Source organism: Bacteroides sp. 1001302B_160321_D4 (genome assembly GCF_015667765.1).
GTDB classification, from domain to species: domain Bacteria; phylum Bacteroidota; class Bacteroidia; order Bacteroidales; family Bacteroidaceae; genus Bacteroides; species Bacteroides xylanisolvens.
On sequence record NZ_JADPLO010000019.1, the window covers coordinates 1 to 87208 of the forward strand.

An 87208-nucleotide genomic window follows, 5' to 3' on the forward strand; every position below is an offset into this window, starting at 1 on the left:
GGGCATAATTGTATACAGTTCCGCCCTTTCAGGGCTTGTGGCTGGTGTGTTTTTTTCGTAGGGCGTTGCCCTACGCTGTATAATTAAGCCCTTTCAGGGCACCCCCAATAAATATATAATTGTAAGGCTTTCAGCCTAACCGATAAATTCTCATTTAACCGCTAAATTCCCATTTATTATTCTTCACTGTCAAAATCGAAATCAAAGTCGAAATCATCCATGAACTCCGGAGTTGTAAATTCTTCCAGTTCCCGACGATCTTTCTTGGTCGGACGTCCGGTTCCACGTGCACGGTCTACGAATCCGCTGATTTTACTCATTTCAAGCAGTTCGTATTGATCGGGAGTAGTTACGTTTTCCATCATTTCCGATACAAGTTTGGCTCCCACACGTTTTTCAATAGTTTGTAATACCTTGAATGAATAAGTGATAGGCGGTTTCTTCACCTGAATAACGTCTCCCGGTTTTATCATACGGGCAGCTTTGGCTAAAGAACCGTTGATGGTAATGCGTCCTTTTTTGCAGGCTTCTGCTGCAATCGTACGTGTCTTGAAGATGCGGACAGCCCACATCCATTTATCTATTCTTGCTTCGGCCATTTTAGTTAGTTATTTAGTGATAAATAATTCTTTGGTTAGTATTAGTTGACGTTGTCATTTATTGCTAACCATTCATTGTCATCTTTATTTTTTTTGGGGGGGCTAGTCCATTATTTTTTATTGAACTGGTTCATCGTGATGTCAATACCGGCGAGGCAGAAACTTTTTATAATTTCCCCTGCCATCTCCAGTCTTTCATCCATTGTTTTCCAATCTTCGTCAGTGAAGTGTCCGAGTACATAATCAACCTGTCCGCCACGTGGAAAATCATTTCCGATACCAAATCGCAGGCGAGCATAGTTTTGAGTGCCCAGAATAGCAGCGATATGCTTCAATCCATTATGCCCTGCGTCACTCCCTTTTCCTTTCAGGCGTAAAGTTCCAAAAGGAAGAGCCAGATCATCTACTACGATCAGTACATTTTCCAATGGAATATTTTCTTTCTGCATCCAATAGCGAACGGCCAGTCCGCTTAGGTTCATAAAAGTCGATGGCTTAAGCAAAATCAACTGGCGTCCTTTGATAGAAAAGCTGGTAGTGAATCCATATCGTCCATCCATAAAAGGGGGGGCGTTATTGATTCTAGCCAATGCTTCTACTGTCATGAATCCGATATTATGTCGGGTTTCATGATATTCGGGACCAATGTTTCCCAGTCCGACAACTAAGTATTTTATCATCGTATTTCCGTAAAACAGTTCATTAATATAGAAAGAGAAACGCAGATTAATACAAATTAATGCAGACTGAACATCTGCTTTAATCTGCATTAATCTGCGTTTGAAGTATATCTCTTTACAGGGATAATCTCAATTACTTACCAGCGGCTGCTGCTGCACCTCTTGCTGCACGAGTCAACTTAACAGCACATACAACGGCTTCTTTTGCACTAATCAGTTCAAGACCTTCGAAGCTCAATTCGCCAACTTTAACAGTCTTACCTAATCCCAGGTGAGAAACGTTAACGGTCAACTTTTCAGGAATTACATTGTACAAAGCTTTCACTTTGATCTTACGCATCTGCAGTGCAAGTTTACCACCGGCTTTCACACCTTCTGCAAGACCTTCCAACTGTACAGGAACTTCCATTACGATAGGTTTAGCTTCGTCAATTTGATAGAAGTCAACGTGTAGGATAGTATCTTTTACCGGGTGGAACTGAATATCTTTCAGGATAGCGTTTACTTTTTTGCCATCGATAATCAGGTCTACAACGTAGATGTGCGGAGTATAAACTAAGTTACGAAGTCCTTCGTTAGTCACTGTGAAGTGAACTACTTCATTACCTCCGTAAAGTACACAAGGTACACCACCGTTCTTACGAATTTCTTTCAAAGCTCTTGCTTGTTCTGAAGAGCGTTCTGCAATTGTTCTTGCAGTTCCTTTTACTTCAATTGATTTCATTTCTTTAAAAATTTGTGTTACTCTAAATTAAGTTAGTTTGCTTAATTCACCATCACACGATGTGGATTATCACACGATGTTGCAAAAAAGCGGTGCAAAAGTACATCTTTTTTTTGAAATATCAAAGAGTTACTTTCTTAAAAGTCAATATCAATCTTAATTTCGCTCTCCAATTTGTTTTCCCGGGCTTCTTCGATTGCTTTCCGTTCATTTTCTTCATCAGCTTCGATGTTCAGGCGGGCGATATATTCGTTTGCGTCGCTGCACTCAATGAAATTCACTGCTTCTTCGAGTCCTGCCATAAACTTCTGAAAGTCTTCCCTATATAGGAAGATTTTGTGTTTCTCGAAACTAACTTGAGAATCATCGCCTTCTCCCGTTATCACTTTTTTGCTCTCTGTAATAGCCAGGAACATTTCATCTTTACGATTCTTTTTTACGTCGAGGTAATAGATGCGTTTACCTGCCTTAATGGACTTGGAGAATACGATCTCCTTATCATTCATGTCTGCGCTCATTTTCTTTTTTAAATCTTCCATATCTTTCGGTCCGTTTATAATCGGCTTCAAAATTGGATATTTTTTTTAAACTGTCAAAAGAAAAAGCGCAGAGAATCAAATACTGCATTAAAAAATGTGATTTATTAGTGGAAACTCATTAAAAATATCTACTTTTGCAGTTCGATAACAACAGTATTAATTTGAATTATGATCAACAGAGTTCTTATTCGTCTTAAGATTATACAGATAGTATATGCCTATTATCAGAATGGCAGCAAAAATCTAGACTCAGCGGAGAAAGAGTTATTCTTTAGTCTTTCAAAGGCGTATGACCTTTACAACTATTTGCTAATGCTGATGATAGCATTGACAGAGTATGCACAAAAACGTATTGATGCGGCAAAAGCTAAATTGGCACCTACGAAAGAGGAGTTGTATCCCAACAGAAAGTTCGTAGATAACAAGTTTATTGCTCAATTGGAAGTCAATAAACAATTGACGGAGTTTATAGCTAATCAGAAAAGAACCTGGACAAACGACCAGGATTTTATCAAAGAGCTTTATGAGAAAATTGTAGAAACCGATATCTATAAAGATTATATGGCTTCTGATGACAACTCATACGAAGCTGATCGTGAACTGTGGAGAAAAATCTATAAGACATACATCTTTAATAATGATTCTCTTGACCAGGTATTGGAAGACCAGAGTCTGTACTGGAATGATGATAAAGAAATTGTAGACACGTTCGTCTTGAAAACAATCAAACGCTTTGATGAAAAGAAGGGTGCCAACCAGGAACTGCTTCCGGAATTTAAGGATGACGAAGATCAGGAGTTTGCACGTCGTCTGTTCCGTCGCACCATTTTGAATTCTGACTATTACCGTCATTTGGTGAGTGAGAATACAAAAAACTGGGATTTGGACCGCATCGCATTTATGGATGTAATCATTATGCAGACTGCATTAGCAGAAATTCTTAGTTTCCCGAACATTCCGGTCAGTGTTTCGTTAAATGAATATGTAGAGATTGCGAAGTTGTATAGCACAGCTAAAAGCGGTAGCTTTATCAACGGTACGCTGGATGGAATAGTTAATCAATTAAAAAAAGAAGGTAAGTTGACTAAAAACTGATACCTTTGTCCATATAGTAGAAACTAAAACAGATTATTTATGAACGTATTGACTGTATTATTGCAAGCTCCTGCCGGTGCTGCCGGAGGTGGAAGTATGATGTGGATCATGCTGATAGCTATGTTTGTTATCATGTATTTCTTTATGATCCGTCCTCAAAATAAGAAGCAGAAAGAAATAGCTAATTTCCGTAAATCTCTTCAGGTAAATCAGAATGTGATTACTGCAGGTGGTATCCACGGAACAATCAAGGAAATTACTGACGACTATATAGTACTTGAGATTGCTTCTAATGTAAAGATTAAAATAGACAAGAATTCTATATTCGCTGATGCTTCAGCGGCTAGCAATCAGTCTAAATAAATAGTTGGTAAATAAATGCCTATGTTTGATCGTAGGAATATAAAATATACATATTTAAAACTATCTAAGAAAATTAAGGATTTTCTGCTCAGTGATAAGAGCAGAGAGTTCTTAATTTTTTTATTTTTCTTTCTGATAGCCGGTGGATTCTGGTTGCTTCAGACGCTCAATAATGATTATGAAGCGGAGTTTTCTATCCCGGTGCGAATGAAAGATCTTCCTAACAATGTAGTGTTGACTTCGGAACCTCCTTCCGAACTTCGTGTTCGAGTGAAAGATAAAGGGACAGTGCTTCTCAATTATATGTTGGGGAAAAGTTTCTTTCCGGTCAATCTAGGTTTTCTTGATTATAAAGGAAAAGATAATCATGTGAAAATTTATGCTTCCGACTTTGAGAAAAAAATATTAAGCCAACTGAATGTATCCTCCAAAATCCTATCGATCAAGCCGGATACATTAGAATATATCTATTCCGAAGGAAAGTCCAAGCTGGTTCCTGTTCGTTTTCAGGGGAAAGTGACAGCCGGACTTCAATATTATGTATCTGACACCATTTGTAAGCCGGACTCTGTATTGGTTTATGCTCCGGAAGGAATTTTGGATACTATAACAACTGCATATACTCAAAATATAACTTTGGAGAATATATCTGATACAACCCGGCGACGAATTCCGCTGACTTCTGAAAGAGGAGTGAAGTTTGTTCCGGCTTCGGTAGAAATGACTTTCCCGGTGGATATTTATACGGAGAAAACGGTCGAAGTGCCATTACATGGAGTTAATTTTCCGGCAGATAAGGTGTTACGTACTTTTCCTTCCAAAGTTCAGATTACTTTTCAAGTGGGCTTAAAACGGTTCCGCAGTATAAAAGCAAGCGATTTTATCATCAATATCTCTTATGAAGAATTGCTGAAGCTTGGCTCTGATAAATATACGGTTAAATTGAAGTCGTTTCCAAGTGGAATAAATCAAATACGTATTGTTCCCGAGCAAGTGGACTTCCTGATAGAACAAATTACTTCTAATGGCGATTAAGATTGGCATAACCGGTGGCATTGGTAGTGGAAAAAGTGTTGTTTCCAGACTACTCGGAATAATGGGAATCCCTGTCTATATATCAGATATAGAAGCAAAGCGAATCACACAGACAGATCCGGTGATTCGTCGGGGGCTTTGTGATCTGGTTGGTCAGGATGTGTTTCAGGGTGGAGAGTTGAATCGTTCTTTGTTGGCTTCTTATATGTTCGGTCATCAGGATCATGTGCGGAAAGTGAATGAGATTATTCATCCGCAAGTGAAAGAAGATTTCCGTCAATGGGCTGCCCGGTTGAAAAGTGAACTGCTGGTGGGTATGGAGTCTGCAATACTGGTGGAGGCTGGTTTTAAGGATGAAGTTGATTTTCTGGTTATGGTATATGCGCCGCTGGAAGTGAGAGTGGAACGTGCTGTAAAGCGGGACTGTTCGTCAAGAGAACTGGTGATGAAGCGTATCGAAGCTCAAATGAGTGATGAAGTAAAGAGAAGCCATGCCGATTTCGTGATAGTGAATGATGATGAAACACCGTTAATTCCACAGGTTTTGGAGCTTATTTCTTTGCTATCTAAAAATAATCATTACCTTTGCTCCGCAAAAAAATAATTAATAAATAAAAGGATATATACTATGTTGAAGACTATCTTGTCTATCTCAGGTAAACCGGGATTATACAAACTTATTTCGCAAGGAAAAAATATGTTGATTGTTGAATCAGTCAATGCTGAAAAGAAACGTTTCCCTGCTTATGGTAATGAAAAAATTATCTCTCTGGCAGATATCGCAATGTACACGGACGATGCAGAAGTTCCTTTGTATGATGTGTTGGAGTCAATAAAAGAGAAAGAAAAATCAGCGCAGGCTTCTATCGATCCGAAAAAAGCGACTCCCGAACAATTGCGTGAATACTTGGCTGAAGTATTACCTAATTTTGATCGTGAACGTGTATATGTAGCTGATATTAAGAAATTGGTTGCTTGGTATAACATCTTAATTTCTAATGGAATTACAGAATTCAAACCGGAAGGAGAGATTAAGGAAGAAGAAGTTGCAGAGTAATCTGTATAGTTTATTTAATAGGAATAAAGAACATGATAATCATTTAAGGTGGTTATCATGTTTTTTTATATAAACACTTGTAGGTTTAGGAAAAAATTAGTATTATTTGGGTAATCTTTTGCAATAATAAATATCTTCTACTTATATTGTAAATAATGATGCTTTTTATGTATCTTTGTCGCTGTTCGCCATTCTTGGGAATATAGCTCGTGGATGCTGAATAACGTTTTTTAATGTTGGGTATGGAGACAATAACAAATAAAGAAGTAAACGTCCGTTTGGACAATGAAAAAGGGACATTATGCCTGACAGGTTTGTTGGCAGGTACAATGGTATTCCTTTACGATTCACAGGGAGAACTAAGAGGCAAACATAAATTTGCTTTGCCTTCATTGACTATGGAAATACCCCAACCGGGTACTTATGTTTTGGTGATGAGTCATCCGAATTGCCAACCGGAAGTTCGGCGAATTACATATTTAGGAATATAAAAAAGGGCTGCCTAACAAGTTTCTTTTTAACGATTTCACCCCTATCAGAGTTCAAACAAACTCTGATAGGAGTGATTTTCAATTTTAGAGACTTGTTAGACAGCCCCATTCTATTTGAATGATGACTTTTAATTTCTGAATACCAATCCGTCTCCGTCAGCATCAACGATAATTGCTTTGCTTCGGTCGACTTCCTGTGATAGTAACTTCTTGGATAGATCATTCAGCAGATAGCGTTGAATAGCCCTCTTCACCGGACGAGCTCCAAATTCAGGATCATAACCCACTTGCGATAAGAAGTTCAATGCTCCTTCTGTCAATTGCAGTTCCACTCCGTTTTCGGCAAGCATTTTCTGTACTCCCTTAATTTGTAAAAGTACGATTTGCTTGATTTCTTTTTCGTTCAATGGTAAGAACATAATCGTTTCATCAATACGGTTCAGGAATTCCGGACGAATTGTCTTTTTCAACATATTCATCACTTCCTTCTTCGTTTCTTCGATTACTTCTTCCTTATTGGAACCATGCAACTTCTCCATCTGACTTTGTATATAAGAACTGCCCATATTTGAAGTCATGATGATAATGGTATTTTTGAAGTTGACCACCCTTCCTTTATTGTCAGTCAGTCGTCCGTCATCCAATACCTGTAACAGAATATTGAAGACATCCGGATGAGCCTTTTCTATTTCGTCAAACAAAACAACAGAGTAAGGTTTCCGTCGTATAGCTTCTGTCAACTGACCGCCCTCATCGTATCCAACATATCCCGGAGGCGCTCCGACCAGACGGGAGACACTATGCTTTTCCTGATACTCACTCATATCGATACGAGTCATCATCGTTTCGTCATCAAACAGGAACTCTGCCAATGCCTTTGCTAATTCGGTCTTACCTACGCCGGTGGTTCCCAGGAAGATAAATGACCCGATCGGACGTTTCGGATCTTGTAATCCGGCACGGCTACGGCGCACAGCATCTGCCACCGCTTCAATCGCTTCGTCCTGACCAATTACACGTTGATGAAGTTCTTCTTCCAAGTGCAACAGTTTATCTTTTTCACTTTGCAGCATCTTGCTGACAGGAATACCAGTCCAGCGGGAAACAACATCAGCAATATCTTCAGCGTCTACCTCCTCCTTAATCATGGCTTTATCGCCTTGCATATCACGCAGTTGCTTTTGAGTATCTTCTATTTCTTTATCCAAAGCCTGAAGTTTACCATAACGGATTTCGGCTACTTTACCATAATCGCCTTCACGTTCGGCTTTTTCTGCTTCGAATTTAAGATTCTCTATCTCAACCTTGTTCTGCTGGATTTTATCCATCAGCGTTTTCTCACTTTGCCATTTAGCTTTAAAGGACTTTTCCTGTTCTTTGAGCTCGGCAAGTTCCTTACCGATAATTTCCAGTTTCGGTTTATCGTTTTCACGTTTGATAGCCTCGCGTTCAATTTCCAGCTGCTTGATTTTACGGGAAATCTCATCCAGTTCTTCAGGAACGGAATCTACTTCCATACGCAGTTTGGCTGCGGCTTCGTCCATCAGGTCAATGGCTTTATCCGGCAGGAAACGGTCGGTGATGTAACGGCTACTCAATTCGACGGCTGCAATGATTGCGTCGTCTTTGATACGTACGTGATGATGGTTCTCGTAACGTTCTTTCAATCCGCGAAGGATGGAAATGGTACTCAAGTTATCCGGTTCGTCCACTTGCACGATTTGGAAACGACGCTCCAATGCTTTATCCTTTTCGAAGTATTTTTGATATTCGTCGAGGGTAGTTGCTCCGATGGAACGTAGTTCTCCACGAGCTAAGGCGGGCTTTAGAATGTTGGCGGCATCCATGGCACCTTCACCTTTTCCGGCACCTACCAGCGTGTGAATCTCATCAATGAACAGAATAATATCACCTTCTGATTTCTTCACTTCATTGACAACTGATTTCAATCGTTCTTCAAATTCACCTTTGTACTTTGCGCCGGCAACCAGTGCTCCCATATCCAGTGAATAAACTTGTTTGTTCTTCAGGTTTTCGGGCACGTCTCCGCGAAGAATACGATGTGCCAAACCTTCCACAATAGCCGTTTTACCGGTACCCGGTTCACCAATCAGAATCGGGTTGTTCTTTGTACGGCGGCTCAATATCTGTAATACCCGGCGGATTTCTTCATCACGTCCGATTACGGGATCCAGTTTTCCGCTACGGGCAGCTTCGTTCAGGTTGATAGCATACTTTTCCAATGATTGATAAGTATCTTCACTGGATTGTGATGTAACCTTTTCTCCTTTTCTCAATTCGCTGATAGCGTTGCGCAATTCTTTTTCCGTCATACCGGCATCTTTCAAGATCGTGGAGACGGTACTCTTAACAGTCAGCAATGCCAGTATGATAGGCTCTAATGAAACAAACTCGTCGCCCATTTCTTTAGAATACTGTGTTGCTTTCTGCAATACTTCGTTGGATTCACGACTTAGATACGGTTCTCCGCCGGATACTTTCGGCAGGGAGTCGATTTGCTTGTCGACCACGAGAGCTACTTGCTGTCCATTCATACCAAGTTTTTGGAAGATGAAATTAGTGACGTTTTCGCCTACTTTCATTACTCCCTGCATGATGTGGACAGGTTCAATGGCTTGTTGTCCCCGGCTTTGTACCAGGTTTACGGCCTCCTGTACCGCTTCTTGAGATTTAATGGTAAAATTGTTAAAGTTCATATCTTTGTTCTCCTTTCTTATTTCACGTTTTTAATAACACCTAAAGGGGCTCAAAAGATTTGCCAAGTATAAAAATATGACAAAATAGCATGAGTATTAAGGAGTTAAAGGACAAAATGACCTTTTTTATCTGGATATGACTGACGAATTTACCATATACTCCACAGAATAGGATGGGCTTCAAAATAAGATGGGTTTTCAATGAAGTTTACTATTCTGTGGAGAAACGATTGTTAGAAGATTCTTATCGGGAAGTCTCTAAGCTCTCTTTCTACTTTTTTTGCATTAAATTTGTGTGCGTTGAAATTCTTTCCCAGCCATTCCCGATATTCTTTTGCAGCTTTTGAGTGTGGTTGTTTTAATGCCTCCAACATCTCTTGGTAACCATATATTCCTCCGCAATCTTCGGGTGGACATGCATTTGCTCCGTCTATGAGAAAGATGCCTTGTGTTTCGTCCTTTTTATATGCTTGTTGTGATTCCAGGGTAATTCGATGCATCCAACTATCTCCGAAATCATATTCATATTTAATATGTGAGCCTTTTCGGGTAAGGATCTCTCCTAAAGAGAGCGAGTAGGAGTTGACTGTTTTAACGGGATCAAACAAAAACTCGTCATCGGATTCTTCGGTTGTATATATTGTTTTCCCTTTTTGAAACAGATGCATGTGATAGCCTTCCCAACCCATTGCGGTATTTATGACATCCGCAAAACTTTCCAGACGGATGTTGGAAGGAACTTCCACTATACGATATATTTCCGGGTCGGAATCAATCAAAGAAATTTTTATATTGAGTTTTTTAGGGGTTTGTTCTCCAATGTAGAAAGAGTTGTCGTATTCATCATCGTCAAACTCGTCATCGTATTCTTCATCAAATTCGTTATCATCAAATTCATTATTCTCATTGAAGGCAAAGAACTCATTCAATAAGTTCATTAGTTCTTCCATACTGTCCACCTCCAATCCCTTCAGTTCTGCGTGTGGCATTTCTTTTTTTATCTCTTTGATTCCTTTTCTTGTTAATGTGTTGGGTATTTTGAATCGTTTATAGATTTTTTCCAATATAGGCAACGTTTCTATGGCACGGATATTCATCAACGTATTTGTGATATAGTCAATTATCGCGATATTATTATCTTCCCCACGCTCAAACTGATCGTAATAAGAATTCAATAATTGGCAGAACCAGTTAATAATTTCCAATCTTCGTTCAGGGTTGGTTATGGCAATTTGTGCGACAGCACTACAAATATCTTCTTTTCCGAAAGGAGCGATTCCGTCTTCATTCATGAAACTAAGTAGCAAAGGCAATTGGTGCTGCCCGAGTTGGTAAATGATGGCAATGGTGGCTTCATCCTGTACGAGGTGGCAGTAGGAAGCGAGGAAAGTCGGACTTTGCCGCATTATTTCCAAGATGATATTTAGAGAAGATTCCATTCGGTAATGTTCCATTGCCCAGTAGATATACCATAACTTAAAAGGCCTGTCTTCTTCTTTTGCGTTTTCGAGAGGTCCTTGATAATGGATAAATAGATGCAGGATAAAGTTGCGCAAATCTTTTTCTAATTCGGCAGCGGGTACTGTCGTGCAATCTTTTTTAAACTCGTCAAATGGGTAGTCTTTGCATGTCTGCATATCCCAAAGCCTTTGCAGGTAAGCTGCAATGGGGGTTGCTTCCGAGCTATAGTCCGGATGCTGATAGTGATAGAAAGCTTCTTCCATTTGTTGGTAGATTTTTTCTAATCCGTTATTGCTTAATATATCTATCACTTCTTGTTGTTCTTCGGGTGTAAACAAGTTTAATACTTCAGTCATAATCGCATCGAGATCGATCGAAGTTTGGTTCTTTTTTTTATTCATTATCGTGCCATTTAATAAATTTGTCAATTTTCTCCAAAGGTACGCCTCTTTATTGAGTAATAGCCTGATAATTTCTCTTTTTTTTAAATATTCTTTCCGGAGAAGATAAGAAAGTTTATCTTTGTCCTATAGTAGAGAGTAAATCTGTTTTCTAATTGATGACTAATGATATGAATGATAAACCACAAATAAAATTATCAGAGACAGTGGTGCTGATTGATGCTGCTTTCCTGAATTTCGTAATTACGGATATGAAGAGATACTTCGAAGAGACTTTGCAACGTTCTTTACAAGAGATCGATCTTTCGATGTTGACTACCTATTTGACTTTGGATGCTGGGATTGCGGAAGGAAAAAATGAAGTGCAGTTTCTTTTTGTTTATGATAAAGAGTCGGGTAATCTTGCGCATTGCCGGCCTTCTGACTTGGAGAAAGAGTTGAATGGAGTTGCTTTTCAAAGCCCTTATGGAGAATATTCGTTTGCTAGTGTTCCGTCGGAAGGGATGGTGTCGAGAGAGGAGTTGTTTTTAGACTTATTATCCATTGTAGCCGATTCGGCCGATGTGAAAAAAATGATTCTGGTATCTTTCAATGAAGAATATGGAAAGAAAGTGACTGATGCTTTGAATGAAGTACAGGGCAAGGAGATTGTCCAATTTCGAATGAACGAACCGGATACTCCGGTAGCTTATAAATGGGATATGTTGGCTTTTCCTGTCATGCAGGCGTTGGGAATCAGAGCTGATGAATTATAGCCATAGCTACCCATTTCAGTCATTAATCGCTAATCACTAATAAGTTAATCACTATTTTCCATGTCCGATTTTCGTTTAAAAGTATTTCAGAGCGTGGCGAAGAATTTAAGTTTCACGAAGGCTTCGCAAGAGCTGTTTGTCAGTCAGCCTGCTATCACTAAGCACATTCAGGAACTGGAAGCTTATTATCAGACTCGTTTGTTCGATCGTCAGGGCAGTAAGATCTCGTTGACTAAGTCCGGAGAACTATTGTTGAAACATAGCGAAAAGATTTTGGACGATTATAAACAGTTGGAATATGAGATGCATTTGTTGCATAATGAATATATCGGCGAACTGAAACTGGGTGCCAGTACTACGATTGCGCAATATGTACTTCCTCCTTTGTTGGCGGATTTTATAGCCAAGTTTCCACAGATCAATCTTTCTTTGATTAATGGAAATTCCCGGGGAGTGGAAGCTGCTTTACAAGAACATCGGATTGATTTGGGATTGGTTGAAGGTATCTTCCGTTTGCCTAATCTGAAGTATACTCCATTTTTGCAAGACGAACTGGTTGCTGTGGTTCATACCCATAGTAAATTGGCTGTTTCGGATGAGATCACTCCGGAAGATTTGCCAAATATCCCCTTAGTTTTGCGGGAGAGAGGTTCAGGAACGTTGGATGTGTTTGAACGTTCCCTGTTACGCCATAATTTGAAACTTTCTTCTTTGAATGTATTGATGTATCTCGGTAGTACGGAGAGCATCAAGCTTTTTTTGGAACATACAGATTGTATGGGAATTGTTTCTATCCGTTCTGTTTATAAGGAACTGGTTGCCGGTAATTTTCGTGTGGTTGAGATAAAAGGAATGCCCATGCAGCGCGAGTTTAATTTTGTGCAACTGCAAGGGCAGGAGGGAGGTTTATCTCAAGCTTTCATGCGATTTGCCGGGCATCACAGTAAGAGTTTGTAATCAAACCTCTTCCATACGGACTAATTCCCAGCCGCAGAATTGTATGACAATGCAGTGAAGTTGAGTTCCCTGACATAGTTGGCGAACTTTCGGACCGGCAGCATAACCATGAATTTGTTCAACGGCTTCCTGCCATTGTGCGGTGCCTTGGGTGTCGTATTTTTCTTTCGGCAGATATTTTAATTCCAAGATATAGCTATGCGCTACTTCTGCGTAACGTTGCAGATCGGGCATCAGAAACATATCGCAAAAGCCGTGATTCAGTTCTACTTCAGGCATTGTGAGGTAGTAGGCGTTCACGCTAAGGTAAGCGGTGAAGAATCCCTGAATGTTACGTTCGCCCTCAATGCTGCTGCGTACGGAAGTATTCTCCTTATAAGCTTTGGCTATGAATTCCAATGCCGGTCGCCATTGTCCGTCAAAAGCCATATCATTGAATAAGATCTCTATATCTATCAGGTTGATATAATGGTGATTCTGATATTCTTCCAAGATATATTCATAATATTGTTTACGGACATTCGTGTTGGGAATTCCCAGGATAGTCAGATTTCCACGTGTTCCGATGATAGTTAGCATACCATAATAAAATAATAGGCTGGGGAATATTTCCGGATTCGTAATTTGATCGGCAGAAAAAGACTGGTATAGGTTAGTCATGATTTTCCCTTCTTCGGCAATTCGTTTGATAACACCTTTGCGGTTACCGTCAAGACGGTCAAGTTGAATCAGTTTTTTCATCTTATTGTAGTCCGTACGGGTATTAGGATCAATCATCTGTTCAGGGGATTCTCCTAACTGAATTCGATTACGTAGGTAATAGAGTACCATGTCGCAATTAAACATTTTAGGATCTGATTTTAGACTTTGGCGAGCAAAACAATAATTATCATACCATGGCTTCATCTCCTGAATCATTTCTTCAATGTCTCCTTGTAACTGCCCTGCTTCCTGATAATATCGGAGCATAGTACGTACGTCTTCTTCAGAAAATCCCAGCATTTGATTAAACAGTGGATTAGTGCTGATGTTCCAACCTATGTTATATCCGCTTGACAAGTCGTCCAAAGTTACGGGGCTGACTCCAATCATGAATATACGGTCGAACATTCCTTTATAATTCTTGAAGGCATCTCTGTAGAATCCGCTGGCATGGGTGATGGCGTGGTATATCTCATTTCCTTTCTCGTTGAGTACGACATTTGTGAAATTGTCATACTCATCTATAATAAGGTATAGGGGATACCCTTGACGGCGTGCTTCATCGTCTAGTATATGCAGTTTATCAATCCCTTTTTCTGCTGTGCTGAAGCGCTCAATAAACTCATCCGTGTAGTATTCACGATAACGGTTCAGAAAGCCATCCAGTTGCACTGCGCTATACGAATCAAATCTTTGCGGCAGTTCATCAATGTTGCCGCCAATCTTGGAAAAGTCAAGATAAAGCATCTGATATTTGCCTTGAAGCGGAGTTGTATTCTGCCCGATCCAGAGATTCCCGAAAAGTTGCTGGAACTTATCTTTCTGTGAAAGGTCATAATATGAACGAAGCATGCTTAGTAGCAGGCTCTTGCCAAAGCGTCTCGGACGGATGAATATCAGATAGTTGGCTTGATCTTCCAACATGGGGATATACATTGTTTTATCCACATAATAGCGGTTTTGCGTGATTACATCCTCAAAATTGGACATACCATAAGGAATTCCTTTTATTGTTCCCATAACTTTTTCAGATTGTTTCTTCTTGTTTTCCAAACAATTAATTACCAAAGATAGTTTTTTTGAAATGGATATTCCATTCTTTTGCGCTTATTTTTTATCTAATTATAAACGCAGTTTTTAACGTCAGGGATTATCTTCTACTAGAAAAGAAAAAAGGTTCTTCGTCAAATTTGGTGGTAAATTCTTTATCTCTTTATTTCCAAGTTAATAATTATCCCTTTTTACTCACTTTCATAAGAAAATATAGGCACTGACTGAATTAGCTAAATGAGCGGAGAAAAACTTACCACCAAATTTGACGAAGAACCAGAAAAAACGTTTTTATTTCTCATATTCTCATGATTTTATATTAATCAGCATATAATCAGTGAATTATAGTATGAGAAATGTTTTTAATAAATCGCATTTCTCATCATTTCCGGGTGAAATAAGCCTTAAAACAGTTATTTCTCATACTTTTTTAAGTCATTTCTCATACTATTATTGCCCTTCTTCGACTATTTTCTTCTTTGTATATACCCTATGTGTTCCTCTTCCGGTGATTTCTATTCCCGAATCGGGTTGATGTCCCCATTGTCGCAGTTCAGTGGTTGCTGCTGTTTGTAGCAATCCGGTTAGTTTCCGATATTCCCAAACGGTCAGGAAAGGATGTTCGTCCAGATACTTTAGGGCTAATGCCAGTCGTTGTTCCGGTGTGAATTTATTCGAGGATTTTTGCTTTTTCCAAGGAGCTCTTTCCAACCGGCATCTATCGCTGATATTTCTTACCATTTCCCTGTCTACCCGGAAATTAACACCTCCTATAAAAATACTTTGTGCGTTGCGGTGCTTTCCACCTTCTTCCGCATCTTCCCGTTCCTTGTCTCTGCCTAAGGTGAGCGACGGAGTGAATGTGCCTATCCCGTCTATCTTTACCGAACGTCCCTCTGCCATCAGGTGTGCCATTTCAATAGCTGTCTGAAGCAGTACGCCTTCTATGTCTCCGGCACTGAAGCCGCTGACATCGCCCACCCGTCGTGCCAACTCTTTTATGCTTGCATTGTCTATCCGTGCAAACTTCGGATATGTAATTCTTTTGCCCGTCTTTTGTATGTCGGGCATCTCCTCCATAATGTATCGTGCCATACTATCTGTCGTTTAAAGTATTAATAGATAAGTTCTTTTCTATTGGAAGTAAACTTCCTTTCCTCTAATAGAAAAGTTCCTTTGGGTTAAATGTAAACTGTAAACGGAAGTTTTGTTTTTATAAATGCAACTTGCGTTTATAAAAATGAAAGTTCTGTTTTTATAATCAAAACTTTCATTTATAGTTTGCTATTACACAAAGGTAAGTTATCTGTTCGTCAAAAGCAAGTTTATCAGTAATAAAAAATAATTTATTTGTTAATAGACTGGGAGAGAAGTAATAATGAATGAGATAAAGAGCAATGATGGACTGATTCTGAAAGGTAGTTGATTGATTTAGTCAGGTTGAGAGAGTGTTTGTCTTATCTCTTTTCTGTATTTGGATGAAAGATTCCTTTGCATATCTTTGTGTTTATAATAAAAAATCATACATTTGTGAACAAAGTCTGTAGTGATGGACTTTTATATATTTATTTAAAGAAGAAATTGTAAGAAGCGTTGTGCTTCATTCTTGTTTCTGAAAACCTAGGAAATTTTCAAAACGTACAAGAATGGCATAGTCGGTTCTCACGTCGTATAGGCGTGGGTCTGCTGTTTTTCATTTGTACGTTTGGGTTTTCCTAGGACCTTCAGAAACAAGTGATAGCACGCAGTTCCGCTTTCTGTTTTTTTGTAATATTCCGGGGGGACGCGGAATACAAATTTTTTTGAAATGATGAAACTAAAGAAAAGCTTATTTTTAGCTTTATTGACCATTGGCGTAGCAATGGCAAGTTGCAGTGATGGAGACGACGAATCTTTAAAAACAATTGAACTGACTGGAGGTACACAAACCACACAAACAGTCTTTGCCGACGAAACGACCCTAAACAACGGTATCAAATTCATAGCTACCGAAGTATGGACGGCTACTATTACCGAAGTGGATGCTTTCCCCGTTTCTATTACAGAGTATTATAATGTGGCTATGTCAAATGAACAAACTGATTGGGTAAAAGACAATATATATAGAATCACATACAATAAATAAACCGGGAATATTATGAAAAAATTGCCAGCGGAGCACCAATAAAAAATATCCGTAAATATTCACTTCTATCTACAGAATGATTCATACGAAGCAAATAATCAATCATTGGCTTCTATGACAAAACTATACTTCCGAACCGCTTTTAGCGGTTCGGATTTTTTGTTCACCCAGTATGGGTGTATTCTAACTGGGGCAAGTCCTGAATTATTCCTGAGATAAAAATGGAATAAAAGGTTGTTTATTATCGCATAAACTTTATATTTGTGAGTGAATTTAAAAATATGAAAAATGCTGGTCCTGACAAATCTATTATAATATGCAGAACGATATACATATATTAGTTATACGGTTTAAAAATGAAATTTCTTTGTTGGAAATACCGTTTTTCAGAGGTGCAATTCTTCATGCTTTGCACGGTGAAGCGAATGTATTATTTCATAATCATGTTGACGAATCATCATTTCGCTATTCTTATCCGTTGATACAATATAAAAGGATTCAGGGAAAAGCGGCTATTGTTTGTTTGAAAGAAGGAACGGAAGCTATTGGTCAATTTTTTTCAGAAGGAACTTTTACTTTTAATCTAGGCAATCGCTATGTGAAAATGGAATTAGGATCCGTATTGTCTAGAAAATGCTTGGTTCAGACATGGAACTCAATGTTTAAGTATCGTATTCGTAGATGGATACCTCTTAATTCGGAAAATTACCAGAGATATAAAGCAATGGAAGGCATTTCAGAAAAGATTTCTTTTTTGGAGAGTATTCTGATAGCCAATCTTTTGTCTTTTTCGAAAGGGATAGGGGTTTATGTGGAGAAAGAAATTCAGTGTAAGCTGACATCCTTGTATGATCCTTTCTTGGTTAAAAATAAGGGCATTAAACTAATGGCATTTGATATTGAGTTTGTTACTAATATGTCTTTACCTGATTATATTGGTATCGGAAAAAATGCTAGCATTGGCTATGGAGTCGTCACTCATGTACGTAATGAAACAATAATGATAAATAAATGAAAACAATGAGAGAACATATTTATTTAGCTGCTTTGCTGCATGATATAGGAAAGTTCTATCAGCGAGCAGATACCGGTTCTGTGAAAACAAGTAGATACTTGAAGGAACATTGTAAGGATGAAAGTTCTTTTTGTCCTTTGTTTAACGGACGTTATTCTCATAAACACGTTTTATGGACAGCGCAATTTATAGATGAATATAGATCGGTTTTTCAGAAATTGGTAAAAGAGGACTTTGATGATTGGACGAATAAAAATAATCTGATAAATTTGGCTGCCGGACATCATTTGTCAAATGAGCAGCTATCAGAATGGGGATCACTGATTAAGGAAGCTGATTGTCTTTCTTCCGGTATGGATAGAAATTCGGAGATTGCATTGCGAGACGAACAGGATGAGAATACGAATTGGGATGCTTTCAAGAAGAAACGGATGATTTCAGTCTTAGAAACCGTCGGATTGTCTAAGGCGGAATTGGAGAATGAAAAATGTCAATGGCATTATTTACCTGTAGAAAGTCTTTCTTTGCACAAAAGATGTTTTCCGCAGTCAGGTAAATCGGAGGGTGATCCTGATTATTCGAAACTGTGGGGGCAGTTTCTGAATGAATTTAAATTTATTCAGGCGAACACTTATCATGCATTCTCTGAAACTCTTTTAAATCTTTTGTTTAAATATACAACTTGTATTCCTGCCAGTACCATCAATTTTCCAGATGTGTCTTTGTACGATCATTTGAAGACGACCGCTGCGTTGGCTGTATGTTTGTATGATGTTCGACAGTCTGAGGAAAAACCGGAAAATCCTTTTTTGTTGATAGGAGCGGATTTGAGTGGCATACAATCTTACATTTATCAGGTTGTCTCTAAATATGCTGGTAAGAATTTGAAAGGACGTTCTTTCTATTTGCGTATACTGTCCGATTCTATTGTTCGCTTTTTGTTGAAAGAATTAGGGTTGTTTCAGGCAAATGTTGTTTATAATTCTGGTGGAGGATTTTATATGATTGCGCCTGATACTACAGCAACGAAAACCAGATTAGAAAAAGCCGTGAAGAAGATTGAACAGCAGTTGTTTAAAATACATGGGACCGCATTGTTTGTGGCTATTGATAGTGTCTCTGTGTCTAAGGATGCGTTGATTCATGCTTCTGGAGAAAATCTGCAAAAAGTGTGGAAAGAGTTGTTTGAAAAACGGGAACAGAAAAAATGCGCTAAATTTGCATCACAAATAGAAGAACATTATGAGGCGTTCTTTATGCCTATTGAACATGATGATACTGTAGGACGAGATGTCGTGACAGGAGAAGACTTCTTGCCAGGTGAAAAATATGTGTCGGAAGGAGAATTGAAGCCGCTGAAGCAAATAACAAAAGATCAGATTGTATTGGGGCGTGTTTTGAGGGAATCTGAAATAATGGTTATCTCGACAGAACCGATTGCCTACTGGGCAGATAAGAAAATGATAGAACCTGGTGGTTTGGGTTTTCATTATTATTTCCTTCAGAAAGAAGACTTGTATGCGATGCAGAAGCAACTTCGTGCTTCTGCTGATAAGGTTTCTGTTATCACGTTGAACGGGAAAAATGGGAATTGCGATTTTATGAGCAAAATTGACGGAATCAATAACATTTACGGTTTGGAATTCTACGGTGGAAATGAAATAGGAGAGAAGGAAATGCCAACATTTGAGGATATGTGTAACAAGCACATAGCGAAAGATGCTTTCAAAAGATTGGGCGTTTTGCGAATGGATGTAGATAATTTGGGCCAAATTTTCCAACAGGGAATCCTTCCGGAGCGAGCAACCTTGTCAAGATATGCTGCATTAAGTCGTTCGTTTGATTATTTCTTTTCTGGATACCTGAATACAATTTGGAAAGAGAATTTTCCTGAGCAATCCTTTATTATATATAGTGGTGGTGATGATGTCTTTATTGTAGGTAGTTGGGAAATTACGATTAAAATAGCAGAACGTATACGTGGTGATTTCAAACAGTTTACCTGCGAAAATCCAGTATTCTCGCTATCGGGGGGGATTGCTATTGTTTCTCCCAAATTCCCCATCATGAAAGGTGCGGAAGAGAGCGATGGAGAAGAAAAAAGGGCTAAAGGACATCAAAACTTCGGACAGACGAAAAATTCGGTTTCATTTATGGGTATGCCTTTGAATTGGGAACGTGAATTTCCGCAGGTACAATCTTTGAAGGATGAAATAGTAGCAGCCAATGCAAAGAACCAGTTGCCTAAATCTTTCATATCAAAAATTTTAAGTCATTTGGCCAATGCGGAAATGGAAAATCATAAAATAAAAGCCATAAAGACTTATTGGATGATAACTTATGATTTAAGCCGAATGTGCAGTCGCATATCGGATCTATTAGTGAGAAATATGATTAATTGTTGTAAAACAGAAGTTTGTACAAACAACGGATCACTGAACGGACAACCGATAGAGACTGATTATCATTTGTTGGAACTATGGGCAATGGCATGTCGGTGGGCAGAATTAGAGATTAGACAGAAAAGTAGTAATAACGTTTAAATAATAAATTTATGATGGGAGACAATTATCAAAAAACGAAAAAATATTCATCGGATAGGCAAGGTGGATATTCAAATGAGAATCAAGCTGCGGATCCTAAATACATATTTGAGAGTGCGGGTTATAAGGCGGAGTGGATAACTAACGAAGCGGATGCCCTATTGCCGGAATTTGCGGATAAAATGGGGAAATATATGGCTGATAATAAATTGACTAATTCAAAGATTCGTAGTATCTATGGAGAAATCAAGCGCATTCAAATGGGCGAATTTGAAAAAGAAAAAGCCTCTTTTTATTTATTGAAGCCTAAAGTCGCTTATGCTTTAGGGCGGGATAACAAAAATAAGGGTTTACAGTTGTTTAAATTCATCTTTGACAGGTCAGCCAAAGATGTGTCGGATCAAAAAACATATCATAATTTTTGCAACTTGTTGGAAGCTATTCTGGCTTATCACAAAGCGAATGGAGGAGATTGACTAATATAATTTAATACACTAGATCATGGCAACAATAAAATTGGAAAAGAAAATAGTTTATACCGGGATTATCACATTGAAGACCGGTTTACATATTGGTGGAACAAACGCGTCTTTGAATATAGGCGGTCCTGATAACTTTGTAGTACGCAATCCGATTGATAACATCCCATATATACCAGGAAGTTCGTTGAAAGGGAAGATGCGTGCTTTGGTAGAGATTCTAAATGGAGAAACGAATGGTGGTAAACCAACAAACAGAGTAGATACAAAGGCAGGTGCATTGTTTGGTGTCTCGGCTGATGCAGGTGGACATCCATCCCGTTTGATTGTACGAGATTCAGTGATGATTACGGAGCTGGACACAGAGGATGAATTGAATCTGTATGGATTAACTCGGAAAGATGTTCCAGATTTCAGCCATACGGATCTTCCCTATACGGAAAGTAAGACGGAGGTTGCGATAGATCGGATTACAGCAAAGGCAAATCCGCGTACGTTCGAGCGTGTTCCGGCAGGTGCCCAGTTCAAACTGAATATGGTTCTGAATGTTTTTGAAGGAGAAGATGAATCTTCTTTAAAAGCAACAGTGGTTCAAGCCATTAGTCTTTTGGAAGATGATTATTTGGGAGGAAACGGGTCACGTGGCTATGGACAGGTTTCGGTAAAAATAGTAAAGGAAGAATTTAAAACGTATTGATCATGGCTACGTTTACCGTTATAAAAATGACTCATTTTTCTCCTTTGCATATCGGTACGGGAAAGGAAAACTATGATTTTTCGGCTTCTGACTTACATTCGGATACTCTTTTATCTGCTTTAGCGGCAATGAGGGTGCAGATGGGGCAGACGGAGAATTTAGAATCTTTTCTTTCTTCTTTTCTGTTGAGCTCAGCTTTTCCTTTTTATGAGAACCGTTATTTTCTTCCTAAAATGCAGGGAAAAATAAAGATTGTCGTGAAAGGAAAAGCGGAATCTGAATATCGGAAGAGTTTGAAGAAAATTCACTATATAGAATCTGAACTTTGGCAAAAATTGTCGAGAGGAGAAACGTTGGAGTTAGAAACCATCCAACAGATTCAAGGAGATTTGTTGTTGAAGAAAGAAGATGGTATTTCTGTGTGTAAATCGCAAGTAAGCGAAAGGGTTAGTGTATCCAGAGCTTCAGAAGATGCTGAACCTTTCTTTTTTGATTGGAAATTCTTTGACCGAAAAGCCGGATTGTACTGTTTGACAGATGCAAAGGGCGAATTGTTGGATGAAATAATCCAGTTGTTTATTCTTTTGGGAGAGACGGGATTGGGAACGGACAAAAATATAGGAGGAGGAAAATTCTCTGTTGAAACAAGTACTCTTTCTATTGAAAGTGTCAGAGATGCAAATGCTATGCAATTGTTGTCTTTATATATTCCGACAAAAGATGAAACCGAGTTTTTGAATTTGTCACAATCAAAGTATACGTTGTTATTACGTGGTGGATATATGGCAGGAAGCCGGGAAGAGAGTCTGCGCCATTTGCGTAAGAAATCTATATATGCGTTTGGTGTAGGTTCGGTATTTCTCACTACTCAGCCATTAAAAGGCAAGATTGTGGATTTGCGACCCAATTGGAATGACGAGCGGATGCATACGGTTTTGCGCAGTGGACGTCCATTTTGCTTACCTGTTAAATTGAATTAGCTATGAGTCAAATAACAATAAAAACCTTGACATCCGTCCATATTGGTTCGGGAGAGACGTTTCAATATGGAAATGATTTTGTTCGGGGAAAAGATGCGGATGGTGATTTAATCATAGGCATTGTAGAACCAAAACAAGTATTGGCACTAATTGGAGAAAAAAATCTGGACGCATGGGTAACAGCGATTGATGGGGGACGTTCTACGGACCAAATAGTGAAGCAGTATGCTCCCTCAGCGAAACTTGAACAGTATTCTCGTCGTATCATCTTGTCATGGGCAAATGAGATAAAGCCGACAGATACGTTGAAAGAATATATTCATGACGGATTGGGTAGACCTTATATTCCGGGTAGTTCTATAAAAGGAGCGATTCGAACGGCAGTTTTGGCAAGTTGTTGCAAAGAAAGAGACAATTTGGAACAATATGCTAGAAATAAATCAGGCAAAGTGACAGCAAAAATAATAGAACAAAAGTTCTTTGGAAAGGATGCTAATTCTGATGTGTTTCGTTTCTTGCATGTTGGTGATGCTTTTTTCGGGAAAAATTATGAGGCGGCTGTTCGCATGGTGAATATTAATGAGCGAGAGAAAGCCGGTTTCTGGGATATGACGAAGTCACAATTGCTGGAGGTGTTGTCTCCAGATGATGAAGCGATTTTTGAATTGAGGTTGAAAACCGAACTTTATGAGAGAGCAAAAGTTGCTACCGCTTTGTTGCCTGAGTGTATGCATACATTGCCTGAATTGTTTCAAACGATTAATCAGTATACAAAGAATTTGATAAAACAAGAAATCTCATACTGGATGGAACGGCAAGACAAAGATGATAGCGGTAAAGTGGATGACTATTTGGAAAGAATGAGACAACTATTGGCGGAAGTAGAGCAATGTCAGATTGGTAAGGAGTGTGTTTTGCGTGTAGGGGCTGGATCCGGTTGGCGTTTTATAACCGGTGCTTGGACTGAAAATTGGAGAACTTTTGAAACAACAGTTGTTCCTGCGGCTCGTCGTAACAATCAAAGATATACGCAATTTCATTTTCCAAAAACAAGGCGTGTTGATGAAGAGTGTGATGTACTTGGATTTGTTAAACTGTCAATACTAACTGAATAATGGCTCATATTCATATTTCTTTAATCGGTGGTCAATCTTATCCTGTGTATTTAGGTATTGCAGATCTGAATCCGGATGGGATTATATTGATTCATTCTTCTCAGTCAAGAGAAGAAGCGGAACGTATACAACAAGAGATTGATGCTCCTACTCATTTGCTGGAATTTGATCCTGTTGATATTCAGAGCATCTATCATCAGTTGGAAAAGAACTTTACACGACTTTCTTCAGATGATATTTATACGGTTAATATAACCGGTGGAACTAAATTATGGTCTATAGCTTTTTATGAATATTTTAAGCGATATTCCAATGCCAAACTGATTTATATCGATCAAAATAATTGTGTCTGCAATCTTGTGACTTTGGAGAAGTATCAATCTGTTGTTTCGTTTGATACCGATTCTGTGCTCCGTTTGAATGGAACGAAAGCAGAATCCTATTTGTTATATCAAGATTATACAGAGGCTGATAAAAACTGTATTAATAGAATCAAAAAACTTCGTCGTCATTCTTATGAAAAATTTAATGCTTTTTCTATTCCAAATAAAAAATGGGAGAATGAGTTGAAACAAAAGAAGTTGGGCAGTTGGAGTCTGGAAGACGGTAGTCAGATAGAATGGGACAAGGAAACAACAACAATCAAGATATTGCTGATAAATAATAAATCAGAAAAATTGAACGATACGCTGACTTCCCAGCATATATTTAATTTGTTTTTTCATACAGGTTGGTTTGAATATGAAGTTGCGAGTCTGCTTTCTACATGGCAATATGCAAAGGAAATACGCATGAATGTCAAGTTCCCTTATAATGCAGAGCGGAATCCGAAGAATGAGATTGATTTGATTGTAAATACGGGCAATCGCCTTTTGTTTGTGGAATGTAAAACGCAGATAAACGACATTACAGACATTGATAAATTCAGAACTGCTGTGAAAAATTATGGTGGCATGGCCTGCAAAGCTTTATTTGTGACCTATGCTCGAATGAAGGAGACTGCTGCGGAGAAATGTGAAGACAGTGGCATTTCATCATTTAGTATTCAAGACTGTAACCAATCTTTTTTTAGTATTCAAGAGATGTTGCATCTAAAGTTGGAACAAGAATTATTTGCTATTAATAAAAAATAGAAATCGTAACAAATTATGAATCGAAAAGTCTTTATATCTGTGCTTGGAACAGGTTTTTATAGCTCTTGTAGTTATGTAAAAGGTGATTTCATCTCTTCGGAAACTCGTTTTGTACAACAAGCCACTATGGAGTACGTGGATATTGCTCATTGGGGTGTGGACGATGCAGTCTTCATTTTATTGACGGATGGCTCCCGAAAGAATAATTGGGATATGGAGATTACTTCTAGAAAAAACTTTCGGACGAATGAAGTAGAATCTTATAAAAGTTTGCAAGCTGTTTTGAAAGAAATGAATTTGCCTTGTCTGGTTCATGACATTTCCATCCCTGATGGAAAAAATGAAGAAGAAATGTGGCAGATTTTTACGAAACTTTTCGATGTATTAGATAGCGGTGATGAATTATATTTTGATTTGACTCACAGTTTCCGTTATCTTCCAATGCTGATTTTGGTTTTTGGAAATTATGCAAAGTTTTTAAAAGATACAACCGTGAAGCATATATCTTATGGTAATTATGAAGCGCGTGATTTGCTAATGAATCAGGCTCCCATCATTGATTTATTACCTTTGGTTGCTTTACAGGAGTGGACTTTTGCAGCTGCAAACTTTAAGAACTTCGGAAAAATGGGAGATTTGACTACTTCTATTGTTTCTGTTACCAATCGTTGGTCCATAGCGACCAAGCAAGAAAGAAGAGTAAAAGAGTCAATCATAAACTTAAAGAATAATATCAATGAATTTGAAAAACGTATAGTGACTTGCAGAGGACGTGAACTGCTAAAAGGAGACGCTGTGAATGCTGTCAAACAGCATATCGATATGGCGTTAGACAGTAGTTTCCCTCAACCTATAAAGGAAATCTTGCGAAGTCTGAAAGATGGGATTATGCAGTTCTCTAATGAATCGGTTGATAATTTGCGATATGCTATCAATTGGTGCATTAAATATAATATGGTGCAGCAAGCATATACTTTGGGACAAGAATCTATAATCACTATTTTGTGCGAAAAAATGAAGGCTGTTAATCCATTCGCTCCTACAGAGGAAAAAGAATTCCGTAGCTATATAGCTGCTATTTTAGGAATTAATGTAAAATACGTGAATGATGAGAAAGAATGGAACATAACATTAACCCGACATCGTTTATTAAGTAGAGCTTTCTTTTCATTAGAATGGGTAAAGCAATTGCGGAAACCGTATGGGAAAATGACAACGAATAGAAATCAGATTAATCATGCCGGTTTTTTGGGTACAGTCAGTGCAACGCTGATTATTAAACAACTTCAGGAAACAATAGAGGCCTGTTTTTCAATACTCGATCAGTCGTTGGAAATGCCGACCGTACCAAAAATGGGTGAGAAATTATTGATAAATTTGTCTAATCATCCTTCTGCTTTGTGGGAACAGAAACAACGAGATGCTGCTGAAGTCTATGGTGAATGTGTCGACTTACCTTTTCCGAATATAGAATCATCTTATGATGAAATAGAGATAGAACGCTTGGCGAAGGAATATTTTGATAAAATCCAAAAAATGAGAGGTGACCGTCAATTAACTGTTCATGTGATGGGGGAATTTACTTTTTCTTGTTCGCTAATTGAAAAGTTGCGCAAAAATGGCATTAAATGTATTGCTTCTTGTGCCGAACGGCAGGTTGAAATTGTGGGTAATAGTATAAAGCAAGTTGTTTTCAATTTTGAACGTTTTAGAGAATATGGCTGCAAATAAGAAAATCATACTGAAAGATGGGCAGCAGCGGGCTTTTGAGTTGTTGCAGGATTTTATTCGCAATAAGGATAAGAAAGTTTTTATTCTGAAAGGATATGCGGGTACTGGTAAAACTACGATGATGAAAGTTCTGATAGAAGAGTTGAAACGTCGAAATTTGCACTTTTCCTTATTAGCTTCTACGGGTAGGGCTGCAAAAATTCTGAGTAACACAACTGGTCAACAAGCTGCAACTGTACATGGTACAATCTATAAATACAATGATTTGAATCAAAATCTGGAAGAATTGATCCAACAACGAGAGGCAAAAGGGGGTGATTCTGGCGGACAGTTGTTGCTTAATTTTGAGTTGAATCCGGTTTCTCATACAAAAAGGACTGAAGAGTGGTATTACATTGTGGACGAAGCCTCTATGATTTCTGATAAAGAAGATGCTACAGCCGTGCAGGCTTCATTTGGAAGCGGAAGATTGTTGAAAGATTTGTTGGATTATGATTCGAAGGGTAAATTTCTGTTTGTAGGTGATGCTTGTCAACTTCCACCTATCTCTCAAAAGGTGTCTCCGGCATTATCTCTTCAGTATTTTAGGGATGTTTTCTCTATATTAGCATCAGAAGTCGAATTGACTGAAATCGTGCGGCAAGACAAAGGAAACGATATTGTACTCTCCTCTCAAAAAATAAGGCGTTTGTATGCTAATCCACAGCCGTGGAAGTGGGCGAAATTTCCATTTCGTGGTTGTAAAAACATACATATTGTAAATAGTCAGGTAGAATTGATACAACTGTATATACAGCGGATAAAGAAGAAAGGTCTGAATAACTCTACCCTGTTGTGTTATTCTAATCGGCAGTGTGATACGATTACTCAAATCGTTCGTCCATCCTTAAATATAAACAGTGCTGAGTTGGCTATTGGTGATTTATTGTTGGTGACGCAAAATAACTATATATCTGGATTGATGAATGGTGATTTGGTTGTTGTAGAATCTGTAACTCATAAAGAAGTGCGAGCTGGATTGACGTTTTTGAATGTGACGGTAAAAGAACTGTTCACGGAGAAAAGCTATTCACAACTGATGATTGCGGATATTTTATATCAGAATCAGATAAATCTTTCGCAAATCCAACAAAAAGAATTGTTTATAGATTTTTATAAACGAATGAAACTGAGAGGTATTCGGCAGGGAAAGGATGAATTTAATCGGCAGATGATGCAGGATCCTTACTTGAATGCTTTGAGGGCTGTGTTTGGTTATACGTTAACTTGCCACAAGGCACAGGGTGGAGAATGGGAATACGTGTTTCTTGATATTCCTCGTTCGGTACCTTGTATTGAAAAGCCTTATGTATATCAATGGATATATACGGCGATGACACGTGCTAAGCAAGAATTGTATATTGTAGATGATTTTTGGGTAATTTAAAAAAATAGAAGATGGAACTGGTCTTGAATACATTTGGAACTTCTCTTAATCGTGATAATGAAGGTTTTGTTGTCACTCATAAAGATGGCAGACAGCGGATTCCTGTAGCTGGAATAAAGTCGATACAGATTAGTCGAGGAGCTCAGATCACAAGCGATGCAGTAATGCTTGCTATAGAGCATGAAATAGAAGTGCTGTTTATGGATAAGTCCGGTATGCCGATTGGGCGAATCTGGAGTCCTAGGTATGGTTCTGTATCTACCATTCGTAAAGGACAGTTGAATTTCACGTTTTCTAACGATGCCTTGCAATGGATTAAGGAGATTATTCGTCGTAAAATAGAGAACCAACAAGCTTTGTTGTTGATGATGCGGACAGATAATGTAGCTATCAATCGGAAACGTGAAAAAAATATAGCTCGTTTGGAAGACTATCGAACGAAAATCACTTCTTTGAACGGTGAAATCGTTTCAGATGTGGCAGCTCAACTGAGAGGGTGGGAAGGCGTAGCTTCAAAGATTTATTTTGAAACACTGAACGATTTGATTCCTGAAGAATACCGTTTTGAAATGCGTACTCAACATCCGGCTATGGATGTGGTAAATGCTTTTTTGAACTATGGATATGGTGTATTGTATGGAAAAATAGAAGGTGCTTTGATAAAAGCGGGAATTGACCCTTATATCGGAATTTTGCATAGAGATGATTATAATCGTCCAGTATTGGTCTATGATGTGATAGAACTTTATCGGATTTGGGTAGATTATGTCGTGTATAGTTTGGTTGTACAGCAAGTAGTAACGGATGAATATTATTCGGTTCGTGAAGATGGCTCTTATTGGTTAGAATCATTGGGACGGCGTGTTCTTATTCAATCTTTGAATGATTATTTGGATGAGATAATCACTGTAAAAGGGGTAAATCGCTCGCGTTTGACTCAGATTCAACTTTATGCGCAGGATTTGGCACAATTGTTTAAAAAATATGAATAGTATATGTTATCTGCAGGAGTAAATCTTTTGAGAGATTCGGATACGCTCAGGAAAGTCACAGTTGATTATTTATATCATAGCCTTCGGAATCCGAAAGAGGAAGTGAAATCTCGTATTCATCAGTTGCGTGTTGTGAGGAGTTTGGACGAAAAACAATATAAAGTTTTGAAACGTGAACTTCCATATATTGTATGTGGAATGTTCAATCCTCCTTATCGGCGAACAGAGAACTTTGCTTATACTGAATATTTTATAGTTGATATAGATCATATATCTGAAAAAGGGTTGAATCTGGGTGTGGTTCGCGATCAGGTGGAACGGGACGAAAGGGTTGTGCTTTCTTTTTTATCTCCGAGTGAGGATGGATTGAAAGTATTGTTTCGTTTGAAGGAACGTTGTTATGATGCAGGAATTTATTCTTTGTTCTATAAAGCATTTTTGTTGGCTTTTTCAAAGCAATATCATTTGGAACAGGTGATTGACGAACGTACTTGTGATGTATGCCGAGCCTGTTTTATAAGCATTGATCCGTATGCTTATTATTGTTCGGAATCAATTCCGGTAGACATGAGCACTTATCTGTCAGTTTCGGATACTACTTCTATGTTCGATTTGAAACATGAGTTGGAACAACAGGTAAAAAAAGAAAAGATAACAGTTGTGTCACCGGATGAAAAGATAAAAGATCCGGATCAAGAAACTATAAATCGAATAAAACAATTATTGCAACCTCAGTTGAAACAGAAATTGCAAAATAAGAAAGTCCCTTATGTGCCTGAATGTTTGGATGATATAATAAACGATTTGAAAAAATATATAGAAAAAACGGGACTGATCGTTTACGAAATAATGAATATTCAGTATGCTAAAAAGATTCGTTGTAAAATGGGTGTACGTTTGGGCGAAATCAATTTGTTTTATGGTAAGCGTGGCTTTAGTGTTGTTCAGTCCCCTCGTAGTGGAACATCAGATGAATTGAATAGACTATTGGCTGATTTGATAACATCTTACTTATTGACTAACGAAATGATTTAATTGGTATATGGGAAAGAGTAAAAAGAAAGAATTGACATTTCCACAGAAGATGAATAAATTGATGCATGCAGGCGTAGATAATAACCTGATGATTTATAATCGTCAACACGATCTTTCTTCTATTGAAAGTTTAGACGAACGTATCAAACGGGTGATAGGCTTACTAAATGTTCCTAAAAAAAAATCATTGAATATGTTATTTTTTGTCATGTACGATATAGAAAGTAATAAAGTACGTAATCAAGTTGCTAAGTACTTGTTGAGGAAAGGATGTTTTCGTGTTCAACGTTCTATTTTCTTGGCAGATTTGAATAATCAGGACTATGAGCAGATTCGTTCAGATTTATCAGAAGTGCAGGCTTGTTATGATAATCATGATAGCATTATGATCGTACCGATATCTACAGACTTTCTTCGTTCTATGAAGATTATTGGGAAGTCAATAGATATTGATATTATAATGAATTCTAAGAATACACTGTTTTTTTAGAATGTTTATGTTTTCGTTCTTTGAAATATTGTTTATCTTTGCAGGCTTTTAAAAAGAGAACTTTTTTCTTTTTTTAGGGTGACTCTTTTATGCTTTCTGTTGTTTTCTGTTGAAAATGACGTGATTATAATGATAACTCTCATAGAGTACTTCCAGTATAATAAGGATTAAGACTTCTTGAAGATAACGTGCAGCACTGACAACGGCTCATAGAGTACTTCCAGTATAATAAGGATTAAGACTAAACGCCAACATTTCCTGCCTCATACGTATCTAGTGTCTCATAGAGTACTTCCAGTATAATAAGGATTAAGACACCTCGGATAACACCACAGGCAAAGAAGAACTTACTCATAGAGTACTTCCAGTATAATAAGGATTAAGACCTTACTTCTTGATATATTGCCATGTTCACCTCACACTCATAGAGTACTTCCAGTATAATAAGGATTAAGACATCAGGTATCTTCTCAACCAAATTAGCAACATGGCTCTCATAGAGTACTTCCAGTATAATAAGGATTAAGACTTCATAATTATGTTGTCTTAAATGATTAAATAAAAACTCATAGAGTACTTCCAGTATAATAAGGATTAAGACTGTTCAGGAAATTGGAATCACTGTTGCTCTGTGCAACTCATAGAGTACTTCCAGTATAATAAGGATTAAGACACGGTCTTGCCGTCTCCAGTGGTGAATATTTCACCTACTCATAGAGTACTTCCAGTATAATAAGGATTAAGACTACGTAACTGGTTAGGCTGCACCCTCTGCATCACTCATAGAGTACTTCCAGTATAATAAGGATTAAGACCGACTTTTTCCATTGCATCTTTTTATTGAATTTAAACTCATAGAGTACTTCCAGTATAATAAGGATTAAGACCACATTAACATTTGCTCGTTCATGTCAGCCGACACCCGGCTCATAGAGTACTTCCAGTATAATAAGGATTAAGACCTCGCCGCTATTGTTTCTATATACTTCCATGATCTTCTCATAGAGTACTTCCAGTATAATAAGGATTAAGACTTCTTAGCACCTGCGTTAAATAACGCAATTAACGTCTCATAGAGTACTTCCAGTATAATAAGGATTAAGACGATATTAGCGTGTTTGCTTGTCCTCCTAGCCATTTTCTCATAGAGTACTTCCAGTATAATAAGGATTAAGACTCTGCTATTGGTATATATACATTCATCATTTAATGCTCATAGAGTACTTCCAGTATAATAAGGATTAAGACATCAAAGAAATTTTTATTTTCTTTGTGTGTGCAAGCTCATAGAGTACTTCCAGTATAATAAGGATTAAGACTTGCGCACCATATCGAGCGTACAACCTTCGGGCAATGTCTCATAGAGTAACTTCCAGCATAATAAGGATTAAGATGCAACATACTTGCTAAAATCAATCATAATTGTATAGCTCATAGAGTAACTTCCAGTATAATAAGGATTATGACATTGCATTGTTAATCTCTGACAAAGAAACAGCTTTCATAGAGTTGCTTCCAGTATAACCTAACCTTAAAATCCGCGACTTAATCTAATAAAACAACCTCTTTGGGCGGCATTTTTTTGCTGTAATGGATAATTTGTCAGTTTGATGACCGACCTTATATTATATAGTGAACAATTGGTTGATTTCTGCCACCAATAAAAAACGGTAAACCATTTGTGAGACGAATTACAACGTGTTTTTGTTTTGTATACGAAACAAAAATACTATATTTGTATTTTATATATAGAACAATACCAGATATGGACAAGGAACAAATAAAGCAGATAATTGGTGAAAATCAAGAGTTTGTCAAAGATATAACATTTATGGAACGTCCTTTTACTTTTGAGGATGCAGGTAATTATGTGTTTTTAGGTATTCGCCGGGCTGGAAAATCCTATTTGATGTATCAGCGGATACACCAACTTCTGAAAAAAGGGCATAAGATAGAAGAAATACTTTATATCAATTTTGAGGACGAGCGTTTTATCGGCTTGAAATCAGAAGAGTTGAACGATATAAAATTGGCATACGAAGAGACTTTCCCCTATCAGCCTATCTTCTTTTTGGATGAGATACAAGTTGTAGACGGGTGGGAAAAGTTCGTTCGTCGGTTGGTAGATAAAAAATATCGTGTATATGTGACTGGAAGTAATGCGAAGATGTTGAGTAGTGAGATTGCTACGACATTAGGCGGGCGTTTTCTTATTCAGGAGGTATATCCGTATTCTTTTCGTGAGTTTCTTCTTTCGCAGGATATAATCTTAAAAACAAACTGGCTTTATACTCCAAGTTTACGTAATGAAGTGGTGCGCACTTTTGATGCTTATTTTTATAATGGGGGATTTCCTGAATTGATAGCATTTAAAGATAAACGTTCTTGGTTGAGCGGGCTTTATCAGAAAATATTCTTTGGTGATCTGGTGGCCCGTTATGCACTACGTAATTCGGATTCGATGAGTTTGTTGGTGAAAAAACTTGCTGAAAGTGTCATGCAACCCTCTTCTTACAATCGACTTAAAAATATAGTATCTTCAGCGGGAGAGAGCGTGGGGGTGCGAACAGTTATTGACTATGTGGGATATTTGGAAGAAACTTGGCTGATATTCAGTATTGAAAATTATGCAGCTCGTTTTGCGGAAAGAGAGAGTAACCGGAAATACTATTTTATTGATAATGGCATTTTGAATCTGTTTATCTTTAATCCGGAAACTTTGTTGTTGGAGAATTTAGTAGCTGTCTCTTTATATAGAATGGTTGGAAAGGAGCTATATTTCTATAATCAAAATGTAGAAGTTGATTTTTATATCCCTGATCAGAAATGGCTTGTTCAAGCATCATATAATATTTCTGATACTCAAACTTTTACTCGTGAAGTAAATGGGCTTTTGAAAACAGCAAAGTTCTTAAAGGCGGAGAAGTTACAAATTGTGACTCGTAATGAAGAACGTACGGTGGAACAGGATGGTTTTACAATAGAGGTGATTCCCATTTGGAAATGGATGATAATGCTAGAGAATAAGTGACATCAGGGTAAAGTGGATGAGACAACAAAAAGAAAATTGGAAAAATAACTAATACAATTTATATATGGGCTGTTTAATGAATTTATTGTGGTTGTTGCTTGGTGGTATCTTTACTGCCGTTGAATACCTCATTTCAAGTATATTGATGATGCTTACCATTATTGGTATTCCGTTTGGTATGCAAACCTTGAAACTGGCAGGACTTGCTTTGTGGCCTTTCGGTAAAGAAGTAAGAAGTGGAAACCGCTCTGGCGGTTGCCTTTATATATTGATGAATATCCTGTGGATATTTTTGGGTGGCATTTGGATCTGTCTGTCCCATTTGGTTTTCGGGGCTATATTATGTATTACTATCATTGGTATTCCTTTTGGCTTACAGCACTTTAAATTGTCAGCTTTGGCATTATCACCTTTTGGGAAAGACATTATAACAGTGTAAGAGTAGTTGTAGGGAAGCGTATGCTTATAATTAAAAGTTATAATGCATAATTAGAAACTATTGGCGGGTCTTGATTGTTTACCGTACCTTTGCACCCGGAAAACAATTAAAGATAAAAAGATATGATTTCAACAGCTACAAAAACTTTGCAGGCAAATAATAAAATGATTTATGTTGCACTGCTTTCTACTCTGACTTTCTTTCTTTTTTTAGACTATATTCCAGGATTGGAAGCATGGTCGGCTTGGGTAACTCCTCCGGTTGCTTTGTTCCTCGGACTTATTTTTGCATTGACTTGCGGACAAGCACATCCAAAGTTTAATAAGAAAACCTCTAAATATCTGTTGCAATATTCAGTTGTAGGATTGGGATTTGGTATGAATCTTCATTCTGCTTTAGCTTCCGGTAAGGAAGGTATGGAGTTTACGGTCATTTCGGTGATCGGAACCTTGGTAATAGGTTGGTTTATCGGACGTAAGTTGTTTAAGATCGACCGTAATACAGCTTATCTTATCAGTTCGGGAACCGCTATCTGTGGTGGTAGTGCTATCGCAGCAGTGGGACCAGTGTTGAAAGCGAAGGACAGTGAAATGTCTGTGGCATTAGGTACAATCTTTATCTTGAACGCTATTGCACTTTTCATTTTTCCTGCCATTGGTCATGCATTGAATATGGATCAACAACAGTTTGGAACATGGGCAGCCATTGCCATTCATGACACCAGTTCTGTAGTAGGTGCAGGAGCTGCTTATGGCGAAGAAGCATTGAAAGTGGCAACCACTATTAAACTGACCCGTGCGCTTTGGATTATCCCGATGGCTTTTGCTACTTCCTTTATTTTCAAGAGCAAAGGACAAAAGATAAGTATTCCATGGTTTATCTTCTTCTTCGTGTTGGCATTGGTAGTAAACACTTATTTGCTGGATGGAGTACCACAATTGGGAGCGGCTATTAACGGTATTGCCCGTAAAACTCTGACGATTACCATGTTTTTCATCGGTGCTTCTCTTTCTATTGATGTATTGAAAGCAGTTGGAATAAAGCCTTTGGTTCAAGGGATTTTGCTTTGGGTAATAATCAGCTTGAGCACATTGGCATACATTTATTTTGTATAAGAGGAAAAAAGAGAGAATTATATAAAAGAGAAAAAGGTGGGAGAATGATCGTAGTAAACGATTTTCTCCCACCTTTGTTTATTCAGTTTTAGTCTGTGGATAAAGCAGAATTAAAGCAAATTATTTCTTCTTCAATTCTTCAAAGATTAATCCTTCCAGTTCTTCAGCCAGTTCAGGATTATCCATGATGCATTGTTTGGCGGCATCACGTCCTTGTCCTAACTTAGTATCGTTGTAGCTATACCATGAACCGCTCTTCTTGATGATTCCCAAGTCAGCACCCAAGTCGATGATTTCTCCGGAATGGGAGATACCCTCACCGAACATGATGTCAAATTCTGCTTTGCGGAAAGGAGGTGCTACTTTATTCTTCACCACTTTCACCTTAGTCAGTTTACCGAGAATCTCTTCGCCATCTTTGATCGGTTGGCTACCACGGATATCCAAACGTACAGAAGCGTAGAACTTCAAAGCGTTACCACCGGTTGTTGTTTCCGGGTTACCGAACATAACACCGATCTTCTCACGCAACTGGTTGATGAAAATACAAGTAGTACGTGTCTTGCTCACAGCAGCTGTCAACTTACGAAGAGCCTGCGACATCAAACGTGCTTGAAGGCCTACTTTGTTATCACCCATGTCGCCTTCGATTTCCGCTTTAGGAGTCAGTGCAGCTACAGAGTCAATAACGATGATGTCGATAGCAGAAGAACGAATCAGTTGTTCCGCAATCTCCAACGCTTGCTCGCCGTTATCCGGTTGAGAGATATAAAGATCATCGATATTTACGCCCAGTTTAGATGCGTAGAAACGGTCGAAAGCGTGTTCGGCATCAATAAAAGCAGCGATACCGCCGGCCTTTTGTGCTTCAGCAATGGCGTGGATAGCCAATGTTGTTTTACCGGAAGACTCCGGGCCATAGATTTCGATGATTCTACCTCTAGGGTAACCTCCAACGCCAAGTGCCACGTTCAGGGCAATAGAGCCTGTCGGGATCACTTCTACTTGTTCAACACTATCATCACCCATTTTCATGATAGAACCTTTACCGAAGCTCTTTTCTATCTTTTCCATGGCAGCCTGTAAGGCTTTTAGTTTTTCGCTTGATGCCATTTTATTATCTGTTTCAAAATTAAGTTCGTCTTTTTTTGCCATACCTTATTCTTATATAATTAATGGAGTTATTGATTTAAAATCTGTGAGGCATGTTCTTTGGTCTTCACTTCTTTGGGAGTGATAATCCGTTCTACGATTCCCTCTTCATTTATCAGGAAAGTAGTGCGGAAAGTACCCATGTAAGCACGTCCGTACAGTTTCTTTTCTCCCCATACTCCAAATTCTTCTACTAACTTTTTGTCAGTGTCAGCAATCAGAGTGAAAGGAAGATTGTTCTTTTCGATGAATTTCTGGTGCGACTTTTCATTGTCTACGCTGACACCGATTACTTCATAGCCGGCTTTACGTAGTTCGGAATAGTTGTCGCGCAGGTTACACGCTTGTGCGGTGCAACCTGATGTACTGTCCTTTGGGTAGAAGTACAACACAATTTTTTTTCCTTTATAAGCACTTAAACGGATTTCTTCGCCTTTCTCATTGATACCCAAGACTTCCGGTGCTTTATCTCCTACGTTTATCATAACTTTCTTTTAATGAATAGGTGTACGCTTATAATTCCAAATCCTTGTCGAACTCTTCATGCCAGGGAAGACCTTGCTTATTGAGTTGTTCCATGAACGGATCCGGATTGAATTCTTCTACATTGTTTACACCCGGACGGTTCCATTCGCCTTTGAAGAACATCATGGCTCCAATCATTGCCGGAACTCCGGTGGTGTAGCTTACTCCCTGCATACCGGTTTCCTGATAAGCTTCCTGGTGACTACAGTTGTTGTATACATAGTAAGTACGTTCCTTACCATCTTTCAGACCACGGATACGGCAACCGATAGAAGTTTCTCCTTCGTAGTTTTCTCCTAAATCCTGCGGGTTAGGCAATACAGCCTTCAAGAATTGCAATGGTACAATCTTCATTCCGTTGTAATCAACCTCGTCGATTCGTGCCATACCGATGTTTTGGATAACGCGTAAATGAGTTAAATACTCCTGTCCGAAAGTCATCCAGAAACGTGCACGTTTGATAGTCGGATAATGTTTCACCAAAGATTCCAGTTCTTCGTGATAAAGAAGATAAGAGTCACGCGGACCGATGTTCGGGTATGTCAGGTCTTTGTGGATTTCCAGCGGACCGGTAGTTACCCATTTGCCATTTTCATAATAGCGTCCGTTCTGCGTAATTTCGCGAATGTTGATTTCCGGATTGAAGTTTGTAGCAAAAGCCTTATGATGGTTACCTGCGTTGCAGTCTACGATGTCCAGATATTGAATTTCATCAAAATAATGTTTAGCTGCATAAGCAGTATAGATACCGCTTACTCCCGGGTCGAATCCGCAGCCGAGGATAGCTGTCAGACCTGCTTCTTTGAAACGATCGTGATAAGCCCACTGCCAGCTGTATTCAAAATGAGCTTCATCTTTCGGCTCATAGTTGGCGGTGTCCAGATAGTTCACTCCGGCTTTCAGACAAGCTTCCATAATCGTCAGATCCTGATAAGGGAGAGCCACATTAATCACCATTTCGGGTTTGAAATCGTTGAATAAGGCTACCAGCTCCTCTACATTGTCTGCGTCAACTTTTGCTGTTTTTATATTGGGGTTACCTATTGCCTCGACGATTTTATCGCATTTCTCTTTCGTACGACTGGCAATCATGATATCTGTAAATACATCGGCATTTTGTGCCACTTTGTGTGCAACGACAGTGCCAACACCGCCTGCACCAATAATAAGAACTCTACCCATTTCTGTATTTAATGAATTATAATTTATGATTTATTGGTTTGGCAAATATACGTGATTATTTTCAGATAATCATTGCGCAGCTACTCCTTTTTATTTGTAACGTTGCAAGGTTCCGTTTTCGAATTCCAGCGTTTTGCCATTGTAGAACCAAGTTTCGAAACGACTGTCTTTTTTCAGCTCGATTTCTATCGGATCGCCAATGGATAAACGACATTCTACCGTACTCATCCCTGCCTCTAAATCTCCCCGGGATATAATCTGCCAACGGCTTTCTGTAATGCCCGGATATTTTTTATGTATATCCTCGAATCCGAAAAAATCTTCGATATAATTATCATTTTTGACAATCACGTCATATTTCAGATCTGTTTCCAATTCGTAGATTGCCCCGTCCCTGTCCGTTAATGACAGGGTAGCCAAGCTGCCGGGAGGAGATAATTTAATCTCTTTTATTTGCAGAACCGTATATCGGGGCAAGTGAACACGTGATTCGGTCTGCTTATCTTCAAAAGATACGATTCTTTTGGCCGGCAGCATCTTTTTAGGATAAACGGTCATTCCCAAGTATTTATTTTTCAGGCTTTCAATAGTACCCAGACTCTTATTAGTGAAACTGAATGCATTTGAAAAATATTTCATTCTCTTTTCGCCTTGAAAATCATTCAGGTCCATGCCGGAGTTTGTTCGCGAGAGAGCGACTTCCAGATAATAAGAATGTCCCTGTGTATCTTTGAATACGATTTTCACTGGATATGCCTGACTGCCGACTCCAATAGCGGTAATTGTAGCTTCCGTATTGACAGGAATTGCTATATCCCGATAGCCGGAATAATTGTTGGCGTCGTCTACCCGGGCACTTTCAGATTGTATATAGACTGTTTTTCCTATTAACAACTCTTTGGCAGTATCTACATCTTTCAGATAAACCAATCCATTGATACCGGCACGGGGAGCCTTCTCGCAAATCTCGTCCAGCCTCATGTTCTTTATGTCATAATAATATTTTTCTCCCTCACATTCGAATACGAAGCGAGTGGAATAGTTAGTCCCGGTTGATATATTTTGAGCCTTCTCTTCTGTTCCCGTGAAAGTGAGAATTTTGTGCTTCAGCAGGCTGTTGTCTATTCCTTTGTCGGTGTCGTAGCTGGAAAGAGTAGGAAGGAACATGTTCCGTGTAGAAGGAACAAACATAAACTTCATTCCGGGTGTCCATTTACACAGCGGTTGCAGTGGAAAGTTATTCTTAATGAATTGTTCTTCTTCACCTACAGGGATTTCCTGCGTGGAAGGAGTAGTGACAATGTAATCACTTTGAGCTGTGATAGGACACGTGCCACAACAGAATAGAATTAAAGACAGGACAATTATTCTCATATTTGTTTACTTTAAGTGAACTATGTAAATTGTTCGTTTGTTGTATATCTATTGGCAAATGTATATATTTTATGTTGTATTGGATGTTATTTTCCAATCTTTTTGATATCTTTGCCCCCGATTTTAACTTAAACGTTATAACAATATGAAGAAAGTATTTGTTTCAATTTGCATTGCTGGTGCAGCACTTGCAATGTCTTCGTGCCGTTCGGTTGAGAAGGCAATCCCCCTGTCATCTATCAATGGTGAATGGAATATCATAGAAGTCAACGGCTCGAAAATTGCTCCGGGCGAAAGTAGAACCCTTCCTTTTATCGCTTTTGATACAGCGACCGGTCGTGTGTCCGGCAATAGCGGATGTAATCGTATGATGGGCAGTTTCGATGTAAATGCGAAGCCGGGAAGCCTTGAACTTACAGGGATGGCTAGTACCCGAATGATGTGTCCGGATATGACTACTGAAAATAATGTATTGAATGCTTTTGCGCAAGTAAAAGGATACAAGAAGGCAGGTAAAGATAAGATGTATCTTTGCAATTCGTCCAACCGTCCGGTTGTCGTTCTACAAAAGAAGGAGGCTGATGTGAAACTTTCAGTTTTGAATGGAGAATGGAAAATTAAAGAAGTGAATGGTGAGGCAATTCCTTCCGGTATGGAAAAACAACCTTTCATTGCTTTTGATGTGAAGAAAAAGACCATTCATGGCAATGCCGGATGTAATTTGATTAATGGTGGTTTTGAAACCAGTACAAGTAATGCCAAATCTATTTCTTTCCCGGGAGTAGCAAGCACAATGATGGCTTGCCCTGATATGGAAACAGAAGGTAAGGTGCTGAAAGCTATCAATGAAGTGAAATCATTCGATGTGTTGTCCGGTGGTGGCATTGGTTTGTATGACGCAAACGGTGCATTGGTCGTCGTGTTGGAAAAGTAATAAAGAAGAGTTATATATAATAGGATATGCCTGTGTCGCACTTGACGATACAGGCATATTTTTTTTCCTTTATCGAACCAGAGCCGCCTGTATTTGTTTAAAGAAACAGTTGCTGATTGGCTTTGAATATGACTATATCAGCAGTGTTTATTTATTAAAACTGTCTTTTTGGCAGATATTATGTCATGCATTCGTATAATTTTCTTTTGGCACACGGTTTGCTTTTTAATAAGCGTCCGTTCGCGGCGAAGCTCCTTGATAAGAGCAGAGAAACAACCGGACAAAAAGAAATCATTGAATAAATAATAAATAAAAAAATAACGATCATGGGAAAAATTATTGGTATTGACTTAGGAACTACAAACTCTTGTGTTGCCGTATTCGAAGGTAACGAACCTGTAGTAATTGCAAACAGTGAAGGTAAGCGTACAACTCCTTCTGTTGTCGCTTTCGTTGATGGTGGCGAACGTAAAGTGGGTGATCCTGCAAAACGTCAGGCTATTACGAACCCTACACGTACAATCTTCTCTATCAAACGTTTCATGGGTGAAAATTGGGATCAGGTACAAAAAGAAGTGACTCGTGTTCCTTATAAAGTAGTGAAAGGTGACAACAACACTCCGCGTGTTGACATCGACGGACGTCTGTATACTCCGCAAGAAATCTCTGCAATGATTCTTCAGAAAATGAAGAAGACTGCCGAAGATTACCTTGGACAGGAAGTAACAGAAGCAGTCATCACCGTTCCTGCTTATTTCTCCGACTCTCAACGTCAGGCTACAAAAGAAGCCGGACAGATTGCCGGTCTGGAAGTAAAACGTATTGTAAACGAACCGACAGCCGCAGCTCTTGCTTACGGCCTAGATAAGGCTCACAAAGATATGAAGATTGCTGTATTCGACCTTGGTGGTGGTACATTCGATATCTCTATCCTCGAATTTGGTGGTGGTGTATTTGAAGTACTTTCTACAAACGGTGATACTCACCTTGGTGGTGACGACTTCGACCAGGTAATCATCAACTGGTTGGTACAGGAATTCAAGAACGACGAAGGTGCTGACTTGACTCAGGATCCGATGGCTTTGCAACGTCTGAAAGAAGCTGCTGAAAAAGCTAAGATTGAGCTTTCTTCTTCTACAAGTACAGAAATCAACTTGCCGTATATCATGCCGGTAGGTGGTGTGCCTAAGCATTTGGTGAAGACTTTGACTCGTGCAAAATTCGAATCTCTGGCTCACGAATTGATCCAGGCTTGTCTTGAACCATGTAAGAAAGCAATGAGCGATGCAGGTTTGAACAATGCTGATATTGATGAAGTAATCCTTGTTGGTGGTTCTTCACGTATTCCGGCTGTTCAGAAATTGGTAGAAGATTTCTTCGGCAAAGCTCCTTCTAAAGGTGTGAATCCGGATGAAGTAGTAGCTATTGGTGCTGCTGTGCAGGGTGCTGTTTTGACAGACGAAATCAAAGGTGTAGTATTGTTGGATGTTACTCCGCTGTCAATGGGTATCGAAACACTGGGTGGTGTAATGACTAAGTTGATCGACGCTAACACTACCATTCCGGCTCGTAAGAGTGAAACATTCTCTACTGCTGCTGATAATCAAAGTGAAGTTACGATTCATGTATTGCAGGGAGAACGTCCGATGGCTGCTCAGAATAAATCAATCGGTCAGTTCAATTTGTCAGGTATTGCTCCGGCCCGTCGTGGTGTTCCTCAAATTGAGGTTACATTCGATATCGATGCGAACGGTATCTTGAAAGTATCTGCTAAAGATAAGGCTACTGGTAAAGAACAAGCTATCCGCATCGAAGCATCCAGCGGTTTGAGCAAGGAAGAAATCGAAAAGATGAAGGCTGAAGCTGAAGCTAATGCTGAAGCAGATAAGAAAGAACGTGAAAAAATCGATAAGCTGAACCAGGCTGACAGCGTAATCTTCCAGACTGAAAATCAGTTGAAGGAATTAGGTGATAAGTTGCCTGCTGATAAGAAAGCTCCGATTGAAGCTGCTTTGCAGAAGTTGAAAGATGCTCACAAAGCACAGGACTTGGCTGCTATTGATACTGCTATGGCAGAGATCAATACTGCCTTCCAGGCTGCAAGTGCTGAAATGTACGCACAGGGTGGTGCACAAGGTGGTGCACAGGCTGGTCCTGATATGAACGGTGATGCTGGTCAGCAAGATAATAGCAAGCATGGAGATAACGTTCAGGATGCTGACTTTGAGGAAGTCAAATGATTCCGATAAGGATACAGATAATAAACAACAAGCAAAAGCGTGCAGCTCAATGAGTTGCACGCTTTTTGCGTTTATGGGGGTTCATGGTTGCTATGTGTTTTCTATGGGCTTTTTTATCTCTTATTTGCGACATGTTTGCGACACGTCTTATTTGGCGATAAGGTACAACTTAGATTGATATAAACCATTTAAAACGAGAAGAATATGCCAAGAGGAAATTACACCATTCAAAGAAGTTGCGAGGAGTGTGGTAAAATCTTTACTCCTTCCACATTAGTGTCGAAGTATTGTTGCCCTGCTTGTTCCAAGAGAGCATATAAGAAAAGACAAATCGCAAAAGAGAAAGAAGCGATACGCCAAGCACTGATTAGACGAATACCATCCTGCAAGGGGTATCTAACCGTAAAAGAGGCTATGTTGATTTACGGCATTAGTAAAGACGTTCTTTATCGTATGATACGGCAAGGCTTGATACCGTCATACAATTTTGGTCAACGTCTAACACGCCTTAGTCGGCAATATATGGACGAACACTTCAAAACAAAGGCAGGGAGTAGAAAGAGAAAAAAAGAAGCATTGTCTTTTGAACCCAAAGATTGTTACACCATCGGAGAGATTGCAAAGAAGTTCCATATCAATGACAGCAGTGTATTTAAGCACATACGCCGTCATTCTATTCCTATACGCCAAATCGGTAACTATGTTTATGTTCCCAAATCTGAAATTGATAAATTATACAAGTCGTGATGAAGAAAGCATTACCTAATACCAAAGTGACCGTCAAGCTCAGAAGGTCGAACTACAAAGAAGAGTGGTATTTGATTATAGAATCATACCCAGTTTATAAGCGAGGTTCAACTCGGGCAAGCCGTGTGGTAGAATCCATTAACCGGACTATATCCACACCCATTTGGGACAAGTCGTCCATTGCACGTATCCTGCCGGATGGAACATTCAACTATAAGCCTAAGCGTGATTTGAATGGGATTATCCAATGCCGTTCAACGATAGACCAAGAGGCTTGCATCTATGCCGACAATGTTCGTAAGTTACGCCAACACGAATACGATAGTGCCATCCTTTACACTGATAAGGAAAACGAAATCGCAGCACAGAATGAGCGGAGCGAACAGGATTTTATCAAGTATTTCAATCGTATTATAAGCACACGTCATCCCAACAGTTCCGATTCGATTATAGTCAACTGGAGGCGTGTAGGTGAATTATTGAAAATGTATTCGCAGGGGCAGCCAATTCCATTCAAGGCGATTTCCGTTAAACTGCTTGAAGATATTAAGATGTTCCTTCTCCGTGCTCCAATGGGAGGGAATAAGAAAGGTACTATCTCACAAAACACAGCATCGACTTATTTCTCTATACTCAAAGCCGGATTGAAACAGGCATTCATTGATGAATATCTGACCGTTGATATTAGTGCGAAAGTAAAGGGAATAACAAACATTGAGAAACCTCGTGTTGCGCTTACTATGAATGAAGTGCAAATGTTGGTTGGTACTCCTTGCAAAGATGATGTTTTGAAACGTGCGTTCTTGTTCTCTATTCTCACTGGATTGCGGCATAGTGATATTCAAACTTTGAAATGGAAACAAATTCAGCAAACAAGCAAGGGTACATGGCAAGCTGTCGTAATTCAGCAAAAGACAAAAAGGCCCGATTACAAGCCAGTCATTCAACAGGCACTTCAACTATGCGGCATACGTCCAGACGATGATGAAGCACTTGTTTTTGAAGGATTGACTGATGCCTCTTGGATTTCTCGCCCGTTGAAAGTCTGGATAGAAGCATCCGGTATCAAGAAGCACATCACCTTCCATTGTGGCCGCCATAGCTACGCTTCGCTGTTGCTGGAAAATGGCGTTGACATATATACCATCAAGTCTTTGATGGGACATACTAACGTCAAAACCACGCAGATTTATACGCACATCGTAAACGAACAAAAAGAGAAAGCCGCCAATACGCTGCATATAGACAATTTGGATTTATAGGTTGTGGTGGAGGCTCCCACCTCTGAGCACCAACAACTTATGTGATACCTATCATGTATTTACCACCGTTTACCCCTCATGAAGCATCGGCTTTTTGAGGGGTATTTTGTAGCATTGAGGCTTTCGACAAGGAATGTGTTAGTCCCAATAGTGGTTTATTCCCCTTTCATTATGTCTTCCAATAAATTCTCGTATTAATGAAACTTAAATCTGTCAGTGGTAAATGAGCGGTTGATTGGTGGCGGTCAAGCACCTATTTAGCACCTATAAGCATCCCTATACTTTTGCGGCATAAACTTTAATACGAAGAAAAAATGGCTTATAAAGTAAATTCATTGGAGGAAATGCCGAATGCGTTGTCCTACCTAATTGAGTCCGTAGAAGTACTGCAATCCAAAGTAAATGCCTTGCAACATAAGCAGGCAAGTAGCTCACCTAAGTGGATGGATATAGACGAGCTTTGCGCTTATCTGCCATCACATCCAGCCAAGCAAACGGTTTATGGATGGGTATCAACCAAACAGATTCCCGTACATAAAATAAATAAGGCATTAGCTTTCTTGCAATCGGAAATTGATGATTGGTTGAAGAATAAATCGCATAAGACACAGGATGACTTAATGGAAGAAGCCAGACGATTTGTCGAATCTAAAAAGATTATCAGATGATGGAAACGACAGACTATTGCTTTTCGTTCTTTCGCAAGCCCATTCAAAACATCGAACCGATAAGGGCGGTAGGTATTGTGGATGTGTATCGTTATATCATCGGGCATTATGCGCAACCACAAACCGAGTCTCTGCGTTCGATGCTATCTTCTCCCGAATCCAAAAGATACAAAGCCACCCATTTCGACTATTGTACTTTTTCGGGATTATTCCGTAAACGGAATGAAAAGGAACTGATTATGCACTCAGGATTGATGTGTCTGGATTTTGACCATGTGGAGAATATCGTGGAGCTAAAACAGCAATTACTCAATCATGAATATTTTGATACGGAACTATTATTTGTCAGTCCATCCGGTAATGGATTGAAGTGGATAATACCTGTAGACTTGAAAGGCTGGGAACATTCCCGATATTTCAAGGCTGTTGCTAATTGTATTAAAGCAACAGGTTTGCCATCAGCGGATATATCTGGCAGTGATGTAGCTCGTTCTTGCTTCCTGCCATACGACCCACAAGCATATATTAACCATAAATACAAAGATGATGTCGAAGAAAATATTTTCCGCCCAAGATTGGGAGAATGTCCCTTCTGAAATACAGCAAATACATACGCCAAGTATTGCCCCTATATATAATAAGGTGGAGGAAGATGTGGAAAGTGTTGTTCGGGAGATAGAACGGCGTGCCATTGATATAGCCCCTAATTATAAAGATTGGGTAGAGTTGGGCTTTGCACTTGTGGATGGATTAGGAGAGAACGGACGGGAGTATTATCACCGCATCAGCAGGTTTTACCCTACCTATCAAAGGGAAGAAACGGATAAACAATACACGCATTGTCTGCACTCCAAAGGGCAAGGCATTACTATCCGTTCTTTCTTCCATTTGGCAAATCAAGCCGTAATCTCATTGGCTCCGTTCAGTAAAGAGCATTTATCCATTTTACCAAATATCCAAAATGGTAAAACGGGTAAATGGATAAAATCAGAAGAAGAACTTCCTGTATTTCCTGAATGTGTGTTTGAGCATCTTCCTCCTTTTCTAAATGAGGTTGTCAATAATTCCATTTCAGTAGATGACCGTGATACGATACTGATTGGGGCTATTGTGTGTTTGTCAGTCTGCTTTCATAATGTTTGTGGTGTGTACGATGAGCGTATTGTTTATCCGAATCTATACCTGTTCGTTGTGGCAGATGCCGGTATGGGAAAAGGAGCATTGACTTTATGCCGAGAACTTGTAGCTCCTATCAACCGCCATTTGCATGAACTTTCAAAACGATTGGAACAGGAATACAAGGAAGCGATGAATGCTTATATCAAAGGTAAGAAAGATAGTGGAATGACTATGCTGGTCGAACCGCCCATGCGTATGCTTGTCATTCCAGCCAATAGCAGCGCAAGCTCTTTCTTGAAGATATTGGGAGATAATGACGGAATTGGGCTGTTGTTTGAATCGGAGGGCGACACGTTAAGCCAGACTTTGAAGTCGGACTATGGTAATTATTCCGATGTGTTGCGGAAGGCATTCCATCATGAGTTGGTCAGTTTGAGCCGTCGCAAAGATAGGGAGTATTGTGAAGTAGCTAATCCGAGAGTTTCTGTAGCTTTAGCTGGAACTCCCGAACAGGTAAGAAGATTGATACCTGATGCGGAGAACGGATTGATGAGTCGCTTTTGTTTCTATATCATCCGCTTCAAGCGAGGCATAAGAAATGTGTTTGCCACAAGCGACATTTCTCAATCCAAAAATGGAATGTTCAAACTATTGGGAGATAAATTCTGCCATCTGCATGAGGAATTTGTACGACAGGGAAATTATTCATTCTCCCTTCCCTCCGATTTACAGGAACACTTTATTGAATATCTCAGCCGTGTGAATGAAGAGTGTTGTGACGAAGTGGATAATAAGATGCAAGGAGTAGTCAGACGGATGGGACTGATTGCTTATCGTATAATGATGGTGTTGACTGCTATCCGACATTTGGATAATGTGATTCACAAATCTTCTTCTGACGAGACTGTACAATTGGTTTGCCATGAGTTTGACTATTCCATAGCCATGAGTATTTGCGACACCCTGCTTTATCATGCCGTATTCATTTATCAGAATTTGTCAGGAAACCAGTCTAAGCGATTACAACCCGCTTCACAAGAAATTGGCGTTTATGCACGAAGGAATACCCTTTATAATATGTTGCCCGAAACATTCACTAAAAAGGATTATGATGCGACAGTTTTAGCTTTAGGTGAGAATGGGAGTACGGCAAACAAGTGGATAGAAGCCTTTATTAAAGATAGCAAGCTATGCCGGATAGAGCAGGGGAAATATAGGAAGATTTTTTGAGTGGCAAGTTTGTGTTTTAGTGCCACTAAAACCTGTGGGGCAAGCGACAGACCTGCCACTCTCAAAAAAACAATTTATCAATATTGAGAATGAATATGAGTATAAAGGAAAAGAAACTTGGTGGCCGCCCAAAGTTGGCGAGCTATCAGAAACGTACCAAATGTTTTCGGGTAATGTTTACCGAGAACGACTACATTTATATCCAATCCAAAGCGGAACAGGCAGGATTATCTGTCAATGAATTTTGCCATCAGGCTGCAATGGATTGTCAAGTCTGTCAACGTATCAGTCCGGAAATGGTATCGGCAATTCGTGACCTTTCCGGTATCGCCAATAACGTCAATCAGATTGCCCATCAGATGCACATCTATGGATTGGAAACAGTCAAACAACAGTGTTTTTTGATTGTCTCGGAAGTTAGTAGAATTATCACCCAAGTAAAGAATACCTGTCATGATAGCGAAGATTAAAACAAGAGTTGATTTCGGAGGTATTGTAAACTACGCCAACGACCAAAAGAACAAGAAGAAATGCGCTACACTTTTAGCGCACGAAGGAGTATGTGCCATTAGCAATAAGTTGATTGCCGATTCTTTTTGCCTTCAAGCATCCATGCGCCCGAAAGTAAAGAGTCCTGTGAAGCACGTATCACTTGCTTTCTCTTCGCAAGATATTAGCCGTTTTCCCGATAATGAAGAAGGGGATGCGCTGATGGTGGAGATTGCCAAGAAATGGATGGAACAAATGGGGATTCGTAATACTCAATATATCATAGCCCGGCATCACGATACGAAACATCCTCATTGTCATTTGGTATTTAATCGGATAGACAATAAAGGCAATCTCATTTCCGACAGCAATGAAAGAATACGCAATGCAAAAGTCTGTCGGACTTTGACTAAAGAGTATGGACTTTACTTTGCCCCTAAAAATAGTAAAGCCAGAAATAAAAGCCGTTTGCGTCCTCATCAACTACGGAAGTATAATCTTCGTTCTTCTGTGCTTGATGCGCGAGCAAATTCTCATTCGTGGAATGACTTTTTTAGCATTCTCAAAGGCTTGGGTATAGATATGCGTTTTTATCATGCTGAGAATTCTGATAAAATTCGTGGTATATCATTCAGTCAGGATGAGTATAGCATGGCTGGTTCTAAACTTGACCGTGATTTGAGTTTTAACAGCCTTTGTGCTACATTGGGTAATATGGCAGCAGAACTGATTATTCAACCCCATCAAGCCATAACTCCCAGTGGAGGTGGAGGAACCAACAATGAACAAGGATGGCGAAACGATAAAAACAGAGACAACGAAAGAAACGAACCTTTTCATAAAACCACAAAACGTAGAAGATAATGAAAGAAGATGTAGTAGCTGCAAATCTTGCGAATTTGCGTCAAAGTATCAACGAACTGAAAGTGTGTATTGAAAAACAGAACACCACAGTTCCTAAACCAGAACAATCTGTAAAAGCGGATTTCAATGAAAAGACCATTTATACTGGAATTGCCAAAAGTTTCTGTACTTGCTGGAATGAAGCCTTGTCTGTGGTCAAGAAACATATCTGGCAACAGCAGCCCAACACATTGCCGTTTTCGCTATGGTTTCCAAAACTCATTGATTTATTCAAGCAAAAGTCTAAACTTCTTGAATATCTTTATAGGCATGTCTGCGATTACAATCAAAATCGTATGACTATCGAAACTAATACTCGATGTATATTGAAACGGCAGGATGAGATATTAGTAAAAATCAATGAATTGAAAAGCCCTGTAACCGTTATTCCTCCTAATATCAGTGGGTTGTTTATATGTGGCTATCATATAAAACTCCAGTATATAGTGCCCATTATTGCCATTATTATTATATGGGCTGTTGCTGCTTCTGCTAGTAGTATGAAATTTAAGGAAGAATCCTTTGCACATTATTCTATGTATAGGGCAGTGAAGGAACAGCATCAGTACTTGATAGAAACAATAAAAAGGGGAAATTAGTATATGCTTTTACATTTTACGTATATACTGTTTATTCCAATTTATCCCTTTACATTTCAATTAATTGTGAAGGGATTTTTTTATATTGGTGTATGTTAATATAAATTTTAGCGTTATGATTTACGGATACATTAGAGTAAGCAGTGATAAACAAACTGTAGAAAACCAACGTTTTGAGATAAGTAATTTCTGTAAAATTAATGAGTTAACAATTGACGATTGGATAGAAGAAACTATCAGTGGAACGAAAAATTACACAAAACGACAGCTTGGACGTTTACTGCGTAAAGTATGCAAAGATGATATTATCATCTGTAGTGAACTTTCACGTCTTGGACGTAATCTTTTTATGATTATGGAAATCTTGAATATCTGTATGACAAAGGAATGTAAGGTATGGACAATTAAAGATAACTATCGACTAGGGGAAGATATACAAAGTAAAGTCCTTGCCTTTGCTTTTGGATTGTCAGCTGAGATTGAACGCAATCTTATCAGTCAACGTACAAAAGAGGCATTAGCGAGAAAAAAATCAGAAGGGGCTATGCTCGGACATTGTCGTGGCTTTCGCTGTAGACTTAATCCCAAATGTGCCAACAAACATGATTATATTGTAAAAGAGTTGGCTAAAGGAACAGAAAAAACTGTTATATCTAAAAGGTTGAAAGTTTCAAAAACAACATTATATCGTTATCTCGTTTATACGGGGCTTCATTTGCCTATAAATTGTCAACAAGAAGGGTGGGAAGAGTATGGTATCTATCATTGATTTCTATGTACTACAGAAGCGACCCTCAAAAGAGGGCTTCGATATTGTCATCGGCAATCCACCGTATGGTGCTAAAATTTCATCTATAGACAAAGCATGCTTCAAACATATATTTACATCTGCTCAAACTATACCTAATATACAAAAAGGATCTTTAGATACTTTTTCGCTTTTCATTGATTTAGGTTACCAAATATTACACACTAAAGGAAATGCAATCTTTATTGTTCCACTAAGTGTTACTGCTTCCGATGCAATGTCAGGACTTCATAGACTACTAATAAATCACTGTGACGAAATCTATGTCAGTTCATATGGAGACAGACCACGCCGTATATTTGAAAGTGCAGAACAACAAGTATCCATTATTAGTTTTAAAAAATCCAGCAACAAGGCCACAAGAATTATGACTACGTATATCAACAAACGCTATTCTGATGAATCTCTGTGGTTACTCTTAGATGACCTAAAGTTTGTAAATGCCCTTCATCATATTCGCAATGGGAGAATTCCAAAGATAGGCAATGAAATAGAATTAGGAATATTATGCAAATTAGAGCGTTGTGTCACAACAATAAAAGATGTGTATAAACGAGAAGGTTTACCTATTTATTACCGGAAGGCAGGTGGTAGGTACTATAAAATAATAACTAAGATTCCTACTCATTCTTCTGCAGAAGGGGAATTGAAAGTCAGAGAAAAATATCAAAGTCTTGTAGGAGCAGCCTTGTCAAGTAACCTTTTCTATTGGTTTTGGCTGATACACTCAGATTGGCATAACCTACGATCATCCGAATTAGAAATGTTTCCTATCCCATTCGAATCATTTTCAGATGAAGAACTTGATAAAATAAATACTTTATATGATACTTATCTTAATGATTTATATTCAAAGAGCCAGACAACTAAAACGGGACTGAAATGTTTTTTTGCAAGACAATCTAAAATGCATATTGATGCAATTGATAAATTTATTGGAGAAAAATATGGTTTATCTGAGATTGAAATAAATTTTTTAATCAATTATGACTATCAATATCGAAATGCTGAATAAGCGTTAATTCTGAAAGGAAAGATTATGATAATTGGAGGGATTATCCTCCAATTATCATTCATTCTCCAGCCAACCTAAATTCTAATTCGTAATTTTTGATAAAATCGGTTTCCTCCTGCGTCAATCCGTATAGTGGACAGATGTAGTCATCTATCTCATCAATGATGGCTTTGGAGCGTACAATTTTGTATTCCTTGAATGAATCAACATTATAGGTGGACTCTCCAGAAGTTATTCTGATATTAGCTTTTGCCTCTATGTCAGAAAGATAACGAGAATACAACTTGTCAAGATAGTCAATATCCTCAGCTGAGAGCTGTGGAACTGTGAAATTCTCTATCTCGTATGTCTTCCAATTTAAATTATCAGAAAAAATCTGATAGAACCAAAATGACAAACTGCTACTGAGTATGCAGCCAACAGCATCTGCGATTTTGGAATTAGCGAAATAGATAGTTCTCTCTGCTGATGAACCGGTACTATAATTTGTTACGACTTTGAAATATCGCCCTCCTGCAAACCTATATATGATTGGACTCCCTGAAGTCTTGATAAGAGCTCCCAACTTTGTATAGTTGAAGAGTTTGTTTAAGATGGTTTTCTCTATTTCAGAACCTATCTTTGGAATACGACCATAAAGTGTTTGCCCTTTCACATCAACAAATTGCAAATTATCAATGAGCCTTTGTAATTCAAACTCATTCCCTCTTCTGTGCATCTTGGTTGAGAAAAGATACTGACATGGCGTTTCAGTCTTCTTAAAAAGAAGTATCGAAGTGTTTACTACAGCGTTCTCAAAAACAGGCTTAGGACGTACTGCATACGATGATATGTATATGGTATCACAGTTTCCCATCAAAAGACGGTGTACGCCTGTTAGGGAATCACTTGATGTCAAGGATATTGGAACGATATAGGCAAAACTCCCATTCTTCCTAAGCAGATTGTATCCCAATTCTATGAATAGTGTATATGTATCAAGAGACCCCTTCTGTAATCCTCGGATGCTATTTGCCGTCACATAGGTATTCTTATAATACCTCTTTGTTTGGTTGTCGTATTTAGCACCGTATGGTGGATTGCCGATGACAATATCGAAGCCCTCTTTTGAGGGTCAACAATATGTCATTGATACAATGCGGTCACAAGTCCATTGAGTTGTTCTTCCAATTCGGAGTAATCAATATTTTCTTCTCGACGATGTAGAATCTCTTTTACAATTACGCCGATCGCGTTTTGTGCTTCTCTTTGCGGAGCAGGGATTGGAAGATTGCGAATGTGTTCAGGATATATGTGATAGTCGCCACCTCGTTGGTCTGCCAACAACTGGTCTGCCATAGAAGAATTAAGAATGCCCAGCAAATAATATAGGTCAACCTTCTCAGACAGAGATTCCATAACTGCACGGTTATGTTTGCAGAACTTTTTGATGCTTGAAGATAAGCTCTTATTATAGACACCTTTCAGGTCTTTCCATAAGACAGCACAGAACATTGAATCACTATGCAAGAAATGAGTATCCATATCAAGATATACCTTTAGAACACCCAAGCGATTTATTAATAACTTGGGACAATCGTACAGTTCACGGAACGTCGGACGACGTAGTTTATCTGGGCACCGTTCCGTGTTCCATTCAAGATAGCGCACCCGTTTAACTTGAAATTTGTCTATATCCTTTGCCTCAATATACTTCCTACAATGGATGGCATCGTATGAGTCACTTATCAAATCCTCTTTTTTAAATGCTCCTTGAGCATTCTTCTCATTGGCATTAACGACCATTCCTACACTTATATAGCAAAAGTCACCCAATATATTCATATTGGCGAAGCGATTTCCTGTTCTTTCCTCTTCTGTCAAGTTCCAAACATAATTTTTCTCGTCCTGCTTTAATGCCTCTGGAGATTTGCTTAACACTTCACGGATGGTCTTGTCCTCAAAGATTTTTGTGATGCGAAGTTCACCCTCTGGTTGAGTGTTCTTAATAAATGGAATGCAGTTACTCACTGTGGCATTCTCAAAAATCTTTGTGCCGTTTAGGTCGGCTATCTCCAACAAATGATATTCTTCTGCAATCATCTTACGAAGTTTCTTTCCATACTTTTGATTTGTCAAAGGATATGGAACAATCATAGAAAATATTCCATTGGGACATAGGAGTTGCATACCAAGTTCCATGAAAGGAACATACAAATCCCACTTTTCATTAAGCGATTTGTACTTCTTGCTTGCCACTATACGCGACCGCTGTTCGTTCAATTCTGGTGATGCTATCTGTGTCGGTGCACTGATGTATGGTGGGTTGCCAATAGTGATGTCGAAGCCGCCCCCATTTGAGGGTCGTGAGAAAACATCATGGAACCAGGTATGCCAGAGGAAGAACTGACTGTTTGCAGACAAGTCCATATCTTCAAAATCAATATGAATACCTTGTTCAACGAGTTCCTGCTTTACAATATCTGCAATGTCCTTTCTCAGCTGCATTTTCTTGTCATGTTCAGGGCAAGCGTAATATTCAGTAAGTTTGTCGCGTAGATTTTTGCGATAAACATCTAACATGCTATCAAAGAAAGTTAGACTTTCACCAGCTCCTATTTTCTTTTCTGTCATCGTTGAAAGGTCAACACCCTTATATTGCTCCAGAAGGGAATTCCCCTGCATAATCTTGAAATCAAGGTTAGGCAGAGCCTCTGGTGACTTTTCGTCAACAATCAGTGAGAGCCAGAAACGAAGTCGGGCTATATCCACTGCTCCACGTTCAATGTCAACACCATAAATGTTGTTTTGGATAATGTGACGTTTAATGTTAGCTGCATTCTCTACAATGTTTGGCTCAATAGCAGAACGGCAGAAGAACAGTTCGCGCAGCAATCCCATTGGAAAAGCACCAGAGCCAATTGCAGGGTCGCATATCTTCACATCGTACAGTTTCTGATCAATGTATTCCTTTAATTCGCCCAGCTGGGATGCATCGTGAGTTGTCACAAATTGACGTATACACTCCTTGTCTTCTTCCCTCATGTCTGTTTGCAGATATGCTATCAAGCTTTCTCGGCACATGTACTGCACAATCTCTTTCGGCGTATAGAATGCACCCTTATCCTTGTTGTCCTCCAGCAGGTTTTCAAAGATGCGTCCAAGCATTTCTGGGTCAACGCCCACTTCTGCATCGTTTGGGTCATTTTCATCGATGGTAAAGTTGTACTGCGAGAGCATTGTCAGCAGGCCATTAAAATAGCTGGCAGGAAAATGACTGGGCTTCTTGTCAAGAATGTCACGTTCAAACAGACCGCCGTTCAAATATGGAATACGACAGTTGCGGAAGCCTTCTACTTTTGTGTCGTAAAGGTCGCCCTGATCTGAACGGTTACGGTCTAAACCTTCTGTAAACAAGTCTTCTAATATGTCATCAAGAAAGTTTTCCTTTTGACGTTCATTTGCATTCTTGAAAATATTCAGCATGAAATCACGATCGCCTTCGCCCCATTCCTTGCTTGCAGGAACGCCAAGCCAGCCTTTCTTTTGGAGGAAGTGCAGGAACACAATGCGTCCAAGAAGTTTCTTCACATAGTCACGAATGGGTTTTTCCTCACGGTCACGAATTTTGTCAGCAGCCATACCCGTATGGTCAAAGCCTGTATCAATGAAGTGTTGACGCATTCCGTTTGTAGGGTCAACCATGTAATTGACAAAAGCTTCGTATTGAGCCTTGTACTTCCCAAAGAACTCTTTAGAAAGAGCTTCAACGTTGAATGCATTTTCGATGTCTTTAATTTCAAGAGAATTCCTTTTGTCGTATAGAGCTATGAAGTTGTCAGTTGCCGTGCGGCATGACTGACCAGGCCCCAGCAGGAACGTATAGCGTTTGCTGTTGGTGGATTCTTCTTTGTTGCCACTCTTTCGGCAATAGGTGAAACGCCAATCCCAACGAGTATCATCCTCGTAATGGAACAGCATGAAGGCACAAGAGAATTGATCCATGACAGCACGGATGAGCCGCTGGATGTTCACACGGTTATGCTCCATCATAACCCGGTCGCTGACTGTCACATCGAAAATCTGTAAAGGTTCAACGCCAACATACATCATTCCAACTTGCTTGATGCTGCGTATTCCCGTCGCTTCTGCCAGTTGTCTTCGTTCGGGCTGACTCTCCAAAAGCTCTGTTTCAAAACCATCCTCAAAGTCATCTTCACCGAAAATGGGAAAAATAACATTGTTGAGGAACGAACTCCAGCCTTGATATCGGCTGCTTAAATATTCTTTTAATGACTCCTTATTCATGGGGGTATTTGTTTACTTGATGGTTCCTAATACAATAGATGCTTCGCCTTGTTTACTTTCCACATGGGCTACGAGTTTGCCGATTTCTCGCTCCAGAATCTCGTCTATATCTTGTTGCTCTATGGCAAAGAGACGTAAACCCCGCTCTTCTAATTCCTGACCAATAGCCAATACTTTTTTGATAATATCAAAACTTCCTCGGTCAATAAACTTACGAGCATTTTTCAGCAAAATCTTGGATTGTAGTGATAAACTAGGTGTGTTGTTAATTTTCACCAACATTTCTTTTGCAGCCGTAGCCTTGTCACCAGCCCTTGACTTGTTGATGCGGACAAAGTATTGGTTATAAGTCTTTATGGCTTCTGCCGAAAGCTGTCGCCAGTTATCTGGTAATGGAACACGTTTGGCATTTTCTTTCACACGCATATCTTCAAGCAGTTCAAGCAAAGAAATTATTTTGGCGTTATACAGACCCTCGGCTTCTGTACGTATTCTAATTGCAAGCCTTGCAGAGTGTGGTGCTTTTACTATGAAATATGCCGTTCCACTTGCAGCCTGTGCTATCTGCCAGTCTTTATCAGCTTGTTCTATTTGCAGATAACGTTCAGGGTGAGTATCCTTGTATTGTTTCAGTTCATATACATACTTCTGCAAAGGTGATTCCTCACCTTCAACAGCTTTGGCAATATCGTAATGTACCACACTTTCCTCTTCCGAGAAAATCTTACTGTCTTCACCAAACAGGACATGGAAGGATTGTAACTTGGTATGTGCCTTGCGAACCAATTGAATCTGCGCATCGCCTTCTGCACTTGGCATGAAGTTATAAACATAGACAAAAGGCTCTTTACTGCCGATACGGTTTACACGACCTATGCGCTGCATCAGGCGAGTGGAGTTCCAAGGAGTATCATAGTTCAGAATAACATTGGCACGGTGGAGGTTCACACCTTCTGCCAAGACCTCTGTTGTAATGATAACATTGTAGTCATCCTTCCAAACACCTTCGTAATTGGCATCGAAATTTTCCTCAATCGTGTGTTCCATCTCATCACGATTGGCAGCAGTAATGACAAGTGCCTTATAACCCTTTGCCTTTACCGCTCTCGCAAGCGATTGTACTGTGTCTATAGCTTCCGAGAAGATAACCAATTTTCCAGAGGTATTCTTTTGTGGATTAAACAATTCTGGCTTGATATTCTCTTTGAATGCATCAAATTTCGGGTCTTGTGGGTTTTTCGCCCATCGATCATAGAGATTAGAAATGAGTCGGAAGTCTTCTTTCAGTTGGATATAGTATTCCTCCTTGAAGTCTTTGCGGTTATATTCTGCATTCTGTCCCTTCTCGTTACGCCCTTGTTCCGTCAATTTTGTTATCTTGGCTCTGATTTCTTCTACACAATCATTAAACGAAACACGTCTACCACGTTTCAATGTTTTGGTTTCATAGTCAAGTTCTTTGTTCACGTCAATTTGCGGACAAACGAAAATTGTGTCGTTCTCCCACATCTTAATCATGTTCTCTGTGTAACGTCGCAGGTTCAACAGGGATTGGGTGAAAGCAGTGAACGAACTTTCAAGACGCTTCACAAGAAGAATCTGCATGATGATTGCAAGCTGCTTGGCAACGTCGTTGACACCACGATTGCCTCGACCAGTATGTTTTCTTTCGTTGGCAGGGTCAGTAAAATATTCAATGGCACGATAGCGGAAATATTTTAACCACTCGTCAGTCTGCAACTTTTCTGCCTCCGTTGGAGCAATGATTGTCATAGTATCAGAGAACAGTTGAGCCAACTCGTCATCCATGATGTATTCAAGATTGTTAGGTCCAACAATTTTGGGAAATATCAAGCCTTGTGATTCCATATCATCCTTGTAATATTTCTCAACGTCAGTTCTTGTTCGGCGTTCTAGAATATCACTTAACACGCAATCACGTAGTCTCTTTGACACGGCATCCAAGCGTTGGTGGCGCTCATCTGCTGGTATGTCGTTGCTTCTATCTATCAGTGATTCATATTCTCGGTTGACATCTGCAAAGAACCTTTCGATATTACCACTTTCAGCCTTCTTCAATGTACTGTCATTGTGGTTTCTCTCAAAAAGGTAAATCTGATTCTTCAAGTCATTTGGTCGGTTGTTCTGCGGTGTGGCAGAAAGAAGACCCACGTATGGATATACCCCTGTATTAGAACAAATCTTCTGTATCAGTTCATCAAGAGACTGGTACATCAATGTGGCACTGTTGCGGAACTTATGGCTTTCGTCAATGACAATAAAGCCATAATTCTTTTCTTGGAGTGTTCCACCAAAATCGCCAGAATCGCGGCTGTCGTCATCGTCATCTTCGCAGCTCTCATCTTCGGCAACATTTCCGATGCGTCCAGTTGTAATGAAGTCAATGTATGGCGCAATCTTCTCGTCAGAATTTTTGTCGAACATGGCTATAGTCTTCTTCCAACCCGATTGAATGGCAGGAGGAGTAATGACCAATACTTTACGTTCTCGTCCATCGTCTTCTGGTACGGACAAGAAACGCTTGATGATGAGCGTACCAATAATCGTCTTGCCAAGTCCCACCACATCTGCCAACATAAAGCCACCATGTTCGTGCATAATGCCGATACACCTCTTAACAGCTTCTATTTGATATTCCAGTTTGTGGATGTTCGCTGGCAGATAAGTTTCTATCTGTTGTCCGAGTGATTTGTCTACAATGTCACCAAACTTAATTTGTAGCAATTTGATATATAGTTCGTATGGAGTGAATGATTGTTGTTCACTTTTGCGTTCTTTTTCCACGTCATCTGTTATAGGTGCAGATTTAAGGATTTGTTCTAAGAATTGTTTGTTCCAAGGTTCAGATATTTCCCATTTTTCATTAAACCATATCAAATGAGATTTATTACCAGGTATTTCATCAAGCGATAACACTTGATTTGGAGCTGTTTCAATATAGTTTAATTCAGCGTTACCTTGTAATCCTTTTTGTGTAAAATTTGTACTACCCACGATACCAATACCAATGCCGTTTGACTTTCCGTCAAAGATGTAACACTTAGAATGTAAAAATTGAGTTTCGTCATTTTCATTTTTTCGAAATACACGAATCTGAATCTTTGAATCATTGTTTTCCGTACAATAATCAAGAAGCAGACGTATAGCATCTTTATATTCCTCAGTAACATTAAGTTCGTGGATATCAGTTTTTATGAAGTCCAGCGGATAATTTGCATCTTTATATTTAGGTGACTTTAATTGATTTACGTATATATAAGGGTCTTTTCCTATAAGTAAACGAAGCGTTGTTCCTTCTTTTTCAATGAAAGACCTCAAATTTTCTTGTAGTATAGCTAAACCGGGAATATCCCAATAGCCTGTGGCAATACTAACTGTTTTAATACCATCAATGGCTAAGCATTTTCTCAATGTTGTTGTCATTGAAAGTGCTTCTATGGAATTATCTATAAGTGTATTATTCATTTTAATTCTATTCTATGGTTTGAAAATATGCGCTAATTACATTCTTTCTCTCTCCTCTCTTTTACTTTTTCCAATCCCGGCATCTTTTTAGCCAATGCACTTTCTCCTGCTGGAAAATAGAGAGGAAAAACTTTATATAAGAAACCCACAACTTCACTACGACTTTTATCCATATTGTAAAAAGCAGAGCAGACAAAGTACATTAGTTCTTGCTGACTACATGTTTCTTTGGGCTGTATGCTTATTGAGGGAGCAACTATCAAGTCATGTTCAGCAAATGATAGAGCACTGGCAAGAATAGCTTCCTGTTCTTCTTCGGTAAACATCTTTATTTTCCCAGTTAACCATTCAAGCTCTCTTTGCCGGAGTGCTTGTTGTTTTTCGTTTTGATGCTCCAATAGGATTGCTACATTTTCTTGTTGCTTTTCTGTCAAGGCGTTTTCTAATGCTTGGTTCTTTCGTTTAAGAACGTTGAATTTTAGCAAAGCAGCAATGTACATACAGAAATATCCTACTGCAATATCGAATATTAGGACAAGCAGATAATTGTTACTTGAGTTTTGTATGCCACCAGCCATATATTCACTAATAGGGATAACAGCTAATAGCATGATAATGGCTATTGCATAAAGCACTCGGTATCGCGTTTTATGGTTTACCTGTGGCAAAGAGGCAAACAAAAAGGCGATAATCAAAACGGCTATGATTGCAAAGAGTGGTATGAAAGAGGTCTCCATAGGTTTGTTGTTCTGTTTATGGTTTAACAATAATGCGCCAATAACCAGCCTTGTCTGAACCTTCGTGAACCAAAATTCCCATCCCCCTAAGGCTCTTGATATTTTTCTCTATAGCGCGTTTAGTTACACCAATCTTGTTGGCCATATTATCAGCTGTGATTGAAGGATCTGAAATAACGAGGTCGATTATCTTTTGTGCAGTTTTACTGACTTTCTTCTGTGTTTCCGATGTATCTCCGAACTTATCCGCATTTACACCGAACTTTTCGACCGAACTTTCTTCATTTACACCGAACTCTTTTGTGTTTACACCGAACTTTTCTACCGAACTTTCTTCATTTACAGGGTACTTTTCGAGGGTACTATTTACCCTATTGGCTACTTCTTCCACAGGAATTCTTCCGTTTTCGCCCCAGTTTAGATTATAGAAGGTGGTGTAGAAAGAAGTCGCTTCCGTTTGATATTGAGGTTCTTTGCCTTGCAGGAAATTGGGTAGTTTTTCCGTAAGCTCCCGCATTTTGCGCAAACCGGAGCCACGTTTCTCCATATAGTCCAACTGTGTGAACACATCCGCAATGACGGGGTTACGGCGCATGGATGGCACTTTGTATATATCTCGGTCTTGAATCTGCGTACCGTCAAGCATTGCACCAGGTGATACCAGTTCTACACGGTCATCGTAAATATCGATATGTACTTCACCGCCCATCACGGTGTAATCCCGATGGATAAGGTGGTTTACCAATCCTTCGAAGATGGCACGGTCTGAATAGTCAGGGAGGTTTAGACGATAGTTCGGCATCTTTACCCATCCGCTCATGGTGTAGTTCTTGATGAAGTCTATGCCGTATTTTAAAAGTAGCACAAGATTAGCCCGATGTTCTATGGAACTGATGGCATCATCCTTATAGAGTCCAGTCCAACGGGTGCAGAAAATACGCGATTGAAATACTGTGCAATTATCCACAAACAGCAATCCTGCATTGGTCAGTTTGCCGTCAGGAGTTACCAGTCCGAATGATTCCAAATACTTATCGTTCCATTCCTGATGGGTTTGCTCACGGAAAGTATTGGCAAGGATGATGAAAGAATGTTTGCCGGCATCCACTTGGGTAGGAAGAGAATCCCATGTCATGTGCGTGCCTTTTAATACCAACGAAAGTAATTGTTGGGAGTTGCATTCTACACTTTCATTGCCAACTCGTACATATGCGGTACGTGTCCCATCCTGATAATAGTAATAAGGTGTAAGCGTTCCTGCCTTTACTTTCACTTCAAGCAGGGTATGCCCTTCATGTTCTATCGGAATAAGTTGAATTTCCGGCACAGGGTCAAGTCTTGCCTTTATCATTTCACTGATAAAATCAGCATCGGCTTGTGGATTCTCCAACCCTACAATTATGCCGTCATCATTCACTCCATAGAACAAACTGCCACCATCCGTATTAGCGAAAGCCGACACGGATTTAAGCCACGATTTTACTTTCTTACGTTCCAACATTTCCTTGAAATCGTAAGCCGAGCATTCCGCTATCAATGTATTGTTATGTATCTGCATCGTTTCCTTATTGTTATTTGGGTGTAACACCCTAATATCATACACAAAGGTAAGGATAAAACCGAAGAATCTGTTAAAAACATCGCTTTCTTTTGATTTTTATGCGTTTACATCTCGTTATTTATGAATAAAAATCGTACTTTTGTGAGCAAGAGCGTGTGTTGCTTATGGATGCTTATTTTCGGATTTGCGCTATATTTGCAACACGTGTACGCAAGTCGCTGATAGATATATTACGTTGACTTTGAGGAAGTGAAGTAAAGATCGCTGAATATACAATAAATCAAAATAAGAGAGCTGTAGATTAAATGTTTACAGCTCTCTTTTGTTTTATATGTAATGTGATTTATTTGAACCCGGACTTTATTACAGTATTTCTCTAATCTTCTCGCGGTTACCCACAATCCAAACGAGATCTCCTAATTGGAAAGCCGTATCTTTATCCAGAGGGATCAATTCATTATTCCGTTCAATAGCCACAACGATACCGTCGTACTTTTCTCCCAAATGAGACTGTGCAATGGTTTTATTTAAGAAACGGAATTCATCATCTACAGTGAAAGAGTGGAGCGTCATCTTTTTATCTACTGCATCCGTATCTATTGTGTTTTTTACATCTTCAATTCTATTTCTGAACTCCTGCAATTGCATATCCGTACCGACTACAGTCAGTTTATCCTGCGGATAAATAGGTTCAGAACTTTTCGGAATGTATATATTCAAATCACCACGCGTGATTGCAACCACATTCACTCCAAAATTTTGCCTGAATGAAAGTTCTCCTAAAGACTTGCCGATGTAATCGGAATAAGGCGATACCACGACAGACGTCAAATCAAGGTCCTTGTCATTGAACTCGCTATTGAAACTTGTTTTTAGCGGATGTCGTTTTTTAGCAACCTCTTCCCGTCGGTTAAGATTGGCTAGGAATCTTGTTTCCAGTCGTGAATATTGCGTGAGGTCTTCCCTAAGAATAAGAATCAATGCCACAACAGCTATGGCAATAATCACACTTATTCCCCAGTTCAGCTTGAAATAGCTGATAACTACGCTAGTGATAAAGAAAAGAGCAACAGATACACGGCCTAGAACGAGAGAAACCAGTCGTCCGTGATTGTAATTCTCATCTCTCCATAGCTTCAGGAATAATTCGGAAGAGTTGTATTTGTTGGAGATGAGTGCCCACAAAAAAGGAGTCATAAGCAAAAGGGTACCCAGACACATCACCAGATTAATCCATAGGGTAACAGGAGCAAACATTTCACTGATGGCGGGATAAATGATTTGTATAGACAGCAGCCAGATAGCAGTGAGCAATACGCTATAAATAATAACCCTGCCAATCATGTTTTTTAGTAATTTCTTCCAGTCACTATCGTGGTTCATGGTTTTCTTGCCGGAAGCATAACGATCTAATGTCTCCTGTACTTTAGTAGGCAATATTTTGTAAAGCCATTCGGCAAAAGGGTTGGCTAAACGGATAAAATAAGGAGTCGTGAAAGTGGTGATAACAGATACAGCCACAATAATAGGTGAAATAAACGGATCGAGCACTTTGAGCGAAACACCCAGTCCGGCAATGATGAAAGCAAACTCTCCAATTTGTGCCAGGCTGAATCCGGATTTGATAGAAGTGTTCAGTGGCTCTCCGGATAAGAGTACGCCAAATGAAGAGAAAATGGCTTTACCGATAATGGTAACCAGAGTAATGATGATAACAGGCCAGGCATATTCTACCAATACCGCCGGATTCACCAGCATACCGACTGATACGAAAAAAATAGCTCCGAAGAGGTCTTTTACCGGTTGTATGATATGTTCGATGTGCTCGGCTTCGATGGTTTCGGCAAGAATAGATCCCATGATAAATGCACCTAACGCCGTTGAAAAGCCTGTATAGGTGGCCAATACCACCATTCCCAGACAAAGACCGATTGAAACAATCAAAAGCGTCTCATTATTCATCAGCTTCTTTGCTTTTTTAAGAAAAGCCGGAATAACGAAAATACCGATGAGAAACCACAGGATTAAAAAGAAAACGACTTTGAGAACACTAATCAATAAGTCTTCACCCACAAAGTCCTGACTTACCGCCATTGTAGAAAGAAGTACCATCATTAAAATGGCAATCAGGTCTTCCACTACCAGAGTACCGAATACGATGCCCGTGAAACGCTGGTTGCGTAACCCCAAATCATCAAAGGCCTTGATGATAATTGTGGTAGACGACATAGACAACATTCCCCCAAGAAAGATGGAATTCATTGTGCCCCATCCTAACAATTGTCCTACCAGAAAACCTATGAGCAACATACTGACGACTTCGGTGGTGGCCGTAATAAAAGCTGTGGAACCTACATTCATGAGCTTTTTAAAACTAAACTCCAGTCCAAGTGCAAAGAGCAGGAATATAACACCTATTTCCGCCCATATATTGATATTTTCGATATCTCCCACTGTGGGGAAAATATTTATATAAGGCCCCGCTAGTAATCCGGCAATGATGTAACCTAAGACTAAAGGTTGTTTCATCCATTTGAACAGCAAGGTTATTACACTGGCCGATATTAATATCAGCGCAAGGTCGGCAATCAAAGTTGGTAAATGTGACATTTAGTGATGGATTTATTCATTTTTTTCTTCCTGATAGTTAGACAGAAAAGAGCCAAGGGACATGGATGTTCAGCTCTTTTCTTTTTCGAGAGTGTCGGCAGTCAATTATTCATTATATTGTTTTCCTCTATAAAAAGAGGAAAACAATATAATAGATAGCTGCTGCCAGGAGTCCACTGACCGGAATTGTAAGAATCCAGGCAGTCATGAGACTTTTTGTTATTCCCCAGCGAACGGCAGAGAGGCGTTTGGTTGCACCTACTCCGATGATTGCACCTGTGATAGTATGTGTTGTACTAACGGGGATTTTCAGCATTTCCGTAATGTAGAGAGTGAAAGCACCGGCTGTTTCGGCAATTACTCCTTCCAATGGGGTTACTTTGGTGATTTTGGTTCCCATTGTCTTTACTATTTTCCAACCTCCGGACATGGTGCCGAGTGAGATAGCGGTGAAGCACGAAAAAGCAACCCAGTCGGGAAGGTCATTGATGCTGTTGATACCCATACCCAATCCCATAGAATGAGCGGCTATCATGGCAGCGGCAATAATACCCATTACTTTCTGTGAGTCATTCAATCCATGTCCGACACTGAAGAGGGCGGAAGAAACGAGCTGCAACCTCTTAAACCAGACTTCAGCTGTATGAGGATGTGCACGCCGGCAGATGTAAAGAACAAACAGAGTGAAACCGAAAGCAATCACCATTCCGATAAAAGGAGCCAGAAAGATGAAAGCTGCAATTTTAAGAATGATATTAAGTTGAATTGCTTCAAATCCGTTTGCCATAATGGCAGCTCCTGCAAATCCTCCGATAAGCGTATGTGAGGATGAAGACGGGATACCTTTCCACCATGTCACCAGGTTCCAGGTGATGGCTGCTATTACTCCTGCCAATATAATAGGTAAAGTGATATATTGTTCTACCACCGTTTTGGATACTGTGTTGGCAATACCGAATCCGCCTATTATGTATTTGGCAATGAAAAAAGCAACGAAATTGAAGAAAGCAGCCCATAGTACAGCTTGAAAGGGCGTAAGCACCCTGGTAGATACGATTGTAGCTATTGAGTTTGCTGCATCGTGAAAGCCGTTGATATAATCGAATATCAGAGCCAGAATAATGATAGTCACTAATAATTCCATGTGTTCCGGCTTACTTTATGCGTACTTTACAATCAGGTTTTTCAGAATCTTGCCTACGTGCTCTGCGGCATCGGTCGTTTTCTCCAGTTCATGCATGATTTCTTTAATTTTGATAAGTTCAATGCAATCCTTTTCTTCTTCAAATAGCTTGGTGATAAAGAATTCATATACGTCATCTGCCTGATTCTCGATTTCATGTAATCTTGAGCAATATTCCCGGAGAAGAGTCGGTTTCTTACGGAATATTTCAAGTTCGTCCATGGCTTTACAGATGTAGGTCGCTTCTTCCTGAATCAAACGGCTCAATTCTTTGCCGTTCTCCGAGATAGGACGGGGATTGTAAATAGAGATTCGTTTGGCACAACTATTTATTCCATCGATGACATCATCCATGCAGGAAGCTAAGTCATGAATATCTTCACGGTCGAAAGGAGTGATGAATGTAGTGCCCAATTCATCAAAAATCCGATGCGTCAGTTTGTCCCCTTCACGTTCCAGCTCTTTGATTTTCTTATAGTAGTCTGCACGTTCTGTAGGTGAGTCATGTTGCAAGCTTTCTGTTAAAACAACGGATGCTTCACAAAGCACTTCTGAAAGTTGTTTCAGCAATGGGAAAAATTTGGGCTCCTTTGGAGTAAACCGGCTAAAAAAAGAATTTTTCATAAGTGTAAAAACTTTAAATTGTTTTTTCTTCTCTATTTATATTAGTAACAAATGAATACAGATTATAGTTTGGCGTTTTAAGACTTTAGTTTGGCTCGTACTACCTCTATGATTGCAGGCAATATAGAGATGAATATGATGGCAACGATTAGCAGTTTCAAGTTCTCTTGTACAAACGGAAGGTCTCCGAAGAAATAACCGGCGTAGCAGAATATGCCGACCCAAGCCGCACCACCCGCTAAATTATACATCATAAAATAGTAATAGTTCATCTTTCCCATTCCTGCTACGAAGGGAGCAAACGTGCGTACTATCGGGACGAATCTGGCCAGAATAATTGTTTTCCCACCATATTTCTTATAAAACTCGTGTGTCTTCTCCAGATGGCTTTGTTTGAATATCTTGGAATTGGGATTATTAAAAAGCTTTCGACCGAAGAAATGTCCGATCATGTAATTGCAGGAATCGCCTAATACGGCAGCGGCAAATAAAATGATAACGAGTATATGCACACTGATAGGCATGTCAGGTAAGGCAGAAATAGCTCCTGCAACGAAGAGTAGAGAATCACCGGGAAGAAAAGGAGTGACCACTAATCCGGTTTCACAGAAGATTATAAAAAACAAAATGGCATACGTCCAGGCGTGATAATCACGCACAATCATAACCATATATTGATCGATATGAAGGATGAAATCCAATAAAAAGTCCATTTTATATACTTTGGTTGTTATGGTAAAAAAAGAATGTTATTGGCTTCCGGACCATAGTGAATACTCTTTTCACTTAAATGGAGGATGCAAACAGAAAGTGAGACACCAAAGACTGGAATAGTCTTATGCCGGAAAAAATATAAAATGGCTAAATGAGTATGTGACCTAATGAATAGATATGATATCTATCAGAATATTTAAAAAGATTGGTATAATATGAAAAACCTGTCCATTGGTTTTGAGGAAGCTGGATCTTCAGAGAGCTTAGTATACGGATAGTGACAGAAGGAATATTGAATCGTAGTATCTTTAAAGGAGAGAGGTGGCGGAAGGAGAATGGATTTAAAACGCCATTATCGTTATTGTAATCTTGCTTTCCGGTGTATTCTTTTGTTTTGACTAGTTTCTGTTCTTTATCCAGCTGTATGATGCTGGTTTTGGAGGTGTATGAATTGGTATAGGTTTGTATGCTGGTACTACCGGTTTCTAACCGGTATGCCTCCTGTGCTTCATCGGAAATCAGATGGAATCCCCAATTCAGAAATACGCCTAATAGTATACAGAATATGTACTTCATCATAACGGTCGCAAAGGTAGAAACTATTTTTATATGAAATACATATTCACAAGCATAATTAACAATTATAATTGTAGCTCTATCGGGAGGTATTCATTATAGTTATGTTAACTTCTGTTGTTTACAGTGAATACAGTAGTCGTAATGCACAGTTCGCAGTTTTCCGCACTTGGGGCAGGTGTATTTATGATTTTGCCATATTAAGAAGTTTTCTTCTCCCTGTTCTTTTATGAATGTAAGATTCATAATCATACTCATTTTGTATTTGTTTTGGTATCTTGCATCTAGTGCTTTTAATCGTTTGCAAGGGAAATTTGTGCATTCAAAACAATAATACTTTTTCTTATCACATGAGAAAATAATACAGTTTTGGCAACTTTCCCGAATTTTTCCTGTTTGGGTTCTACAACCGGGGCAAGGCTTTTTTATATCTTGAAAAGCATAACATAATGCGCAGTCCATTCCACAAGGTGCGATGGAACTGATTCTGACTGTCCTCTTGAATATCATTGGCGTATAAGTTATCCCGTTAGTACATAGCTTCTCTTTAGTCTTTTCAAATCCCAGACTTTGATAAAAAGGAATGGCGTATGTGGACGAATTAACAGTCATTTCATCTACCGGACAATCATTGATAGCGAAACAGAATAACTGTTTGCCGATACCTTTGCATTGGTACTTTTTTCGGATAAAGAATAAAGAAAGATGTTTTCCTTCATTCTTTGTCCCCATGATGCCAACCAGATTCTTATCCTCAAAAGCACCATAAATCACTAATTCATTCATCAGTTGCTCGCTGGAGATAAAGCTTTTAAATGAATTCAAACCTTCTTCATCGAAGTCTTCCGCTCCGCATTGTATATATACCTCTAATGCTAACGATGCAGCTAGGGCGTATTCGGTCTTGTCTAATTTGCGTATCATAGTGATTGCTTTTATCATTAATTTGCCGGGAAAATTACTATTAATTTCCGGATATGGTATTGAAATCTGATTTCTTTTTCTTTTTTTTGTAAAAGCTGTAGGGTATTTCCGGTTTGAGCGCTCTTATTAGTAGAAACGCAATTTATTTACCTTTAAAAAGCATCAGTATGAAGAATGTAGAAAAACACTTGGTTGGATGGCTATCAGTTTGTTTGCTGCTTTGTAGCTTTCCAGTGTGGGCGCAAGGAGATGCCGGAGATTATCTTACGATCGTTGGTATGGTGAAAGACAAGCAAAATAAAAAAGCTCTGGAGAACGTAAATGTATCGGTGCATGGTAGCAATATCGGTACTGTGACCAATGCGGAAGGAGAATTTGCTTTGAAGATAAAAAAAACGGAAACCCCGCGTGAACTGGACATTTCACATATCGGTTATGTAAATACTCATATCTCTTTGGAGAAAGAAACAACCGCTATGTTGACAGTTTGGCTGACGCCTCATTCCAATCTGTTGAATGAAGTGGTGGTCTTTGCCGAAAATCCACGTATGATTGTAGAGAAAGCAATCAATAAGATTCCTTTAAATTATAGTGATAAGCGTGATATGCTGACAGGATTTTACCGGGAAACCGTACAGAAAGGGCGTCGATATATCGGTATATCGGAAGCTGTGCTTGATGTGTCCAAAACAGCCTATACCAATAGAAATATAAACTATGACAAAGTACGGGTGGAGAAGGGACGTCGTCTGCTTAGTCAGAAAGCGAGTGACACATTAGCTGTCAAAGTTGTGGGTGGACCTAATCTGGGCGTCACTTTGGATGTCGTGAAGAACAAGGGAGCGTTACTCGATTTTGAAGAATTGAATAATTACGAATTCTGGATGGCAGAATCCATGCTTATAGATAATCGTATGCAGTATGTTATTAATTTCCGCCCGAAAGTCATTCTCATGTACGCTTTATTATATGGTAAATTGTATATCGATCGTGAACGGTTGTCATTCACCCGTATAGAAATGAGTCTGGATATGCAGAATAAATCGAAGGCAACTACCGCTATTCTGTATAAGAAACCTCTCGGTCTAAGATTCAAACCGCAAGAACTCTCTTACCTGGTCACTTATAAAGATGTAGATGGAAAAACGTATCTGAACTATATTCGTAACACGATCCGTTTTAAATGTGACTGGAAGCGGAAGCTGTTTTCCACAAGTTATACGGTAGCTTCCGAAATGGTAGTGACCGATAGAAAAGAAGGAGTATTGGAGAATATACCCAACAAAGAAGCTTTCAGTCTGAATCAGATATTTTATGATAAGGTAGACGAATACTGGAATCCGGACTTTTGGGGAAACTACAATATCATCGAACCTACGGAATCTTTAGAGCACGCAGTGGATAAATTGAAAAAGCAATCGAATTGAAACAGGGATAGTTTTCTTATATTTGAAGTCAATCATAAAGAAAAGCAAGTATGCTGGATGAACTGCTCATACTAAAAAAGATAAAGGAAGGTGATATAAAAGCGTTTGAGGAGCTCTTTCGCCGTTACTATTTTCCTCTTTGCTGTAATGCGGCAGGCATTACCGGGCAGATGGCGGTAGCGGAAGAGATTGTGGAAGAGCTTTTCTATGTACTTTGGAAAGAAAGGGAGCGCTTACAGATTTTCCAGTCCGTTAAGAGCTATCTGTACAGGGCGACTCGCAATCAATCTTTGCAGTATTGTGAACACGAAGAAGTTAGGAATAGATACCGTGAAGCAGTATTGAACACTTCCAATCCGGAGCAGTCGACGGATCCTCATCAACAGATGGAGTATGAGGAATTACAGAAATTCATAAATAGCACTCTTGAAAAGCTGCCAGTCCGCAGACGACAGATTTTTGAGATGCACCGTTTGGAGGGGCGGAAATATGTGGAGATAGCGACACAGCTTTCTCTTTCGGTAAAAACAGTAGAAGCTGAAATGACAAAAGCCCTCCGGACATTACGAGAAGAAGTTGAAACTTATATTCACATGAAGTGATGAAAACAGAAATTTATAAAATAAAGACAGATCAGGCATGGAACCGATTGTATAATCGCCTAGACAATGACCGTTTACTTGCGAAAGTTGATGAAGGCCGTTCTATACGCAAACATTCACAATGGATCAGATACGGAGCAGTTGCCGCCGTTTTGATAGGCGTCGTCTGGGGAGCTTTGTATTGGATGACCGGTTCTGAAAGAGAACCGGCACAGAATTTTCTTACACAGGAAAATCAAGGCATTTCCACTTTGGCAACGACTCTTGAAGACGGTTCTGTGGTACTTTTGGCAAAGGAAACCTCCTTGTTATATCCGGAGCACTTTATTGCTGATAAACGGGAAGTGAGTTTGCAGGGAAATGCTTTCTTCGACGTAGCAAAGAAGCAGGGACAACCCTTTTGGATTGATACGGAACAAGCTAAAATTGAAGTTTTGGGAACCGCTTTCAGTGTACAGAGCGATGAACATGCTCCGTTCCGTTTATCTGTACAAAGAGGGATTGTGAAAGTTACTCTAAAAAAAGGAAATCAGGAATGTTATGTAAAAGCGGGAGAGGCAGTAGTGGTGCAATCGCAACGATTAGTCGTTCTCGATGCGGATAAAGAGAATGAAGAGTGGGGGAGCTTCTTTAAACACATACGTTTTAAAGATGAATCTTTGGCGAACATTCTGAAAGTGATGAATCTGAATTCGGATAGTTTGCAGATTCAAGTGGTTTCACCTGCATTAGAGGAACGCAGGTTGACGGTTGAATTTTCTGATGAGTCTTCTGAAGTCGTAGCTACTCTGATAGCTAGCGCATTCGGTCTGCAATGTGTCCGGCAAGGGGATATTCTTTTGTTATCAGAATAAAACTCATTTAAACTTGAGAAAATGAAACAGGCTTATCGCTATCTATCCATTCTATTCATGCTCTTTTTCGTAGTCGATACGATGAGAGCGGATGGGGGCGATGTATTGGAACGGATAGTTCGGCTTCCCAAGTCAAAAGGCACTGTTTATTCATTATTAGGTAATGTCTCCCGACAGTCGGGATATATGTTTATTTATGACAGTAAAGTCATTGATAATGATGCTGTCGTGAAGATAAAGGGAGGAGAACGATCTATTCGCCAAGCAGTGTATGATATAGTAGGAGATACCGGTTTGGAGTTTCAAGTGATTGGTACTCATATTCTGATTACTCTCCCTTCGGAGAAAAAGATTCATATACAACAGGATTCCATTCCGAAGCAGCCTATGAATTTTTCTATTACCGGCACTTTGCTGGATAAGGAGACGGGTGTGCCCATCTCTTCAGCTACTGTTGGAGTAAGGGGGGCATCTATCGGCAGCATAACAAATCAGAATGGAGATTTTAAATTGTCCTTACCCGATTCTTTAAAAAACGATTCGATTACTTTTTCTCATATAGGTTATCTTTCACAAGATATAGAGTTTGCTTTGTTGATTGGACGGCACAATATACTTAGTCTCGAACCTAAAGTGGTTCCTTTGCAGGAAGTAGTGATTCGTCGAAGTGAACCAAAGAAACTTTTGCGGGAAATGATTGAACGGAGGGAACAGAACTATTCGCATACTCCCGTGTATCTGACTACCTTTTATCGTGAAGGAGTTCAGTTGAAAAACAAATTTCAAAACTTGTCGGAAGCAGTGTTCAAGGTTTATAAGACATCCTCACATTCAGCAGTGCCAGATCAAGTGAAGCTGTTGAAAATGAGTCGGCTAAGTAATGTGGAAGCGAAAGATAGCTTATTGGTAAAAGTAAAGTCGGGTATTCAGGCTTGTATCCAGATGGATATCATAAAAGATATGCCCGAATTCCTGACTCCCAGTATCGAGAATAGCATTTATACCTATACTTCGGAGGGCGTGACATTTTTAGAAGATCGGTTTGTAAATGTGGTGCATTTTGAACAGAAAAAAGGAATCAGTGAACCTCTTTTTTGCGGAGAACTATTCCTTGATTCTGAAACGAGCGCCTTATTGCAAGCCCGTCTGGAAGTTCATCCTGTATATGTGAAAAATGCGGCGGGTATGTTCGTCGAAAGGCGCGCACGCAACATACGCATGATTCCTCAAAAAGTGGTATATACCATTTCTTATAAACCGTGGCAAGGAACTTATTACATACATCATATCCGGGGCGATCTTCATTTCAAAGTGAAACGTACAAAAATGCTGTTTGGCAGTCGCGATCTTCATATCTGGTTTGAGATGATTACTTGCAAGGTGGAAACCGGACAGGTAGTCGCGTTTCCCCGTACAGAAAGATTGCCTACCCGTACGATCTTCTCCGACACATATTTCAAATACGATGAGAACTTTTGGAAAGACTTCAATGTGATCCCATTGGAAGAAGAAATCAGCAAACTAATAGAAAAAATCTCTTTGAAGATAGAAGAAATAGGAGATTGATTTGTTTTGCCATTCAACAGGATTGCTGTACCTTTGCACCCGGTTTAAAAGATTGTATGTTATGGAATTACCGAAAGATCCGATGATGTTGTTCAGCGTCATCAATATGAAGTTGCGCGACTGCTATTCTTCACTTGACGAACTTTGTGAAGATATGAATGTGAACAAGGATGAATTAGTGAATCAGTTGAAAGCCGCAGGTTTTGAATATAGTGCGGAACACAATAAGTTCTGGTAATTATCTCCTTGTTTACAGCTTATAAATAGAGTATTTCTACTAAAAACATAGTGACGCTATCCGGCAAAGATAGTGACGGTATGAGACAACGATACCGTCACTATCCCTAGCATATACCGTCACTATAATTTTCTACCTTCATCAAAACGTCATTAGGAATCATGTGTTTATTCCTATCGTATATACCGACAATGATTTCCGCCAGTTCTCCCTTTCTTGTTAATAAAAGCAAAATACCAAATCCCATATTTAACTTCGTCAGTCTTCTGCGTTCTAACTAATAAAGTTCAGAAAAAGAATTGATGATAAACGAGAATAAAATTCGTGAAGCTTGTGCCTCGAATCGCGAACGGGGATTCAAGATGCTGATGGACTCTTTTCAGGTGCCGATATATAATTATATCCGTCGACTGGTTGTATCTCATGAAGATGCGGAAGATGTGCTTCAGGAAGTCTTTATCCGGGTATTCCGGCATATCGATCAGTTTCGCGAAGAAAGTTCATTGTCAACCTGGATTTACCGGATTGCGACGAATGAGAGTTTACGTTTGCTCAACGGACGTAAAGATGAAGGAGTTGTTTCTGCGGAAGATGTTCAGGAAGAGTTGATGGGCAAGTTGAAGGCTTCCGATTACATTGATTATGAGAATGAGTTGGCAGTAAAGTTTCAGGAAGCTATTTTAAGTCTGCCGGAAAAGCAACGGCTGGTATTCAACTTGCGTTATTACGATGAACTTGAATATGAAGAGATTGCCCGTGTACTGGATAGTAAAGTGGATACACTAAAAGTGAATTACCACTATGCGAAAGAGAAGATAAAGGAATATATATTAAACAGATAGAACGATGAAAAAGGATTTTGATTTTGATGATATTGGAAAACGGACACCTTACCGTACCCCCGATGGATTCTTCGAGGACGTGCAACGAAAGGTGATGGAACGTGCCGGAGTGAAGCAACAGCGGAAGTCTCATACGAAGCTGATTATTTCTACGGTGATTACCATAGCAGCCGTATGGGTCGGATTTCTGTTTGTTCCGTCTTTGCGACAGGCAGATGAGGTGACAACATCTTCTTCGAAAGTATTAGCCAATGGTACGGAACCGGTAGATAAATGGATTAAAGAACTATCAGATGAGGAGTTGGAAGAGCTCGTCAGCTTCTCTGAAAATGATATATTTTTGAATTAAGTAACTCAATTAATTATTTTAAACGTGAAGATTATGAAGACTAAATTTATTTATGTAATTTTGGCCGTTCTCCTGATGGGAAGCCAGATGACTTTGTCTGCACAGAATACGGATAACAAACAAAAAAAACAGCGTCCTACACCGGAACAAATGGTGCAGATGCAGACTAAACAAATAGTAAATACGTTGATGTTGGATGATGCAACGGCAGCTAAATTTACTCCGGTATACGAGAAGTATCTGAAAGAATTGCGTGAATGTCGTATGATGACTCATAAGGCGAGAACAGAGAAAACTAAAGCACAAGGCACAGACGCTAATGCTAAGAAAGAACGTCCGTCCATGACTGACGACGAGATTGCAACCATGTTGCGGAACCAGTTTACTCAAAGTCGTAAAATGCTGGATATTCGTGAAAAGTATTACAATGAATTCAGCAAGATACTTTCGCAGAAGCAGATTCTGAAGATTTATCAGCAGGAAAAGATGAATGCTAATAAATTCAGAAAGGAATTTGACCGCAGAAAAGGTCAGAAACCGGGACAGGGACACCACCAGGGACAAAAAACTCGTGCTCCGCGTCAAGCCCCGAAATAAAGATTAGGTTTATTTTATTATAGTTTTATTTTACTAAATCAACACAATTTGAACATAGGCAGCCATATTTATTCTTTTCAGTACCGTTTGATTACTTGTTATGTCTTGTTACTGATTAGTTTGACTGTTTTTGCTCAGTCCGGCAAAGAGCGTTTTTCCGGTCGTGTGATTGATACTGAAACCAATCAGCCGGTACCGTTTGCTACGGTCCGGCTTTTGGCTTTACCGGATAGTACCTTACTGGCGGGTGGGGCAACAGATGCACAAGGCAAATTTCAGTTAGCCGTCGTTATTCCTAAAAGTAAATCCATTCTGTTACATATTTCTTATATCGGATATACCCCTGTTTTTCGGACTATATCAGCTTCAACAGATAACAAAACACCGATTTTAGGCGATATTTCTTTGACTCCGGAGAGCATTTCATTAACAGAAACCGTTGTTGTGGGACAAGCACCGATGGTTGTGACCGAAGGAGATACTACTGTCTTTAATGCTTCGGCCTATCGTACTCCTGAAGGCTCTATGCTGGAAGAATTGGTGAAACAACTTCCCGGCGGCGAAATAGACGAGGATGGCAAACTGTTGATTCATGGAAAGGAAGTGAAAAAGATTCTGGTGGATGGGAAGGAGTTCTTTTCCGACGACCCGAAGGCAGCACTTAAAAATCTCCCTGTAGAGATGGTAGAGAAACTGAAAGCTTACGAACGCCAGTCCGATCTTGCCCGTCTTACTGGTATTGATGATGGCGAAGAGGAAATGATTCTTGACCTGTCGGTCAAGAAAAATATGAAACGGGGCTGGATGGAGAATTTCATGGGCGGATATGGAAGCAAAGACCGTTATGAACTAGCTAATACTTTAAATCGTTTCCGGAGTAACTCTCAATTGACGGTTATCGGGAATCTGAATAATACAAACAATCAGGGATTTTCGGAGATGCAAGGAGAATCTGCCAGTTCCTCCGGTAATCTTCGCACTCAAAAAGGACTGACCACTTCCCGTTCTTTGGGAGTGAACGTCACTTATGACTGGCAGCGTGTCAAACTCCGATCGAACATTCAATATGTGGGAACAGACCGGTTGGAGGATAGTCGTACTACAGTCGATAATTATCTTCGTAAAGACAAATCTATTACTGAAAGTACCGGACACAATCGCCAGGGAAATGATAATCTCGTAGCAAATGCTTTTTTAGAATGGAAAATGGACTCCGTTACAACATTGATTTTCCGTCCTCAATATCGTACGGCTGTTAATGACAGAGGTAGTAGTGGCTTTCAGCAAGGGTGGGGCAATGACGTATTGTTGAATGAAAGGAAATCATCCGGAACCACTCATAGCTCTTCTTATAACATGACCATGATGCTTCAGCTTAGCCGGAAACTTAGCCGGATGGGAAGAAACATCGCTTTGAAGGTTGATTATGGAACAAATGCTTCTTCAACCGATAGAACGAATCTTTCTACTACGCATTACTTTAAGAATAACACGAAGAATGTTAAGAATCAGAGGATTGAAGATAAGGTGGACGGCTATAACTACCGACTGCAACTGGTGTACGTGGAACCCTTGCCCTGGCTTCATTTTCTTCAGTTTCGTTACAGTTATCAGCATCGGATTAACAATTCCGACCGGTTTGTTTATAACTGGGATAAGAAGGCGGAAGAATTTGCTCCTGATTATGACGAAGACGCAAGTAACTGTTTTGAGAATCAGTACAGCAATCACCTGTTTAATCTTGCTATCCGCACTTCCCGGAAGAAATACAACTATAATATAGGTGCTGACTTTGAACCCCAAAAGTCTGTCAGCCATTCTCTTTTAGAGAAAAAAGAATCGTTGGAAGAACCATTGGAAAAATCAGTCTTTAATGTTTCTCCTACCGTCAATTTCCGCTATAAGTTCTCCAAGCGTACCCGTTTGCAGATTGTATATCGGGGGAAAAGTCGCCAGCCCAATATACGCGATCTTCAACCGATAACAGACCGCACCAATCCGTTAAATATCAGGGTTGGTAATCCTTCATTGAAACCTTCCTATACGAATACGTTTACGCTGAACTTTAATTCATATAATGCCAAGCATCAACGGAATATGGTTGCTTCTGTTTTGGCGGAGAACACTATTAATAGTGTTACCAATCAGGTGACTTATGACAGTGAATCTGGTGTGCGGACCACTACTCCCCTTAATATGAACGGAAACTGGCGTATTATGGGGTCTTTTTCTCTTAATACTCCTTTTAAGAACCGGAATTGGAGGTTTCGTACTTATTCATATTTGCAATGCAGAAATCAGAACGGATATAGCACAATAAACAAAGAAGCTCCTGTGAAAAGCACAGTGAAACATTTGACAGCCCGCCAACGCCTGCAATTAACTTACCGGACAAAAAAAATGGAAATCAGTGCCCGTGCGGAGTTACTTTATAATAATTCCCATAATAATGTAAAAGAGACACGTACGGAGACTTATGATTATCGTTTTGGAACAGAAATGCAGTATTATTTTCCGTGGAACATAGAACTGTTCAGTGATCTTACATGTTTTCAACGTTCCGGTTATGGTTATAGTGGTTATGCCCGCGAAAACCTGATGTGGAACTGTCAGTTGTCGAAAGCTTTTCTGAAGCGGAAACAATTACTTCTCCGCTTCAAAATATACGATATTCTCCGTCAGGACGTTTCAATGATACGCACAATTACTGCTACTGCCATTCGCGACACAGACTATAATGCACTGGGTTCATACTTTATGGTACACGCTATACTTCGTCTGAATATGATGGGACGATAATTAAAGATTAAATTTTCGTCTGCTTGAAACCACAATAGAGTTTTGATTGTTGTTGTGTCGTACGTAAACAATGAAAACTTTGTCGAATGTTTGATTTCTTTGGTAAATTGAAGGATAAGGGTCGTTGGCGAATCTTTAAATTGAAGTTAATTGATGCACGACTTTACTTTGTCAGTATCTTCGTAGGATTACTGACGGGACTCGTTGCCGTGCCTTATCATTACCTATTACAGTTCTTCTTTAATCTCCGCCATGATTTTTTTGATTCTCATCCCAAGTGGTATTGGTATATCCCTCTTTTCCTGTTGATGTGGGGAATACTTGTATTTGTATCCTGGCTGGTGAAGAAAATGCCGCTTATTACCGGCGGGGGGATTCCGCAAACACGTGGGGTTATTAATGGGAGGGTTGATTATAAGCATCCTTTTCTGGAATTGGTTGCGAAGTTTGTGGGTGGGATACTTGCATTAAGTACCGGATTGTCTTTGGGGCGTGAAGGACCTTCCGTACAGATAGGTTCGTATGTCGGATATTTGGTATCAAAATGGGGGAGGGTGCTTAGTGGCGAACGGAAACAATTATTGTCTGCCGGTGCAGGTGCCGGATTGGCGGCTGCTTTTGCTGCCCCATTAGCTTCCTCATTGTTGGTTATCGAATCTATCGAGCGGTTTGATGCACCTAAAACAGCCATTACCACGCTTTTGGCAGGAGTCGTGGCAGGCGGGGTTGCCAGTTGGATTTTTCCCATCAATCCTTATTTTCATATAGATGCCATTGTGCCTGGAATGACTTTTTGGGGGCAGGTGAAACTGTTTCTTTTGTTGGCGGCAGTAGTTTCTGTTTTTGGAAAATTCTTTTCTGTCACTACTCTTCAGATGAAACGTATTTATCCCGCTATTAAGCATCCTGAATACGTGAAGATGCTGTATTTGCTTTTTATCGCTTTTCTGATTTCTATGGCCGAGTTTAATCTGACGGGAGGAGGAGAACAGTTCTTGCTATCACAGGCCATGCATCCGGATACACATATTCTTTGGATTGTCGGCATGATGTTGCTGCATTTCGTTTTTAGTACCTTTTCTTTTTCTTCGGGTTTACCGGGAGGAAGTTTTATCCCTACACTGGTGACAGGAGGACTTTTGGGGCAAATAGTGGGATTGATTATGGTTCAACAGGGTGTGATTGCTTATGAGAATATCAGTTATATCATGTTGATTTGTATGTCGGCATTTCTTGTAGCAGTCATTCGTACACCTCTGACGGCTATTGTCTTAATAACCGAGATTACGGGACATTTGGAAGTCTTTTATCCTTCTATAGTTGTAGGTGGATTAACCTATTACTTTACGGAAATGCTTCAGATAAAACCGTTCAATGTAATTTTATATGATGATATGATTCATTCACCTGCCTTTAAGGAAGAGCCCCGTTATACATTGTCTGTAGAAGTAATGAGCGGGTCTTATTTAGATGGCAAGATTGTGGATGAACTTCGTTTACCGGAACGTTGCATAATTATAAATGTGCATCGTGACCGTAAGAATTGGCCTCCCAAAGGACAGAAACTAATGCCTGGAGATCAGGTCCAAATAGAGATGGACTCACAGGATATAGAGAAACTGTATGAACCTTTAGTGAGTATGGCGAATATTTATTGAGTATAGGTGTTGGCAGTATAAATTTAGAACAGTCTAAAAAAGAATGAAACGGTGCAGAAATGAACGAAAGTTTTTCCTACCATAAAGTTGAAAAACATAAAAACATCTGCCACCTGCAACGAAACGCGTGTAATGCACTAGTTAATAGATAGTTGTAACGTTGCAGATACCTGCGGCAGATAGGTTGCAGATAAAGTATCTGCAACACGTTATATAATCAAAGAAAAAGCCTTGATTCCTTGATGCAAAGCTATGGGATAATTGGGATCACTCTATGGAGAAATTGTGGTGTCTCTACGGGGAAACGACAGTATCCTTACGTAGAAACTCTCGTTTCCTGCCTTAGAAACTCTCGTTTCCTACCGTGGAAACTGTAATTTCTAATGCCGGAAACGACAGTTTCCCGCCTGGAAACGGGAAGTTAATGTATACAATAAACTTTTGCCCTCCTGGAGAATTGGCTTATGCAAGGCTTATACTGTATTGCAGATACTTTATCTGCAACCTATCTGCAACAGTATCTGCCACGCTCCAACTGTCTATCAACTAGTGCATTACACGCGTTTGGTTGCAGGTGGCAGATGTTTTCATATTTTTTCAACTTTATGGAGGAGGATTATGCATCAAAATTAGGGTCACAAGCGTAAGTCATAAACTAAATTCACCTCTGTGTCCTCCGTGTCCTCTGTGGTGAAAACATTATTCCATGCTCTTTAGCCATGCAATTTCTTCTTTCCATTTACTTTCATCCGGTGTTTCGAGTATCAACGGCATATTATCGAATCTCGAATCTTGCATCAATCTTTCAAAAAATGCTTTTCCGATCAATCCTTCACCAATACTATCGTGACGGTCTACATGGGTGCCCAGTGCTTTTTTTGAATCATTCAAGTGCATACCTCGAAGGTAATTGAATCCCACTTCCTTGTCAAACTCATCAAATACCTTATCGTATTCATTGACAATATCATAACCAGCCGTATAAGTATGGCAGGTGTCGAGGCAAACACCCACCCGGCTCTTGTCGTTTACCCGGTCGATGATATATTTCAGTTGCCAGAATTCGCTACCTAGATTACTTCCTTGTCCGGCAGTGTTCTCAATAACGGCTGTTACGCCTTTTGTTTTTTCTAAAGCGATATTAATGCTTTCTGCGATGAGCGACAGGCAATCCTCTATTGAAATTTTGTTGAGAGAACTGCCTGGATGGAAATTTAAAAGTTTCAATCCAAGCAGTTCGCAACGTTGCATTTCATCCAGAAAAGCGGCACGGCTTTTTTGAAGTCCCTCTTCTTCCGGGTGTCCCAGGTTGATAAGATAACTGTCATGTGGCAGGATATATTCCGGCTGAAAACCGTATTTCTCACAATTCTCTTTAAAGAGGTTGATACTTTCTTCTGTTAAAGGTTTGCTTACCCATTGACGTTGATTCTTGGTGAATAACGCAAAAGCATTTGCTCCTATTTCATGCGCATTAACGGGGGCGAACTCTACGCCCCCGGACGCGCTTACATGTGCTCCGATATATTTCATGGTTACTTCTTTATTTAATTTTACTCTGCAAATATAACGTTTTTATAGGAGTATATGTTTCTTCATCTAAAGCGGGGAGAAATTAAATCTCAAAATCCGGTAAATAGTCTGTCAGGACTTTGTTAACCTGTTTGCCTTTTACCTGGTCTGTGACTATCGTTGCACCTTCCTTTTTACCGGCATCATAGTTTAAAGAAACCTTTTCCGTTTTATTGCTTACATAGATGGCAGCTTTCCCTTTTTCTGTCAGGTTACAAGTAATAGTCCAGTCGCCTACCTGAATGGTATTACCTTTGCGAACTACCTGCATATCCGGGCGGTTCTTTCCATGCGTATCCATCACTGTCAGGAAACGGGCGGTTTTACACGGAACCGTTGTAGAAGAGAAATGCCAGTGATTAGGATATTTCAACGCTTTCCCTTGTGCGTTCGTCACATTTTTCCAGTTGGTTGGCGCACAGAAGAAAGTATCTACCATCGCTTGTTCCGTTTTTGCCGAACTGAAAAGATGGGCAACAGAAACACCTCCGGCTTTATTCTTACCAATAACTTTCACTTCATCCGTCAGTTCCTGTATTTCCATAGGCAGTTCTACGGTATGTAAAAGATAACTCCATGTGACGGCTTCTTTTCCTTCCAATTCATCATAAATCACAAAAACTCCGGTAGTTCCCAATTGGATGATATGACGGCGGAACATATCCAGCTTGTTCTCATCCCATCCTTTTTCGGGCGTATATTGCGTACCGGATAATTCGCCACGTTTCAACCATAGGGGAGAAGTCACTTTACCATAAGCATTGGAAGCGTCTCCTACCATGTAAGCGATTTTCTCTCCTTCATACCACCGTGGAATCCAGCCATATCCTTCCGTCCCGATCTTCTGCGTCATTCCATTCACCAAAATACTGTTGTGCGCACGAGTATTACGGTAAGAATACATACAATGATCGTCTGTAAAACCAGTGCGATGTCCGCTACTGTAAAAAATGGCTTTACCTCCGTAGAATGTATTGAAAGCATTTTGATTGGCTAGTGCATGGGAAGTGGAACCGTAGGAACTGGAACGGAACGACAGCATTGCATTCTTATCTATGTCTCCCAAAGAAGTATTCATCGTACCGATTCCCGTTTCATTGAATACTTTTGCCATCGGTAATTCTGCAAGAGTAGGGCCTTCTTTGGGAAGTGCTTTCTTTGTTATACAGCGATACCAGGTCAAGTCTCCGGATTTTCCGAGGAAAGTCTTTTCCATAATATCCGGTTCTTTCTGCAAAATAGTGCGTACATAAGCGGCTGCCCATGGATTGTTACATTCGCGCGCCAAGGCATCTGCATACCCGACTCGTGTACCGTTTGGCTTCAGCTTACTTTCATGTGAGTTTCCTTGCCCGGCGGATTTCGAGAATGGAGGCTGTTGATAGATGACGTAGAACGCATTGTTGTTATACCAGGGATCAGAAAAGAAATCGAATCCGCTGATACGGGAATAAAAAGCAGGAACTTCAATCAATGTGCGGAGATTGACCTGAAAATAAGAATCGCCATTGTGCCATCCTCCATCCGTGTTGAGGCCCGGCAGACGGGATACCCACTCATTGTAGCAATAATCCACCCAGGTGGAAGCCATCGGCAGTTCGCCATACGTAGCAAACGCAGCCATATTCAGGATACGGAAAGTCATTTGCCAAACATGGTTATCAGCGATACGGTTTTCTAAGTGATTGACATATTCATGATAGAATTTCTTTCCATTTTCACGAATCGTTCTTAAGAGTAGTTTCTTTTCATCCGGAGTCAGCAGGTTATACCATGCGTCATACGCGGAAGTACTCATAGACAAAATGGTGGAACGGTTGAAATCTCCCGCGAAGTACTTACTGTTCTTCCATGAAAGAATTTCGGAAAGACGCTTTATACCTTCTTTGTAGTATACCTCGTTTTTCGTTAGCAAGTAAGCACGTACCATGGCTTCGATATTCGCTTCTTCCCGGTCTACAATCTTACGACTTTCCCGAATCAGAGCGGAACGATATTGAACGATGTTTGTCAGCTTGACAACCTGGGTCGTATCAATTTCTTCTTCCAAATGTTTCAGCGGATGATTCAGACATTTATTGGCTTTCCGGATGTAAGCCTGTGCTTCCGGATTGTTTTTATTCCGTTCGATGATATTGTCCCAATCTTTGGCATCAAGCAAGATGCGGGGATGCGTCTTGGGTAATTTAGCTAACAGCTCTTGTAGAGAAGGCGGGTTGAATGTACGTATATGCTCGTCTATATAAAAATGAGAAACGGGCGACCATTCTTCTTTTCCATCCTTGTCAACGTAGGCATATTGCCAATACCATTTTCCTTTTTCAAACAGTTTGAATGGGTTGAAAAAGGCCCATTTCCTTTCAGCGGTTATCACTTCCGATTTGAATTCCGGGTCGCGTGCGATCCGGATGCGGTAAGTTACTTCCGGTTTGTAGTCTTCTTCTTCCACTCCGTCCAATACGGCACCCAAATGAGGGAATTTGTCCGGCCACATGAAACGTGGAGGATTGACAGTGATATGCTGTCCGTCTAGTGGTGAAGGCGTTTCGCGTACCTCGTGCATCAAAGTCTGTTGAGTCAGGCGCATGATTCCTTTTTGCGCATACCCGTTGGCGGATAGCAGAATGGTGAACAAGAGAAAAATAGATATTCGTTGTTTCATCATATAACTTTGCATTTTTTTATTCGTCGTTTGTTGTTCAGCGTTCAACGTTGTTTGAACAAGTCTTTCAGACGAACAGTCTTGTTATTAATCAGTGGGCGTGCCCAAAAACCGATAAAGGTGATGTATCCTACGAAAACAAGGATAAACAGCATACCTGTGCGGAGTGATGTTGCATCTGCCAGCGTACTCACAATCATCGGCCCACCGGCACCACCGACGATTGCTGAACATAGTATACCGGCGAATGAACCGTGATGCTGTGAAGCAGAGTTCAAAGCCAATGAGAATACGATGGAATACATCATGGAAATACTGAATCCGACAGCAGGGAAAGCGATCATAGCTACTTCCTTGCTTCCGAATAATGCCGATAATAATAGGATGATGGTCAGGATTCCGGAGATTTGCAGCAATCGCTTGCTGTCAATCAACTTGAGTAGAATCATACCTACGAGACAGCCGGCTGTCATCAATCCCCAGAAATAGCTCACGGCTTGCGCACCATCAGTTTGCGGATTGACTCCGTGGTATTGCTCTAGGAAGGTGCTCATAAAGATAGAAGTTCCCTGTTCCGTGCTTACGTAGCAGAAAATCCCCAGGAAAAACAACCATACATATTTCTGTTTGAACAAAGCCAGATATGAATCTTTGGACCCGCTTTTCTCATCTTCTTTCAATTCGATCTTGGGAAAGCGGGAGACACCAACGGCAATCAGCATGACTAACAACAGGATGGTAAATACCCAGTAAAGAGATACCCACGGCATTTCTCGTGGGGTGATATCGGCCAACAAGTCGATAAAGAAACCTTTCCCGGCTGTATAGGTTGCCGGGTCAAGTTCACGAATCAGATAAGTATATACCAGAGGACTTAGGAAAGAAGCGATGCCAAACATGAATTGTGCCAGTTCGGCTATAAATGCATAGTTTTCTTCTCCTCCTACAGTACGCTGGAGCGGATTCAATACAGTTTGCAACATGGCCATTCCTAATCCGATGATGAAAGAAGAAGCTAATAACATCGGATACGTATGCATACAGGCAAACAGAATGGTGCCGATGAACGGCATCAGGAAGCCACCGAATAATACCGGTTTTTCACCGAAACGGTCAATAAGTAATCCGGCAGGGATAGACATGATGGCGTATGCCAGGAAGAAAGAGGTCGGGATAAATCCCGCCATCGCCAGGTCACTTAGATTGAAGTTGTGGATAATGTCCGGAATGAGTGGTCCCAGAATATTAGTAATAAACGAAATGGTGAACCAGAACGCCATAATCAGCGCCAACATTCCTAAATTCTTTCTCATAATTTAATCAGGTTTGGAGCAGATAATTGAGTAAATACAAGTGACGCAGCTCCAATACTTCCGGCCTTGTTTCCAAGAGCGGCAGCTATGATTTGAGTATTCACAGCACAGTCGGGGATGGCATAACTACGTGCTTTTTCGCTTACTTTCTGAATGTAAAAGTCTCCTGCTTCGGAGAGTCCTCCACCAATCACAATCTTTTGCGGACTGAAGATATTGATAAAGCCTGCAATTCCGTGTCCCAAAAAGTCACAATGTTCTTCCAATGATATTTTTGCAATCGGATCCCCTTGTTTATAAAGGCGGACAATCAATTCTCCGTTAATTTCTTCATCCGGGTAGGAGATGCCTGCATCTATTATTCGTTGACTGAAGCGGCGTACCAAAGCAGAAGTGGAAGCATAGTGTTCCAGACAGCCGACAGAACCGCAAGCACACGGTTCGCCATTGGCAATGAGAGGCACGTGTCCCAGCTCCGTTCCCCGGTTGGCATAACCGTTGAACAATTTGCCGTCGATGACTACTGCACCGCCAATACCCGTTCCTACCGTCAAGAAAACAACATGAGTGGCTCCCTGACCGGCTCCGTACATTGTTTCTCCCAGTCCCATCAGATTGGCATCATTTCCCAATAAAGCTGGAAGTCCGGTTTCCGTTTCAATACGGTCTGCCAAGTGAATGTTTTCCCAGCCGTTGATATTTTCCGCACCTCCTAAAACAATACGGTTCGTACAATCCACAATGCCCGGTGTTCCGATTCCTATACCATCAATTTTGTAGTCTTTTTCCTGTGCAAAGGCTTTCACTTCATTGATAGCAGTAACCAACTGTCCGATGACAGCTTCTGCTGATACATCGGCTTTCGACGGTAACTTCCCTTGAAAGTAAAATACGCCTTCATTATCAATAAGGGCGTATTTTACTGAAGTTCCGCCAAGGTCAATTCCTATAGCGTATTCTTTCTCCATACCACGTTAATACTTAATACTTGATACTTAATACTTAAAAACTACACTCTTTCCGCCCAAATCGGTGAACTCCAAGCCCATTGTCCGTCACGTTGGCGAACGCGTACATAGTAGTAATCCGTATCCCGCTGCGGCTCTTTATCTTCCATGTAATGTTCCAGAGTGAAACAGCTTTCCGGCATGGCACGATTGAAGAGAATAGCCTCGCTCAACCAACCGATCATGAAGTGTGAACGTGAACCTTCAAGCAACTCGCCCAACGTATGTTCAAACTTCTTGCCATTGAATTCGGCAATGACCTTACCGTCTTTTGGCATTTCCACATCAAGGATTACAGCTTGCATGGCTGCTGTAGTCGTATTCGGATTCTTGCTGCTGTACATATCCAGTTCGGTTTCCTTGTCGCCAACGGATACAATACGGTTGACATGTGTGTGGAATTCTGTTTCACCTTCTTGCGGAGAAGTGAATGCTGCGCCACGGAAACAAGGAGTTACACTATGAATCTGTCCTTTGTCTATCGACAGTTTGCCCTGCCAATGTACGTATTTCTCTTCACGATTCCAACCAAAATCAACTTTAACTTTGCAACGTACCGTATCACCTTCCGGAGCAACGGGAGTCAACGGACCGCTCATACGAGCTAAAATCTGCCCGTTCTTTACAATATCTACATAGTCAATACAGCTTTCACCTGTGACATTCAGATAGATACGACGACTATTACCGCGAACTACATCACCCATGAAAGCATCGTTGAGGCGGAAGTCGATAATAATCTTATCACCGGTTGCGGCACATACATGACGGGTACGTAGAGCTTCCCAAATGGCATCGCGAGTCAGTGACGGAGCCAAAACACCGATGCGTCCGTCTCCATAGCTTCCCGGATAACCGGAATGCTGGTCGGTGGAAGCCATGATACCAAACTTATTGCCCAATTCAAGACCATATTGAATGGTTCCTTCCCATTGGCGTGGTCCCATATCATGCAAATAGGGGTAGTCTCCCTGATCGCTTTCTGCCAGACCGTGACGGGAATACATTTCTACGAATGGAGTAATATCTCCTTCGGTAAAGCATTTCCAGTTGTAACCGCGATAACCACCCTGATAACCCATGTGGTGCGGGGTAACGAATACCTTATGTCCTTTTGCTTTTTCTTTCCAGTCCTCGATTGAAGTACATTCTACAAGTGGTGCGTCCAAATCATAGTTCAACGCAACATGGTCTCCATGTTCCATGCTATGAGCTTCGTATCCTACAAAAGTCAGGAATTCACCTTCCTTGTTATACTCATTTGTCATTTTTACATACTTTTCATAACCGCCTTCACGCAAACGTTTGAAAGCTCCCGTGTGGTAATCGATCACCCATTTCAGGCGGGGATCATCTGCTCCGGGAATATCCGGCCACATAGCATGAGGAGTAACACTAACAAAATCCAATTGTCCTTTCGCTGCTTCAAAAGCATCGCGCATGTCGCCGTGTCCGTATGTGATGTTACAGTGGTTGTGTAAGTCGCCCCAATACATTTTGAGGTTGCTGGCTGATGGCATAATTTTCTTAGCCTCTTTGCTTCCTGCTGCGCAAGAACCGAGCAAGCTGCCCGAAGCTGCCAGTCCGAGGAAAGACCAGCCTGTGTTTTTTAAAAACTTTCTTCTATCCATGATATAATTGTTTTTGGTTAATCTTTATTTATATAAATGGGAATTTATCGGTTAAATGAGAATTTATCGGTTCTTACAATTATATATTTATTGGGGGTGCCCTGAAAGGGCTTAATTATATAGCGTAGGGCAACGCCCTACGAAAAAAGCACACCAGCCACAAGCCCTGA

General features: G+C 39.8%; 73 protein-coding genes, 1 pseudogene and 1 CRISPR repeat array. Of the genes and pseudogenes, 46 read left to right on the forward strand and 28 right to left on the reverse strand.

The window, feature by feature from the left end:
• Positions 1-176 precede the first annotated feature (176 nt).
• The 4 genes from KFO40_RS09530 to KFO40_RS09545 form a co-directional block, all read right to left on the reverse strand.
• The gene (locus KFO40_RS09530; protein WP_008021285.1) at positions 177-599 is read right to left on the reverse strand and encodes an RNA-binding S4 domain-containing protein; all 423 of its coding nucleotides are present in this window, start codon (positions 597-599) and stop codon (positions 177-179) included.
• A 110-nt stretch (positions 600-709) separates the two neighbouring features.
• Positions 710-1276, reverse strand: a complete 567-nt coding sequence (gene pth / locus KFO40_RS09535) for an aminoacyl-tRNA hydrolase (protein ID WP_032811507.1) — start codon at positions 1274-1276, stop codon at positions 710-712.
• Positions 1277-1412: 136 nt separating this feature from the next.
• Entirely contained in the window at positions 1413-2003 is a 591-nt protein-coding gene (locus tag KFO40_RS09540; protein ID WP_004309786.1) for a 50S ribosomal protein L25/general stress protein Ctc, read from the reverse strand.
• Positions 2004-2140: 137 nt separating this feature from the next.
• Entirely contained in the window at positions 2141-2542 is a 402-nt protein-coding gene (locus KFO40_RS09545) for a PUR family DNA/RNA-binding protein (RefSeq protein WP_004309787.1), read from the reverse strand.
• Between the two features lie 168 nt (positions 2543-2710).
• Between KFO40_RS09545 and nusB the strand changes: the two genes are divergently transcribed.
• From nusB to KFO40_RS09575, 6 genes are all read left to right on the forward strand, one after another.
• Complete coding sequence (gene nusB, locus KFO40_RS09550; protein ID WP_120144217.1) at positions 2711-3637, forward strand: transcription antitermination factor NusB; 927 nt, start codon at positions 2711-2713, stop codon at positions 3635-3637.
• Positions 3638-3676: 39 nt separating this feature from the next.
• Positions 3677-4000 (forward strand): preprotein translocase subunit YajC, encoded by a 324-nt coding sequence (gene yajC, locus KFO40_RS09555; protein ID WP_004302063.1) that lies wholly within the window; start codon positions 3677-3679, stop codon positions 3998-4000.
• A gap of 21 nt (positions 4001-4021) precedes the next feature.
• Complete coding sequence (locus KFO40_RS09560; protein WP_004313972.1) at positions 4022-5035, forward strand: CdaR family protein; 1014 nt, start codon at positions 4022-4024, stop codon at positions 5033-5035.
• Entirely contained in the window at positions 5025-5639 is a 615-nt protein-coding gene (gene coaE, locus KFO40_RS09565; RefSeq protein ID WP_008644446.1) for a dephospho-CoA kinase, read from the forward strand. Before KFO40_RS09560 ends, coaE begins: the two co-directional genes overlap by 11 nt.
• A gap of 24 nt (positions 5640-5663) precedes the next feature.
• The gene (locus tag KFO40_RS09570; RefSeq protein WP_004313967.1) at positions 5664-6092 is read left to right on the forward strand and encodes a DUF5606 domain-containing protein; all 429 of its coding nucleotides are present in this window, start codon (positions 5664-5666) and stop codon (positions 6090-6092) included.
• Positions 6093-6325: 233 nt separating this feature from the next.
• Positions 6326-6583, forward strand: a complete 258-nt coding sequence (locus KFO40_RS09575; protein WP_004313966.1) for a hypothetical protein — start codon at positions 6326-6328, stop codon at positions 6581-6583.
• A gap of 128 nt (positions 6584-6711) precedes the next feature.
• Here the strand turns inward: KFO40_RS09575 and clpB are convergent, their stop codons facing one another.
• Positions 6712-9300, reverse strand: coding sequence for an ATP-dependent chaperone ClpB (clpB, locus tag KFO40_RS09580; protein WP_004313964.1), 2589 nt, complete (start codon positions 9298-9300; stop codon positions 6712-6714).
• Between the two features lie 233 nt (positions 9301-9533).
• The gene (locus KFO40_RS09585) at positions 9534-11162 is read right to left on the reverse strand and encodes a plasmid pRiA4b ORF-3 family protein (RefSeq protein WP_141409024.1); all 1629 of its coding nucleotides are present in this window, start codon (positions 11160-11162) and stop codon (positions 9534-9536) included.
• Positions 11163-11332: 170 nt separating this feature from the next.
• Between KFO40_RS09585 and KFO40_RS09590 the strand changes: the two genes are divergently transcribed.
• On the forward strand, positions 11333-11917 hold the full coding sequence (locus tag KFO40_RS09590; RefSeq protein WP_211146296.1) for a DUF6621 family protein: 585 nt from the start codon (positions 11333-11335) through the stop codon (positions 11915-11917).
• Positions 11918-11977: 60 nt separating this feature from the next.
• Positions 11978-12874, forward strand: coding sequence for a LysR substrate-binding domain-containing protein (locus KFO40_RS09595; protein ID WP_118194702.1), 897 nt, complete (start codon positions 11978-11980; stop codon positions 12872-12874).
• On the opposite strand, the gene KFO40_RS09600 is transcribed toward KFO40_RS09595, so the two are convergent.
• Positions 12875-14596: an ATP-binding protein gene (locus KFO40_RS09600; protein ID WP_032851498.1), complete on the reverse strand. Its 1722-nt coding sequence runs from the start codon at positions 14594-14596 to the stop codon at positions 12875-12877.
• Between the two features lie 480 nt (positions 14597-15076).
• A complete protein-coding gene (locus tag KFO40_RS09605; RefSeq protein WP_049703183.1) occupies positions 15077-15721 on the reverse strand; it encodes an HU family DNA-binding protein in 645 nt (214 codons plus the stop codon).
• Positions 15722-16433: 712 nt separating this feature from the next.
• Between KFO40_RS09605 and KFO40_RS09610 the strand changes: the two genes are divergently transcribed.
• The 16 genes from KFO40_RS09610 to KFO40_RS09685 all read left to right on the forward strand — a co-directional run bounded on the left by KFO40_RS09610 (position 16434) and on the right by KFO40_RS09685 (position 34972).
• Positions 16434-16751, forward strand: a complete 318-nt coding sequence (locus KFO40_RS09610) for a hypothetical protein (protein ID WP_157446493.1) — start codon at positions 16434-16436, stop codon at positions 16749-16751.
• A 316-nt stretch (positions 16752-17067) separates the two neighbouring features.
• Positions 17068-17766: a CRISPR-associated endonuclease Cas6 gene (locus KFO40_RS09615; protein ID WP_049703180.1), complete on the forward strand. Its 699-nt coding sequence runs from the start codon at positions 17068-17070 to the stop codon at positions 17764-17766.
• A gap of 5 nt (positions 17767-17771) precedes the next feature.
• Positions 17772-20309: a type III-A CRISPR-associated protein Cas10/Csm1 gene (cas10, locus tag KFO40_RS09620; RefSeq protein ID WP_211146297.1), complete on the forward strand. Its 2538-nt coding sequence runs from the start codon at positions 17772-17774 to the stop codon at positions 20307-20309.
• A gap of 11 nt (positions 20310-20320) precedes the next feature.
• Positions 20321-20785, forward strand: a complete 465-nt coding sequence (gene csm2 / locus KFO40_RS09625) for a type III-A CRISPR-associated protein Csm2 (RefSeq protein ID WP_053095323.1) — start codon at positions 20321-20323, stop codon at positions 20783-20785.
• A gap of 25 nt (positions 20786-20810) precedes the next feature.
• Positions 20811-21485 carry a type III-A CRISPR-associated RAMP protein Csm3 gene (gene csm3 / locus KFO40_RS09630; RefSeq protein WP_049703178.1) on the forward strand — a complete coding sequence of 225 codons (675 nt, stop codon included), beginning with the start codon at positions 20811-20813 and terminating at the stop codon, positions 21483-21485.
• A 2-nt stretch (positions 21486-21487) separates the two neighbouring features.
• On the forward strand, positions 21488-22465 hold the full coding sequence (gene csm4, locus KFO40_RS09635) for a type III-A CRISPR-associated RAMP protein Csm4 (RefSeq protein ID WP_049703177.1): 978 nt from the start codon (positions 21488-21490) through the stop codon (positions 22463-22465).
• 2 nt (positions 22466-22467) lie between these two features.
• Positions 22468-23580 (forward strand): type III-A CRISPR-associated RAMP protein Csm5, encoded by a 1113-nt coding sequence (gene csm5, locus KFO40_RS09640; RefSeq protein ID WP_195359231.1) that lies wholly within the window; start codon positions 22468-22470, stop codon positions 23578-23580.
• Complete coding sequence (locus tag KFO40_RS09645) at positions 23580-24713, forward strand: Card1-like endonuclease domain-containing protein (RefSeq protein WP_195359232.1); 1134 nt, start codon at positions 23580-23582, stop codon at positions 24711-24713. The genes csm5 and KFO40_RS09645 overlap by 1 nt, the downstream gene beginning before the upstream one ends.
• Before the next feature lie 15 nt (positions 24714-24728).
• Positions 24729-26444, forward strand: a complete 1716-nt coding sequence (gene csx2 / locus KFO40_RS09650; protein WP_211146298.1) for a TIGR02221 family CRISPR-associated protein — start codon at positions 24729-24731, stop codon at positions 26442-26444.
• Positions 26431-27870: an ATP-dependent RecD-like DNA helicase gene (locus tag KFO40_RS09655; RefSeq protein ID WP_211146299.1), complete on the forward strand. Its 1440-nt coding sequence runs from the start codon at positions 26431-26433 to the stop codon at positions 27868-27870. Before csx2 ends, KFO40_RS09655 begins: the two co-directional genes overlap by 14 nt.
• An 11-nt stretch (positions 27871-27881) precedes the next feature.
• Positions 27882-28862 (forward strand): CRISPR-associated endonuclease Cas1, encoded by a 981-nt coding sequence (gene cas1, locus KFO40_RS09660; protein WP_049703172.1) that lies wholly within the window; start codon positions 27882-27884, stop codon positions 28860-28862.
• A 3-nt stretch (positions 28863-28865) separates the two neighbouring features.
• On the forward strand, positions 28866-29897 hold the full coding sequence (locus KFO40_RS09665) for a CRISPR-associated primase-polymerase type B (protein WP_121959972.1): 1032 nt from the start codon (positions 28866-28868) through the stop codon (positions 29895-29897).
• A gap of 7 nt (positions 29898-29904) precedes the next feature.
• Positions 29905-30387: a CRISPR-associated endonuclease Cas2 gene (gene cas2, locus KFO40_RS09670; RefSeq protein ID WP_211146300.1), complete on the forward strand. Its 483-nt coding sequence runs from the start codon at positions 29905-29907 to the stop codon at positions 30385-30387.
• 138 nt (positions 30388-30525) lie between these two features.
• Positions 30526-31706: direct repeats of the CRISPR family, unit length 36 nt; unit sequence CTCATAGAGTACTTCCAGTATAATAAGGATTAAGAC.
• 446 nt (positions 31707-32152) lie between these two features.
• A complete protein-coding gene (locus tag KFO40_RS09675; RefSeq protein WP_087323051.1) occupies positions 32153-33418 on the forward strand; it encodes an ATP-binding protein in 1266 nt (421 codons plus the stop codon).
• Between the two features lie 64 nt (positions 33419-33482).
• Entirely contained in the window at positions 33483-33857 is a 375-nt protein-coding gene (locus KFO40_RS09680; protein ID WP_117811439.1) for a YccF domain-containing protein, read from the forward strand.
• A gap of 122 nt (positions 33858-33979) precedes the next feature.
• A complete protein-coding gene (locus KFO40_RS09685) occupies positions 33980-34972 on the forward strand; it encodes a YeiH family protein (RefSeq protein WP_004312517.1) in 993 nt (330 codons plus the stop codon).
• Positions 34973-35092: 120 nt separating this feature from the next.
• Here the strand turns inward: KFO40_RS09685 and recA are convergent, their stop codons facing one another.
• From recA to KFO40_RS09705, 4 genes are all read right to left on the reverse strand, one after another.
• Positions 35093-36127 (reverse strand): recombinase RecA, encoded by a 1035-nt coding sequence (gene recA / locus KFO40_RS09690; protein WP_004312516.1) that lies wholly within the window; start codon positions 36125-36127, stop codon positions 35093-35095.
• A 26-nt stretch (positions 36128-36153) separates the two neighbouring features.
• Positions 36154-36609, reverse strand: a complete 456-nt coding sequence (gene bcp, locus KFO40_RS09695) for a thioredoxin-dependent thiol peroxidase (protein WP_004312515.1) — start codon at positions 36607-36609, stop codon at positions 36154-36156.
• A 28-nt stretch (positions 36610-36637) separates the two neighbouring features.
• Positions 36638-37831, reverse strand: coding sequence for a saccharopine dehydrogenase family protein (locus tag KFO40_RS09700; protein ID WP_004312514.1), 1194 nt, complete (start codon positions 37829-37831; stop codon positions 36638-36640).
• A gap of 90 nt (positions 37832-37921) precedes the next feature.
• The gene (locus tag KFO40_RS09705; protein WP_211146301.1) at positions 37922-39205 is read right to left on the reverse strand and encodes a hypothetical protein; all 1284 of its coding nucleotides are present in this window, start codon (positions 39203-39205) and stop codon (positions 37922-37924) included.
• 145 nt (positions 39206-39350) lie between these two features.
• Here KFO40_RS09705 and KFO40_RS09710 point away from each other — a divergent pair, with 145 nt between their 5' ends.
• The 12 genes from KFO40_RS09710 (at position 39351) to KFO40_RS09765 (ending at position 51219) form a co-directional block, all read left to right on the forward strand.
• Positions 39351-40139, forward strand: a complete 789-nt coding sequence (locus KFO40_RS09710; RefSeq protein ID WP_118407884.1) for an META domain-containing protein — start codon at positions 39351-39353, stop codon at positions 40137-40139.
• Positions 40140-40465: 326 nt separating this feature from the next.
• Positions 40466-42379, forward strand: a complete 1914-nt coding sequence (dnaK, locus tag KFO40_RS09715) for a molecular chaperone DnaK (RefSeq protein ID WP_004313949.1) — start codon at positions 40466-40468, stop codon at positions 42377-42379.
• Between the two features lie 204 nt (positions 42380-42583).
• Positions 42584-43126, forward strand: coding sequence for a helix-turn-helix domain-containing protein (locus KFO40_RS09720; protein ID WP_008658987.1), 543 nt, complete (start codon positions 42584-42586; stop codon positions 43124-43126).
• Positions 43126-44388 carry a site-specific integrase gene (locus KFO40_RS09725; protein ID WP_008658989.1) on the forward strand — a complete coding sequence of 421 codons (1263 nt, stop codon included), beginning with the start codon at positions 43126-43128 and terminating at the stop codon, positions 44386-44388. Before KFO40_RS09720 ends, KFO40_RS09725 begins: the two co-directional genes overlap by 1 nt.
• 314 nt (positions 44389-44702) lie before the next feature.
• The gene (mads1, locus tag KFO40_RS09730) at positions 44703-45056 is read left to right on the forward strand and encodes a methylation-associated defense system helix-turn-helix domain-containing protein MAD1 (protein ID WP_008658991.1); all 354 of its coding nucleotides are present in this window, start codon (positions 44703-44705) and stop codon (positions 45054-45056) included.
• On the forward strand, positions 45053-45652 hold the full coding sequence (locus KFO40_RS09735) for a BT4734/BF3469 family protein (RefSeq protein WP_032497372.1): 600 nt from the start codon (positions 45053-45055) through the stop codon (positions 45650-45652). Before mads1 ends, KFO40_RS09735 begins: the two co-directional genes overlap by 4 nt.
• Positions 45603-47405: a DUF3987 domain-containing protein gene (locus KFO40_RS09740; RefSeq protein WP_008658994.1), complete on the forward strand. Its 1803-nt coding sequence runs from the start codon at positions 45603-45605 to the stop codon at positions 47403-47405. Before KFO40_RS09735 ends, KFO40_RS09740 begins: the two co-directional genes overlap by 50 nt.
• 95 nt (positions 47406-47500) lie before the next feature.
• Entirely contained in the window at positions 47501-47875 is a 375-nt protein-coding gene (locus tag KFO40_RS09745) for a MobC family plasmid mobilization relaxosome protein (protein ID WP_008658995.1), read from the forward strand.
• On the forward strand, positions 47859-48758 hold the full coding sequence (locus KFO40_RS09750) for a relaxase/mobilization nuclease domain-containing protein (RefSeq protein ID WP_008658996.1): 900 nt from the start codon (positions 47859-47861) through the stop codon (positions 48756-48758). The genes KFO40_RS09745 and KFO40_RS09750 overlap by 17 nt, the downstream gene beginning before the upstream one ends.
• Positions 48758-49396, forward strand: a complete 639-nt coding sequence (locus KFO40_RS09755) for a hypothetical protein (RefSeq protein WP_008658997.1) — start codon at positions 48758-48760, stop codon at positions 49394-49396. Before KFO40_RS09750 ends, KFO40_RS09755 begins: the two co-directional genes overlap by 1 nt.
• A gap of 115 nt (positions 49397-49511) precedes the next feature.
• Positions 49512-50165, forward strand: coding sequence for a master DNA invertase Mpi family serine-type recombinase (locus KFO40_RS09760; protein ID WP_008658999.1), 654 nt, complete (start codon positions 49512-49514; stop codon positions 50163-50165).
• Entirely contained in the window at positions 50149-51219 is a 1071-nt protein-coding gene (locus KFO40_RS09765; RefSeq protein WP_229122554.1) for an Eco57I restriction-modification methylase domain-containing protein, read from the forward strand. The genes KFO40_RS09760 and KFO40_RS09765 overlap by 17 nt, the downstream gene beginning before the upstream one ends.
• Before the next feature lie 58 nt (positions 51220-51277).
• On the opposite strand, the pseudogene KFO40_RS09770 reads toward KFO40_RS09765, so the two are convergent.
• The 11 genes and pseudogenes from KFO40_RS09770 to KFO40_RS09820 all read right to left on the reverse strand — a co-directional run.
• Positions 51278-52315 (reverse strand): annotated as a pseudogene (locus tag KFO40_RS09770) (Eco57I restriction-modification methylase domain-containing protein); the annotation flags it as partial.
• 29 nt (positions 52316-52344) lie between these two features.
• A complete protein-coding gene (locus KFO40_RS09775) occupies positions 52345-55506 on the reverse strand; it encodes an Eco57I restriction-modification methylase domain-containing protein (RefSeq protein WP_149927525.1) in 3162 nt (1053 codons plus the stop codon).
• Between the two features lie 12 nt (positions 55507-55518).
• Positions 55519-58992, reverse strand: a complete 3474-nt coding sequence (locus KFO40_RS09780; RefSeq protein ID WP_008659003.1) for a helicase-related protein — start codon at positions 58990-58992, stop codon at positions 55519-55521.
• 32 nt (positions 58993-59024) lie between these two features.
• A complete protein-coding gene (locus KFO40_RS09785) occupies positions 59025-59729 on the reverse strand; it encodes a hypothetical protein (protein ID WP_008659006.1) in 705 nt (234 codons plus the stop codon).
• A gap of 16 nt (positions 59730-59745) precedes the next feature.
• On the reverse strand, positions 59746-61287 hold the full coding sequence (locus KFO40_RS09790; RefSeq protein WP_008659007.1) for an ATP-binding protein: 1542 nt from the start codon (positions 61285-61287) through the stop codon (positions 59746-59748).
• A gap of 366 nt (positions 61288-61653) precedes the next feature.
• Positions 61654-63900: a cation:proton antiporter gene (locus tag KFO40_RS09795; protein ID WP_211146302.1), complete on the reverse strand. Its 2247-nt coding sequence runs from the start codon at positions 63898-63900 to the stop codon at positions 61654-61656.
• A gap of 127 nt (positions 63901-64027) precedes the next feature.
• On the reverse strand, positions 64028-65044 hold the full coding sequence (locus KFO40_RS09800) for an inorganic phosphate transporter (RefSeq protein WP_087318558.1): 1017 nt from the start codon (positions 65042-65044) through the stop codon (positions 64028-64030).
• Positions 65045-65059: 15 nt separating this feature from the next.
• Positions 65060-65707 carry a DUF47 domain-containing protein gene (locus tag KFO40_RS09805; RefSeq protein WP_087321811.1) on the reverse strand — a complete coding sequence of 216 codons (648 nt, stop codon included), beginning with the start codon at positions 65705-65707 and terminating at the stop codon, positions 65060-65062.
• Between the two features lie 77 nt (positions 65708-65784).
• Positions 65785-66420, reverse strand: coding sequence for a DedA family protein (locus KFO40_RS09810; protein ID WP_004316898.1), 636 nt, complete (start codon positions 66418-66420; stop codon positions 65785-65787).
• A gap of 148 nt (positions 66421-66568) precedes the next feature.
• Entirely contained in the window at positions 66569-67000 is a 432-nt protein-coding gene (locus KFO40_RS09815; protein WP_004316897.1) for a hypothetical protein, read from the reverse strand.
• A 99-nt stretch (positions 67001-67099) separates the two neighbouring features.
• Positions 67100-67921: a GNAT family N-acetyltransferase gene (locus tag KFO40_RS09820; RefSeq protein WP_211146303.1), complete on the reverse strand. Its 822-nt coding sequence runs from the start codon at positions 67919-67921 to the stop codon at positions 67100-67102.
• A gap of 167 nt (positions 67922-68088) precedes the next feature.
• On the opposite strand from KFO40_RS09820, the gene KFO40_RS09825 reads away from it, so the two are divergent.
• From KFO40_RS09825 to KFO40_RS09870, 10 genes are all read left to right on the forward strand, one after another.
• Positions 68089-69348 (forward strand): carboxypeptidase-like regulatory domain-containing protein, encoded by a 1260-nt coding sequence (locus KFO40_RS09825; RefSeq protein WP_195351662.1) that lies wholly within the window; start codon positions 68089-68091, stop codon positions 69346-69348.
• A 50-nt stretch (positions 69349-69398) separates the two neighbouring features.
• Complete coding sequence (locus tag KFO40_RS09830) at positions 69399-69950, forward strand: RNA polymerase sigma-70 factor (protein ID WP_120079111.1); 552 nt, start codon at positions 69399-69401, stop codon at positions 69948-69950.
• On the forward strand, positions 69950-70804 hold the full coding sequence (locus tag KFO40_RS09835; protein ID WP_211146304.1) for a FecR family protein: 855 nt from the start codon (positions 69950-69952) through the stop codon (positions 70802-70804). The genes KFO40_RS09830 and KFO40_RS09835 overlap by 1 nt, the downstream gene beginning before the upstream one ends.
• A 21-nt stretch (positions 70805-70825) precedes the next feature.
• On the forward strand, positions 70826-72370 hold the full coding sequence (locus KFO40_RS09840) for a carboxypeptidase-like regulatory domain-containing protein (RefSeq protein WP_211146305.1): 1545 nt from the start codon (positions 70826-70828) through the stop codon (positions 72368-72370).
• Positions 72371-72431: 61 nt separating this feature from the next.
• Positions 72432-72608, forward strand: a complete 177-nt coding sequence (locus tag KFO40_RS09845; protein WP_004316890.1) for a DUF4250 domain-containing protein — start codon at positions 72432-72434, stop codon at positions 72606-72608.
• 302 nt (positions 72609-72910) lie between these two features.
• Positions 72911-73450: an RNA polymerase sigma factor gene (locus KFO40_RS09850; protein WP_004302175.1), complete on the forward strand. Its 540-nt coding sequence runs from the start codon at positions 72911-72913 to the stop codon at positions 73448-73450.
• Positions 73451-73454: 4 nt separating this feature from the next.
• Positions 73455-73799 (forward strand): hypothetical protein, encoded by a 345-nt coding sequence (locus KFO40_RS09855; protein WP_004316888.1) that lies wholly within the window; start codon positions 73455-73457, stop codon positions 73797-73799.
• Between the two features lie 33 nt (positions 73800-73832).
• A complete protein-coding gene (locus tag KFO40_RS09860) occupies positions 73833-74396 on the forward strand; it encodes a hypothetical protein (RefSeq protein ID WP_008021416.1) in 564 nt (187 codons plus the stop codon).
• 48 nt (positions 74397-74444) lie between these two features.
• Positions 74445-77195: a TonB-dependent receptor gene (locus tag KFO40_RS09865; protein ID WP_211146306.1), complete on the forward strand. Its 2751-nt coding sequence runs from the start codon at positions 74445-74447 to the stop codon at positions 77193-77195.
• An 86-nt stretch (positions 77196-77281) separates the two neighbouring features.
• Positions 77282-78853, forward strand: coding sequence for a ClC family H(+)/Cl(-) exchange transporter (locus tag KFO40_RS09870; protein WP_087321821.1), 1572 nt, complete (start codon positions 77282-77284; stop codon positions 78851-78853).
• Positions 78854-79552: 699 nt separating this feature from the next.
• Here the strand turns inward: KFO40_RS09870 and nfo are convergent.
• From nfo to KFO40_RS09895, 5 genes are all read right to left on the reverse strand, one after another.
• Complete coding sequence (nfo, locus tag KFO40_RS09875; protein WP_211146307.1) at positions 79553-80386, reverse strand: deoxyribonuclease IV; 834 nt, start codon at positions 80384-80386, stop codon at positions 79553-79555.
• Positions 80387-80468: 82 nt separating this feature from the next.
• Complete coding sequence (locus KFO40_RS09880; RefSeq protein ID WP_211146308.1) at positions 80469-83090, reverse strand: DUF4962 domain-containing protein; 2622 nt, start codon at positions 83088-83090, stop codon at positions 80469-80471.
• A gap of 41 nt (positions 83091-83131) precedes the next feature.
• Positions 83132-84400: a sugar MFS transporter gene (locus KFO40_RS09885; protein WP_008021428.1), complete on the reverse strand. Its 1269-nt coding sequence runs from the start codon at positions 84398-84400 to the stop codon at positions 83132-83134.
• Positions 84397-85368: an ROK family protein gene (locus KFO40_RS09890; RefSeq protein WP_008021430.1), complete on the reverse strand. Its 972-nt coding sequence runs from the start codon at positions 85366-85368 to the stop codon at positions 84397-84399. Before KFO40_RS09890 ends, KFO40_RS09885 begins: the two co-directional genes overlap by 4 nt.
• A 41-nt stretch (positions 85369-85409) precedes the next feature.
• Entirely contained in the window at positions 85410-87038 is a 1629-nt protein-coding gene (locus KFO40_RS09895) for a hypothetical protein (RefSeq protein ID WP_008021431.1), read from the reverse strand.
• Between the last annotated feature and the right edge of the window lie 170 nt (positions 87039-87208).

What these genes read in the sequence shown, in the direction of transcription:
- KFO40_RS09680 (WP_117811439.1), top strand. Translation starts at nt 33,483, where the DNA reads ATGGGCTGTTTAATGAATTTATTGTGGTTGTTGCTTGGTGGTATCTTT.
- csm3 (WP_049703178.1), top strand. Translation starts at nt 20,811, where the DNA reads ATGGCAACAATAAAATTGGAAAAGAAAATAGTTTATACCGGGATTATC.
- coaE (WP_008644446.1), top strand. Translation starts at nt 5,025, where the DNA reads ATGGCGATTAAGATTGGCATAACCGGTGGCATTGGTAGTGGAAAAAGT.
- KFO40_RS09585 (WP_141409024.1), bottom strand. Translation starts at nt 11,162, where the DNA reads ATGAATAAAAAAAAGAACCAAACTTCGATCGATCTCGATGCGATTATG.
- bcp (WP_004312515.1), bottom strand. Translation starts at nt 36,609, where the DNA reads ATGATAAACGTAGGAGATAAAGCACCGGAAGTCTTGGGTATCAATGAG.
- KFO40_RS09790 (WP_008659007.1), bottom strand. Translation starts at nt 61,287, where the DNA reads ATGCAGATACATAACAATACATTGATAGCGGAATGCTCGGCTTACGAT.
- KFO40_RS09810 (WP_004316898.1), bottom strand. Translation starts at nt 66,420, where the DNA reads ATGGACTTTTTATTGGATTTCATCCTTCATATCGATCAATATATGGTT.
- KFO40_RS09750 (WP_008658996.1), top strand. Translation starts at nt 47,859, where the DNA reads ATGATAGCGAAGATTAAAACAAGAGTTGATTTCGGAGGTATTGTAAAC.
- KFO40_RS09540 (WP_004309786.1), bottom strand. Translation starts at nt 2,003, where the DNA reads ATGAAATCAATTGAAGTAAAAGGAACTGCAAGAACAATTGCAGAACGC.
- csm2 (WP_053095323.1), top strand. Translation starts at nt 20,321, where the DNA reads ATGATGGGAGACAATTATCAAAAAACGAAAAAATATTCATCGGATAGG.
- yajC (WP_004302063.1), top strand. Translation starts at nt 3,677, where the DNA reads ATGAACGTATTGACTGTATTATTGCAAGCTCCTGCCGGTGCTGCCGGA.
- KFO40_RS09735 (WP_032497372.1), top strand. Translation starts at nt 45,053, where the DNA reads ATGATGGAAACGACAGACTATTGCTTTTCGTTCTTTCGCAAGCCCATT.
- KFO40_RS09840 (WP_211146305.1), top strand. Translation starts at nt 70,826, where the DNA reads ATGAAACAGGCTTATCGCTATCTATCCATTCTATTCATGCTCTTTTTC.
- KFO40_RS09575 (WP_004313966.1), top strand. Translation starts at nt 6,326, where the DNA reads ATGTTGGGTATGGAGACAATAACAAATAAAGAAGTAAACGTCCGTTTG.
- csx2 (WP_211146298.1), top strand. Translation starts at nt 24,729, where the DNA reads ATGAATCGAAAAGTCTTTATATCTGTGCTTGGAACAGGTTTTTATAGC.
- KFO40_RS09675 (WP_087323051.1), top strand. Translation starts at nt 32,153, where the DNA reads ATGGACAAGGAACAAATAAAGCAGATAATTGGTGAAAATCAAGAGTTT.
- dnaK (WP_004313949.1), top strand. Translation starts at nt 40,466, where the DNA reads ATGGGAAAAATTATTGGTATTGACTTAGGAACTACAAACTCTTGTGTT.
- KFO40_RS09545 (WP_004309787.1), bottom strand. Translation starts at nt 2,542, where the DNA reads ATGGAAGATTTAAAAAAGAAAATGAGCGCAGACATGAATGATAAGGAG.
- KFO40_RS09870 (WP_087321821.1), top strand. Translation starts at nt 77,282, where the DNA reads ATGTTTGATTTCTTTGGTAAATTGAAGGATAAGGGTCGTTGGCGAATC.
- KFO40_RS09655 (WP_211146299.1), top strand. Translation starts at nt 26,431, where the DNA reads ATGGCTGCAAATAAGAAAATCATACTGAAAGATGGGCAGCAGCGGGCT.
- KFO40_RS09780 (WP_008659003.1), bottom strand. Translation starts at nt 58,992, where the DNA reads ATGAATAATACACTTATAGATAATTCCATAGAAGCACTTTCAATGACA.
- KFO40_RS09685 (WP_004312517.1), top strand. Translation starts at nt 33,980, where the DNA reads ATGATTTCAACAGCTACAAAAACTTTGCAGGCAAATAATAAAATGATT.
- nfo (WP_211146307.1), bottom strand. Translation starts at nt 80,386, where the DNA reads ATGAAATATATCGGAGCACATGTAAGCGCGTCCGGGGGCGTAGAGTTC.
- KFO40_RS09835 (WP_211146304.1), top strand. Translation starts at nt 69,950, where the DNA reads ATGAAAACAGAAATTTATAAAATAAAGACAGATCAGGCATGGAACCGA.
- recA (WP_004312516.1), bottom strand. Translation starts at nt 36,127, where the DNA reads ATGGCAAAAAAAGACGAACTTAATTTTGAAACAGATAATAAAATGGCA.
- KFO40_RS09595 (WP_118194702.1), top strand. Translation starts at nt 11,978, where the DNA reads ATGTCCGATTTTCGTTTAAAAGTATTTCAGAGCGTGGCGAAGAATTTA.
- KFO40_RS09710 (WP_118407884.1), top strand. Translation starts at nt 39,351, where the DNA reads ATGAAGAAAGTATTTGTTTCAATTTGCATTGCTGGTGCAGCACTTGCA.
- KFO40_RS09705 (WP_211146301.1), bottom strand. Translation starts at nt 39,205, where the DNA reads ATGAGAATAATTGTCCTGTCTTTAATTCTATTCTGTTGTGGCACGTGT.
- KFO40_RS09755 (WP_008658997.1), top strand. Translation starts at nt 48,758, where the DNA reads ATGAAAGAAGATGTAGTAGCTGCAAATCTTGCGAATTTGCGTCAAAGT.
- KFO40_RS09885 (WP_008021428.1), bottom strand. Translation starts at nt 84,400, where the DNA reads ATGAGAAAGAATTTAGGAATGTTGGCGCTGATTATGGCGTTCTGGTTC.
- KFO40_RS09530 (WP_008021285.1), bottom strand. Translation starts at nt 599, where the DNA reads ATGGCCGAAGCAAGAATAGATAAATGGATGTGGGCTGTCCGCATCTTC.
- cas1 (WP_049703172.1), top strand. Translation starts at nt 27,882, where the DNA reads ATGGAACTGGTCTTGAATACATTTGGAACTTCTCTTAATCGTGATAAT.
- KFO40_RS09880 (WP_211146308.1), bottom strand. Translation starts at nt 83,090, where the DNA reads ATGATGAAACAACGAATATCTATTTTTCTCTTGTTCACCATTCTGCTA.
- KFO40_RS09600 (WP_032851498.1), bottom strand. Translation starts at nt 14,596, where the DNA reads ATGGGAACAATAAAAGGAATTCCTTATGGTATGTCCAATTTTGAGGAT.
- KFO40_RS09805 (WP_087321811.1), bottom strand. Translation starts at nt 65,707, where the DNA reads ATGAAAAATTCTTTTTTTAGCCGGTTTACTCCAAAGGAGCCCAAATTT.
- KFO40_RS09560 (WP_004313972.1), top strand. Translation starts at nt 4,022, where the DNA reads ATGTTTGATCGTAGGAATATAAAATATACATATTTAAAACTATCTAAG.
- KFO40_RS09775 (WP_149927525.1), bottom strand. Translation starts at nt 55,506, where the DNA reads ATGAATAAGGAGTCATTAAAAGAATATTTAAGCAGCCGATATCAAGGC.
- KFO40_RS09795 (WP_211146302.1), bottom strand. Translation starts at nt 63,900, where the DNA reads ATGTCACATTTACCAACTTTGATTGCCGACCTTGCGCTGATATTAATA.
- KFO40_RS09895 (WP_008021431.1), bottom strand. Translation starts at nt 87,038, where the DNA reads ATGGATAGAAGAAAGTTTTTAAAAAACACAGGCTGGTCTTTCCTCGGA.
- KFO40_RS09800 (WP_087318558.1), bottom strand. Translation starts at nt 65,044, where the DNA reads ATGGAATTATTAGTGACTATCATTATTCTGGCTCTGATATTCGATTAT.
- KFO40_RS09765 (WP_229122554.1), top strand. Translation starts at nt 50,149, where the DNA reads ATGGTATCTATCATTGATTTCTATGTACTACAGAAGCGACCCTCAAAA.
- KFO40_RS09820 (WP_211146303.1), bottom strand. Translation starts at nt 67,921, where the DNA reads ATGATACGCAAATTAGACAAGACCGAATACGCCCTAGCTGCATCGTTA.
- mads1 (WP_008658991.1), top strand. Translation starts at nt 44,703, where the DNA reads ATGGCTTATAAAGTAAATTCATTGGAGGAAATGCCGAATGCGTTGTCC.
- cas2 (WP_211146300.1), top strand. Translation starts at nt 29,905, where the DNA reads ATGGGAAAGAGTAAAAAGAAAGAATTGACATTTCCACAGAAGATGAAT.
- KFO40_RS09890 (WP_008021430.1), bottom strand. Translation starts at nt 85,368, where the DNA reads ATGGAGAAAGAATACGCTATAGGAATTGACCTTGGCGGAACTTCAGTA.
- nusB (WP_120144217.1), top strand. Translation starts at nt 2,711, where the DNA reads ATGATCAACAGAGTTCTTATTCGTCTTAAGATTATACAGATAGTATAT.
- clpB (WP_004313964.1), bottom strand. Translation starts at nt 9,300, where the DNA reads ATGAACTTTAACAATTTTACCATTAAATCTCAAGAAGCGGTACAGGAG.
- cas10 (WP_211146297.1), top strand. Translation starts at nt 17,772, where the DNA reads ATGAGAGAACATATTTATTTAGCTGCTTTGCTGCATGATATAGGAAAG.
- KFO40_RS09665 (WP_121959972.1), top strand. Translation starts at nt 28,866, where the DNA reads ATGTTATCTGCAGGAGTAAATCTTTTGAGAGATTCGGATACGCTCAGG.
- KFO40_RS09725 (WP_008658989.1), top strand. Translation starts at nt 43,126, where the DNA reads ATGAAGAAAGCATTACCTAATACCAAAGTGACCGTCAAGCTCAGAAGG.
- KFO40_RS09850 (WP_004302175.1), top strand. Translation starts at nt 72,911, where the DNA reads ATGATAAACGAGAATAAAATTCGTGAAGCTTGTGCCTCGAATCGCGAA.
- KFO40_RS09855 (WP_004316888.1), top strand. Translation starts at nt 73,455, where the DNA reads ATGAAAAAGGATTTTGATTTTGATGATATTGGAAAACGGACACCTTAC.
- KFO40_RS09645 (WP_195359232.1), top strand. Translation starts at nt 23,580, where the DNA reads ATGGCTCATATTCATATTTCTTTAATCGGTGGTCAATCTTATCCTGTG.
- csm4 (WP_049703177.1), top strand. Translation starts at nt 21,488, where the DNA reads ATGGCTACGTTTACCGTTATAAAAATGACTCATTTTTCTCCTTTGCAT.
- KFO40_RS09700 (WP_004312514.1), bottom strand. Translation starts at nt 37,831, where the DNA reads ATGGGTAGAGTTCTTATTATTGGTGCAGGCGGTGTTGGCACTGTCGTT.
- KFO40_RS09610 (WP_157446493.1), top strand. Translation starts at nt 16,434, where the DNA reads ATGATGAAACTAAAGAAAAGCTTATTTTTAGCTTTATTGACCATTGGC.
- KFO40_RS09570 (WP_004313967.1), top strand. Translation starts at nt 5,664, where the DNA reads ATGTTGAAGACTATCTTGTCTATCTCAGGTAAACCGGGATTATACAAA.
- csm5 (WP_195359231.1), top strand. Translation starts at nt 22,468, where the DNA reads ATGAGTCAAATAACAATAAAAACCTTGACATCCGTCCATATTGGTTCG.
- KFO40_RS09605 (WP_049703183.1), bottom strand. Translation starts at nt 15,721, where the DNA reads ATGGCACGATACATTATGGAGGAGATGCCCGACATACAAAAGACGGGC.
- KFO40_RS09815 (WP_004316897.1), bottom strand. Translation starts at nt 67,000, where the DNA reads ATGATGAAGTACATATTCTGTATACTATTAGGCGTATTTCTGAATTGG.
- KFO40_RS09825 (WP_195351662.1), top strand. Translation starts at nt 68,089, where the DNA reads ATGAAGAATGTAGAAAAACACTTGGTTGGATGGCTATCAGTTTGTTTG.
- KFO40_RS09740 (WP_008658994.1), top strand. Translation starts at nt 45,603, where the DNA reads ATGTCGAAGAAAATATTTTCCGCCCAAGATTGGGAGAATGTCCCTTCT.
- KFO40_RS09760 (WP_008658999.1), top strand. Translation starts at nt 49,512, where the DNA reads ATGATTTACGGATACATTAGAGTAAGCAGTGATAAACAAACTGTAGAA.
- KFO40_RS09845 (WP_004316890.1), top strand. Translation starts at nt 72,432, where the DNA reads ATGGAATTACCGAAAGATCCGATGATGTTGTTCAGCGTCATCAATATG.
- KFO40_RS09830 (WP_120079111.1), top strand. Translation starts at nt 69,399, where the DNA reads ATGCTGGATGAACTGCTCATACTAAAAAAGATAAAGGAAGGTGATATA.
- KFO40_RS09590 (WP_211146296.1), top strand. Translation starts at nt 11,333, where the DNA reads ATGAATGATAAACCACAAATAAAATTATCAGAGACAGTGGTGCTGATT.
- KFO40_RS09860 (WP_008021416.1), top strand. Translation starts at nt 73,833, where the DNA reads ATGAAGACTAAATTTATTTATGTAATTTTGGCCGTTCTCCTGATGGGA.
- KFO40_RS09785 (WP_008659006.1), bottom strand. Translation starts at nt 59,729, where the DNA reads ATGGAGACCTCTTTCATACCACTCTTTGCAATCATAGCCGTTTTGATT.
- KFO40_RS09615 (WP_049703180.1), top strand. Translation starts at nt 17,068, where the DNA reads ATGCAGAACGATATACATATATTAGTTATACGGTTTAAAAATGAAATT.
- KFO40_RS09720 (WP_008658987.1), top strand. Translation starts at nt 42,584, where the DNA reads ATGCCAAGAGGAAATTACACCATTCAAAGAAGTTGCGAGGAGTGTGGT.
- KFO40_RS09745 (WP_008658995.1), top strand. Translation starts at nt 47,501, where the DNA reads ATGAGTATAAAGGAAAAGAAACTTGGTGGCCGCCCAAAGTTGGCGAGC.